This window comes from Deferrivibrio essentukiensis, from assembly GCF_020480685.1.
Lineage (GTDB): Bacteria > Chrysiogenota > Deferribacteres > Deferribacterales > Deferrivibrionaceae > Deferrivibrio > Deferrivibrio essentukiensis.
The window spans coordinates 57672-170242 of record NZ_JAJAFU010000003.1 but is presented as its reverse complement, the minus strand read 5'-3'; the positions used below and the strand labels follow the sequence as shown (position 1 = coordinate 170242).

Below are 112571 nucleotides of genomic sequence, written 5' to 3'. Positions count from 1 at the left end.
ATGTTTCATAACAAAATATCCTTTACTTGAAAATAATATCTGTAACACTTAATAATTTAAGGGTTATGGTCAATAAAGTCAAGTAAAAAATGCCTGTATTATTTTTGTTCGGACATTTTAAGCCTTTCTATGTTTATTTCCTTGAAAGTTGACAAAAGAAAAATCGTGAGAGAACAAATTTTTATAAACGGCATATTTATGGATTGTTCTTTTTGTTAGTGTACAATTAATTGTATCATTGAAATCCCCCTCAAGGGCTGTAGTATTTATCTACAACCAAGTAAGATAAAAAACCCTTCAAATGAGGAATTAATATATTTTAGAGGAAATGAGGCTTATGGCTAAAGTGTTTATAAACTTTATTGGAAAGACAAGAAATTATGAGATGGTGCCCGAGGCCGGAATCGAACCGGCACAGGCTAAACGCCCAAGGGATTTTAAGTCCCTCGTGTCTACCAATTCCACCACCCGGGCAATTTCCTAAAAGAAAAGAAGTAGAGAGACTTATATAAAAATCTCTCTACTTTGTCAACTTAAAAGAGAAAATGTTACATGAATTTTATAGAATGTTTTCCTTTTAGCTCAGTTATAAATTTATTGAAAATCTCTGCTCTTTTCATTGCCTCAAGTTTAGCCAAGGCTGCAGTCCTGTCTGTGATTTGCGATTCTTTCATAAATTTTTCAAGTTCATCTTTTTCGATTTCAATTTTATCTTGTACCTCTTTTTTTAGTACAGCGGTAATAAGCATAGTATCTTTATCCGTACTTCCACCGCTATGACTTTTTAGAAGTTTGTCATCAGCTTTAATAGTCTCTTTGGCATAATCTAATATAACTTTTCTGGTTATATAGTAATCTGCGATTTGTTTTATTCCGTCTTCTGTCTCAAGCATCTTTTTGTACTTTTCACCTAATAGTGTATCAACATAATTGGTTAGGTCACTTAATTTAATTTCATTACCATCAATGACTGCCACTACTTTACCTTTCTCACTTGAGCCAAACTGCGCAAATGCAACAATACTTGCAAATGTTACAATTAAAAATATTACCCCTAAAAGCTTTTTCATATTATCCTCCGATTATTTTCTTTAACTGAAACCTGCAAGTTGCAAATCTCAGTGAAAGAGGGGGCAATAGCCCCCCTAAATATTACTTTTTGTCATAAAATGGTGCTGGAGAAGGAAGCTTTAGTTTAAGGACTTTACTTAAAGCTGAGTCGCCACCTACTAGCTCTTTTTTCCTTCTTTCATCGTATTCTTTAAATAGTGGATGTGGTGGGAATTCTTTACCAAGGTATTTATCTTTATTGTTATACCTTTCCATCCACCTGTCAAACTTGGCTTTAGTTAAAAATCCTTCTTTATACGCATATTCGACATTAGCTTTAACTTTTTCCCAATAGTTAGGGATGATTTGATATAGTGCTGGTACGTTGTATTGTTCAGCTGTAACTATAGAATAAATGCTGCCAGGGATATCATAGATTGGATACGGGAAGAATTTTGTTGGGCTGTCACTTTCATAAATTTTTTTAGCTTCTTCTACACCATGTTCTGCACCCCAAGCAATCATTTCTTGAAGGTTATGCTGAAGTTCCCATATACCATGCCACTGAACATAGTCAGCTGCCTGCATAGCAGAACCCATTCTAAAACGTCTACCTTCATGGTGCCATGAGTTGTACATCAATTCACTTGCAGTTGTATACCAGCTTGCATTAAGTACGGTATTTGAGTATTGTTTTTCTTTGCCTTCAAGTGTTTTATCTTTAAGTGGTTTGATTAAACCTTTGCTTTCGTATAATTTTGTCCAATATACGAATTGTCTTCTGATTTCATTGTATTGCAAGTTTACCAGGTCATAAGTTAAAAAATGATCTTCAATGAAGCTTGGAGCATGGCAAGACTTACAAACAGTCTTCATCCTTTCCTCTTTTTTAGACCAGTCGCCAAGCTCTTCTTCAAACCAGATAGTTCTGTAGCTCCATGGTGCTTGTGCTTCCCAGGCAAGTCTTGCGCTCACATTATGTGTAGCTTCCACCCCTGGTGCAGCATCCATATGGCATGTTGTACAAACAGGTGCTTCAATAGGTATGGTATCTTGTTCAGATGAATTGTAATCCAAGTTCCAGTGTTTACCTTTAGAAAGGAAGATATTACCGTGTTTTGATTCAAAGTAGATTTCTTTCTGAGGGTGGTCTGGACCTAAGTGACACTCACCGCATGTGTTGGGGTTTCTTGCCTGTTCGATACTAAATGTGTGTTTTGAGTGACAAACATCACATTCGCCAATACTGCCGTCTGGCCACATAGCAGAAATGTTGTGGCACGCTTCGCAGCCTTGCTTTGTGCCAACTATTGGTTCGAAAACTGCTCTGTCAGCACTTGCATACAGCCAGAAAGGATAAACGTGCTTGCTTTTGGTGTTTTCCTCAACTTCTTTTTCATGGCACTGAGCACAGTCTTTAGGAGTTGGATGTTGAGCTACAAATTGACCGTAGTGGTCCATAGCGTCAAAATCATCCTTTTCAGCCGCGTGACATGAAAGACAGCCGATACCATTTTTGGCGTGAGCACTTTCAGCCCACTGATCTGAAACTTTTGGTGCGGCATGAGTCTCTTCGTGACAGGTAATACATTTTGCGCTGTCTGCATCAACCTGTACACCTTTGACAGTTAGGGCACTTGCAGAAAATGCTGTCAATGCAAGTGCAGCGAAAATAAAAACTAACTTCTTCATACAATACCTCCTTTTAAAGTTGTTCAGAATATATCAGCTATCTTGTTAATGTTCTGTAAAAGAAATAAAAATAATGAAAATGTTGTTAATAATAATCTTTACTAAATTTACACTAACTTATCCAAGATTTACAATCCTTTTACAAGTTTATTGATATCCTATAACTACAAATAATGCGGAGGTATTGATATGAAAAAAGGCTTAATTTTTTCATTGATAGTTGTAGCTCTGGTAGCGATTTCATTAGTAGGCTGCACTATGAAAGCAGAAAAGAAAGTGGGTCAAACGGCAGGGATTGAAAAAACTGAAAGTGGACATCCTGGAAGTATGGAGAATCTTGATTGCCTTCAGTGTCACAAAGACTTGACTACAGAGGTGACTGAGCAGTGGGAGCAAAGTGCACATGGCTTTACAGGGGTTAAATGTCAAGTATGTCATGGTGATGAGGCAAATTTTCAGGCAAAACCTAAAAACGAAACCTGCAGGGGTTGTCATTCAGATCAGTTTGATAAGAATATTGCTAAAGATTTAAGCTGCAGCACATGCCATATTGCTCATAATTTTACAATTCATAAAGTTCAGCAGTATAGATAGGAGGGATTATTATGAATATTTCAAGAAGACAGTTTATAAAAGCTTCAGCGGCTGCTGCAACTGCTGCTGCAATAGGTGTGTCAGTTCCTAAAAGAAGTTATGCGGAAGGTGATGTAGATAAATGGGTAAAAGGTGCCTGCAGATTCTGCGGTACAGGTTGCGGTGTATATGTGGGTGTTAAAGATGGTAAAGTTGTATCTATAAAAGGTAATCCGAAAGCAAAAACAAATTTTGGCTTTTTATGTGTAAAAGGCTTTTTGGCATATAAGGTAATGAACCATCCTGATAGATTAAAATACCCGATGATAAGGCAAGCAGATGGTAAGTTTAAAAGAGCAAGCTGGGATGAAGCTCTCGATTATGTGGCGAGTAAATTTAAATACTTTCATGAAAAGTATGGAAAAGATGCTGTAGCTTATTACGGCTCAGGTCAGTGTTTGACAGAAGAGAGCTATACATTTAATAAGCTCTGGAAAGGTGGCTTTGGCAGCAATATGGTTGAAGGTAATCCGAGACTTTGTATGGCAAGTGCCGTAGGCGGATATATTACTACATTTGGCTCAGATGAGCCTGTGGGAAGCTATGCGGATATTGAGCAAGCAAATTGTATTTTTCTTGTTGGTTCAAACACAAGTGAGTGTCACCCAATTATATTTAGAAGGATTATGAGAAGAAAGCTTGATAATCCCGGTGTAAAAATAATCGTTTGTGAACCGAGAAAAACAAATACTGCAAAAATTGCCGACCTTTGGTTGCCTGTGGACCCGGGTACCGATTTGGCGGTATTTCACAGTATGGCCAGAGAAATTATTAAAAATAACTGGGTGGACAAGGCATTTATTGACAAAAATACAAGGGTTACTGATGGCAAAAATACTTATAGCTTTGAAAAATATGCTGAATTTGTTGAGCAATTTGACCCCGAGTCTGTTGAAAAGCTGACAAGGTGTCCTGCTGAAAATATTAGAAAAGCTGCAGAATGGTTTGCTACAAGCGGTGCTTCTATGACCCTTTGGACAATGGGGCTTAACCAGAGGACAAGAGGTGTTTGGGCTAACAATCTTATTCACAACCTTCATCTTATTACAGGAAACATTTGTAAGCCTGGTGCAGATTCATTTTCCCTTACAGGACAGCCAAATGCATGTGGCGGTGTAAGGGAAACTGGAACTCTCTGTCACCTTCTTCCTGGTACCAAGCCGGTAACTAATGACAAGTGGCGTGCTCATGTAGAAAAAGAGTGGGGTATTGCTCCGGGGACAATCGATCCTAAACCGGGATTTCACACAATGAAGATGTTTGATTCTTTGGGTGGCGAAGATGACCCGAACAAACCTATAAAGGCAATGCTTACTTCCACTACAAATCCGGCTCAGTCCTTACCTAACTTAAATAAATATGTAAAAGGGATGAAAGATGCTTTTCTTGTAGTTATTGATATTTTCCCTACAAGGACTACACAGCTTGCTGATGTAGTGCTACCTGCTGCATTCATTTATGAAAAAGGTGGTGTGTTTGGCTGTAGCGAAAGGAGAAGTCAACTTACGGAAAAATGTGTTGAACCACCTTTTGAAGCAAAGCCTGACATATGGATTGCAGCTCAAATAGCGAAAAGGATGGGGCTTGAGAAGTTAATCCCATGGAATATGGATGACTCAATGAAGGCTAATGAAATGGCTTGGACAGAGTATACAAGGGTTACCAAAGATACTGACCATACTCTTTACGGTGCGACATACGATAGATTAAAAAGAGAACCTGCAGGGATTCAGTGGCCTTGTCCGTCTGTTGACCACCCCGGCACATATAAGAGATATGTCAGAGGGATGGACCCAATGTTTGATCATAAAGGGTTTTTGGCAAAATTTGGCAAGCAAATTCCAAGTGATGCAAAAGTATATTTTTACATGGATAGCAAAAATGAAGGTAAGGCAAATATATGGCTTAGACCTTACAAGGAAGCTGCTGAAGTGCCTGATGCCCAATACCCATTTTACCTTACAACCGGTAGGGTGATAGAGCAGTGGCATACAGGGACTATGACTATGAGGATTCCAGAAATTGCAAGGGCTCATCCTAACGGTTATGTTGAGATTCACCCTGCGGATGCCTCAAAATACAATATTGTTACAGGTGATATGGTGCTTGTTGAAAGCAAACGAGGTAAGTCCGTATTGCCTGCTGTAGTTACTAAAACTTCAATGCCTGGAATACTTTTTGTGCCATGGCATGATCAGGCTTTTGATCGAATGATTAACTTTGTGTGCAATGATGCAGTTGACCCGGGTTCAAAAGAGCCTGAATTTAAAATTGCAGCAGTAAGGATTCAGAGGGTATCAGGGCCTGTTAAAATAGAAGATAAGGTTGTTATTACAGATATTAATTCTGCATACAGTTAAAGAAGAGCCCCTTTTTAGGGGCTTTTCAAATGTAAGGAGTAGCTTATGCTAATAGTTGGTAGTGTTGTAAATATAATTGATGATATGGCAGAAAAAGCATTATCAATATTAAGAGGATATAAAGAGATTGAGGTATATTCTATAACTGAAGATAGAAGAAGGATAATCGTTGTGTTTGAAGTTGAGGGGGAAAAGGAGCTTGAAAAAATATGTGAAGAGCTTAAAAGTCATGATGAGATAATAGATATAGGGCATCACTACTGCAACTTTGAAGAAGCAGTAGAAAAGATTGAAAAGGGTGAGGTTACGCCTGAAGTGTTTAGATTTAAGGATAAAAAAAAGATTAAAATATGAGTTTAAAAGAGACTCTTCAAAAGTTTTTGTCTAATAATCCGTTTAAAGGTTTTTTTAAGCAGAATAGGCTTAGACCACCCGGTGCTGTGGCTGAGAAGATGTTTATGGAGCTTTGCATTAGATGTGCAAGGTGCATAGAAGTTTGTCCATATGACAGCATAAAAAGGGCTGACCTTTTTGAAAAATTACAGATTGGAACGCCATATATTTTTGTAGAGGAAAGAGCTTGTTATCTTTGCATGAAATGTCCCGAAGTTTGTCCTACAGGAGCTTTAAATAATAATCTTATTAATCCTGAAAAAGTAAGTATCGGCAAGGCTGTAATAAATCAGAAAGAGTGCCTAAATTTCCAGTATTACAAAGAAGAGGAGACAGGAAAAGTAACAGGTAAGGCACAGATTTGCAGCACTTGTTACAACGTATGTCCATTTACAGACGAAGCAATAGTAATGGAAAAATATATACTCCCTGTAGTTACGGAAAAATGTGTTGGGTGTGGGATATGTGTGGAGAAATGCCCTGTTAAAACAAAAGACGGGAAGGCTATAAATGTTATACCTACAGGTATGGGGGACGTAAAGGATGCAGGATATTATTACAGAAGGTCAAAAGTACTAAAATCTAATCCTAAAGAGTATAGAGATATTTTAAAGGGGGAAAAGTTAATAGAGCGCAAGCAGGGTATTTCTACGTTTGGTAAGAAGAAAGAGTTTAAGTACGATTTTGATATAAATGCGTCTATTGAAGGTTGGGAAACTAATGAAGATTAAGAGCATCAGGCGAAGTATACAGATTTTTGTTTTTTTACTAATGTTTATTGTGCCTGTTTTGAATATATTTGAGATTTATTTTATCAAAGGGACATTTTATTCTATCGATGTAGGCAGCATTGCAATGGCTGACCCGTTGGCAGTTTTCCAGGCTATTGTTGCATCAAAATCTTTTACTCTGACAATGCTTGCCTCGATTATAATTCCTATTATGCTTCTTTTGATATTCGGAAGAATTTGGTGCAGTTACATGTGCCCCTACTACTTTATTACAGAGATGATAGAAGGTTTAAGAAAAAAGTTGCGTTTAAAATCTAATAAGCCTAAATATGCAAAAGAACATCTTTACAAAACAAATGTATTAAGGCTTTCCTTTTTATTGTTTGGATTATTTGTTATGGGAATTGCCGGAATACCACTTTTGAATCTTATTTCAGCTCCGGGGATTATTTCATCCCAGGCACTTGTTATGGTAAAGTTCGGTTATGTCACTTTTGAAATAGTTTTTATTCTGTTTTTAATAGTAATGGAGTTTTTTTATTACAAATTTTGGTGTCGTTACTTTTGCCCTACGGGGAGCTTTTTGTCTGTCTTGGGGCTTAAAAGAATGTTGAACGTGAAGAAAATTAATGAAGACTGCTCAATGTGCCTAAGTTGTATCAAAGTTTGCCCTATGGCTATTAATCCTATGGAGGATGGGCAGAGTATTGCATGCAATAATTGTGGGGATTGCATTGATAATTGCCCAGATAACCATAAAAGGCCAACATTAAAATATTTTATAAAGTAGTTCTTATTTCAAGTTTTTAATTTAAAATTTTGTGGGTGATGTCTTAGTAACAAAATAAATAAAGAATAATAGTAAAAGTGTTGATTTGATAATTTTTTAGTGTAATAATTATTGATATGAATGAGTGTAAGATACTTATAATTGATGATGATATTGAGATAGTTCAACTGTTAAAACTTCTGCTGTCAAGCGAAGGATTTAGTGTAGTAAGTAGCACGACTGCATTTGGAGGGCTTGAACTTTTCAAAAAAAATAAATTTACACTTGTTATTCTTGATTTGGGGCTGCCTGACCTTGATGGAGAGCATTTGTGCAAGATTTTAAGGAAAGAATCGGATGTGCCTATAATTATTTTATCGGCAAAAGAGAATGTAACTGCAAAGGTTTTGTGTTTTGAATATGGTGCAGATGATTATATTACAAAGCCGTTTGAGAATATGGAGTTTCTTGCAAGAGTAAAGGCGATTATGAGAAGGTGTTGTACAAACGGTAGTGAAGATTCTCAAGATACCATTACTTACAAAGGTCTTCTTATCGATTTAAAGAGCAGAGAAGCCACATTTAAGGATAAAAAGATAGACTTTACTCCAAAAGAGTTTGATGTGCTTGTTTATTTATTGAAAAGTGTAGGGCAAATTGTTAGTCGAGAGCAGATTATCAAAGAGCTTTGGGGGACAAACACACTTTATAAATGGTCGAGAAGTCTTGATGTTCATATTCAGCATATCAGAAATAAACTTTCAAAGTTCATCCCGGACATTATTAAAACAATTTCCGGTGTAGGCTATAAAATAGATAAATGAAACTTTCAGCAAAACTAATCTTATTTTTAACAATTATAATGATATTTACCCTTTCTCCAATTTTATTAATTATATGGAACCATCAAAGAAATATAATTTTTGAACAAGCAAAGATTCAGGCTAAGACACTTTTTGACATGATTATAATTACAAGACAGTGGGTTGCAGAAAACAGAGATAGGATTGAGCCTGTCCCCGCGGTTGCTACTAAAGAGCTTTCAAAATATGCCAATAAAATGACAAATTTTCGGTTTCACATAACCAGTGATATTTTGGTTAATCCTGAAAATGCACCTGATGATTTTGAGAAAGGAGCAATTAAGCTCTTTAGAAATGGTGTCAAAGAGTATGAGGATGTTACGTATGATAAAAAGGTTGGAAAAGTTTACAGATATATGGCTCCCCTTTTTATAAATGAGTCATGTTTGACTTGTCACGATTATCAAGGGTATAAGGTAGGGGACTTTAGAGGGGGGATATCTATTTTTATCCCTCTCAAAGAGATTGAACAATCTATAAAGGCAAATAACAGGCTTTTTTATACTACAGCATTTATAATGTTTACATCTTTGCTTATCGGTATAATTGTTTTGCTTCATACGTTGATTTTAAAATACTTAAAAAGACTAAGTCTCAGCGCAAAGGGGATTATTAATAATAAAAGTATAGCAATTCCCGTGTTTAATACCGGTGATGAGATTCAGGAATTGTCTGAAGCATTCAATAAAATGTATAACCAAATTATAAAAAATGAAGAAAATCTCAAGATAAAATTGAAAGAGGCAATTTCAGAATACATAAAAATACATGATGAGCTTGTTATAAAAAACCAGGAGCTTCTCAAGTCTAATAAATTCAAATCCGATGTAATTGATTCCCTTGCTCATGAGATAAGGACACCTTTGACCAAAATTATTTCATACAGCGATATTTTATTAAGGACTAAAAACGATGAAGAGGTTGAAGAAACAGCCAAAAAGGTAATTGTAAGAAATGCCGGATATTTAAATAGACTGTTTAATCATTTTCTGATTTTAACAAAACTTGAATATGCAACTTTTGAGTTTAAAAAGGAAAATATTTTATTACGTAATATGGTTATTAAATGGATTAATTTTTATAATGATGAAATATCTAAAAAAAATATAAGGGTAAAAATAGATATCCCTGAAGATTTATTTATTGTGGTAGATGAAGATTTTTTTGACCATGTTTTAAATAATCTTATATCTAACGCGATAAAATATAATATTGATTTTGGGAAGATAGAAATATCTGCAAAGTGCGAGGGTGATAAAACTATCATAAGTGTGTATGACACAGGGGTAGGTATTAAAGATGACGAGAAAGATAAAATTTTTCAAAGATTTTATCGCTCTGAAAATGTCAAGAAGAGGATATCAGGAACCGGGTTAGGATTGTCAATTGCTTACAGGGTTGTCGAAAAGATGGGTGGAAAATTGAAGGTTGAATCTATTTTTGGTAAATATACGGTATTCACAATTACTCTTTACAATAAATAAGGGAGGATAGTGTGAAAATAATTTATTCAATAATTGTACTAATTTTTTCTTTTAATTTATCGGCAATTAGCGGACAGTTTGACAAGATTGTAATAATATCTATAGATGCTTTGCACCCTGATGCTGTTACGGAAGTTAATTGTCCAAATATTTTTAAATATATAAAAAATGGTTTGTACATACCTGACGGCAAAAGTACAATTCCGCCAAAAACATTGATTGCACATACATCTATGATTACAGGGCTTACTCCTCAGCAAAACGGGAAAACTGATAATGTGTGGAAGAAGGGGGATAAAAAGATTGAAAAGCCAACACTTTTTTTGACAGCAAAGAAATCAGGTTACGGGACGGCTTTTATTTACAGCAAGCCAAAGCTTGGTTTTCTTGCAGACAGTTATGTGGATTATGAAAAATATTCAAGAGATAACGCTATTGAGGAAACAGTAAAATTTTTAAATCCAAATGAAAAACAATTTATTTTTTTACACGTAAGCGGTCTTGATTTTGTAGGGCCTGAGAGCGGGTGGATGTCAAAAGAGTATATGGAAGAGTTTAACTTTATTGATGAAATGCTTGGATATCTATTTAAAAAACTTGAAAATAGTAAGCCTTATCTTCTTGTTATTACATCTGACCATGCGGGGCATGATAAAATTCATGGTTCAAATCACAAGGAAGATTTTAAAAGACCTGTTATTATCTATTCAAGTGAAGAAAAGATTACAAAAGTTAGTGTAGATGCAAGGCCGATAGAGAATTTAAAAAAGATTGTAGAAGGTTTATATTTGAAATAAAAAAGGGAGCTAAAAACGCTCCCTTAAATTATTTATTTGCATTTTTCCAATCGGAAAGGAATTTCTCAATCCCAATATCAGTAAGCGGGTGTTTCAGCATTTGCATTACAACTTTGTGTGGAAGTGTCGCTATATCAATGCCGTTTTCCATAATTTTTAATACGTGTTCCGGATGTCTGACGCTTGCTGCAATTACTTCTGTTTCATATCCGTATGTATCAACAATATCCTGGCACTGGATAGCAAGCTCCATCCCGTCATGCCCTATGTCATCAAGTCTTCCAACAAATGGACTGATATATCTTGCTCCAGCCTTACAGGCAAGGACGGCTTGATTCGGAGAAAAAATAAGGGTCATATTCACGGGGATATCTTTGTCAGATAAATATCTTGTAGCCTTAAGCCCGTCCAAAGTGAAAGGGATTTTTACAACAACATATTCACTTATCTTTACAAGCTCTTCAGCTTCAGTTATCATCCCTTCATAATCTGTTGCAATAACTTCAGCACTGACAGGACCTTTGACTATATCACAAATGGCCTTTATTGTAGATTTGAAATCTTTTTTCTCTTTGGCTATCAGACTTGGGTTGGTTGTAACACCATCTAATATTCCAAGAGAGCTAATCTCTTTTATCTCTTCTATATTTGCAGTATCTAAAAAAATTTGCATACTAACCTTCCTTTTTATTTTTGGCTATAAATTTGTCTCTGCACTCTTCTGAGCAAAAATAATATATATTGTCATACAATTTTACCTTATAGGGAGTTTCCATTTCAACAAAGGTTTCACAAATAGGATCTTTGACAAGCTCAACGGGGGTAGCTGCTATTTCATCCTTTTTATCACCGGACAGCTTTTTACTGTTTCTAAAAAGGGTAAAGGTAATATAAATGAGGAATGCAGTTAATAGAAATTTAATAATCATATTATCTTCTCTCTCTCTTCTTTTTACCTTTTTCTGGGACAATGTAAAGAGTTTTTATGTCTCCGTTACCGTAACTTTCTGTTTTAACACCTTTAATTTCTTTTACCGACATATGAATCTCTTTTCTAATCATTGTCACCATAGGAGGCATTTTAGCCGGCTTTCCGGTCCTTAATACATTTGCAGCAAGAGAAGTGGCTTTTTCTTTAAGATAAGTCAGAATTCTGTCTCTATAATTTTCTACGTCCAAGATAAATTGTTTGTCGCTTTCATCTTCCAGGTTAAAAATCTTATCTATTATATGTTGAAGTGCATTTAAGGTTTGAGCAGTCTTGCCAATTAATATGTTAGAGTCTTCTGAGATTATGTTAAATTTACAGGTCGGGTAGTCTTCAATAATTTCAACCCTAAAATTATGAATATCCATTTTTTCAAGTATTTCGGTCAAAGTTAATTTGATTTTTCTTTTCAAATATTCATAATCATTGACTTTAATCTTATATAGTCCGTTTTTTCTGCCTATACCCAAAAAACCTTTTGAGCCTTCCTCTATTACCTCTGCTTCAATAAACTCTCTTGGATATTTCTGCTCACTTACAACTTTATCTATAGCTTCATCGATTGACTGAGCTTCTATTTCAAAGTACTTCATACATACCTCACGCAGTTTTTTTGTTAATAATAATTTGTTGCCCGATTGATAAAATATTGTTTGTTAACCAGTAGATTACTAGCCCTGAAGGGAAGTTCAAAAACATAAAAGTAAAAATAACGGGCATAAAAAGAAATAGTTTCTGCTGAATCGGATCGCCAGCGGCAGGTGTTAGTTTCTGTTGGAAAAACATAGAAGCACCCATTAAAATTGGCGTTATGTAATATGGGTCTTTTTCTGATAAGTCTGCAAGCCAAAAAATAAAAGGAGCACCCTTTAATTCGATAGAGACTAATAATGCTTTGTAAAGAGCAAAGAAAATTGGAATCTGAATAAGCATTGGCAAGCATCCGCCCATAGGATTTACACCGTGTTTTTTATATAACTCCATCATAGCAGCATTCATCTTTTGTGCATCGCCCTTAAATTTTTCCTTAATTTCAGTCATCTTAGGTTGTAAATCTTTCATTTTTTTCATAGACGCCATACTCTTGTATGTTAAAGGGTAGGTAATGATTTTAATTATTATTGTCAAAAGTATTATTGCCCATCCATAATTTTTGGTTGCTCCGTAAAAGATGTTCATAACTTTTAACATTGGGATGGCAAGGAAAGAGAATACACCAAAGTCGATACTTTTTTCCAAATCATAACCGTAAGATGAGAGCAAATCATATTTCTTAGGTCCCACAAAGAGTATGAAACTTTTTTCATCTTTAGATTTCGGGTTTAGTATTACTTCAGCACTGCTTTTAACTATGGCAGAATCATTATATTTTTGAAAGATTGCATTTTTTACATCCTTGTTGACTTTTATTAATGCAAAGTATTTGGAAGTGTACCCAAGCCACTCAGCATCCTTTACTTCGATATCTTTATCTATTTTATTAGGTTTTTGCTGTTTAACCTTTTTACCATCGTAAGCTAATGGGCCTGAAAATAAATATTTGCTATCTACAAAACCTTGACCTAATCCTGGTCCTATCGCCACATCATAAGGTAATTTTATAGAGCTGTCTGATATATTTGCTAAAGACTCTTTTACAGTTATCAAATAAGATTCGTCTATAATATATTGTCTTGAGACAACAACGTTATCTTTTTCGTAGTTAAATTCTATAATCTTTTTACCACCATTGTCATATACTTTTCTGTTTGATGGTTTTACATTGAGTGTGTTAATTTTTAAATAGTCCCCTTTTTCAGCTTGAAATTGCGGGGATATACCGGCGTGTGCAAAATTTTTAATTTTTACGCTATTTATATTACCTGTATTTTCATTAAAATAAACTATCAGATTATCTGTCTCCACCTCAAAGTTTTTAACAATAGTTTCCTGTGAGGTTTCAACAGGTTTAGTTTGAGTCTCTACGACGTCAGGTTCTAAGTTTTTTGAGTTAGTTTTATTAGCGGTGGCTACATTGTCAGCAGTAGTGTTGTCAACAACCACAGGTGCAGGTTTGTAAATAAATTGAAAAATCATTAATACAGCCATACTGAGTACTACGGCAAGTAAAGTCCTCTTATCCATAAATATAATTCCTCCAACAGAATTTTGATAAAGTAGTTTGTGTTATTTGTGTGTGAATTCTCATTTGACCGGGTCAAATCCTCCCTTACTAAAGGGATTACAACGTAAAATACGATATGCGGACATTATCAGCCCTTTTACAACCCCTTTTTTTGCGATGGCTTCTTTTGCATATTGAGAGCAAGAGGGATGGTATCTGCAATTTCTTCCTAAAAAAGGTGAAATTGCATAACTATAAAAATCAATTGTCAGAATCAGAAATTTTTTTAAGTAATTCGAGATAGTCTTCGCGAATTTCATTATAATCAGCCTTAAGTATATCAGGTTTAGCTATCGTAATAATAGAGACGTTTTCAGGCAGGATATGCTTATTAATCCGGTATATCTCTCTTAATTGTCTTTTTAATCTATTTCGTATTACCGCTTTTTTGCTGACTTTCTTGCTGACAACAAAACCAGCTTTGCGGAGATACTCACTTTTAAAAACTACATATATTAAAAGATACCGTCCGTAGTGCTTTTTCCCCTGCCTGTAAACTTTTAAAAATTCACTATTTTTTCTAAGCTTTTCTGCCTTTTTAAAAGACAGGTCCATAATATAAAATTAGATAGCTAATCTTTTTCTGCCCTTAGCTCTTCTTCTTTTTAATACAAGTCTGCCACCGCGAGTTTTCATCCTAGCTCTAAAACCATGAGTGCGCTTTCTTTTAATATTGCTAGGTTTTTTCATCGTGCGCATTTGAGCCATAGTAATACCTCCACTTAATTATAAACAAGGAACGAGATTATATATACAAGGTAAAGTTTTGTCAACAAAATGTGACAAATTTGTTATTTTTGTTCTTCAAGCTCTGCTACAAACTTAAGCGGATTAACCGGTACTCCGTTAACCAAAACTTCGTAATGACAGTGAGGGCCGGTACTTTTACCGGAGCTTCCCACTTTGGCAATTACGTCACCTTTGCTAACTCTGTCTCCAACCTTCACCAAAAGTTTGCTGTTATGACCATACCTTGTTACAAAGCCAAATCCATGATCTATTGATACCATATTTCCGTAGCCCGGTTTATAGCCTGCAAAAATGACAAGTCCGTTTGCAGTAGCTTTTATGTCACTTCCATACATAGATGCTATATCTACCCCTTCGTGAAATACCCTCCTGTTAGTAAAAGGGGATATCCTGTAGCCGAATTTACTTGATATCCACCCGTTTACAGGTAAGATTGAGGGGGTAGACAAGTAAAAAAGTCTTTGTTCTTCAAGCATATCAACCAATTCTGAAAGGCTGTTTTCCCTTTCTTGTAATTTGGTTGATAAAGAAGCGAGCGTTTCATTCAGGTCTTCAAAATATTGTTTTTCTTTTCTCTTAGAAACTGCTGACAAATCTTTTGACAGGTCAACTTCTTTTCCGCCTATTGCAAGCTGAGTATCCGATTCAGCGACTACTTTTGAAAGGTTTCTTACTTTATTTTCCAATTGGTCAAGATAAACTATTTTTTCATTAATTTTGTCTATTTGGTTTCTATATTCAGCTATTTTTAATTTTAATAGTTCATTCTCTTTTCCATAGGTAAGCATTTGCTCCCTTTCAGAATAAAGATTAAACAGAAAGTAGAATGATACTGAAGATACGATAAAGAATATTGCCAAGGAGTATAAAGTATATTTTATTACTGAGGTATTGACCTTCTTCTTGTAGACTTTTGAATAGTCATTCTCTTTAAAAATAAGAATCGAAAGTTTTTCATTCTTTTTTGGTTTTTTAGCTTTCATCACTTAATTTTAAGCTCCTCTAATATTTCAGATGCTTTATCGCATGCTTCTTCAGCTTTGACCTTTATAAGCTCACCGGTCTTTCTGATATATATTTCTACGCAACCTTCCGCAAGAGTTTTTTTGCCTACATTAATTCTTAAAGGGTATCCAATAAGGTCAGCATCGTTAAACTTAACGCCAGCCCTTTCATTTCTGTCATCTATACAAGCGTCGACACCTTTATTTAATAGAGAGCTATAAATATTATCGGCAGTTTTTATTACTTCATCATCATTTGTATTTACGGGTACAACTACAATTTCAAATGGGGCAAGTTGTACAGGCCATATTATCCCTTTTTCATCATGGTTTTGCTCTATTGAAGCAGCAGCAGTCCTGCCTATCCCTATCCCGTAACACCCCATGACCATAGGTTTTGGCTTTCCATCTTTATCCAAAAACACACAATTCATGCTGTCAGAATATTTGGTACCAAGCTTAAATATATGACCTACCTCTATCCCTTTGGTTATCTGAAATTTACCCTTATGGCATTCAGGACAAATATCACCAGGGGTTGCATTCCTGAAGTCTCCGAACTCATCTACCTTAAAATCTCTATCATGGTTTACATTTAGTAAATGCAAATCTTTTTCATTTCCGCCAACAACGTAATTTTTTAAGTATTTAATAGCATTGTCAGCATAAATTTTACATTTAAGCCCTATGGGACCTGAATATCCGATAGGTCCGTTTGATACATGTTCTATATCATCTTTCCCGGCAAATTCTATTGTTGAGCCACTTAAAAAGTTTTTAACCTTTGGAAGATTAAGCTCATGGTCACCACGAACCATAACTGCTACAATTTCTTCATCCACTTTTAATATCATTGTCTTGACAATTTTGCTTGAAGGTAAATTTAAAAAGTTTGCAACATCTTCCACCGTTTTTTGCTTGGGGGTATATTTTTTTTCGATTTCTGCAAATTGTTCATTATTTTCAATTGGGATATCAACAACGACTGCTTTTTCAATATTTGCAGAGTATGAGCAGTTATCACATGAAATTACAAAATCTTCTCCAGTGTCAGCCAGTACCATAAATTCGTGGGAAAATGAGCCTCCGATTGCTCCGCTGTCCGCATCAACCATGCGGTATTCTAAACCACAGGCCTCAAAAATCTTGCAATATGCTTCTTTCATTTTATTGTAGCTGATTTCTGCCCCATCATTGTCCACGTCAAATGAATATGCATCCTTCATTATAAATTCTCTACCTCTCATAAGTCCAAAACGAGGTCTGATTTCATCTCTAAATTTTGTCTGAATTTGGTAAAGGTTTATCGGAAGTTGTTTGTATGATTTAATATCATTGCGAACAATGTCGGTAATTACCTCTTCGTGCGTGGGACCAAAACAAAATTCCCTGTCATGCCTGTCTTTAATCCTCAGCAGCTCTTTTCCATAAACAAACCATCTGCCTGATTCTTTCCACAACTCTGCAGGAACAACTGCCGGCATGAGGGTTTCAATGGCACCCGCCTCATTCATATATTTTCTTACGATATTTTCTACTTTTTTGATAACTCTTAAACCTAAGGGGAGATAAGAATAAATCCCTGCTGCAGCTTTTTTTATCATCCCCGCTCGCAGCATCAGCTTATGGCTTATAACTTCAGCATCAGAAGGTGTTTCTCTCAGTGTTGGTATATAATATTGTGACAATCTCATTTATTACCCCAAAATGTTTTTACAATTTTAACATATTATTTAACTCTTTAAATTAACAGCTTTTTTTAATTTTATCAATTAAATTTTAATATCTTTAGGAAAATTATAAATTTTTACTGATTTTTTCTTAAAAGTGTATTATATAGCTGAATTTAAAAGGGCTAATATTACTTTTTGGGAAGGTAAATTATGAGATTTGATATTGCTAAAAGCGGTAGCGGTTTAACTTATGAGATTAGGAATATAGTAAGGGTCGCAGAAGAGCTGATGAAAAGTGGCAGGCAGGTTTATTTTGAAAATATTGGAGACCCTGTAATTAAAGGGGAGAAAATACCTGTCTGGATGAAAGATATTATAAAAGAAGTGGTTGATGAGGATTTATCATTTGCATATTCACCTACAAAAGGGGTTTTAGCTACAAGAGAGTTTCTTGCTCAGCAGGTTAATAAAAAAGGTGGAGTACAGATAACTCCTGAAGATATTATATTCTTCAATGGTTTGGGGGACGCTATAGCGAGAAGTTATAGTTCAATGAGAGTTGATGCGAGGGTTATCATGCCTGAACCAACATATTCTACGCATTTGCTTGCAGAGGTGCTTCATGCATCTTTCCCTCCAAATACATACAAGATGAATCCTTATAATAATTGGCATCCTGACATGAACGAGCTTGAAAGAAAGGTTAAAAGTCATAACTCCATAGTGGGTATTTTGGTTATTAATCCTGATAATCCTACCGGTTTTGTGTATCCGGAAGAGACTTTGAGAAAAATCGTTGAGATAGCAAAAAAGTATGATTTGTTTCTTATATTTGATGAGATTTATAACAATATGACATACAACGGGCAGAAAACAGTTTCATTGTGTGAGATTATTGGGGATGTGCCGGGAATGAGTATGAAGGGTATTTCAAAAGAGTGTCCTTGGCCCGGAGCAAGATGCGGATGGATTGAGGTATACAATGCAGATAAAGACCCTGCTTTTAAAAGGCTGGTTAATGCGATTTTAAACCAAAAAATGGCGGAGGTATGCTCTACTACTCTTCCTCAGATGGCGATTCCAAAGCTTATGTCCCATCCCGATTATGATAATTACCTCAAAGAGAGGGTAGTTCATTACGAAAAGCTTTCAAATATTGCTTACAATATTTTAAAAGACGTGCCTTATACTATTGTCAATAGAACGAATGGCGCGTTTTATATGACTGTTGCCTTTAATGAGGCGGTATTGAATAATAAGCAATACTTGAAAATAGAAGATAATAACGTGAGGGAATTTGTAGAAAAGATTACTGGTGATAACATCGAGCTTGATAAGCGATTTGTCTATTACCTGCTTGGCTCAACAGGGATATGTGTTGTGCCTCTTACATCTTTTTTTACAAGCTTGCCCGGTTTTAGGATGACGCTTCTTGAGAAAGATGTTGATAAGTTTGAAGCAAATATGAAGGTGTTGGCAAAAGCGATAGTAGAATACGTAGAATCTACAAAATAATTTAAGGGGCATATTTGTGCCCCTTTTTCTTTACAAAACTTTGAAAAAGCCTTTAAATTTAATAAGTTTTGACATATAATGAGTTTTCATTAATAAAGAGGTTATTTATGAAGGTAACTTTTCTCGGTCATTCCGCTTTTTTGTTTTCGCAAGATAATCTCAGTGTGTTAATAGATCCTTTTCTAAAAGAGAACCCTTTGAGGACAGGGTTAAATTACGATGTAAAAGCCGACTATATCTTAGTAAGTCACGGTCACAGAGATCATTTAGGTGACACGGTTGAACTGGCATTAAAATACAATTCAAAGGTAATATCTGTTTTTGAGATTTCAAATTATCTAACTTCAAAGGGGTTAAACAATCTTGTGCCTATGAATATAGGTGGCCAGCTAAGAACCGAATTCGGATATGTAAAAATGGTCATGGCAGTTCATTCCTCAAGTATACCGGATGGAGAGTCGGTTATAAACGGTGGGGTTCCTGCAGGGTTTATTATTAACTTTTTTGGAAAGACAATATATTTTGCAGGTGATACTGCACTGTTTGGGGATATGAAACTTATAGGAGATTTATACAATATAGATATTGCTTTGCTCCCTATTGGCGGGCACTTTACAATGGATACAAAAGATGCGTTATGTGCAATTGATATGTTAAGACCGAAGTTAGTAATACCTATGCATTTTAATACTTGGCCTGTTATAAATGCAGACGTAGATAGTTTTTTAAAAGAGTCAGAAAATAAAGGGGTAAAAGGGGTTTGCCTTGATGTCGATGAATCGATTGAAATATAAAATTTCCAAAGAAGAGGCTATTGAGCTTTATAATTCTACAGACCTTTTAAGTATTGGCAATGAGGCTAATGAGATTAGAAAAGGGCTTCATCCTGAGAATACGGTAACATTTGTGATAGATAGGAATATAAATTATACAAACATATGCTCTTGCAGATGCAAATTTTGTGGATTTTACAGAGATGAAACAGATAGTGATGCTTATATTATTTCTGATGAAGAGTTGTTTAAAAAAATAGATGAGACTATAGAGCTCAAAGGGACTCAAATCTTAATTCAAGGGGGTTTAAATAAGAATCTTAAGATAGATTATTATGAAAATCTCTTAAAAAAGATTAAGGATAGGTACGATATCTGGATACACGGTTTTTCACCGCCTGAAATTTACCATATTGCTGAGATAAGTAATCTAAGCGTAGAAGATGTTTTGAAAAGATTGATTGATAAAGGGCTTGACTCTATTCCCGGAGGCGGTGCCGAGCTTTTAGTCGATAGTGAAAGAGCAAGAATCAGCCCTAACAAAATTAACTCTGAGAAATGGCTTAATGTTATGAGGGTAGCTCATAATCTTGGACTCAAAACGACAGCCACGATGATGTTTAAAAAGGGTGACAGTATTGAATATATTTTAGAGCATATGGAGAAGATTAGAAGCTTGCAAGAGGAAACAGGTGGCTTTACGGCATTTATCCCGTGGCCTTTTCAGCCACACAACACTGAGCTTGGTGGCGAGGTCGTTACTGCAACGGAATATTTGAAAATATTGGCGTTATCAAGGATTTTTCTGTATAACATAGGTAATATTCAGGTATCTTGGGTAACTCAAGGGCCAAAGATAGGGCAAATTGGTCTGTTTTTTGGTGGTAATGATTTTGGAAGTTTGATGATTGAGGAAAATGTGGTAGCTGCTTGTGGAGCGACATACAGCATAACGGTCGAAGAGATTGTTAACAACATTGAAAAAGCAGGTTTTAAAGCAGCACAAAGGGATATGCAATACAACATACTGAGGGAATTTTAATTGAAGAAAGATATTTTTGATATACTTGTAGAAATTTCCGAAATAATGAATACCATTTTTGAAACAGATGAGCTTATTCCTCAAATCCTAAATATTACGGAAAAATTTCTAAACGTGAAAAGAGTGTCTTTGATGCTTATTGATGACAATAAGCTAAAAATAATTGCCGCAACAAATCTTCCCGTGAACTTTAAAGAGATAGAGATTCCTATTGGCGAAGGGATAAGCGGACGAGTCGCCATGAGTGGTAAGCCTGTTATAGTAAACAATGAGTCTTCCTGCGAGGATGAGTTAGGGTACAAGGCTAAATCTTACCTTTCATTTCCACTTAAAGTTAGGGATAAGGTTATAGGTGTCTTGAACTTGACAGATAAAGAGAATGATTTCTTTAATAATACTGATGTGAAAATAGCAGGGTATATTGCTTCACAATGTGCACTTGCCATTAACAGATTCTCCTTGTATGAGGAGAAGAAGAAAACAGAGCACTTGAAGGTGATTGGAAAATTCACAAGCTCTATTGCGCACGATATTAAAAATCTGCTCCAAATTGTTCAAAGTTATATCGAGCTTATGGAAATAGAGATGGAAGGGGAGTCCGAAATAAAGCTTTATATTGACTCTATTTGCACCGAAGTAAAGCTTATTCATGGTCTGACTCTTGATATTCTTGACTTTGCTAACAAACAGATAAATCTTAGAAAGAGTAGAGTTAGGTTGAGCGATTTCCTGAATGAGATAAAAAAACATGCCGATATTCTTACCAATTTGACACCTATAAAATTTGAAGTGACTTTTGAAGAAGATATCGAATTTGAGTGTGACAAAGAAAAACTTTTTAGGGTATTTTTTAATCTTATTAATAATTCTATTGAAGCAGTAGGAGAAAATGGTAATATTGGATTAGATGTTAAGAAAAAAGATGGAGACCTGATATTTGAGCTGATTGATGACGGGAAAGGGATAAAAAAAGAAAATATTGACAAGATATTTGACCCATTTTTTACTTCCGGCAAGATGAAAGGTACAGGTTTAGGGCTTGCGGTAGTAAAAGAGATTGTTCAGGCTCATAAAGGAGTTATAACTGTTGAGTCAGAAGAGAATAAATATACTAAGTTTACAGTGAGGATACCTATTGTCTGATATTATAGGAATTGTATCAAAAACCACAAAGGATGACTTTCTTAGAATTTTGCGAGATGTTTATCATCTGAAAAATGATGAATTTGTCATCTCGGAATCGGATGAGCAATATAAGGCGGAAATAAACGTCAGTAGAGATATCCCCGGTGTTTTTAGAATAAAAATAAGTGACGATGTTATGCGTGCTTATTTATCTTTGTATCCCCCTGTCAATCAAGGGAAGAAGGTAAATATTGAAGAGATTTACAGTGAATTGGAAGCTCTTGGTATAAAGACAGGTCTAAAAAGGGAATCTATAAAGGAAAGTATCACTATTGCAGAGTTTGGAAATATAGTTGAAAATGTAAAGATAGCTGTTGGCGTCGAACCTATAGATGGTAAAGATGCAAAACTTGTAAAACATTATGAGGAAAAGATTGAAAAAAAAGAGATAAAGTATAATGAAAAAGTTGATTATAGAGATATAACTAATATTATCAATGTGAAAGAGGGCGAACTTTTAATTACAAAAAGACCCCCCACAAAGGGTGTGCCAGGAGTTACCGTTAAAGGGGTTGAGATTTCTCCAAAAGAGGGAAAAGATATTGAAATAACAATATTAGAGGGTGTAAGGGAAGAAAACTTTAAATATTTTGCTGAAATTGACGGTTATGTGGATTTTAAAAATAATAAGTTGGCTGTTTACCCTCTTTATAAAGTTAAAGATGTGGATTATCGAGTGGGGAATATCAATTTTAATGGGACTGTTTATGTGACTGGTGATGTGCTATACGGTTTTAGAATTGAAGCTAAAAAGGATGTTATTGTTGACGGTATATGTGATGATTGCACCATTGTAGCGGGTGAGAGAATTGAAATTAAAGGTGGCATAAAAGGGAAAGGGAAAAACCTTTTTAAAGCAAAAAAAGAATTTGTGGGCGGATACATTGAGGAAGCAAATATATATTGTGAAGGGGATATCTATATAAAAAAATATAGCTATAACAGCAATATATATAGCAAGGGTAAAGTTTGGGCAGTGGAAAATAGGGGTGTTATAGCAGGTGGATATGTTCAGGCTTACAGTGAGATAGAGTGTATGACCCTTGGGGCAAGAGGGGTCTCCAATTTTACCGTCAGGGTGGGAGAAGACTATACATTTGAAGCTACGTTAGGCGAAAAAGAGGAGTATCTTGAAAAAATTAATCAAGCTTTGGAAAAGGCAGGTGAGGCACTTTCAAAGGTAGATTTGAAATCCCAAGCTATCGTTTCCAATCCAAAAATAATAAAACTATTGGAATACAAAAGGGACTTGCTGATAAAGAGGGATGAAATAGTAAAAGATATTGAGCAGTTGAGAAATAAGATGAGATACAAAAAACCGAAGATAAGAGTAAAAGATGTTGTTTATGAAGGGACTGTAATTCAGATGTATGATAGAAAATTGAAGATAAAAGAAAGGTTGGAATCGGTATTATTCTTTTTAGAGCCAAAATATGAAGATATAGGTTGGATTAGTTTAAAAGAGGTTGATGATTTTGAGCAATAATTTTATTCTGGTAAGAGGGGCAAGGCAACACAATCTAAAAAATATAAATGTAGATATCCCAAAGAACAAGTTGGTTGTTATCACAGGTGTCAGTGGTTCTGGGAAATCGACTCTTGCTTTTGACACCCTTTATGCGGAGGGTCAGAGGAGATATGTAGAGTCCCTTTCCGCTTATGCAAGACAGTTTCTTGAGTTGATGGAAAAACCTGACGTAGATTCTATTGAGTATCTTTCCCCCGCAATCAGTATAGAGCAGAAATCAATAAGCAAAAATCCGAGATCTACGGTTGGGACTATTACTGAAATCCATGATTACTTGAGGTTGTTATATGCACGGGTTGGAGATGTTTATTGCCCTTCATGTGATAAACTTATAACAAAATTTACCGTTCAACAGATAGTTGATGCAGTAATGCAGCTCCCTGACGGCGAGAAGATAGAAATACTATCGCCAATAATTATAGGGAAAAAAGGGGAGTATCGTCAATTATTTAAAAACCTTTTAAAAGAAGGTTATGTCAGATGCTATGTCGATGGTGAGCTTAAGAGGCTTGATGAAGATATTGTTTTGGATAAGAATGTTAAGCACGATATTAGTGTGGTGGTTGACAGAATTAAAGTTAAAAGTGAAATAGTTAGAAGATTGACAGATTCCGTTGAGACGGCATTAAGGTTATCTGATGGATTGGTAAATATAAAAACTGATACTTATGAGCAGCTTTTCAGTGAGAAATTTGCCTGTATAGATTGTAACATAAGTTTTTCTGAAATAGAGCCAAGGACATTCTCTTTTAATAATCCATATGGAGCTTGTCCAAGGTGTGACGGACTTGGAGAGAAGTTGGTTTTTGACCCGGAAGCCATTATTCCCGACAAAGAGTTAAGTATTAGGGATGGAGCTATAAAACCTTGGGCACATTTTGATAACTTTCATTTTTATTCCACCCTTTTGGCATTATCAGAAAAATACAACATAGATCTGAATACCCCGGTAAAAAACCTTGAAAATTCGAAAATTGATATTTTGTTAAATGGGGTAGATGAAGAGCTTGAGATGTTTACTTTTAAAGGGGAGAAGAAAGTAAAGTTTAGGAGTAAATTTAACGGTGTAATTGGCTACTTAAAGGAAAAATTGCACTCAAACAAATATAGTGATGTAGAGTATGCAAAGAGTTTTATGTCTGAGATGCCTTGCGATTTATGTGATGGGTTGAGGCTAAAAAGAAGTAGTCTTGCAGTGAAAGTTGGCGGGTTGAATATAGCTGAATTTTCAAAAATGAATATTAAAAATGCTCTAGAGTTTGTTGAGACGATTAACTTTACAGGGTTTAAGGCAGAGGTTGCAGAAAAAATACTGAGAGAAATAAAAAGACGATTAAGGTTTTTAATTGATGTGGGGCTTGATTATATTACCCTCGATAGAAAAGCTTCTACATTGAGCGGAGGGGAATCTCAGAGAATTAGACTTGCCACCCAGGTAGGGTCGGGACTAACAGGTGTACTGTATGTGCTTGATGAACCAAGCATTGGCCTTCATCAGAGGGATAACGATAGATTAATCAGTACATTAAAGGGGCTGAGGGATATCGGTAATACACTGATTGTTGTGGAGCACGATGAGGATACTATTTTACAGTCTGACTTTATTATCGATATGGGACCTTTTGCCGGCAGAAAAGGTGGTGAGGTCGTATATGCGGGTGATGTTGAGGGTTTAAAGAGTGCCACGAATTCACTTACCGCAGATTACCTTTTTGGCAGGAAAAGGATAACGTATTCACCTGAAAGAAAAAAACCATCAAAATATATAGAGGTTGTGGGTGCTTGCGCCAATAATTTAAAAAATATAGATGTAAAAATACCACTTGAAGTTATGACTTGTGTTACAGGTGTCAGTGGCTCAGGGAAATCCACATTAATAATGGATGTTTTTTATCAGGGGGTTAAAAGAAGGTTAGGCTTCGGTACACAGAAGCCTGGTGAACACAAAGATATAATAGGTGTGGAGCATATTGATAAGGTGATAGATATTGATCAATCCCCAATAGGAAGGACTCCGAGGTCAAATCCTGCTACTTATACATCTATTTTTAATGACATAAGGGAGATTTTTTCAATTCTTCCCGAAGCTAAGTTAAGGGGGTATAAACCAGGAAGGTTTAGCTTTAATGTAAAAGGTGGCAGATGTGAAAACTGTCAGGGTGAAGGTTATATAAAAATTGAGATGCACTTTTTGCCTGATATGTATGTAAAATGTGATGTTTGCGAAGGGAAGAGGTATAATAGGGACACACTTGATATAAAATATAAAGGGAAAAATATTGCTGACGTTTTGGATATGACAGTAAATCAGGCTTGTGAGTTTTTTGAGAATATTCCGAAACTTGTCAACAAACTTGAGGTTTTAAAGGATGTTGGGCTTGGCTATATTAAGCTTGGACAGGCTGCTACCACACTTTCAGGTGGTGAAGCTCAAAGAATAAAGCTTGCTAAAGAGCTTATGAAACGTTCAACCGGAAAAACTCTCTATATATTTGATGAGCCTACAACGGGACTTCATTTTGACGATGTAAACAAACTAATAAATATTTTTAAGAGATTAACAGATAGCGGTAATTCGGTAGTTATTATCGAACATAACCTTGACGTAATAAAATGTGCAGACTATATAATAGACTTGGGACCTGAAGGTGGAGAAAAGGGTGGCGAAGTAATTTTTACAGGGACACCTGAAGATTGTGTAAGATGTAAAGAATCTTACACAGGTAAATATTTGAAGGATAAAATTTAAATTTATGTATAGAAAAATAGCTTTTATTTTTATAATTTTGCTGCTTACCTTTGCAAGTGCATTTTCTGCCATTTCTTCCAAAGATTACAATAGTGTAAAAAGAGATTTGGCCTATATAGAAAAATCAAGGAGCGCTACAAGAACATCATATACGTTGGTAGCGGAAAAGTTTTACAAACTTTACCGGCAGTCCCCATCTTCCAGTCTTGCGGATGATTCACTTTACCTGTGTGGGATGACATATATAAAAAGCTATAATAGGTTTAAGAATAAGGAAGATTTGAAAAATGCCCTTAAATATTTCAGGCTTGCAGCAGTAAACTACAAATCTAAATGGGCAGCAGAGTCATATTTACAGGCAGCAGAAATTTATGTGCTTTTGGATGATTACGCATCTGCCAGATATATGCTTAATAAATTGATAGGTAAGTTTAAAACCAGACCTGAGGCAAAAGAGGCAAAAAAGAAATTACAAGAGATTGAAAAAAAGTTTCAAAGGGATGTTGAAATAAAAAGCTACACTGTGTCTAAAAGTAATGGCAATAACAGTAGCATTACAAAAGCTAACAGTTCAAATGGTAACGATTCTAAACAGGTAGTGAAGAATATCAGATACTTTAGCAGTGACGATTATACGAGGGTAGTAATAGACGTAAACGATATCCCTAAATTTGAAAAACATTGGCTTAAGGCAAATCCTGAATACAATAAGCCGCCCAGGTTGTTTATAGATCTGTTTAATACTGATATTGACAGATCGATAGACAAAGTTATTGAAATCAAAGACGGGCTATTAAAGTCTGTAAGGTGGGGACTTTTTGATAAGGGGACTACAAGGATTGTCCTTGATAGTGAAAATGTTAAGGATTTTACCGTTTTTACTATGAGCAATCCTGATAGAATAGTTATCGACGTAAGTGGGTCACCTGATGGGGTTGCTTCAAAAACAGATGTTAGTACATCAGCAAATAATGAACAAACAGGTGTGAGCACGCTTGCTGGTATTTTCGGACTGAAGGTCAAAACGATAGTCATTGACCCGGGGCATGGTGGGCACGACCCTGGTGCTTCATATTATGGTATAAATGAAAAAGATGTGGTTCTTGATGTGGGGCTTTACTTGAAAGAGCTTCTTAGAAATAATTTTAAGGATTTAAATATATACATGACAAGGGAAGAGGATGTTTTTATACCTCTTGAGGAAAGGACTGCTTTTGCCAATAAAAAGAGGGCAGATCTTTTTATATCTATTCATGTAAATGCCAGTAGGAACAAGAGTGCTTATGGAGTGGAAACGTATGTTTTAAACGTTACGAATGATAAAGGTGCTCTTGAAGTTGCGGCTTTTGAAAATCAGGCTACCGAGAAATCATTGTCAGATTTGCAGGGGATTTTAAAAGATATAATGCTAAACTCAAAGCTTGAAGAATCACTAATGCTTGCAAAGTTTGTACAGGATGAACTTTCTTCCGGGTTAAGGGATAAAAACTTAGGCGTTAAACAAGCCCCTTTTTATGTGTTGGTGGGGGCAAAAATGCCATCAGTGTTGGTTGAATGCGGATTTTTATCAAATAAAAAATATTTAAGTAAATTTAATTCTAAAAGTTACAGAAAGGCCATTGCGGAAAATATTTACAAAGGGATAAAGGAATACATAGAAAAATATAATGGCAAAAATTAATGCTAAAGTTTCTAAAAAGGCTTTTTAGGGGCCTTCTTTGGTTTGTAATACTGTCTTTGTCAATTCTTATAGTTGTAAATATCTTAGTTGCCAAATATCACGAAAAAGTTCTTTTATTTTTTAATATTGATAAAAGCACAGTTAGCATTGGTAAGGTTAATAGTGTATTTTTACCTTTTTTTATTGATATATCAGATATATATATTAAATCAGATGTAATCGATGGGGAAGTCAGCTCCCTCACTGTTGAGACAAATCTCAAGAAAATTTTTGATTCAGGCTTCTTAAGAATCAGGGTAGAAGGTGGCGATATTTATGTTAACTTGCCAAAAGGCAGTGGAAAGGGTGGGCTACCTTTAAATGTTCTTGATATATTTACGGTAACAGACTTGAAGATAAGTAGTGAATATCAGGAATATAAGGTAAATGGAATAATAAAACACTTCAGTCTAAGCAGGTCAAAATTTGATATAGATTTAAAAAATGTAAAGATTTTCAAGGCCGATTTGATTGATGAACTTAATATTCAGGCCGGCGGAAAAATAGTAAATGATGAATTTGTTATCGATAGTTTAAATACAAAAGGTGACAATTTACTTCTAACTTTAGACAGCGTAAAAAAACAAAATGAAAAGCTTATAGGTAATTTCAGAGGGGAAATACGGAATAAACTGTTAAAATCTATTAATGCCGGATTAAATGGTGAATTATTAATTTCCGGTGATTTTATAGATGATTCTATAAATGCGGTGCTTTATACAGACAACCTTATATTTGGAGAAGACTATTTCAAAGGTAAAATAGGTATATCTAAAACCGGTGAAAATTTGCATTTTAATAGTACAGGCATCAGCTATAAAAGATACTCTTTTTTGGTTGATGGCTTACTAAATTATAAAACAAATAAGATTAAGACAACATTTAAGAAAGTAAAAGGAGTAGCATTTGCCGTTAAAGATGGGAGTGTTGATGTAAAAGAGGTTGAGGTAGACGGCAATTATAGAGATAGGGTATTTTTTATTAAATCAGATATTAAATTTCTTGAAGATGTCCTTTTTAAATGCACTTTGATGTTTAAAAAACAGATTAGTGTGCAAGATGTTTCTATAGTCTCTAAATCTCTTTACGTTAATGGGGAAGGGGAGCTTACGGGTGGAAATAAATTCAAAGGTCTATTTAAAGGTGATATAAAAGATAACCCTTATTTGTTAAATTTTTTGAAAATTTCCCATAATTTGAATTTCAATATTAATGTGGGATATGATGAAAAGATTTCTTTAAAAGGGGTTATAAGAAATAACACTTCTATGGCGTATAATAATGTTAAAATAGAGCAAGCTATAACTGACTTTAGGTTTGATGGGGATGTTTTAGATTTAAATTACATAGTCAAAAGCGATAAAGGTGAGGTTAAAGGGGAAGGGGTTGTAAAAAGGGACGGCAATACCTTTTTAGCGACTTCAAAAGGGGATTATACATTAAATTTGAAGAACTTAAATATTAATAACATTAGTGATGTTTCAGGACGTTTTGATATCGGGTATGATGGAAAAGTATCGGGTATTTTGGATGCAGCTGCGGAGTATCAAGGGAGACAGTTTGAAGTTAGAAGTGTAATTCATAATAATATATTAACACTGAAAAGGGTTGAGATTGGAGATAATAAATATCTAAATGTTGGTTTTATAGATTTTGGAAATAAAAATATTAAAATACAACTTAATGGGAAAGAATTTGATGACGAGTTTATTCATTTGGCAGACTTGTCACTAAATATAAACGGCAAAATTTATGAACCAAAAATCAAGTTTTCATCAGAGACTTATCTAAAGGGGATTGATAAGCTTATTCGTGTAAAAGCTGAGGGTGATTTGAATAGACTGATTGTTACCGGTATAAATGAAGAGTTAGACATATATTCAAGCGTAAGATTAAAAGAAAAGAAAATCTATGCTACGATAAAAGCAAGCCAATTAAAATATAAAAATTTAGACAACATTACGGGTACACTTTTGGCAAAGTCAGAGGACTTCAAGGAATTTGAAATATCCGGCAATTTTAGCGGCTATGCAGACAATAAATATTTTGAGATGAGAGAGATTAATGTCAAAATGAAAGGGGATGATATAGTTGAAAGCAGCCTTTTGCTTGATACATCCCAAATAAATAACGTCAAAGTGCACAACATAAACCTTAAAGAAAATAGGTTATCCGGGGGAGTGGATTTGACCAATGCTGCAATATTGGTTGATTATTTGCATCATCAAAGTATTAAAGGAGATTTGAAATTTGAATACGATTTTATATCAAAAGATATTATAGTTAACGGTAATGCCTTACTAAACAGTGATATTGTAATGCCTGAATATGGGCTTAATTTACGTGGCGTTTCAGTAAGTCTTGATTTTAGTGGTCAACAGGTTTATGCAGGGTTAAATTGTAATTATCTTGATATGGTTTTGATTGGAAGCTACTTTGCTCCGAGCTTTAAAGATATTTCAAAAGGGACAGGGTATATGCGTTTTAATAACGTATTTGTAAGTGCAGCAAATTTCTCAGGCACAGTTAAGGGTAATTTGAACTATGCGAATAAGTTACTTTATGGAGATATCATAATTATAAAAGGGGAATATGCATTTAAAGAGTTTAGAAAAAGGAGCAACGACAAGAAGTTTCCATTAAAAATAGATATTAACATTCAAACAGAAAACCCTATAACAACTTTAAACAAGTTTTCAAAATCAAATCTGGATGCAAAGTTAAACTTAAAGTATGACAATGAGCTATCAGTTACAGGATTTTTAGAGGCTAAGGACTCTTCGCTAACGATTGGAGGAGAAAAATTTAATATTACTCAAGGAAAGTTGACTCTTAGTGAGCAAAAGCCACCATATCTCTATCTTTTTGCAAGGGGGACTAATCGATTTAGAGATATCTTGCTTGAGATCAAGGGATTTTTACCTGAATATAGCATAAGTATTAGGGATATTTCACCCTCCGGGACAGGGTTTGGTAATTTAAAAACAAGTGGTAATCCTGGGGCAAATTTAATACAAGGACTTTTTAATGGAGAAGCCTTTGGCAATATACTGTCCTTTACAAATAAATTTTTCGGAATTAACAACTTGGGGATTGAGAGTGGCTATCAGAATCTCGGTTATTTTTCAATCGGAAGGACATTTACTGATAGATTGACTATAAAATACAGAATTAGAGGCGGAGAAAAAGGGGATGATATAGTAGGGGAATATACGATATTTGACTGGTTAAATTTTAATATCTTATCAAGAAATAACGGGAGTAGCGGTGCGGGTTTTAGTATTTATTATTCTTTTTAGTATAATTTGTCAGATAGGTTTTGCTTTTGAAATAATCGGTGAATTACACCCGAATATAAAAGTGAAAGTGGAAGAATATGCTCAAGAGCAAAAATATGATAACATAAAAACACTACTGGAAGCATTTGGAATAAATACCTATGAGCTTGATAATAAAAGTTTAAAAATTTACAACACAGTGACAATAAGCAAACTTAAAATTCATGGCAACCTAAACTTTCTGGAAAGTACGATAAAGTCGGAAGCAGGTTTCTACAAGAATAGCCCGGTCTATCTTAATTCATTTGAAAACTATAAAAAGAATATTATTGAATTTTACAAAAGCAAAGGTTTTTTGGATGTAAAGGTAAGTTACAGGTTTGTTAATGGTATCTTAAATATGTATGTAGATGAGGGGCAGCTTTATGTGTTAAGTGGGGTCAGAGTATTTTATGGAGATGAAAAGATTTTTACTGAAAAATACTTAAATCCTAAAGTGCTATCCTACAGACTATTAAAAGAGATAGAAGAAAAAGCTCTTAATAAATTAAAAAGTGATGGGATTTTATTTCCTGAATATCAGACATATTTTGAGAAATCATTCAATCGAATCTTTTTTGATTTAAACTCCCCTTTGCACTCAATCGTTTCATTTTTGCCATCTTTTCACAAAACAGTAAGCCTTGTTATAAAAGTAAAATCATCCGAGAAATATAAATTTAATATAAGTGGACTAACAATAGAAGAAAGTTTAAAAGCAAAACAGATTGTAGTGGAAAACTTGAAGCAGCTTGATAGCTACTATATTGGCAAGACCTTTATGAAATTAACACAAGAGTTTGGGGACAACGTATATTTTAATATTGATAAAACTGAAATCGATATAAATGTTAAAAACGTTAAAAGAAAAGTTGAATATGATTATGAAGTAATTTCGACAGATATATCATTTGTTAAGCCTTTAAAACTTAATCTTAAGGGTGAGCAGCTTTCGGACGAAGGGCAGCTAAGGGATTATTTGAAAGATTATCTTAAAAATCTTGGGTATTATAAGAATAAAATAGAAATAAATCGAGAGGGGACAATTTTTAAAATAAGAATCAAATTGTCGGAAAAAGTAATTATTAAAAATGTATACTTGAATGATAAGTTGATTTTGGATGGTATTGATTTTCCGTATGATGAAAAATATAAGACAATTCTTGTCAATGAAATTAAAATGTCAATCAATGATAAATATTATTACAATTATATTGTTGAAGACAGAGTTGATTACAATGAAGCTGAAAACGCCTTAAACATATATTTTAAAAGTGATATAAAAAATATTACCCTAAGGGATACGATAATCTTAGATAAAAGGATTAAAAAAATTGTAAATAAAAGGATTAAGCCGAATGATAAGGTTACTGTAAAAAAGATTGAAAATCTGCAATATTCCTTAAAAAATTCCATGAATATAACTGATTATGTATTGACTGTCATTGAAGATAATAAATCTGCGGACATCGCTTTGAGGTATGCAAAGCCTAATAAAAACTACCTTTTTTTGGACTTGCAATACAATAATTTGGATGGCCCTGTTGTTTCTGTGGGGTATAAGAGATTTGGCATATTATCTTCGGAATACATATTAAATTCTTCAGTTACCTTTTCTAAAAAAGAGGAAGATTATATATTGGGCGTATCAAAATTAAGCAAACTGAATAATTATATTGTGAAGTTTGACTATAGTGTTAATTATTTTAGAAAAGATTTGGATGATTTTATATATAAAGGTCATAAACTTGGAGTTTTGTCCTCTGTATATGGAGATTACTATAAGATTGATTTGGGTTTGTTTGTCGAAAGATTAAAAATATACGATTCCGTGTTTACAAATGATGATTATAATAAGTCATATGATATGCTCAAGATACCTTTTTCACTAAATTTAAATATGTCACAGACAAGATTCAAGTTTTTTCCTTTTAATATAAGTATTGATAACAACTTACTTATTTTTGATAACTCTAAAATTTTGGGTTCGGAGTTTGTAATTGAACATAAAGGGAATATCGTAGGGAGATTAAATAAGAGATTTGTGCTTAATTTAGGCAAATATATTGGGAAATCAGATTCTTTACCTCTTTTATACAGATATACTTTGGGTGGACCTGATAAGATGAAAGCCTTTTCTTTCAGAGAACTTGGGCCTGAAGACGGCAATAATAACGTTTATGGAGGAAATGGTTATTACCACGTGCATACTGGCCTTCCTATTGAAGTTGTAAATAGTGTATTTATTGAGCCTTTTTTTGAAATTGGACAGATTTTTTATGAAAAAGGTGAAACGGATATCTTTAAAGATTTGGGGTTAAGTTTTAATGTTGATATGCCTATTGGTGAGATAAATATTTCATATGCAAAAAGTTTTACTACCTGGGGCAAAAGCAGCGAAGCGTTTTATGTATCGATGAAAGCGAAATTCTAAAAAGAGATTAAAAAAGTCTTATTTTCTTCTTGACAATTTCATTTGGTTAAATTAGAATAATTCTATAATAAAGATTGTTAAGGAGGAACATATGAGTTTAGTTACACATCAAGCACCTACATTCGAAGCAGAAGCTGTAGTGGGGACAGGTTTTCAAAAAGTAAAGTTGGAAGACTATAAGGGTAAGTGGGTTGTCTTATTTTTCTATCCACTCGATTTTACGTTTGTTTGCCCTACTGAGATAACTGCACTTTCAGATGCTTATCCCGAGTTTAAGAAAAGAAATACTGAAATAATAGGCGTATCAACAGATAGTAAGTTTTCTCACCTTGCTTGGGTAAATACTCCAAGGGAGGAAGGTGGACTTGGTGAGCTTAACTATCCTTTGGTTGCAGATTTTACAAAAGAGATTTCCCAAAACTACGGCGTTTTGTTGCCTGGTGGTATGGCTCTCAGGGCAACTTTTATTATTGACCCTGACGGTAAAGTTCAATTTGAACTTATTCACGATTTGGGAATCGGTAGAAATGTAAAGGAAATTTTAAGAAATATAGATGCTTTACAATTTGTAAGGGAACACGGGGAAGTTTGCCCGGCCGGATGGGAGCCAGGAAAAGATACTATGACTCCTGACCCTGTTAAGATGAAAGAGTACTTTAAGAAAAATCCTGCAGGACATCAGTAGGATAAATATTAAGCTTGGCTAAAAGCGTAAAGTAACATAAAACCTCCCAAAGTTTTGCCGCCGTCTATGGCGGCTTTTTTAATTACGAAGGTAATAAACTTTATCCCCTATGAAATTTGATTTAAAACTATTTTTGTGTTAAAATCTGCTTACTTCTAAAAGGCTAAAGGGGGTTAGCTATGTCATCATTCTATCAAAAATATCTCTATATAGATTTAAGTTCAAAGAGCTATCAGGTTAGAAAAATACAGACTGAAGTGCTAAAGCGTTACGGCGGAGGTAAAGGGATAGGTACTTATCTACTTTATGAACTAAACCCTCCTCAGATTGACCCGTTTGATGAAGATAACCATATAATAATAAATACAGGTCTTGCAGATGATTTAAAGGTGTGGGGTTCATCAAGATTTGGCCTTTATACAAAGAGCCCTCTTACAAATTGCTATCTTGACTCAACTGCAGGGGGACATATTTCAAAGTATATTTCAAGGACAGGGTATGACGCTATAGTAATTAGAGGTAAATCTTCTTCACCTATATGGCTTGAAATAAGTGACAGAGAAGTTTTTTTTCATGATGCGTCTGAGCTTTGGGGGAAAGATACTTATTTTTCTGAAGACAAATTAAAGGAGCTTGCAAATACCGAAAAATGTGGTGCAATAGTGATTGGTCCTGCAGGAGAGAATCTATGTAAATTTAGTTTGATAGAAAACAATTATTGGCGAAGTCTTGGCAGGGGTGGTGCAGGAGCAGTATTTGGCAGCAAAAAACTTAAAGGAATAGTTTTTTACGGGGATGCAAAAAGAAATATTAAAAACATTGATGAAATTGAAAAGTTATACAAATTTTATATGGATAAATTTAAAGATGACCCGGGGGTTGCCAAATACAGAAAATATGGTACCCCTGCAGGTGTGAAAGTATTAAACGATAAAGGTGCATTTCCTACAAGATATTGGAGAAAAGGATACTTTGATAAGAATGAGCTGATTACAGCAGAAAAAATGCAAGAGGTGTTGGATGTCAAACCTAAGGCTTGCGAAAAGTGCTTTATCGCATGTGGCAAACTAAGCAAGACAAAAGAAAACAGTAAATATCCCAATTTAACAGTTGAAGGCCCTGAGTATGAAACTATATACGCTTTTGGCGGGTTGTGTTGCATTGGAAATATTGAGGATATTCTTTATTTAAATGATTTGTGTGACAGATATGGAATAGACACAATAACAGCAGGTAACATAGTCGCTTTTGCTATGGAAGCATCATATTTGGGTAAAACGGATGAAAAATATGAATATGGCAATACTAAGCATGCTGAAGAGTTGATAAGAAAAATAGTTTTTAAAGAAGGGATAGGGAAGATTTTAAGTGAAGGGATTGTGTCTGCAGCTAAGCATTTCGGATTGGAAGATATTGCAATCCATAATAAAGGGCTTGAGCCAGCTGGATATGACCCAAGAGTTTTACCTGGTACTGCATTAGGTTATGCCGTTTCTATGAGGGGTGGATGTCACTTAAGAAGCGGATTTTATCGTGCAGAGCTTACAGGCTACTCTGACCCTGAGAATCTTGAAAATAAGGCATATGATGTTGTGGACTGGGAAGATAGATTTTGCGTACAAGATACACTTATTCTGTGTAGATTTTTTAGGGATATTTACTGGTGGGATGAGACTGTGGAGCTATTTCAGCTTCTTTATGACGATGTAAGTATTACTAAAAATTGGTTAAAAGATATGTCAAATCGCATACACGCCCTTGCCAAAAGATTTAATATAAGGGAAAATCCTGACAAAATTGATGAGCTTGATACTTTACCTAAAAGGCTTTTTGAAGAAAAACTTGAAAATGGTAAGGTGTTGGATATGAATGTGTTTTTAAAGCTTAGAAATGAATATTACAATCTCAGGGGATGGGATGAAAACGGAGTGCCGAAAATATAGACAAAAAATTTGGAATATTTAAACTAATTAAAAGGGTAACTTTGCATTAAAAGACTTGACTACCATGTTTTATAGTCATATTAAGTGACCCCTGTGGATATGTTTCTGCTGGGTTAATGATAATAAACAAAAGTGAACGTATTTGGCATAATTTCGATAATTGAGGCTGAATTATGAATCTAAAAATAGTTACCGGTTTTATTGAAGAGCATGAAGAAATTAAAATATCATTTGTGGCAGTCTTAATTGGACTTGCTGCCGGATATGGTAACATTCTTTTTCGTTATTTGATTGGTTTGGTACAAAATCTATCATATGGTAGTAAAGATGAATTTATACTTTACCTTTTAAAAACCGAACCTTTTTACAAGGTACTCTTTATCCCTGCTTTAGGTGGTTTGACGGTTGGCTTGATAGGATTGATATTTAAATCTGCCAAGGGGCATGGTGTCCCTGATGTTATAAAGGCAATTGCACTCAATAAGAAGATTAGCTCCTCTGTTGCCCTAATCAAAACTGTTTCTTCTGCAATTACCCTGGGGACAGGTGGCTCGGCTGGTAGGGAAGGGCCTATTGTTCAAATAGGAGCTTCAATCGGCTCAGGTATAGGCAGGCTTTTTAAATACTCTACAGAAAGGATGAAAGGTGCAATAGCCTGCGGTGCTGCAGGAGGCCTTGCTGCCACATTTAATGCTCCAATAGGTGGGGCAATGTTTGCAGCAGAGGTGCTTTTAGGTGAGTTTGGACTTAAGACCTTTAGTCCAATAATTATTTCATCAGTTATCGCTACGACAGTTTCAAGGGCATATTTGGGCAACCATGTCACGTTTGAAGCACCTACATATATGCTTAAAAGTTTTATGGAGCTGCCTCTTTATGCCATTCTTGGCGTAGTGTGTGCATTTGTAGGGGTAGCTTTCATAAGGATATTTTATAAATTTGAAGATTATTTTGAAGAGCTTAATATCCCAAGATTTGTTAAACCTGCCCTGGGTGGGCTTTTGATGGGAGTTATAGCTATATTCTCAAGAGAAATAATTGGTGTGGGTTATGACACTATACATGAGATACTTATTTCTGAAAGGGTAGGAGTCATACTGCTTATAATTCTTGTTTTAAAAATATTGGCTACATCATTCACGCTTGGCTCAGGCGGCTCAGGGGGATTGTTTGTTCCTTCACTTTTTCTTGGGGCTGCAACAGGTGGATTCATGGGTTGGCTGTTTAATCTTCTTTTTCCTAACATCACTGCATTTAGCGGTGCGTATGGTCTTGTGGCAATGAGTGCAATGCTTGCAGCTACCATAAGAGCCCCATTGACATCAATTTTGATAATTTTTGAAATTACTCAAAATTATCAAATAATTTTACCACTAATGCTTTCTGCTATAATAGCAAATGTAGTTGCAAACTTTTTGGAAAAAGAATCTATATTTACATGGATTCTAAAAAAACAAGGGATAAATATCAAAAGAGGTGCAGAGGAGAGTGTATTAAAGAGCATCCTTGTAAAAGACATTATGGAAAAGGATATTTTGACGTTTCATGAAGATACGCCTTTTAGGGAGATCAAGGAAGGTTTTAAAAAAGCACGTAACAATTACTTTCCTGTGCTTGATGCCGAGGATAATCTTGTTGGGATTATTTCTATAGAAGATATACGAAGTGTTCTTTTTGAGGAAGGTATTGAAGATATCGTTGTTGCAGGTGAGATATCTACTAAAAGTGACTTGGTATATCTTATGCCGGATGAAAACTTGGCTCAGGCCTTGAAAAAATTTAATAAAAAAGACCTTGGGGCATTGCCTGTAGTAGAAAAACAGAAAAATGGGAAATTAAAATTTTTGGGTCTTTTAAGAAGAAATGATATCGCTTATGCCTATAACAGAGCAGTCGCGGAAGTAAATTTATGAATTTGACTGAAGTTTTGAATAAGGAACAGTATGACGCAGTGACTTATATTAACGGCCCTCTACTTGTCTTGGCGGGAGCCGGAACAGGAAAGACAAGGGTAATTACATATAGGATTTATAATTTGATCGAAAATGAGCAGATTGAGCCTGAGAGAATTATGGCTGTGACATTTACAAATAAAGCTGCTTCAGAAATGAAGCAGAGGCTTTATTATTTGGTAGGGGAAAAAGTAAATAACCTCTGGATTGGGACATTTCATTCTATTGCTTTGAGGTTATTAAGACTTGAGTATGACAAGGCCGGGCTTAATCAGAATTTTGGCGTAATCGACCAAGAGGACAGAATTTCTTTGATTAGAGATATATTGAAAAAGTTAAATATCGATTCAAAGAAGTACCCTCCGAAGGTTTATCTTAATATCATAAGCAGTTATAAAAATACCTTATCATTTGTGGAAAAACTGCCTCTAAATGAGGATTTTTATATGGTTTCTGAAGTATTTGATGAATATCAAAAAAATCTTTCATTTTTAAATATGGTTGATTTTGATGATATGATTTCCCTTGTTGTGAGAATATTTTTGGGGAATAAAAATATTGCCGAATACTATCAAAATCTTTTTCAGCATATTTTGGTAGATGAGTATCAGGATACAAATACATTACAGTTTGTGTTTTTGCAGCAATTGTCGGGTGTAAATGGAAATATTTGTGCCGTAGGGGATGATGACCAGTCAATATATGGTTGGAGAGGGGCTGACATTAACAATATACTCGACTTTGATAAATATTTTGAGAATACAAAGATAGTTAAGCTTATTAACAATTACAGAAGTCAGCAAAATGTTCTTATCGCAGCAAATAAATTAATTTCTAACAACAGGTTTAGAAAGGGGAAGGAGCTTTTGCCGGCATTGAATTTGAGCGGTGAAATTCTTATAAAGAGTTGTTATGATGAGCAGGATGAGGCTGCTTGGGTGGCAAAAAAGATAAAGTATTTAGTAGACAATGGCACAAGCTACAATGAGATTGCTGTATTATATCGGACAAATGCACAATCGAGAAATTTTGAGGTGGAATTTAATAAACTGAAAATACCTTATAAAGTTATAGGGAGTATTGGATTTTATCAGCGTAGAGAGATAAAGGATATTTTATCTTATTTGAGAGTTTATGAAAATCCGTATGATTTTCAGTCATTTATAAGGACTATGAAGAATCCGTCAAGAGGGTTTGGAAATGTTACTATTGATAAGCTGATAAGATATTCATTTGAGCACAATGTTGATATATTTAAGTCAATTGAAGACAACTTAAAAAGTTTTACCACTAAGCAGACAGAAAATATAAAAGAATATTTGAGAATATTTGAAGGCTTAAAAGGGGTAAGGCTTGTTTCCGAAATGATAGATTATATTATTAAAGCTATTAATTATGAAGAATATATGAAACAATTTGAAGAGGTTGCAACATTTGAAAAGAGAATTTTAAATCTGGAAGAATTAATAAACTCAGCTGCAGCGATGGAAGAGAAAGGGGAGCTTACACTAAATGAATTTCTTTCAAATATCACCCTCATATCTTCTACTGATGAAGATGCGGGTGAGAATGTTAATGTGATGACTGTCCATGCTGCAAAAGGGCTTGAATTTGATACGGTTTTTTTGACCGGGTTAGAGGAAGGGTTATTCCCTTTGTATGGTTCTATGGATGATGAAAGAGCCTTGGAAGAGGAGCGCAGGCTTTGTTATGTGGGTGTGACCCGGGCAAAAAGAAATTTATATGTGAGCTATGCCTCTTCAAGATTGCACTACGGTAAACGGGTAAGCTCTTATGCATCAAGTTTTATTAATGAAATAAAGATACCGAAAACATTTGAAGAAAAGTCTGATGGTAGTGAGATTAAAGAAGGTGCTAAGGTAAGGCATGAAAAGTTTGGGGAAGGGATAGTTATCTCAATAACAGGAAGTGGTGAAGATGCAAAAGTAGATGTGTTTTTTAAACTCTGCGGGCTTAAAAAGATTGTAAAGAGATTTTTATCAGCTTAGATTAAAAAAAGTATTTGAGTTGTATAGTTATATTTTTCGTTTACAAAAAAAATTAATCTTAATATGATAAAGAAAAAATGGAGGAGCATGTGCCTGAAAAATTGAGTCGTGATGAGGTCTTGAAAATTGCCAAGTTGGCAAGGCTTAGACTTGAAGAGGAAGAGATAGATGGTCTAAGGACTGATTTGAATAATATTTTAAACTATATAGATAAATTAAGTGAGCTTGATACTTCTGATATTGAGCCGACTTCCCACGCCCTTGATTTGGTGAATGTGTTTAGGGAAGATATGGCTAAAAGAGGTTTGAGCGAAGATGAAGTATTTAGGAATGCACCTGAGTCTGAATTTAGTCATTTTAAAGTGCCAAGAGTTATAGAGTAGGGGTGGTGGAGATGGATTTACTGACACTTAATATAAATGAAACTTTGGAGCTTTTAGAATCAAAGAAAATATCTGCATATGAATTGAATAAATTTTACTTAGACAGAATTCAAAAATTTGATATACAGCTTGACTCATTTCTTGCTTTAAATGAAAATGCCTTGAATGAGGCAAAACTTATTGATGAAAAAAGGATGAAAGGGGAAAATTTACCGAAATATGCCGGTATCCCCATTGCTCTTAAGGATAACATAATTACCAAAGACCTATATACTACTTGTTCATCAAAGATTTTGGAAAATTTTAATCCCCCTTATGACTCAACGGTAAGCAACCTTTTGAAAGAGAACGGTTTTATCATTTTAGGTAAAGTAAACATGGATGAATTTGCAATGGGCTCTTCTACAGAAACCTCTTATTATAAAAAGACCAAAAATCCTTGGGATTTGGAAAGAGTGCCCGGAGGTTCAAGTGGTGGTGCGGCAGTGTGTGTCGCTGCAGGGCTTGCCCCAATAAGCCTTGGGAGCGATACGGGGGGCTCTATCAGGCAGCCGGCTGCTCTCTGCGGTGTTTGTGGTTTTAAACCTACCTATGGATTAGTTTCAAGATACGGTTTGGTAGCTTTTGCTTCAAGTTTGGACCAGATAGGCCCATTTTCAAGAGATATTGAAGATAGTGCACATCTTCTTAATGTGGTAGGAAAATATGACTGTAAAGATTCAACTTCTATAAAGATAGAGGAGAAAGATTATACAAAAGATATAAATAATGATATCCGCGGCAAAAAGATTGGTATCCCAAAGGAATATTTTGAGGGCGGTATTGACTCGGATGTGTTAAAGTGTGTCAGTGACGCTATAGATTTTTACAAATCTCAAGGTGCGGAGATTGTCGAAGTTAGCATGCCTCATACAGAATATGCAATTGCAGTGTATTATATAATTGCTACTGCTGAAGCTTCAAGTAATTTGGCAAGGTATGACGGGGTTAGATATACTTTTAGAAGTGAAGCGGATAATTTGATAGATATGTATGAGTTAACTCGCTCTAAGGGTTTTGGCAAGGAAGTGAAAAGACGTATCATGCTTGGGACTTATGTTTTAAGTGCGGGATATTATGATGCTTACTACCTTAAAGCTCAAAAAGTAAGGTCACTTATTAAGAAAGATTTCATAAGTGCTTTTGAAAAAGTTGATGTATTGCTTGCCCCTACTGTCCCAAATACTGCTTTTAAGTTTGGTGAAAAAATAAACGACCCTGTCAGTATGTATTTGAGTGATATTTTTACTATTTCACTTAATCTTTTTGGTGGTTGTGGAGTTTCTATCCCTTGCGGTTTTGACGGGAAAGGTCTGCCTATAGGATTTCAGCTTTTAGGTAATTATTTTGAGGAAGAAAAAGTTATAAATTTTGCAAAAATATATCAAAATAATACTGATTGGCACAAGAGGTTACCTGAAAATTTTAAAAAATAAAAAAAATTTCTAAAGTTTTTTTAAAAGGGTGCCGATGTAAGAAATGTAGAAAAATATATTTGGGCGGTCCTATGACAATTCAGGGTGGAAAGATTTATGACATTTTGAGGACTTACAACAAACAGGTTAAGTACAGTAAGGCTTCATCCTCTGAAAAAAGTTCCCCTGATAAAAACATTGATAAGGTAATTATATCTTCCGATGCCAGAAAATTATCTTTCATATCAAGTTTGATGGCTGAAATCGGTAAATCTGATAAAGAGACACTTCAAAAAATTGACAGCTTTACTCAGGATGTTGACTTTGGTTCAGTTTCCGAAGAAGACTTGGCAGAGCTAAAACAAAATATCCTTAAGACTCTTTAATTTTCGTTAATTTTTATTAAATATATTTTTTTGCCGTATAACGCTATAATACATTTTTAAGACTCAAGCTTTGAAAGTTTATTTGTAATCCATTCCTTCAATGATTCAGCAGTAATTTCCGGAGAAAGAGGATACCTTTTAGTTTCAGGGAAAGTTTCTATTATATTTATTGCTCTTTTATAGGCATTAATTGCTGAAGCCTTTTCTTTAATTTGCTCATAGACTTGCCCTAAGTAAAACCAACCTATTTCACTTTCAGGGTTTATAAAAAGTACTTTTCTTAAATTTTCAAGCGAGACTTCATATTGTTTTTTGTCAAATAGTAGAATTGCATAAATAAGATAAGGTTCATAAATCATACATTCCTTGTTTATAATACTATCGAGCACCTCTTCAGCTTCTTTGAGATTCCCGAGTCTATAGTGGCAATAAGCCAAAAATGTTGCAGCCCTTAAGTTTTTTGGGTTTATCTTTTTTAAAAGATATTCAAATTCTTTTGCGGCTTCAGCATAGACACCGTCTTTAATAAACTGTACCCCTTTTTTAAAAACTTCCGATTCATCTTTTTTAGGTCTGCCTTGGCTTGAGTTTAAGTCATAAGACATTCTTATAGGGATATCGGTAATATTTTGAATATTTTTACTGTCATTTAAAGTAGTTACATAAAAACGGCATCCATTTTTGGCAAATATACTACCGGGCACCATAAGCGTATCCGAATGCCCAAATATGATATATCCGTCTTTATCAAGGAGCTTAGATATTTTCAGGCAAATTTGCTCAATAGTTTCCGGGGCAAAATAAATTAAAAAGTTTCTGCAGAATACTACCTGGTAAGTGGTATTGATATTAAAATCCAAGAAATTTTCTGTTAAGAAATCAACTTTGTTTTTTATTTCATTAATTACAGCGTAATCGTTGTCAATTTTTTTAAAATAATTTTCTAAATACTCTTTTCTTGTGTGTCTTAAATACCAACTTTGATATATGCCGGCTTTTGCCACTTCAATAATTTTACTGCTAATATCTATTCCTGTTATTCTAATCTTTTTAAATAATTCAGGTAGGTTTTTGTGAATATACATAGCTAAAGAATATGGTTCACAGCCGTTAGAGCAGCCAATAGATAAAATGTTAATTTCAGGCTTTTTATTTATAGGGGTCTGAGGTAAGTTTTTAAGACATTCAAACTGCTCAGCATTTCTGAAAAAGAAAGACTCATTTATAGTTATGTCAGAGATAAATTCTCTTAGCTCTGCTGGGTTATTTTTTAGAAGATCCAGTAATTTGAAAGGGTTATTCCCTGTTTTTGATACCCAAAGTTTGTATATTTCTTCAAATTTTGCTTCAAGGCTCCCTTTTATAAGGAGGCCTGAGTAAGCTTTTACAAGGCGCTTTATCTCTTCTAATTTCTCGGCATACATTTTTAAACCTTTAAAAACCCCTTAATTAATTTTTCTCTATCTTTTAAAGTTAAGAAAAAAGCATCAGGACATAACTTAATCTTTACATTAGCACCAAAAGGAAGCTCTATTATCTCTTCGGTTATTGTATCATAAGTTCCAAAATATTGCATGTTTGTTTCTAAGATTTTTTTTGTATCTTCATCCTCATAAAAAGCCAATATCCCTTCAGTGGCACTAAAAAAGACACTATTTTCGGTAATTTTTAACAAACCTAAAGGCAAAGGGTAAAGATATAATATGTTGCTATGTATAAAACTATTAACTGCTGAAATGAGTTCAGCAAAGCTTGGATTTGAAACCGATATAAAGTTATTTATATAAACATTGAGTAGTGTATTGATTTCGTTAGTAGCGGTTGACACAAAGTAATATAAGCTGTCTCTATGTTTTATGGTAAAGTAAGATGTTTTTTCTGCAGAAACAATTATGTTATTATTCTTTGGCATTACATTTTCTATCTTTTTAAAAATATTTTGAAACATTTTTGCAGAGTTAAGCCCTGAAGTGGCTTTATTTTTAATGAATGAGTAGGAGTTGTACCATGAGAAAAACTTAAGAGGGTTAAGCAAAAATCTTAATATTGATTCAACCGAGTCATTGTTAAATATTGCCTTATTAAAGACAAATATTATTTCACCTATCTTTTGCCCAAAAGACTCTATATTGTATTTAATAAACTCTTCACTATTATCAACATCATAACAGGTTTCAGGCATTAGAATAATATAGTTGTCTATATTTTTAGTAATTTCGTAATGTAAAATATTATGAAGGCGAAAGTCTTTTATACTCGTGAATATCAATTGCTGAGTATCAAGAAAAAGTTTTATTACAGTTTTTTCAATGCCCGTAATTAATTTGACTAAATCATAGTATTCATTAAACCATGTGCTCGGCTCGGTTATATTTTCCAAAATTAGATGTGAGTAATCAAGAATAAAAGTTTTAATTTTTTCAGTAATAAAAATTTTTTCAAAAGTATCGTAAAAAGCTTCTTTTTCCACCGGAGATAATTGACACACGTTTTCAGATAAATTTTCTAACAACGATAGGTCTGAATATGGCACAGTATAAATATTATGAAACGTTTTATTGACGAGGAAAGATTTTGAAGTATCGTTGGTAAGCAAATATATATGAAATCTCCTGTCAGGTATCAACTTATCGATTATTGCCGAGAATAGAAAACCGCTGATTTCAAAACCTGTATTCTCAACAATAAGTGCAAGTTTATTAAATTTATGCATTTCCTGCACAAGCTCAAGAGGGGAGTCATAGAATTTTATTTCTTTAAAATAATTTTTAAGCTGCTCTTTGAGAAGAGTTTTTTTCACCAATGCAAGAATCATTGTCCACTCAGAATATTTAAAATTTTTTCTTTTATTTCATGCAGTTCCAAAATGTAATCAGCAAAATCAGCTACCGCTTTAGGCATTGAGCTTGCAATTGCTGATTCTGGTTTCTGACAAATAATGGTAGCTCCAAGCTTGTGAGCAATCAATGCACCCTCTTGGCCGTCATTTCCAAGCCCCGTAAGTTGAAGATGTATCAGCCTATCCTTAAGTCTATAGGCAACATTTGTAACTATTTTGTCAATACAAGGGAAATAAAGCTGATTTGGCTCAGCCTGTAAGAGCTCAATATAGAGCCTGTTTGAATTATTTGTTAGATCCAAATTAAATTTACCTGAGCATAAATATAATTTATCTTCCAAAACAGTTTTTTTTGATAATAATATAACCTCTTTTTGTGAAAACTCTTGAATCCACTCAGAATACCCTTTTTCAAATTCTAAGTCTATGTGTTGAATCAAAAAAATCGGAAGATTTTCTATAGAGGTTAAAAATGGTATTAAATTTCTCAATGTTTTTGGACCACCTGTTGAAACACCTATTGTTAAAGCATAATTTTTTTTAAGGGTGATGTTATTGGGCATTGTAACATACTGAGAGAGGGACTCGCTCACCTTATTTATTTTAAGATTTTTACATATTTTTATCTTTTTTGTCAGGTTATTAACGAAGTTACTATCAAGCTCCATAGGCTTTTTAACTATTTCGACCACTGTACTTTCTAAAAGATTAAAGGATTTTTTTATTTCTGAGTCAGAAAGGGATGTTAGCATTATTATTGGTAGCGGTTTATTGGACATAATCGCTTTTGCTACCATATCTCCACTCATTTTGGGCATCATAAGGTCAAGAATAACAAGGTCAGGGTTTAGGGTATAAACCTTCTTTAACGCTTCAATGCCGTCTTTTGCCTCACCTACAATGTCAAATTCATCTTTAAGATTTGATTTTAAAAAGTTTCTGATATATGCGGAATCATCTACAATAAATATCTTAATTTTATTACTCATAATAATGATTTTACCTTTTTAATGAAATTTTCCCTTGTGAAAAATTTCTTTACAAAATATCCGTTTGCTCCATTTTTTAGTGCAAGTTTTATATCGTTTTCATCCCCTTTTGAGCTGAGTATTATCACCGGGACAACCTTATTGCCACTTCTAACCTCTTTTAAAAGGGATATACCATCCATTTCAGGCATTTCTATATCCGTTATTATTATATCATAATTATTATTTTTAAACAGCTTAAGCGCTTCTACACCATTTTGAGCTGTATCTGCGTCTATATTTTCCCCTTTTAAAAAGTCTGAAATCATTTCTTTTATAAGGTTATTATCATCGGCTACCAAAGCAGTGTGTTTTTTTGATTTTATAGATTTTTGATTTTCAACTGTGCTATTAATTGGGTATAGGTTTGAGCTTGATATGGTGAGGGGGTTAATTATGGCAATAGGCCTAAAAGTATCATCAACTGCAAAGCCTATTATATTTGGCACTGATGTTATTACCCCTGTTAACTGTTTGACGTAGAATAATTTTTCCCCTTCATACTTTTCGAAAGACAACACCGTTTCTTTTCCCATCACTATTACACCAATGGCATCATATTCTGATTCTGTAGCAAAGAAGTTAGAAATACTTATGTGCTCATATTCTTTTTCGTTATAGATTATCCTGTTTGACCTATTGTCTCTAATTAACATATGCTCTTTAATAGAGATAAATCTGTCTATTAGATAAAGAGGAATTGCGACTTTTTCACCTTTTGTAGATAGAATGCCGCAATACATAATATTGAATGAGACGGGCATTTCCAGAATGAATTTTGTCCCTTTGTTTGAAGTGGATACTTTTATAAGGCCGCCTACTGCTTCTACCCTTTCTTTTACAATATCAAGCCCGATACCTCTGCCACTAATATTGTCAATTGTCTCTGCTGTGGAAAAATTAGGTCTGAAAATTAGGTTTATCAACATATTAGCAGAAGCGGTCTTTGCTTCATTTTCAGTTAGTATGTTTTGCTCTATGGCTTTTTTTGTAATAGCTTCAATATTAATACCTTGCCCGTCATCTTCTACCGTAATTTTTATTTTGCTTCCATGACTGCTTGCAGTGACAATTATGCTCCCCTTATCATTTTTCCCTTTTTCCTTTCTTACTTCTGGTGACTCGATTCCATGAGATATAGAGTTTCTGACAAGGTGTATCAGGGCTTCTTCGACAATACTAAAAAATCTTTTATCTACACCTACTTTGTTAAAATTTATATCGATATTTATATCTTTATTGAGCTTTGTTGCGGTGTAATGGGCAATATTTTTTATTTTAGGTGTGAGCTCTTCAAGACTTACAAGTGTAATATTTTCGATATGTTGAAAAAGTTCAGAAACCTTGTCTTTATATTTTTTCTTCTCTTTATTACTAACAGGGCTAAAACTGTATTCAACTATTTGGGTTACTTCTTGGGCAAGCTGTCTTAATTGTGCAACTATATCTGTGTTTATTTTTATTCCTGATGTCTTAATTTCATCTTTTTTGATATTTTCTGCCGGCTTTTCAATGGGTGCTTCATCCTCGTTTTTTGATGAGATTATGTCTTCAAGATTTTTAAGATGTTGGTCAAACTTGTCAGGGAAATTTGAAATAAGGGTTTCTATCTCGTCGATAATCTTAATAGCTTTTATTTTTGTTTCAGGTGTGTAACCTGCCTTATTTATTGCTTGAAAAAAAGTTTCACAAGTGTGTAGTATATCTGTAAATTTTTCAAGCCCCATTATCCCTGCTGAGCCCTTAATCGTGTGAAATACTTTGACAATTTTAAAAACTTCAGCGCTGTCTTTTGATGACTCAAAAGATTTATTTAAAAAGTCACGGGCTTGACGTATATGGTACAAAACTTCATCAACAAATAATTCTCTGAGTTTGTTATTTTCAATCATTACTTCAATTTATCCAAATGGGCTAATGTTTCATTTAAATTTTTAATGACTGCATCTACATCTTTGCTAGCCTGCTGAGATTCATTGGCAGAATTAAGTGCATCTTTCATGGCAATCGCTAAGTCGTTTGATGTAGTCAGTACATCATTGGTGGCATTGTTCAAGTCTTTGATTACATTGTTAATTTCTATAAGATGTTTATTTATGTGGTCAGCTTCATTTTTGATGACTTCAAAATTGCCTTTATTTTCCTGCATATGTTCAAAAGTATCTTTTAATAGCTTTTCAGCTTCTTCCACAATCATTACGGAATTTGAGCCTACATCTGTAATGTCTTCAAGCTCTTTCTCTATCTCTTTGCTAAAACCGTATGTTTTATCAGATAATTCCCTTATCTCTTCAGCTATAATTTTAAATGACATACTGTTGGAATCACCTCTTACAGATTCTATAGAAGCGTTAAGTGCCAAAAGATTTGTCTGCTCAGAGATTTCATAAATTGTTTTTAATATTTTACTAATATTATGAGTTTTTTTGTTTAACTGGAATATTGTATCTGTCAAAGTGTCAGTAATCTTTATAACGCTATTGATTTTGTTAAATGACTTTTCCACTTCGTTAAAACCTATCTGAGACGCCTTATCTACTTTATTTGAGACATCAAGGATATGTGACGTTTTGTTTAAAATACTGTCGGCTGAAGTGCTAAGCTCCTGAATTGCAACGTTTGTTTCGGCAAGGCTTGTGTTTTGCTGCGCAAGCATAGTGCTAAGAGATTCGGCAGACATCCTAAGCTCTTTTGACGAAGATGTAAGGCGCATTACGGATTCTTCTATATTTAATAAAATATTTTCTATCTCTTCTTTCCTTCTCTTCTGATTTTCAAGCTCCCTTTTTTGGAATGTGATATCATTGAAAAGTATGATGGTATTTGTAATCTTGCTGCTCTCATTAGTGATTTTCCCAAATCTTACTATGAAGTACTCATTCTTTTTCGGGTCGTAAAGCTCAAATTTATCCTTCTGTTTCGGTGAATTTAAAAAAGCTGTAATATTGGTTTCTAAGCTTTTTAAAGTTTCAGGGATTATGTCCAAAAAATTTTGGTCGCTTAAATCATCAGGTAGACTTAAAAGAGTATTAAAAGAGGAATTTCTATATAAAAAGTTATAATTTATATCTATTACTGCCACCGGTATTGGTAGTCTATTTAAAAGAGTTTCCATTTGTTGTTGTTGGAGAGATATTTTGTCTATAACAGCTTGAATAGTTGTGGAAATCTTATCGTACTCTTCAATATGCTGTTCCTTAAAATCTGATTTACTGCTATTTTCAAGTATATTATTTAAAGAGTTAGTGATTTCTATAATAGGTTTTGTGGAAAACTTATAATAAAATATTTCAGTGATAAGCCAGCATATAAAAAGGATTAAAAGTCCGATAAAGATAATTACGTATACATTAGTATAGTCGCTTTTTTGTATGCTTTTGATTTCTATATACTGCTTTGTCATTGGAATAAAATGAGCATTTGGATTTTTATTGGTATCTTTAGCAGTGTAAATAATTTCTTCATTGTTAAAATCCACAAATTTGTAGTTTTGGTCATTGTGGATGTTTAGTTCGTTTAATGTATCAAATTTCATAGGGGTTATTTTACCAATCTGGACGATGTATTTATCCCCTTTGTAAGTGTATCCGAAATATCCGTTTAAGAATAAAGAGTCATTTGTGATAGTTTTGTAAATTTTACTGCCGCCGCTTGATGTGACAGCCACAATTTCTGAATTGAGCCCAATTGTGTTTGAAGGTTTTTCAGCGCTTGAATATCTTAATATGAATGAATTTTCTATTTGCTTGTAGAGATTTAGCCTTGTGTTTTCCCCCAAAGATATATTTTTAACGATATCTTCTATCGCTCCGTTATTTTGGTCGGCAATAAGGTGAAGTTTTATAAAGGAGCTTTCCAGGTAATATGATTCGGCATTTATTTTTGATTCTATCAAATCTACCAAATTTTCCTTAATCATATTTGAATATTTGACATCAAGCTTTTTGATGAGATTAGAACTTAAAAGCATAATTGACATTAAAAAAGCGACAAACAGAGCCGAAAGGAGTATAAGCCTTGAGTATACAATTGATTTGAGACTAAAAACTTTCTTTATCATAACTATCTCCGATATAAATATTTTTTTGATAATCTTTGAGTATGTTTTCTAACTTCCCCATATTTAGATTATAAATGATATTATTTTCAATTCTAAAATTGAAATCGCATATGGTTTTTAAGTCCGAATCTACTTTCGTTTTTTGAACGGTATCCAAAATTTCAATAATATTAGGTCTTATGGTGCTGTAAAGCAAGATGCTTAGAGGTTGAGTTAATTTTATTAAATACTCCTTTTCCTCATGGTTTGAGTTAGATATAAATCCATGTAAATCGATAACCGGGTAGATTTCACCCTTAATATTTTCAAAGCCTGATATAAAGTTCGGTGTCATTGCAAAATTGTAAAAATTTTTTGATAATACAAACATTTCTACATATTTTTCATCAACACAAAAAAAAGTATTGTTTTGCTTAAAAAGGATATGCATGCCAAAATTTTACCACAAAAAAAATGAATGACAATATTATTTTATGCAAAAATGATATTTTTTAAAAAATATTGTGATATTTTTATAAAGTGGTATAAATAACCATTATAACTAATTATGGAGGAGTTATGCCAAGATACAGATCTTATACTTCAACTCAAGGGAGAAATATGGCGGGAGCAAGGGCACTTTGGCGTGCGACCGGTACAAAAGAGGAAGATTTTAATAAACCTATAATTGCTATTGTCAATTCTTACACCGAGTTTGTTCCGGGACATGTGCATTTGAAACATAATGGTGATATTGTAGCTGAGGCTATAAAAGAAGCAGGTGGTGTCCCTAAGGAGATGAATACAATTGCAATAGATGACGGGATTGCAATGGGGCATGATGGTATGCTTTACAGTCTCCCTTCAAGGGAGCTTATTGCTGATTCGGTAGAGTATATGCTTAATGCTCACTGCGTAGATGCAATGGTGTGTATTTCAAATTGCGATAAAATTACCCCCGGGATGATGATGGCCGCCATGAGGCTAAATATTCCTGCTGTATTCGTTTCCGGTGGTCCTATGGAGGCAGGCAAAGCTGAACTTCGTGGAAATTTAAAAAAGATGGATTTAGTGGATGCTATGGTAGCTGCTGTAAGTGATGAAGTGACGGATGAAGAGACAGTCATTATGGAACGCTCAGCCTGCCCAACATGTGGCTCATGTTCTGGAATGTTTACTGCAAACTCCATGAATTGCTTGGCTGAGGCTTTGGGGCTTGCTTTTCCTGGAAACGGCACTTTGGTTGCCACACATAAATTAAGAAAAGAGCTTTTTGTAAGTGCTGGCAAGAGAATTGTAGAGCTTACAAAGGCTTATTATGAGAATAATGATGAGTCGGTGTTGCCAAGGTCTATCGCAAATTTTAAAGCCTTTGAAAATGCAATGACCCTTGATATTGCAATGGGTGGGTCAACAAATACTGTGCTTCATCTTCTTGCAATAGCTTATGAAGCAGGTGTTGATTTTACAATGGCTGATATTGACAGGCTTTCCAGAAAAGTTCCCCACTTATGTAAAGTTGCTCCTTCAACTGACAAATACCATATTGAAGATGTTCACAGAGCAGGTGGAATAATGGGGATTTTGGGTGAGCTTGACAGGGCAGGCCTGATACACACAGATGTAAAGACTGTTCATACAGATTCACTAAAAGATGCCATTAAAAAATGGGATATTGTAAATAAAGATGCTGATGCCCTTAAGTTTTATTCTGCAGCACCGGGAAATGTGCCGACCCTTGAGCCATTTTCACAGGATAAATATTGGGAGCTTGACACCGACCGAGAAAAGGGGTGTATAAGGGATAAGAAAAATGCGTACAGTCAGGATGGGGGGCTTGCCGTGCTTTATGGAAATCTGGCTTATGATGGGTGTATAGTTAAAACTGCCGGTGTGGATGAAAGTATTTTGAAATTTACAGGTAAAGCAAGGGTGTTTGAAAGTCAGGAAGATGCGGTAAATGCCATTTTATCTGATAAAATAGTGCCTGGCGATGTGGTGATAATAAGATATGAGGGTCCAAAAGGAGGTCCGGGTATGCAGGAGATGCTTTACCCCACAAGCTATCTTAAATCAAAAGGGCTTGGAAAAGTATGCGCACTTATTACAGATGGAAGGTTTTCAGGCGGCACGTCAGGGCTTTCCATAGGTCATGTTTCTCCTGAAGCGGCAGAAGGCGGGAATATTGCACTTATTAATGACGGGGATACTATAAAGATTGATATACCAAATAGAAAAATTTCAATAGAAATTTCTGACAAAGAGCTGAACAGAAGAAGGGAAGAGGTGGCAAAAAGAGGCTTTAAGCCTTTAAACAGGAAGAGAAATGTTTCCAAAGCCTTAAAGGCTTATTCGATATTTACTACAAGTGCCGCTAAAGGTGCGGTAAGAGATATATCAAAGTATGAATAAAAAAAGCGACCCTGTAAGGGTCGCTTTTTTTATAGTCCTAATACATCAAACATACTATAAAGAGCGGGGCTTTTCCCTTTCAACCATTTTGCAGCAGTTATAGCACCTTTTGCAAATGTATCCCTTGTGTGAGCCTTATGGGTAATTTCTATCCTTTCCCCTTGTCCACAAAACATTACAGTATGTTCTCCAACGATATCGCCGGCTCTAATAGTTTGAATCCCTATCTCTTTATCAGTCCTTTCCCCAATGAGTCCTCTTCTGCAGTAGACTGCATCTTTATCAAGGTCCCTTTTGAGTGTATTAGCAATTACCTCTGCCATTTTCATGGCTGTCCCGCTTGGAGCATCTTTTTTAAGTCTATGATGAGATTCGATTATCTCAATATCATATATGTCACCTATGGCCTTTGAAACCATTTCTAAGATTTTAAATGTAAGATTGACACCAAGACTCATGTTTGGAGCAAATACCACAGGCAGCTGTTTGCCGAGCTCTTTTATCCTTTCGATTTCATCCGGCTCAAAACCTGTACTGCCGATGACAAGCGGTATATTTGCTACCCTGTATTTTTCAAGATTGCTCATTGTTGGTTTTGCACCTGTAAAATCTATTAATACATCACATTTATTTTTTGCGTTTTCTATATCAGATTCAATTTTTATACCTGTTTCCCCTATCCCTGCCAAAGTCCCTGAATCTTGTCCTAAAAATTCGGATTTAGAATATTCATAGGCGGCTGTGATATTGGTATTAGCATCTTCACCGCTAAGGGCTATTATCCTTCTCCCCATTCTTCCGGCTGCACCGATTACGCCTATATTAACCATACATTATCCCTCAATTCTTTAGATTTATTCCAAGGTCTATTAATACTTTTCTAAGTTTGTCCTCATTTGCTTTGGTCATCTTGACAAGAGGTAATCTGATTTCATCCTCTATTAGCCCCATTAAATGCACTGCTTTCTTGATAGGTATAGGATTTGTTTCAAAGAAGATTGCTTTAAAAAGCGGGAATAGTTTTAAATGTGTTTCAAGGGCGGTTTTATAATCTCCTGCTTCAAAAGCGTCGCACATCTTTGCCATAAGTGCAGGCACAATGTTTGTGGCTACTGATATTACACCTTTTGCCCCGATACAGTATAGTGGATAAGATAAAGAGTCTTCCCCGCTTAATAGTGCAAATTCATCGTCGGTATTAAGAATAATTTCTGTGGCCTGATCAAGTGAGCCGCTTGCCTCTTTTACGCCCACGATATTTTTTATCTTTGAAAGCCTAATGACAGTTTCAGGCAACATATTGCAAGCCGTCCTTCCAGGTACATTGTATAAAATTATTGGTATATCAACAGCTTCAGCAACTGCTTTAAAATGCTGGTAAAGACCCTCTTGAGTAGGTTTGTTATAGTAAGGGGTTATTACCAAAGCGCCATCAGCTCCCGCCTTTTTAGCATGTTCTGTTAAAAATATTGTTTCATGAGTGCTGTTTGAGCCGGTCCCTGCAATTACAGGTACCCTTTTTTTGACCTGATCGATTACTATATCGATTACCTGGCAATGCTCTTCATAAGTAAGTGTTGCTGATTCACCTGTTGTCCCACAAGGAACAATTCCGTCAGTTCCATTTTCGATTTGAAACTCCACCAAGCGTCTTAGTGCTTCCTCGTCAACTTTGTTATTTTTCATCGGTGTTACAATTGCTACAATACTTCCCTTAAACATAACATCCTCCATCTATTAGTATTCAAAAGCTTCCCTGTCTAATTCACCTGTATAAATAACTCTTGCTTCACCCTCAAGGTATACTTTTTCATTTTCAAGATAAATTTTTAGCTTCAGTCCACTTCTTGTGATTACAGTTATAGGAGATTTTAACTTATTATTTTTAGAAGCAATTATTGAAACGGCTGCAGCACCTGTGCCACAGGCAAGTGTTTCAGCTTCAACACCCCTTTCATATGTTCTCATTTTTACAGTGTTGTCATTGACTACTTCATAAAAATCCACATTTGTCCCTGCAGGTGCAAAATGATTGTGATAACGCAAAAAAGCACCTGATTTTACAATATCAACACTTTCGATATTATCAGTTTCAATGACAGCGTGTGGGACACCTGTATTTATGTAAGATAACTTATAATCATCCACATTAAAATTTAATTTTTCATCAAAAGGTTGCGTAAGTTGTACCTTAACATTAACCCCTTCTTTTATTTCAGCTTCTATTATCCCAGCAAGGGTTTCAAATTTCATTCGTTTACCTGCTATATTATTAAGGTAGGCAAATCTAGCTGCACATCTTGAGCCGTTACCGCACATTTCTGCTACTGAGCCATCAGAGTTGAAAAATGCCCATTTAAAATCTGCCACTGTTGACTTTTCTATAAAGATTATCCCGTCTGCCCCCACCGAAAGTGATCTTTTGCATACCTTCTCAATAAAGTTCTTATTGTAATCAATCTTTTTATCCCTGTTATCTATAAGGATAAAATCGTTCCCCGAGCCACTCATTTTTGTGAATTTTATCATATTAACCTCTTGAAAAGTTTTTACTTATATTAAGTTCTTCAATGACTTTACTTTTAAGTTTTTGCATATTTTTCTTTACCTTTTCAGATAGTGTCATATTCATTTGAATACTTTCTACCTGAATTCCAAAAAGTACTATCTCTTCGGGTCTGTCACCGATGAGCTCAGCTGCTAAAAGTATATCTTTCAGCCCCATCTGGTGGGGGGAAAGCTTACTTTCAAATATTGGGTCGATATCTTGACCTTCTGCACGGATAACTGTTCCAGGCTCAAATCCCATATCTATTGCATCTACAATTATCAACTTATCTGCCCATGCAATATAGTTTAGGAGGTCAAGCCCTAAAGTTCCACCTTCGACAATTTTTAATTGCTCATCTTCCAGAATTTCATTTTTAAGCTCTTGAGCGATAACGACACCGGCGCTGTCGTCATCCATAAGCAGATTGCCAAGTCCAAGGATTAAAATATTTTTCATACCCGAAAATAACACTAAATAATTTAAAATTCAACATTATTTAAGGTAGTGTATCTGAGCTTTCTGTTAAAAGGGCTAAAATAGGATATTTTTTGTCTTGATTAAATAAGGTATTTATATTAGAATTTTTCTAAATTGGAGGATAGTATGAGAGAAAGATATCTTTTTTTGAAAAAAGAGATAACAAGATTTAGAGATATGTTTGAGCATCTGCCATTATCTTACAGAGAAAAGTTAAAAGAATATGAAGAGGAATATGATTTGTTGAAAGAGAGTATCCTTGAGGAAGATTTAAGATGGGCGGATGAAGAGTTTTCAAGATGGTATGAAAGATATATGGTGTATGAGGTTATGACAACAATAAGGCTATCAGAGGGTTAAAGTCAGTAAAAAACTTCTTTTAAGTACAAACCTTGCGGGGGAGCAGTAGGTCCTGCAAACTCCCTATCTTTTTTTTCCAAAATATATTTTACTTCGCTAAATGGTGCATCTTTTTTGTACAGAAATATTGTTGTACCGACAATATTTCTTACCATGTTATGCAAAAAACCGTTTGCGTTGATTTCAAGGTTTATAATTTCGTTTTCCATGTTTATGTTGATGAAGTTTATTGTGCGAATATTGTTGTCTTTGATACTTTTTTTAGTGCACATACTTGAGAAGTCGTGCTCCCCTACAAAATAATCCAAATAACCTTTTAATTTTTTAATATCAATTTTTCTCCTAAACCACCACACTCTGTTTCTCAATAAAGATGACCTATTTTCCCTTGTGAGTATTTTATAAACGTATGTTTTTGATTTGGCACTTTTTTGAGCATGAAAGTTATGTTCCACATCTTCACAGCTAAGTATTGTAATGTCATTACTTAAAAGACTGTTAAGCCCCAATCTAAGAGAGTCATTGTTGATGTATTTTTCAGCCCTGAAATTAAAAACCTGCCCTAATGCATGAACTCCGGTATCAGTCCTTCCTGAGCCGATTATACATACCCTTTTTTTGAATATTTTTGTGAGCTTTTCCTCTATTTCACCTTGGACGGTCCTTAAATCTTTTTGGATTTGCCATCCGTGAAAATTAGTGCCGTCATATTCTACTATACACTTTTTGTTATAGTATACTGATTCCATAACATCCTGCTATTATCGAAGTGATTAAGAGAATATCTAATTTTCTCATTTTATCAATGGTCAATATATGCTCCCAATTTGTTCTGTAATTTAATGTAATCGATATCTGCTCAGCATAATAAAAAACCCTATTGAAAAGAGGTATTAAAAATGTATGAAGGGAGAATAATAGTCTTAAACCCTTTTTAGGGATTATCCCTCTTAGTTTTTGAGCAGTTATTATTTTATCTGCCTCTTCAAAGATAAGTGGGATGAATCTTATTGCAATTATACATGATGTGGCCATTTCTGTTGGATTTACCCCAAAAACTTTAAACGGCTTAAGAATTATATATACTATCTTAACTATATCAATTGGTTTTGTGGTTATTGTAAAAAGGGAAGATATTATAATCATAAGGGAAAATTTACAAGTGTATAAAAATGCAGCTATATAGTTTAAACCGTTATTATTGTCATAAAAAAGCTGAATAGCGAAAGTAAATATCAAAAGGTATCTGAAAGGTTTTAGCAGTGTAAGTATTTCCATTGGCTTTATTCTTGAAAGTAAGGTTATTGCGACAGCTATTATCGTATAAAATATAAAGCTTAGAAGGTCAAATTTAAGCCCTATAAAAATTAGAAATACAATTGTAGATAAAAATTTTGTAATAGGGTTTAGTCTGTGGATAAAAGAGTTTCTATGAATATATTTTCCGATTACTACTTTGTTCATAACAAATTCTGTTGCATGAATATTCCAACAGGCCCGGTAATCATCATATCACCGAGAGGGGATGCAAATACGATGTTTCCACCTTCATTTACCAAACTCCTTCTTTGGGGGCCGGTAACTAAAATAGGAAGATTTTTGTATGAATAAGGTTTGAATATTTTTGCACCATGCCCTTTGTCATCATATACTTCTTTGTTAGTAATGCTTCCTTCAATGAGCTTATCAATAAAATATTTAAACTTTTCGGGGGTTAACATTTTTGTATGATGTTCAAAAAAACCTAAAACCTTATAATCTTTGTCTACTAAACAGGCAAATGTATGCCCGTTTCCAATATCAACTGTCACTGCAGGCCATTTTTCATTATTGTAAACGGCGCCGAGTGCTGCGATAATTGCCGTATCTGTGATGCTAAAATTTTCTATCCCTTTCTTAACCAGCTCATTGTAAATACTATTAAACCTTGAAAAAGTATTTGGTATTTCGTGATTTGAAGGGAAAAATGCGTTTTTAAGACCGTCTTTCAAGAAATCTTCCAAGAAGTTCATTCTTGTGACTCTGTCAGACTGCCCCTGAATATATCCATGGTCCTGTACGGCAACATGATACTCTAAATCATAATTGTCGTATATTTTCAAAAGAGTATCTATAAGGTTAAAATCTATTTCTGATAAAAATATATCCGGATTTTCAACAGCTTCAACCAAATTAAAGCCCAAGTCAGCTACTTCGCTTAGGTCATCCCTAATGGTTTTTGCCGCCTTTTTTTCTACAAACACGGAAAACCCTTTTTTAAGATGATTTTTGAGTGCAGAGACTATCGGGCCTCCTCCAATCAAACTGCCACCAATAAAAATATCTCTGCTATAATTTTCTATTTTATCAGCGAATATTTTGGTAGGGGATGGATAGACTAATTTGATAAAATTTTCTGGCCGCTGGCCATCACAGTATATTAGAATATCCTGTGTGCCAGCACCAATGTCTATTGCAACTGAAAACTTACGCTTCTTTGTTATTGTCGGCTTCCTTTTTCTCTGCAGTTTTTTTGTCAGATTCAGGAGTGATGTCTATAGCATCTTCGGTTTCTTTAGCCGCTTTTTTAAAGTTTTTAATGGCTTTCCCCATCCCTTCTCCAATCTGAGGGAGTTTCCCTGCACCAAAAATAACAAGTGCTATTACTAATATTATTAAAATTTCTTGTGTTCCAAGTCCAAACATATCAACCTCCAAATTTGGGTTTCACATTATTATATCTTTTTCTTTTTCAAATCAATAGGTTTCTTATATGTTTTTAATATCTTTCCCTTTTCACACTGAAAATAAGAGAAATTAAAGCAAAAATACCAAGCCAGAGGTATCCGTATTTTGAAAAAAGGCTTCTCTTATTGCTATCAATGTTGACATTAGCTTCTATTATGTCTTGTTTATTGTTGCCAATTTTATTTATTATTTCACCTTTTTCGTTGATATATGCTGATATGCCCGATTGGGTTACTCTTATCACCGGTCTCATAAACTCTTTAGCCCTCACGATATCAATGGCAAGATGTTGAACTCTGCCTAAAGTATCACCAAACCAACTGTCATTTGAAAGTATTACAAGCATGTCAGGTGATTTATCTTTAAAAGCATTAAATATTATATCGTAAAAAGCACTTTCATAGCATATTAGAGGGAGTATATTGATATTGTTTGAGTTAAATACCTTGTGCACTTTTCCCCTTGAAAAATCTTTTGCATCCCCAAAAAAGTATCTGCTGATAGGGGCTGTGATTATTTTAAGCGGGAAATACTCGCCGAATGGGACAAGGTGCATTTTGTCATAATATTGGTAGCTACCTTTTGAGAAAAAGAAAGCACTATTGTAGTAATTTAATTTTTGGTCATAGCGGATATTTCCGAGCAGCAAATCTTTTTTTAGTGAAGATTCTGTTATATAGCTAAAAGTTAAATTGTCAGCTTGAATAAAAAAAGGGAAAACAGATTCCGGTAAAAGGATTAAATCTGATTTTGATTTTGATGCAATCTCTATCATTGAAATTACCAAATTTTTTATTTCTTCCCTTTTTTCAGGTAGCCACTTCTCTTCCTGTTTATAGGCAGGCTGTATTATAGATATATTTAATGATTTGTTGTATTTTATTTCTGGCTTAATTACATTTGATGTAATCAGCAATAAGATAACGATACCGGTCGGGATAAGTTGCTTGGTATTTTTTTGTGAAAGCACTTTGTAAAGGGATAGATTGACAAGAATAATTATTAAAGATACGCCGTATTCGCCAAATATTGAGTAGAAATTTGTAAAGATTTGAGAATTATATGGTATTAGCCCGAGGTTAAGCCAGGGGAATCCGGTAAAAATTTTTGACCTTAAGATTTCGATTACTACAAACACTAAAGCTGAAATAACAATTTTATCTGTTTTTAAATTCAGATAAAAAAAGAGCAAAAGATATATAGACATGTATAGGGATAATCCAAATACCGCAAGAACCCCTATGATTAGCGGCGCCCCTCCAAAGTGGCTAACGGAGGAATTAATCCAAAACAGATTGAAAAAATAATATGTGGTTGAAAAAATCAGTGTCTTAGTAAAAAAATATTTTTTGTCTTTAAGAGAAAATAATACAGGAATAAAACTGATAAAGCTTAGCCACCACAAATCTAACCCCGGTGATGAGAGTGTGAGCAGTATAGCACTTAGAAGGGGTAAAAATATTAATTTCATTATTCTCCCTAAATATAATTGAATATTATTTTGCCCTGTTTCTATATTCCAAAATAATTAGCGGGGCAACAAAAATCATTAATTGAATTTTAAAATAAATCAAGGTAATATTATCTATGAAGCTTTAATATTAATATGTGTCTATAATTAATGAAGTGTAAAATTATATACAATGCACAAGGGGGCAAGTTGATGAGCTTTACTTCAAAATTATTGGAAGATAAAAAAATTTTTGTTGTTGAAACACCGGAGAGGATTGATGCTGCAAACTCTCCTGAGTTGAAAGATATGATTTCAGATACTGTTTCCAAGGGGATTTTTAAGATAGTAATTGACATGAGTAAGACAAACTTTATCGATTCAAGCGGTTTGGGTGCGCTTGTGTCTAAAATATCTATTTGTAAAAATAACAATGGGGATGTCAGGCTTGTGGTTTTGAGTGACAGAGTACTGGAAATACTTGAAATTACCCATTTAAATAAGATTTTAAAGTTATATAAAACGGTAGATGAGGCGATAGCAAGCTTTACGGAGGGTTGATATTATTAGACCTGTTTACTTGAATGAGCCTGATTATTCTAAAGAACTTTTCTTAATCCCGCCAAAATATAAGGGGAAAATATTAAACAGACTTTTTTTGCTGTATGGTAGTGATACAGGTAAAAAGATTTATGGTGAAATAGAGAGGCTTGTAAAGGTACATCATGCTTACATAAAAAAAGGATTTGATTTTATTCCCGAGAACAGAGAAAAGTTTACTTCCCGTGATACTGTTCTCATAACATATGGAGATATGATTGTAGGGGGGAATAAAAAGCCCCTAAAACATATAGCTGATTTTTGCAAAAAATATCTTAAAAATGTGTTTAATTCAGTTCATATCTTACCCTTTTACCCTTACAGCTCTGATAGAGGATTTTCTGTTAAGAATTTTACCGAAGTTGACCACAGAATCGGCACTTGGGAAGATATACATAATTTGAGCAAAGAGTTCTCACTCATGTTTGATGGTGTTTTTAACCATATTTCATCAAAAAGTGCATGGTTTCAGTCATTTTTAAACGGTGACCCCGAATTTAGAGACTTTTTTATCACGATTTCAACCTCAAAGATGATATCTGAAGAGCATCTGAAGCTTATTGTGAGGCCAAGGACAACTCCTTTATTTACTGAATTTCTTACCATTGACGGGCCAAAACTTGTTTGGACAACTTTTAGCAGTGACCAAATCGATTTAAACTTTAGGAATCCTAAGGTACTTACGAAAATGATTCAAATATTACTTTTTTATGTCAGGATGGGGGCAAGTCTTATAAGGCTTGACGCTGTTACTTATCTTTGGGAGGAGTTGGGGACAGAGTGTGCTCACCTGAAGGAAACTCATGCAATAATTAAACTTTTTAGGGATATATTGGATATAACGGCGCCATATGTAAAACTTGTAACAGAGACCAATGTGCCTCATGAGAAAAACATACAATATTTTGGAAATGGGTATGATGAAGCTCAGATGGTATATAATTTTGCTCTTCCGCCGCTTGTTTTGCATGCGTTTTTGAGGGAAGACACTACTGTTTTATCAAAATGGGCTTCTACAATAGACAGTCTTAACGATTATGCAACTTTTTTTAATTTTCTTGATTCTCATGATGGAATAGGGGTTTTGCCTGTAAGCGGTATCTTGGATGAAAGAGAAATAAACTACATGGTGTTGAAAACTATTGAAAATGGTGGATATATCTCCTACAGGACAGACCAAAATGGTGAAGAGGTCCCATATGAGCTAAATATCACCTGGTACAGTGCATTAAATGGTGATTCCACAGTGGAAGATAAGGGGATAAAAAAATTTATTGCCTCTCGTGCTATTGCACTCAGCTTAGTGGGGGTGCCTGGTGTCTATATTCATGGGCTTCTCGGCACAAAAAATGACGGGGAAGCAGTGTTAAAAGAGAAACAAACAAGGAGTATTAATAGAAAAGTTTTTAAATATAAAGAGATAAAAGAGATTTTAGATGATAAAGATGCCATTCAATCAAAAATCCTGAATTTGTTGACAAAGCTAATTGCTATTAGAAGTAGTGAGAAAGCTTTTAGTCCAAATTTTAAACAAAAAATTTTTGAGATAGACAACAGACTGTTTTGTGTTTTCAGATATCTGAATGATGAAGATGAATGTATTTTGAGTATAACAAATGTGTCTGACGATATAATTAAAATTGATTTATCAAAATTTAAAAAATATTTTTGTTCTGATAAAAATATTGATATCGTATCGGGCAGGGAAATTTTGTTGAATCAAAATTTTTTGATTGAAGGTTATCAGGTTATTTGGATTAAAGGTTCTTTGAAAGGAAATATTCAGGATTTTGAAAAAATTTAATTAAACTGTTTGATTTTATTGCATGTTTATAAAATTGTGTTAAAATTAAAATGTGCATAGTTTATTTTAATGGAGGAAGTAATGAATCCAAATGTTGTGCCCCGAAAGTTAATTGGTCTTAATGAGCTCAAGGTAAATGATATAAAACTTAGAAGGCTTTTTATATTGATTGATGGGAAAAAGGACTTGAATGAGCTGGCAGATTCGTGTCATATGGATTTGCAGGAATGTGTTGAAAAGATAAATGAACTAAAAAAGCTCTCTGCCGTTGATGTTGATGAAGATGAACTATCAGGTTCAAGTGGTGGGGATGTACTGGATGAATATGGTCTTGAATGTTCAGATTTTAATGATTGCCTTATTAAGTCCTTATCTTTATTTATAGGGCCTGTTGCATCACTGATAGTTGAGAAGAATGTTCAAAAGAAAGAGAAGATGAATGTTTATCAGATGCACACTATTATAGAAAACCTTTCCAAAGAGATAGATAAGATTGAGGACAGAAAAAAGTTTATTGATTTGATGAAAGGGAAGATAACTGAAAAATTGAAGGATTAGATTTTATTATAACCGGAGGTTGTTATGTTTAAAAGTATTCAATCCAAGATTAACTTTGCAATTTTTATTGTATTACTGATTATTTTTGGTGCTTTTTATTTTATTATGGATCAGCAGAAAAAAACAGAAATTATGGATCAAAAGCTGAAACAAGCACAGGTTATTTATCAACAGCTAGATTATTTGAAAACATGGATTGGTAAGAATGGCGGTATATGGATTAAAGATATAAAAGATGACAGGTATATTGTAAAAGAAGGAAGATATGCGAGGAAAAATACATCTATTGTGCTGGCAGAGCTTTCCGATGCAAGTTTGGGTAATAAAGATTACAAATTTAGGGTTGTGAGTCCAAAGCCACTTAATCCTAAAAATTTATCTGATGCTTTTGAAAACCAGGCATTGATGAAATTTAGAGCAATGAGTCCTGATGCTGAGATATATAAGTTTGATTTTGATAAAAAAATACTACGTTATGTTAAACCGATGGTTACTTCACAATTTTGCCTTAAATGTCATCCTAATTATGAGCTTGGCAGCATTGAGGGTGGAATAAGTATTACAATACCGATAGAGGATATCATTCAGGAAATTAAGCAAAACCGTATTTATTATGCTTCATTTTTTGGGATTACCATGGCAGTCTTGCTTGTAATTATGGTTTATTTGATGAATGTAATTGTCGTTAAGCCTATAAAAAAACTGACTGATCAGGCAGATAAGATTAGTACGGGCGAGATAAATGTATCTGCCGAAATCCATCGGGAAGATGAAATTGGAGAGCTTTCAAAAGCAATCGAAAGATTAAGAATCAGTTTCAAAAAGATGATGAACTTAAAATAAATTGAAAGGGAAGCTTGGGCTTCCCTTTTTTTCAATACACTTAATCGATACCTGTCAAATCAATACCTTTTTCTCTATATTCGTTGAGCTTGTTGCGCAAAGTCCTGACAGTGATCCCTAACAGCTCTGCAGCTTTGGTACGGTTGCCGTCAACTTCTCTTAAGGTTTTTAATATAAGCTCTTGCTCCATTTGAGAGATTGTGACACCGGCTTCTAATTTTATGTTATCATGCTCTTCATGAATATTATTTTCATATGTTATAGATTGGATTTTTTGCTCACTTGAGAGTGTGTCATTGAATGTTATGCCGTGTAAAAATAAATCTCTCGGGGTGATGTATTTTTCTTTGGAAAGTATTACAGCTCTCTCAATCGTATGTTCTAATTCTCTGACATTTCCAGGCCAATCGTAATTTAGTAAATGGTTTACTGTTTCCTGAGAAAGCTCCTTTAAAGGTTTTGAATTTATTTCGCTGTATTTTTTTATAAAAAAACTTGTCATAGCCATTATATCTTCTTTTCTCTTTCTCAAAGGGGGCAATTCTATATTTATTACATTTAGTCTGTAATATAAATCTTCTCTGAAATTTCCTTTTTCTACTTCATCTTTTAAGTTTCTGTTAGTAGTGGCTATTATTCTGACATTTATTTTTTGTTTAGTTGTGGAGCCAAGCCTTTCTATCTCTTTTTCCTGTAAGACTCTCAAAAGCTTGGCTTGAAGATTTAGCGGGACTTCTCCTATTTCATCCAAGAGGAGAGTGCCTCCATCTGCAAGCTCAAACTTACCCGGTTTTTTATTTATTGCCCCTGTAAAAGCACCTTTCTCATAGCCAAAGAGTTCGCTTTCGATTAGACTTTCGGGGATAGCCGCACAATTTATGGCAATAAATTGCCCCTTTCTCTTACTGTTTTCATGAATAAATTTAGCGACTACTTCTTTACCTGTACCTGACTCCCCTGTGATAAGGACTGTAGCTTCAGTGGGAGCTATATCCTTTGCTATATTAAAAACCTCTTCCATAAATTTGCTTTTGAATATTAAATTTACTTCCCCCTCTTTTTTGGAATGTTTTACTTCCTGAATTTCAAATACCCTTGAAATCATCTCTTCAATAACGTTAAGAGGGAAAGGTTTGATTATAAAGTCGAAAGCACCTTCTTTTAACGCTTTAATGGCATTATCAACTGTGCCGTATGCGGTGATAAAGCATATAGGGGTGTGAATCCCTGCAGATTTAAGCATTTCGTACATTTTAAGTCCGTCAACCTTTGGCATCCTTATATCGGATATAATCAAATCATAAGTCTTTTTCATTGCCATATCAAAGCCTTCACTGCCATCTGAAGCGGTATCCACATCAAACCCCAGCCTTTTTACAGTTTCAAGAAGCGCACTTTGCATATTATCGTCATCATCTACTATTAAGATATTTCTTTTGTCGGCCATAACCACCTCATGAATAAATTTATTTTGGCATTATTATCTTAAAACTTGTGTACTCATTAGGTTTGCTTTCCGGAATAATATTTCCTCCATGAGCTTTTATGATTTTATAGACTATTGATAAACCAAGCCCTGTCCCTTTTGCTTTTGTAGTTTGAAAAGGGATGAAGAGTCTGTTTAAGAAATCTTCTGAGATTCCATGTCCATTATCAGTTATTTCTATTTTTGAGTATTTGTCATCAGAAAATGAACTAATCATAATTTTTCCACCATTATCAACAGCATCAATAGCATTGTGTATAAGATTCATTATACACTGTTTAGTTAGTTCGATATCACAGTAAATAGTATCATTTTCATTTATTTTGTTTATAAATTGAATATTTTTATCTTTCATAAGATGCATCAAGTAAAGCACCACGTCGTCTACAATATCTGCAATAAAGTATAACTGTTTTTTTACTTTGACGTCCTTAGTAAACAGTAAAATATTTGAAATTGTGCTGTTTATTGTTTTAATCCCCTTTAATATTGAGTTGGTAAGGTTAATTTTTGGTTCATCCCCTTTTAAATCCCTTTGAAGAAGAGAGGTGAAAAGCTCTATGCTGCCAAGTGGATTTCTAATTTGATGGGCAATATTTGCAGCCATCTCACCCATAAGGGCAAGTTTTTCATTTCTTTGTTTTTCTATCTCCATCAGTTTGAGATTGGTAATGTCATCAAATATATAAATCAAACCGCTAACATTATTCATATTAAACTTGCTTACGCTAACTTTAAAATAATTGTCTTTGATACTAAATTCAAACAACCCTGTTTCATCAAAAGTGTATAATAAATTTAAAAATTCATTTCCAAAAGTTTTTATTATATTTTCGGCTATGTTATTTTTGAGAAGTATCTCTTTGTCGCTGTTTATGGTAAGAATTCCACTGCTGCTGTTCATTAATATAGTATCTACAAGCTCACCATATTCTTTTAGTTGCTGGTTTTTTACCCTGATTTCATCTTTTAACCTTTCCACTTCGCCTTTAAGTGCTTCATAACTTGCAGTGAGATTGTTAGATGCTTCACTGAATATTTTGAAGGCTTCATGTAGTTCATTTATATCTATTGATTTCTTAGTTTCTTTTTCCAATTTAAGTCCTCTAACTCCATCACGGCTTCTTTGTAAAAAGATGAATTTTTATACTTAATTGATACTTCATTAAAATGTTTTAAAGCATTTTCTTCATCTCTGTTTTGAAGGTGTATTTTTCCTAAATAGTAATGGGAATCCCCCAAAATATTGTCATCTACTTTTTTCAAAGCTATAATTTTCTCAAAAAATTGCTTAGACTTGTCGTAATTGTTTGTGTTATAAAAATAAATTCCGCCATTTAACAGGAATCTTATAATCTCTTGACTGGTATAGTTGTTGTAGTCAAATATTTCATTGTAAAAGTTTTCCACTATCAGACTATCATTTATTTTATTTATCATTTTGGCCCTTAATATATATGCTAATTCCCTGTTTACCGTATATTTTCTTAATTCATTTATCCCCTTTATCGGATTAGTTTTATAAAATTCATTAGCAAGAAACTTTATTTGATTAATATCAAGTTTATTTATGTCGTAATCAGCCGTGTTTTCATTTAGCAACATTTTGATGATAAAAATATCGTTATTTTTTACCCCTTTTATATTTTGTATGATTTTCTTTGCTTTTTGGATTTCTCCAAGAGAATAGTAAGCATACGCCACGTAACTGAAAATAGAATCTTTTGTGCTTTCAGTCAAATATTTGAGCCAAGATATGTTATCGTGGTAAGTTTTGAGAATATCTATATGATTGCTTTCTTCTGCTAACTTGCTGAATTTATGTAATAAATTAGAATTTAATATTTCTTTTAGCTTATTACTGTGTTTTCCATTTTCAATATTTATAAAGTATTCTTTTAGAAAGAGCAGAGTAGTATCAATATTGCCTGTGCTGTCAAGCATCGTGATATACTCATAATAAGTAATGTCAAGCAATTCTTTCCATCTGTCAGCATTTGTAAGCTCTTTGTTTGTAGCCATATATGTTTGTGCTTGATCTATTACATCGTGATATTTTCTATCATTTAAAAGAGCAAGTATTTCATTATATCTGATATCCTCAAGGATTGAGTTTATCTCCTTTTTAAATTTTGTGTCGGGGAATTCGTTCAAAAGCTTGCTAAGTTCGTTTTTAGCCATATCCAGATTGCTGTTTTTAAAATAGTTTTTTGCATTTTCCATATAGATTTTCTGTTTGACATCATATGCCTGGCTAAGATATGGGGAGTCAAAAAAGGATGACTCAAAAATTTTAATATATTCAAGTGCATTATCAAACATTTTTTCTCTGAAATAAGATTGAATTATCAGCAAATACCCTTCAGATTTGATATTGACATCAATATCTGAATTTAAAACATCTCTTAAGAATTCTAACCAATAGTCAGTTATATTCCTTTCCAAATATTTTTTTGCATATCTGACTGCAGAGAGCTGCCCCCCTTTTTTGTTAAAATATTTATTTTTTGCATCAAGGTAAAGTTGGTCTGCAAGTTTATCTTTCCCTGTTTTTTCTAAAATTTCGGCTGCTTTAAACATTGCCAAATCAGCATATTTCCCTTCCGGATAAAGATTGTAAATCTTCTCATATATTGAAATTGCTTTGTCGTAAAATTCTTTTTTTTCAAGAATTGATGCAAAGTTGTATAATATATCTTCTCCAAGTTCATTATACTCAATATCGCTATCAAGTATTTTGGAAAAGTATTCATATGCAGCATTTGTATCTTTTAACTGATTATAAAGCATACCTATTTTTGCATAAAGCTTAATATTATCTACTTGAAACTTACTGAGCATTTCCCTGTAGCTTTCGATTGCCTTGTCATATTGCCCTATATTTTCATATATCTGTCCGATCTTTTCGTATGCTTTTTTGGCAAGCTCTGTATCAGGCATAGCATTAATTATATTTCTGTATTCAAAAACTGCTTCAAAATATAGACCTGCACTCTCTTTCGCGATTGCAGAATTCCAAAGAGCATCAATATAGAGATAGCTGTTTGAATATCTTTTTGCAAAATCCTCAAATATTGCAGATGCTTGTACATAATTTCTATCTGAAAATTTGCCTAACCCCATATATGCCTTTCCAAGTAAGAAATATGCTTCTTGACCGTATATGTCATTACCATGCTTGTTTATAAAGTCATTTATCTGATTGATTGCATTTTGATAGTCTTCATTCTCAATTTTATTTTTTATTGCCAAAAGCTCCGATTCGGCAGCAGGGTCTTTTATAATCTCTTTGCCAACGACAGCTTTAGGGTTTTCTATGGTATTTTGTATATTGAAATTGTTGTTTATCTTCCTTTTCGTAATAAATACTTTTACCTCTTTTTTACCTGCAATCGCATCAATACTTGCAGGTGTTTTTAGATTTATTATGAGCTGATTGTTTATTGAGCGAATGTTTTCGATAAAGTTATCCTTAATATTATCGACTTTAATATCGAGATTTTTATTAAAAGTTATTGTGGCAGTACCATTGTCAACTTTTGAATCTATAATATTTATATTCTCAATTTTAAGCAATAGCTCTGTTGCAAAGCTAAGCTGTTTAATGAGAATTTCCCCTGCAAATAGATGAATGTTACTAATTGTAAGTATTGCGAAAGTTAAAAATATTTTTCTCATACAACAAAATATAGCAGAAAATAATGAATATTTAAATATTTTAATCGATTATAGCATTTTTATAGTAGTGTTTTTATTTTTGCGGGGGTTGACAAATAAGTATAATATGTTAGCCTTAGCATGTTATGTACTTTTTAACACCAAAAGCTAATCAAAAAATAAATATCTTAAATAGCACTGTAATTCTTTTTTAACAGTTTTACGATATGGAGGATGAATGAGCGAAAAACAAAAAATAGTTGTTAATAATTTATTTAAAATTTTCGGACCTACCCCTGAAAAGGCTTTAAAACTTATAAAGCAAGGGTTAACGAAAGATGAGATATTCAAAAAAACAGGTAATAATGTAGGGGTTCAAAATGCATCATTTTCCATAAATGAAGGTGAAATATTTGTCATAATGGGTTTATCCGGCTCCGGCAAATCTACACTTGTAAGGATGCTTAATAGGTTGATAGAGCCTACCAGCGGTGAAGTTATAATTGATGGTAAAGATATTACTAAAATGAAATATAATGAGCTTATCAGCTTGAGAAGAACTCAGATGAGCATGGTTTTTCAGTCTTTTGCGCTTTTACCTCATTTGAATGTTATTGATAATGTTTGTTTTGGTTTGGAGCTTGCAAAAGTCGAAAAGAAAAACAGATATGAAAGAGGGATGGCTGCACTTGAGCAGGTAGGGCTCTCTCAATACGCTAAAAGTATGCCTGATGAGCTATCAGGTGGAATGCGTCAGAGGGTAGGGCTTGCAAGAGCTTTGGCAGTTGATCCTGAAATATTGCTTATGGATGAGGCATTTTCTGCACTTGATCCACTAATTAGAAGTGAAATGCAGGATGAGCTTTTGGAGCTGCAATCAAAACAAAAAAGGACAATTGTGTTTATTTCTCATGACCTTGATGAGGCAATTAAATTAGGTGATAGAATAGCCATAATGGAAGGTGGTAGAATTGTCCAGATAGGGACTGCAGAGGAAATATTAAAAAATCCTGCTGATGACTATGTTAAAGCATTTTTTAAAGGTGTAGACCCGGCTAATATTTTAACAGCCGGCGACCTTCTGAGAAAAGATACTCAAGTTACGGTAATCAGACATCCCGGAGATGGCCCAAGGGTTGCTTTGCAGAGATTAATTAATTATGACAGAGATTTTGGATATGTTCTTGATAAGGATAGAAGGTTTGTTGGTATTGTTTCCGCAGATAAATTAAAAGAAATACTAAATGATGACAGAGAGCTGACAATTGTAGATGCACTAATAGAAAAGGTTGAGCCGGTTAATATAAATGAGCCTATGCAAAACTTATTGGAATTGCTGGCTAAATCCAATGTGCCTATCCCTGTGGTTGATGATGATATGAGATTTAAGGGGGTTATCTCAAGGAACTCTTTTATAAAATCTTTGTATCAAAATAAGTCTGAGATGGAGAATGTAAATGTTTGATAAGAAAGTTATTCCTTTGGATAAATGGGTTCAGGACGGTATCGATTATATTGTCGATAATTATCGTGATTTTTTTCAGGCAGTAAAGTTACCAATAGAAAAGACGCTTGATTGGCTTGATTGGTTATTTAATGCGGTTAATCCAATTATTATTATAATTTTGTTCGCCTTTTTAGCTTACAAATTATCAGGGAAAAAACTTGCAATCTTTTCGGTGATTACTTTTGTGTTTATCGGATTATTAGGGTTATGGCATGAATCTATGACTACTCTTGCCATGATAGCAGCGTCGGTATTCTTTTGTGTCTTGGTAGGTGTCCCTCTTGGAATTATGTCAGGTAAGAGCGATAGATTTGAAAACGCCCTAAAACCTTTGCTTGATGCAATGCAGACAACTCCTGCATTTGTATACCTTATCCCTGTAGTTATGCTTTTTAGCATAGGAAATGTTTCCGGGGTAATTGCTACTATCGTATTTGCACTTCCTCCGATAGTTAGATTGACAAGTCTTGGGATTAGGCAGGTTGATAAAGAGCTTGTAGAGGCAGGGATAGCTTTTGGAGCTACAAAGTGGCAACTTCTTTTAAAGGTTCAGATACCTTTGGCTTGGCCTACGATAATGGCAGGGCTTAATCAGACAATTATGATGGCTCTCTCAATGGTAGTTATTGCTGCTTTGATAGGCTCTGGCGGTTTAGGTGAGCCTGTTTTCCAGGGGCTTAACAATCTTGATATCGGGTTAGCATTTATCGGCGGCATCAGTATAGTTTTAATGGCAATAGTTTTAGATAGACTTAGCCAAAACATAGGAAGAAAAAATAAATAGGAGGATGTTATGAAGAGATTTTTTTTAACAAGTTTGCTAATAATTATTTTGGCATTCCCGGCTTTTAGTTATCAAGAGTTGCCGGGAAAAGGTATTACAGTGAGGCCTGCAAGGGCAACATGGGATACCGGATATTTTCAGGAAGCTCTTATCAGAAGAGCCCTTGAAACCTTGGGGTACAACGTCAAAAAGCCTAAAGAGCTTCAGAACGCACTTTTTTATAAGTCGGTTGCACTTGGGGATGTAGACTATTGGGCAAATGGTTGGTTTCCAAATCACTGGGGGCAAACACCTAAGAACTTTAAAAAGAAGGCCGGAATATATGGGACCGTTGTAAAGGCAGGCGGACTTCAAGGTTATTTGGTATCAAAAAGTGCTGTTGATAAGTTTAATATCAAATCTCTTGATGACTTTAAGAGGCCTGAAGTTAAAAAAGCGTTTGATGCAAATGGGGATGGTAAAGCTGACTTGGTAGCATGCCCTCCTGGTTGGGGTTGTGCTTTGGTTATAGACCATCATATGAAAGTTTACGATTTGGCAAATGATATTAATCTTATAAAAGCATCATACGCAGCAAGTATGGCAGAAGCTATGGCAAGACATCAGAAAGGTGAACCGATTTTCTTTTATACTTGGGCCCCAAATTGGACTATTTTTAAGCTAAAGCCGGGCGAAGATGTGATGTGGATAAATGTACCTAAAATTATACCGAGATCTTCTCAGAAAGGTGCTGAAGATAGGATGACAGTAAGTGGAGTTAAGGGTGCTGTAACTGATCCATTGAAAGCTGGCTTTGTGGTAAGCGATATAAATATAGTAGCCAACCATAAGTTTATGGAAAAAAATCCACCGATCAAAGCATTTTTTAGTGTATTTTCCCTACCTTTAGAAGATATTAACGAACAAAATACCAAAATGTATGAAGGTGAAAAATCAGAACAAGATATTCAGAGACATGTTGACCAGTGGATAGAAAAAAATAAAGAGAAATGGAATTCATGGCTTGAAGAAGCAAGAAAAGCTGCAAAATAGTATTTACAGCCCACTCTTCTAAAGTGGGCTAAATTTTTGTTTTTTGTTCCTTCCGATTATTGTAATACTTAAAAAAATTTAATCAAATTAAACTTTACTCTTTAAATTTTAGGATTTTTATACTATGTTTTTATATTAATACTAAAACAAGGAGTTTTTTATGGGCAAAAATCTTTTTCAAAAGGTGTGGGATATTCATAAAGTTGCCGACCTGCCAGGTGGAAGGACGCAACTATTTATAGGCTTACACCTTATACATGAGGTTACAAGTCCTCAAGCCTTTGCTATGATTAAGGAGTTAGGGTTAAAAGTTGCATATCCTAACAGGACTTTTGCAACGTGTGACCATATCATTCCTACGGATAATATAACAAGACCTTTTGCTGATTCTATGGCTGAAGAGATGATGCAGGCACTTGAAAAAAATACCAAAGAGAATGGGATTACTTTTTTTGGTCCTGAATCAGGGTATCAAGGGGTTGTGCATATTGTCGGCCCTGAATTGGGGCTTACGCAACCAGGTATTACTGTTGCCTGTGGGGATTCCCATACTGCCACTCATGGTGCTTTCGGGGCAATAGCTTTTGGTATAGGCACAAGTCAGGTAAGGGACGTTTTGGCTACGCAGACAATGGCTCTTAATGATTTAAAAGTGAGAAGAGTTGAGGTGAACGGTAAGCTTAAGCCGGGTGTGTATGCAAAAGATATAATTTTGTATTTAATTAGGCATTTAGGGGTAAATGGCGGAATCGGGTATGCTTATGAATTTGCCGGGAGTACAATAGAAAACCTTTCAATGGAAGGAAGAATGACTGTTTGTAATATGGCGATCGAAGGTGGAGCAAGGGTAGGTTACGTCAATCCTGATGAAAAAACATTTGAATATTTAAAAGGTAAAAAATATGCACCAAAAGGTGAAAATTGGGATAAAATGCTTTCTTACTGGGAGAGTATAAAATCTGATAAAGATGCAGAGTACGATGATGTGGTGGTATTTAATGCGGAAGATATAGAACCAATGGTCACTTGGGGAATAAACCCTGAGCAGGGGGTTGGAATATCTGAAAAGCTTCCAATAGATGACAATCCGTCATTTAAAGAAGCTTACGAGTATATGAAGCTTAAGCCGGGTGCCCCTATTAAAGGGACTAAGATAGATGTGGTTTTTATAGGGAGTTGTACGAATGGGCGTATTGAAGATTTAAGAGAAGCCGCAAAGTATTTAAAGGGTAAGAAAGTAGCAAGTCATGTGAAAGCTCTTGCCGTTCCGGGGTCAACTACTGTTAAGGCAAAAGCTGAGGCGGAAGGGCTTGATAAAATATTTATTGAAGCTGGTTTTGAATGGAGAAATCCGGGCTGCTCCATGTGTCTTGCAATGAACCCTGACAAGCTTATTGGGGACCAAATCTGTGCTTCTACTTCCAATAGGAATTTTAAAGGAAGACAAGGCTCATCTTCGGGAAGAACAATTTTGATGAGTCCTGCAATGGCTGCTGCAGCAGCGGTTACGGGTGAAATCAGTGATGCAAGAGAAGTCTTTGAGTTAAATTAAGGGGGAAAATATGTCTATTAAACCTATAAATAGAGTGATAGGAAAAGCTGTTCCAATTTTAGGTGATGATATTGATACTGATAGAATAATACCTGCAAGGTATCTGAAATGTGTGACTTTTGACGGTATTGGAGAATTTGCATTTTATGATGAAAGATTTGACAGTGAGGGTAAACCCAAAAAACATCCGCTAAATGACAACAGGTTTAAAGATGCATCCATAATAATAGCCGGTAATAATTTTGGTTGTGGCTCTTCAAGGGAGCACGCTCCGCAGTCCATTAAAAGGGCAGGATTTAATGCAATTATAGCTGAAAGTTTCGCTGAAATTTTTTATGGTAATTCCACAACTTTAGGGCTTGTCTGCGTTACTTTACCAAAAACTGAAATTGAAGAATTGGCAAAAACCGTAGATGCAAACCCGAATATTCAAATTGAGATTGATATTGAAAGGGAAGTGATTAGAGCCGGAGAAAAGGTATACAATTGTGGAATAAAACCTTCCACAAAAAAATCTTTTTTGGATGGGGAATATGACAGCCTCGGAGTGCTTTTGAAAAATATGGATAAAGTCAAGGAAGTTGAGAAAAATCTGCCATATAGTTTTGCATAAAAGTATACTTCGGCAATTGTGACAATGGTTGCCGAAGCACTTTTTAAAATGACTAAAAAAAGATTAATAGACAGATGCCAAAGTAAACTTTCCCTTGAAAATATGCTCTCTTGAGGTTATAAGTTTTCAGCAAATTGTGGGTTAAAAAGCATACAGTTTGTTTTTTTAATCCTTTTAACAGAATATGGAGGCATTATGTCGTTTTATCTGCTTGAAATTGGGACTGAAGAGATTCCTGCCGGGTTACTTAAACCTGCATACACTTTTTTAAAGGAAGAGTTTGAAAGACTTTTCAAACAAAACAATATAAATTTCACTCAAATAATTTCTAATGGTACACCAAGAAGACTTTTTGTTTATATTGATGGGCTCCCTGAAAAGCAAAGTGACAGGGACGAGATTATTATTGGACCTCCAGCTTCAATTGCATTTGATGAAAGTGGAAAACTTACCAAAGTTGCTTTGGGGTTTGCAAAATCTAAAGGGATTGATGAGGCTGACTTATCAAAAGTTTCAACCGATAAAGGGGAATATCTGCAAGGGGTAAAGCGTATAAAAGGGATATCGACTTCTGAATTTATTTTAAACCATATAGAAGAAATTGTTTTAAAAGTCCCTTTCAAAAAGTCTATGCGTTGGGGCAATAAAAATATAAGATTTGCAAGGCCTATACATTGGTTTTTGTCTATTTTTGACGGAAGAGTACTCCCTTTTGAAATAGATGGAATCAAAGCATCAAACATTTCTTACGGTCACAGATTTATGGCAAAAGATTCTTTTGCTGTGACTGATTTTGATTCCTATATCGATAGTCTTAAGAAAATGTATGTTTTTGCAACATTTGAAGATAGAAAAAGTGAAATATTGAACCAGATTAAAAATATTGAAAAAGAAAAAGGTTTCGTTGTCCCTGTGGATGAAGAGTTATTGGATACTGTAGCAAATCTTGTTGAGTATCCTTATGCAGTGATTGGTAGTTTTTCCGAAGAGTTTTTAAAACTTCCTCAGGAAGTATTGGTTACCTCCATGAAGGTGCACCAAAAGTATTTTTATATTCTTGATGATGCCGGCAATATACTAAATTATTTTATTGGCATTTCCAATACTAAACCTGTGAACGACAATGTCAGAAATGGTTATGAAAGAGTTTTAAGAGCAAGACTTACCGATGCTATTTTCTTTTATGAAAACGACAAAAATGTTCCTCTTGAAGAAAGAGCAAATGAACTTAAAAAAGTTGTATATCAGGAAAAGCTTGGTACTTCTTGGGAAAAGGTGGAAAGATTTACTAAGATTGCCGAAAAGATTACCTTGGATGTTGATAAATCCAAATTAAATACTGTTAAGAGAGCTTGCCAACTTTGTAAAGCTGATTTGATGACAGAAATGGTTTATGAATTTCCTGAGCTTCAAGGGTATATGGGGATGATTTATGCAAGATTGCAGGGGGAAGATGAAAATGTTGCTTTGGCTATAAATGAACATTATATGCCAAGGTTTGCTGGGGATAATCTTCCTACGACCTTTGAAGGCTCTGTGGTTTCGATTGCAGATAAAATAGACACCATCTGTGGTTGTTTTGCCATAGGCCTTATTCCTACAGGTAATAATGACCCATATGCTTTGAGAAGGGGTGCCATAGGTATATTGAATATTCTCAGAGAAAAGAAAATTGCTATTAATATTGTAGAATTGATAAGGTTTGCCCTCGAGCAGTTGACTCAAAAGGCAAATTTTAATGTGGAAGAATTGACGCTAAAGGTGTACGAATTTATTATTCAGAGGTTTAAGCAGATTCTTGTCGGTGAAGGGGTCGACCCTGAAGTCTTCGAGTCGGTTTCAGATAATTATTCAAGCATACTGAAAATAGAAAAGGCCGCCAAGGAGATTAGTCCTAAGCGGAATTCCGAGGACTTTATGACTGTTGCGGCAAGTTACAAACGAATCGCAAATATCCTTAAAAAAGCGGATTACAGTAATATAGATTATAAAGAGAGCTTATTTACGACAAGTTATGAAAAAAGATTGGCAGAGCTTTTGACTTCAACCAAAAAGCAGATTGAAATAATGATAGAGAATGAAGATTTTGGAACAGCTATGAATGAGCTTTTAAATATGAGAAGTGCTATAGATGAGTTTTTTGATAATGTTATGGTTATGGATAAAGATGAAAACATAAAGAATAACAGGCTTGGACTTTTGGCATCATTAAAGGTGACTTTTGACAAATTATTAAAGTTTGAAAAAATAAACTGAAATAAATTAAACAGGGGGTAGCTGATGTCAGCTAAAAAGTTTGTCTACTTTTTTGGTAACGGTAAAGCAGAAGGTGATGGTAAGGACAAAAATCTATTGGGGGGGAAAGGTGCAGGTCTTGCTGAAATGACCAATCTTGGTATTCCTGTTCCGCCGGGATTTACAATTACCACCGAAGCTTGTATCGAATATCAAAAAAAACACGGATATCCTGAAGGGATGTGGGAACAAACTCTTGAGGCAATGAAAAAGCTTGAGGAAGCTGTAGGTAAAAACTTCGGAAGCACAGAAAATCCTTTGCTTGTTTCAGTAAGAAGTGGTGCGAGAGTTTCTATGCCGGGTATGATGGACACAGTTCTTAATCTTGGTCTTAATGATGAGACGGTAAAAGGTCTTGCCAAGGCTTCTGGAAATGAAAGGTTTGCTTATGATTCATACAGAAGATTTATTCAAATGTTTGGCGATGTTGTTTTAGGGGTAGATCATCACAAATTTGAAAAAGTCTTAAGAAAAATGAAGCAAGATAGGAACGTTGAGAGTGATACAGAGCTTAATGCAGAAGATTTAAAGCAGCTTGTAGCAGAATATAAAAAGATAGTTGAAGACGAAACAGGGAAGCCATTTCCTCAGGATACAACAAAACAGTTGGAATTTGCAATAAATGCTGTTTTTAATTCTTGGGATAATCAAAGAGCAAAAACTTACAGAAAGTTAAACAAGATTCCTGACGATTGGGGGACAGCGGTAAATATTGTGGCAATGGTATTTGGCAATATGGGGGATGATTGCGGTACCGGTGTTGCGTTTACAAGAAATCCTTCTACAGGGGAAAAAGAATTTTTCGGTGAGTTTTTGATAAATGCTCAAGGGGAAGATGTTGTTGCAGGTATAAGAACTCCTGAGCCGATTGCAAGACTAAAAGATGAAATGCCTGAGGTTTTTGCCCAGCTTGAAGATGTTTATAAGAAGCTTGAAACTCACTATAAAGATATGCAGGATATTGAGTTTACAGTTGAGCGTAAGAAGCTTTATATGCTTCAAACTCGAAGTGGTAAAAGGACTGCAAAGGCAGCTGTTAAGATTGCTTATGATATGTTTAAAGAGGGGCTTATTGATAAAAAGACTGCAGTGCTTAGGGTATTGCCTGAGCAGGTAGATCAGCTTTTACACCCAATGATTGACCCGAAAGAAAAGTACGCTACTATAGCAAAAGGGCTTCCTGCTTCTCCGGGTGCCGCTGTTGGTAAAGTAGTATTTTCTGCTGAAGATGCTGAAAAAATGGCTGCTGCAGGGGAAAAGGTAATTTTGGTGAGGAATGAAACTTCTCCTGAAGATATCGGTGGTATGCATGCATCTGAGGGGATATTAACTGCTACCGGAGGTATGACAAGTCATGCTGCAGTTGTTGCAAGAGGTATGGGTAAATGTTGTGTTGCCGGTTGTGGTGCTTTGAAAATAGATGAAGCCAAAAAAGTGTTTACCGTTGGAGACAATGTAGTTAAAGAGGGTGATTTCATAACTATAAATGGTAGCACAGGTGAAGTTATTCTTGGAAAAGTTACACTTATAGAGCCTGAGTTATCCGGAGAATTTGCAGAAATTTTAAAGTGGGCTGACGAGTTTAGAACTCTTGGTGTAAGGACAAATGCTGATACTCCGCACGATTCAAAAATTGCCAGAGATTTTGGTGCAGAAGGGATTGGACTTTGTAGAACTGAGCATATGTTCTTTGATGGGGATAGGATTGATGCAGTGCGTGAGATGATTTTGGCTGAGAACGAAGAAGGAAGAAGAAGAGCACTTGAAAAGGTTAAGCCTTACCAAAAAGAAGACTTTATAGGTATATTCAAGGCAATGGACGGCTTGCCTGTAACAATCAGGTTGCTTGACCCGCCACTTCATGAATTTATCCCTCATACTGATGAAGATATTCAGAAGGTTGCAGATGCATCCGGTATCCCTTTTGATAGGTTACAGAAAAAGGCTGAGGAGCTTAAAGAGTTTAACCCTATGCTTGGTCATAGAGGGTGTAGACTTGGAATTACTTTCCCTGAAATTTACGAGATGCAAGTATACGCTATAATGGAAGCTGCTTGTAAAGTTAAAAAGGAAGGGGTAAAAGTATTACCTGAAATAATGATTCCACTTGTGGGACATTTTAAAGAGCTTTCAATATTAAAAGAGATGGTAAATAGAGTTGCCGAAGAGGTAATGAATTCATATAATGACAAAATTGAGTACCTTGTGGGAACTATGATAGAATTGCCAAGAGCAGCTTTAACTGCGGATGAGATAGCTGAATATGCTGAATTTTTCTCATTCGGTACAAACGACCTTACTCAAACAACCCTTGGACTTAGTAGGGATGACTCAGGCAAATTCTTACCTGAATATGTAGACAAAGGAATTTATAAGGAAGATCCGTTTGTTTCTATAGATGTTTCTGGTGTAGGTCAGCTTGTTGAGCTTGGAGTTACTAAAGGTAGGAAGACACGTCCTAATTTAAAGACAGGGATATGTGGTGAGCACGGCGGTGACCCTGAGTCAATATATTTCTGTCAGAAGGTTGGACTTAATTATGTGAGCTGTTCACCTTATAGGGTGCCCGTTGCAAGACTTGCAGCTGCTCATGCTGCTTTAAAAAATATATAATAAAGGGGGGTTACCCCCCCCTATTTTTTGAGGATTATATGGGACTTATTTCGGGAAGCCTGACATTTTTCAGACTTCATTTTCAAGAAGCTCTTAAACTATCCAATCGGGAGATTCAATCAGCCCTTGAGCAGTATAGCTTTAATAATTTGTTTGAGGAAGAAAAGTTTGTAAACTACGGTTTTGTACCGTTTGATTTTCCGGTGCAGACAGATTTTTTGACCGCTGAAACGGATTTTGACGGACTTTCCGTTTTTGGGGTTAGAATAGATGAAAAAAAAGTAAACAAAAAATATTTTGATATAGAATTTGAAAGAATGAAAAATGCATTTATGCAAGAGAATGGAAAAACATATCTCACAAAAACAGATAAAGAATTTATTAAAAATGCACTCAATACTAAATTGTTGAAGAATTCTTTGCCAAGCACCTCTATTGTTGAAGTTATTTTAAATCAGGATGAGAAATGCATTTATGTGTCTGCTTTGAATACTAAAGTTATGGATATATTGGAGCATCTTTTCAGACTGGGATTTGAAATAGCCGTATACAGAGAAAGTATGGTAGAAAACGTTAGAAAAAAGACAGGTAATGCTAAGTTGATTGATGACATGCTAAAGCTTACACCATATAATTTTTAGGAGAGAAGGTTGAATCTTTATACAGATAAAAAAGATATTACATTTCTTGAATCTGAGTTTTTAACGTATCTTTTAGGTAAGTATTACTTAGGTGACAATGTATTTGAGAGTCAAAACGGCTCTTTTTATTATGAGGCTAGCAAACATATCGTACTTTACGACCCTAACAGTGAAGAGAAGATATCTATTGAGTCGGACGATTTTAATTCATGCAAAGAGATTTATACATCTTTAAAAGATGGTAAAAAGGTATTTGAACTTTCTATAAAGGTCAAAATGGAGAGTGTTTCTTTTGATATCACTTTTAGAACAGACCCTTTGAGAATAGTGAGAGTCAACGCACCAAAAAGTATTGCTGAGGAGCTTCAGGATAAGGTGATTGAAAGGGCTCTGTATTTAAAAGAGATTTACGAAATATATGATATTTTGTTGAGTGATTTTGCTCAAAACAGAACAACTGATGATTGGTATATATTTATACGAAAGTTTAGAGAATTTATCGCAAATAGCTAAAAAAAATCCGACTCAAAATTAAAATATGCTATAATTGAATATGAATAGTGTTAAATTAGCTGAGAAGCTATTTGGATTGAATTTTTCGGAAATAGTTATTTCAGATGGGGATGGACTCATCATGGAATACCGCAACGGGAGTAGTACAATCTCGCAACTGACTGTTAATAAAAATAATCTTCAGATGAAGTTTGGTTTTGATAAAAATATTAATGGAAATGTAAATACTGAATTGTTATCAGAATATTTTGAACAGCAAATAAAAAAAGAAAGTCTAAACTGTTCTCAAAGTGTGTTAAAATGCTCCGATATTTTGCTAAGTGTCTTGGAAAATAGGAATCTTGATGAAAGCCTTAAGTTGATTTCCAATCTTCTCTTGTCCGAAGGAAATTTTAAAAGTATTGGGCTTATGTTGTTCAATGAAGCTGTAATGACTCTCAAGTGTGTATTTTTTGTTTCAAAGGATAATTCAAATAAAGCGCTTAACAATTTTAAAAATTTTGTAGCCAATATAGATAATAAGAGTGTGCTTACAGATATTCTGTTTTATAACAAAGTTGAATATGTTGACCTTAATGCAATTGGGTTTGAAAATATTAAAAGTTGCTTTGACGGAAAAATTTTGGCGGGTAATGTCTTTTCCAAGACTGGTCCTACAGGCATTGTGCTGGCTCAGCCTTTATTTTACGATAAAGGTACTGAAGAGCAATTTAAATTTTATGTTAGAATGATTTCAGTTGCCATAGAGCTCAATAAAATGTTTAAAATGTATGATTTTGCGGTTGAAGATATTAAATATTTTAAGGAAAATGTAGCCAAAACAAGCACTTTGGCTCAGGTAGGCAAATTTGCGGCTACTGTTGCACACGAGATTAAAAACCCTCTTGTTGCAATTGGAGGTTTTGCTGCAAAGCTTGAAAAGTATATTAATGACCCGAAAGGTAAAACTTATTTGAATATTGTAAATAGTGAAATTGAGAGATTGGACAGAATTGTTTCGGATATACTTGGGTATTCAAGACAGAATAAATTAAATTTTGAACAGGTTGAAATCGGCGACCTTGTCTATTCAACTATTGAGCTGATTTCTGAAAAATTACGTATGAACAATATTGAGCTTTCTATTGACATAGATAGTGAACGTGTAAAAGTCAATGCTGATGTTAAGAGGATTAAGCAGGTTTTATTGAATATCTTTGAGAATGCGATACATGCAATGGAAAAAGGCGGTATTCTAAAGATTTCTACAAAGTGTAACAGCAAAAAAATATATGTTAATATAGAGGATACTGGGTGTGGTATCCCAGAGGACATTTTAAGCAAGGTGTTTGACCCTTTTTTTAGCACTAAAGAGCACGGGACAGGCCTTGGACTTTCTATATGTAAAGAGATAATTGGCAAACATGGCGGAAATATTAAAATAAAAAATATAAGTAACGGGGCATGTGTGACGATAGAGTTGCCTTTAGGGAGAAGTTATGAAGAATAAAGTTTTAATCATTGATGATGATTTTAGTATAAGAGAGTTTTACAAAACTTTTTTTGTAGAGAATGGTTTTGACGTAATAACCGCTGAGGACGGAATCGTCGGACTTGAATATTTTAAGGAGCAAAAACCTGACATAATATTACTTGATATCAGTATGCCGGAAAAGAATGGGCTTGATGTATTACGAGAAATAAGGGAGATTGATGAAAATATACCTGTATTTCTACTGACCGCATACGAAGAGCATAAGAGGAATTTTGCTTCCCTTTATGCAGATGAATATTTTGTAAAAACAAAGAAACCGTCCCTTATCCTTGAAAGGGTAGAAAAGGCGATAGAAAAAAGGAGATCTAAGTTAAAAAGCTAATTTTTAGCAAGCCACTTTTTAACTAAATAACTTTTCAAGGCATGCATCCCACCACCTTTTTTAACGATATCAAAGCATTTAGAGTGATTATTTACCGATGAGCCTGCAATGTGTGCAATTTCTGAAAGAGCGGTTGAAAGCGGTGCCGTGGGGCCAACAAAAATTATTTCGCATGTATCTTTTGCAAAATTTATAAAATCATCTGCAGTAAAATTTACAAGAGTTGATCCGGTTATTATAAGATAATCTGTTTCTCTTAGAAATAGTTTTGCAAAGTTTGGTTTAATTGTGCCGGGGATGTTTTTAAGTTCATAAATATCAAGCCTCTTTGCTGTATCTTTGATTTTTTTTGTAAGGGGTTTGAAGTCACCTATCATCCCTACAGTTTTATTTTTAAAGTCAAATCTGTCATATAGTTGCAAATTATCTTCAACACCATTTTTTAGGATAGAATTTATCATAGCTACCAAGATGCTGTTAAGTAAGAAGTTATTATTGTAGATAAATCCTGCGACCTCTTTACCTTTTATTCCTTTAAGGGATGTAATATCTACACAACACTCTGATTGTTGATTGTCAAAAAATGAATAAGCAAGCCCTGTTCCGGCTTCTGTTCGTACAGCAACGTAATTAAGTCCTATTACATAATCCTCTATTGTCAAACTTTTTAATGTGTCATAGACTTCATCAACTATATTTTCGAGTATCAGGCTACTTGTGCCTTTTTTTAAGTTCATCTATCACACTTTCAAAAGATATGTTTTTATATTCAAGTGCCACAATTAAATGATAAAGATAATCAGCTGCCTCTGAAATTATCCTCTTATCAGACTGTATTAAAAAAGCCTGGATAAATTCAGCATTTTCTTCTCCAAGTTTTTTGATTATTTTGTTTTCTCCACCTTCAAAAAGCTTAGCAGTGTAAGAGCTCTCAGAAGGGTTTATCTTCCTGTCATGAATTATTTTGACCAAATTCTCAAGAAATGATAAGTCCATTTACAACCTCACATTTACGCCGTTATTTTTTAAAAATTCTTTAACTTCTTGCACGGTGTATTCTCCAAAATGAAAAATACTTGCTGCAAGTGCCGCATCAGCTTTACCCTTTGTTAAACCATCAAGTATATGCTGTGCGTTTCCGACTCCACCGGAGGCAATTACGGGAATTTTTACTGCCTCTGCGATATTTCGTGTCAAATTAATATCGTATCCATCTTTTGTACCATCTTTGTCCATTGAGGTTAAAAGTATTTCACCTGCGCCATATTCCTGCATGCGTATTGCCCATTTTATAGCATCAATCCCGGTAGGATTTCTGCCGCCATGGGTAAATACCTCCCATGTGTTTTCCCCAACCATCTTTGCATCAATTGCCACAACAATACACTGTGAACCGAATTTCTTTGATGCCTGTTTAACAAATTCGGGGTTTTTTACCGCGGCTGTGTTTATAGAAACCTTATCGGCTCCTGCATTAAGAAGATTTCTTATATCCTCAAGGGTTCTTACGCCACCGCCTACAGTTAGTGGCATAAATATTTTTTTAGCTGTTTTTGCCACAATATCAAGGATAATGCCCCGGTTTTCATGGCTTGCTGTAATATCAAGAAAGGTAAGCTCATCCGCTTTTTGCCTGTTGTACTCTTCAGCAACCAGAACCGGGTCACCTGCATCTTTCAAATCAAGAAATTTTGTCCCCTTTACTACTCTGCCATCTTTAACGTCAAGGCAGGGAATAATTCTTTTTGTGAGCATATAAACACCCTTATTAAGCCTTTTTTGCTTTTATCTCATGAATAAACACAAAAGTCAAAAAGGAAAGTCCAAAAATTCCAAAATATCCCGCATGGCTGAATACATCTTGAAAAGCATTACTTAAAGCCTGAACTGACATAGCTTTTCCAAGCAAAACACCCATTTTCAGATCTATAACATCGGGACTTAAAAGGCCAGAGAGTTGCTCTTTAAGTGTAGTGAAATAATAGTACACATGTGACTGATTTTGCATATTTCCAATTTCTTCAAAGTGTAAGTTATATTTAGATTGCAACGTGTTAGTCGCGATTGCCGTGCCAAATGACCCACCCATAAATCGTAAATAATGCAAAAGTCCAACGCCAAGACTTGTTTTATCTTTTAAGTGTCTCATGGCAAGTGTAGTAATTGGAGCAAAAAAACTGCCCAAAGAAAATCCGAGAGGGACTGTCAGCAAGATAGTTTGGACTGATGGCGTATAGTAATTTAACTGTGGCATAAGAAATACACTTGTTAAAATGTAAAGCACAGTATTAAAGAGTAAAACATAATGCTCGCCAATTTTGTCTGAAAGTATCCCTGCTATAGGAGAAGTAAGCCCTATAAATATGGCAAATCCCAACATATGAAGGCCTGTTTGTAGGGTAGTAAAATGCCTAAGGTTTTCATAATAAAGTGGTATTAGATAAAAAAGCTGATAGATTGAAAGCCCAAGTGTAAAGAAATATATTAGTGTGGCATACCTATATTGAGGAATTTTAAAGATAGAAAAGTCGATTAGTTTATATTTTGAAATAAGTTCGAAAATTATATAAATTATAAGAGATATAGCACTTAAGAAAAATAGTACAAAGATAAAATTAGACTGAAACCACCCTTTTTGCTGCCCTTTTGATAGCATAATTAGTAGTGATATTGTAAATGACGCAAGAAAAAAATAGCTTATAAAATTAAATTTAAATTTCTCAGTAGATTTTGAATATTTTGGTAGAAGAAGAAGCCCCAAAACCACTACCATAAGACCAATAGGGATATTAACAAAAAAAACACTCCTCCATCCGAGGTGTTCGGTAAGCCACCCGCCGAGTGTCGGGCCAAGTGCCGGAGCAAAACTTACTCCCATTCCGTAGATACCCATAGCAAGCCCTTTCATATGAGGGGGGTAAAGAGAAAACAGAATTGCCTGAGCTGAAGCTACTACAAAAGCTTCTCCTGTGCCTTGCATACATCTAAAAACTATCATCTGCGTCAAGTCAGAAGAAACACCGCATAAGTAACTTGATATTGTGAAAATTGTTATCCCTATAATAAAAAGCTTGCTGAGCCCTAAGACTTTATCAAGAGATTCTACCAACAATAATGCTGTGGCAGCTGAAGCCATATAAGATGTAATAACCCACTGCACACCGTATAAATCTGTTTTTAGCGGAGCCATCATTTTTGGTACTACAACATCTACTATTGTTGTATCTAATATTGCCATAAATGTACCAGCCATCACCACAAAGGTGATTAAAAGGCGTCCGATTAAACTAATCTGCTCGTATATCGGTTTTTCATTATCAATAACCATATGTTACCTTTTTATTTTTATTTCTCCACCAAGTCCAACTCTTAATAGTTGCAAATTCCCTGATGTAAATTTAATTCTTATAGGAATCCTCTGTGATACTTTAGTAAATTCACCCGCAGAAATATCTCTTGGCACCAGGGCATAAGTGGCAGCAGATGCAGGGAATACCTCCACTACTTCACCTTCAAACTTTTCATCAGGGTAAGCATCAATTTTTATTTCAGCTACATCGCCAGGGTTTACTCCATTAATTTTTTCCTCTTCCATCAATACATATCCGTAAAGATTAGTCGTATCAACTAATGAATAAATATAACTGCCGGCCTTTACTACGCTCCCTTCTTCAGCGTATTTTTGCCCTATGACTCCATCAAAAGGAGCTTTTAATTTGCAGTATTCTATCATTTTGACTATGTCTTCTCTGTCCTTTTTCAGGGCGCTTATCTGCTCGTCCAGAGATTGTAGCTTTTTCTCCAATTCAAAAATTATTTTGAGCTTAACATCTACAAGAGCAAGGTCTTTTTCAGCAATTTGTTTTGAGTAATAAAGTGATTTAAGTTTCTCTGATAGGGAAGCTTTTTTAGCCTTAAGTCTTTTGAGATTTGTTTGAATATCTTCAAAGCTTTTTTCAGATATTGCTTTCTCCTCTTTTAAGTTTTTATACCTGTTATAATCTTTTTCAAGCTGACTGAGTTGTATATCAACCTCATTAATATTCTGTTTAAAAGATTCAATCTCTTTCTCAACAGATTTCAGCGTATCATTCTTAATGTTTTTCTCTATTTTAAGTGATTTTTCTGTCTTATCCTTGTTAACAGTCAAGGCATCTTTTTCAGCTAAAAGTGAATTTATATTATGATTAATTTTTTCAAGTTGGGTTTGGTAATCGGTGCTATCAATTTCGGCCATGATGTCACCGGCTTTTACACTATCCCCTTCCTTAAAGTTCATTTTAACTATTTTTCCTGAAATCCTCTTAAATGATACATTTGCTATTTTGTCACTTTTGACAAAAAAAGCATCAGTGCTGGCATAGAGTTTTCTGTTTTCAAGCCACTTATAACCGATTACAATGGCTGCAATAAGCCCAATAAAAAGCAGTACAAGAGCAATTTTTACCTGTTTCTTCATATAATCACCTCAAGTTTTTTCCAATTGTTTTTTCTATCTGGAAGTATGCTATAAATAGATCGTAGTAAGCATTCTTTTCGTTACTTAGTGCTGTCGTGAGTAGTGCTTGTCCATCTAATACATCAGAGTTGGAAGCTAGGCCATTGTCATATTTGAGCTTGATTATTCTGTTATATTCTTTAGCTTCATCCACAGCACTTTTGGCTACTTCAAGGTTTAAAAGAGCAGTTTGATATGTTTCGTAAGCTTCTTTAACTTCAAGTTTTACTTTCAAAATTGTATTTAATCTCTGTTGATTTAGTGCAATTAGTTTTTCGCTGACAGATTTAAGCTTCTTCGTTGGGTAATCCCAGTCAATATTCATTTGAATACCGAGTTTTCCAAAAAATCCACCTTTTGGGGAAATTTCATCATTTTGGTTGTTATAAGTATATCCGCCTGCAGCATAAATTTTTGGTAAATAGCCTGATTTTATAGTTTTTTTAGATTCATTGAGGGCATTAATTTCTGCTTCAATCTGTTTTATTATAGGTCTGTTTTATTATAGGTCTGTTTTTTACTGCCTCCTCGTAAAGAGTATCTATCTTTATTGTTTTTTCGATAGTGTTTTGATTTAATTCTGTCAAAGGAAAATCAGAGCTTTCAATATTACTGTTTATTAAAAGACTTAGGGCGGATTTAGCAACTTTGATGTAATTATCAATTTTGGTAAGAGACTGTTTAGCTTCTTTTAATTTTACGTCAGTTTGCAGCAAGTCCAATTCGGCTACTATACCTTGTTTATAAAAATTTTTTACATCTGAATAATGGTTGTTTAAGGCATCAAGATGTCTTTGCGCTATTTCTTTTTGTGCCAAAAGCTTAAGTATCTCTGCATATTGCTTTTTTACTTGAAAAATAAGCTCATTTTTAAACTCTAAATAGTTTTGTTTGACACTTTCCTCTTTGTAACGATTAATGTTGATGTTTGAGCTAACAGCTCCCCCTGTATAAATATTGTACTTTATACCTACAGTTGCATCAAAGTATTTATCTTTTACTTGAGTCATACTGCTCGTTATTCCCGGAGCGATTTCCACATTAAGCTTTTTCTCTTTATCAAGTAATGTGTATGAAGAATCTAAGAAAAAAGAGGGCATTTGTAACGATTTGGAAGATTCTGTATCGTATTTGCTGCTTTTGACTGAAGATTCGTAAAACTTTAAAATATGGTTATTTTGCAGAGCATTTTGTACAGCTTCGTCAATATTTAATGCAAAGATATTGGACGAGACCAAAAGCATCAAAAGTATCTTTTTCATTGTCGCTCCTTTATGACAATTTTTAGTGTATTATCAATGATTTTATTAACCTTATCAATGTCAAAGTTATTCTCTATGATTAAAGTTTCAATCATGCTTTTTATAAAACTATTTAAAATGAAGGCCTTCTCATATCTGTATTCACATTTTAGTTCAGTTAAAATTGAATATAAAATTTCAAAGTTTTTCTGTTTAAAAGATATGTATATTTCTCTAAGCTCGTGACTGCATGTTAAAGCCTCATAAAGAAATATTTTTGCGATATCTTGGGATTGCCTAAATCTTTTGTTTAAAAGTTTTAAAAAACCCGGAAGTTTATCTTTGGTCGGAAGTGCTGAAAGTGTGCTTTCGACTTGGCTTACAGTTTCATTATGAAGCATTAATAAAATCTCTTTAAAACACTCTTCTTTCCCGCTGAAACAGTTGTAGAAACTGCCCTGTGCAAACCCTGCATCAGCTACGATATCAGATACTTTGGTTCTCCAGTACCCTTTTTGAGCGAATATTTTTATTGCAGATTTTATTATTTTCTCTTTCGTGTTTTCTGACTGACTCATCAGTCAGATGATATATTACACTGTATATTTTTGTCAAGTTAGGAATAAAACTTATAATATTATTTTGTTATCTGATGCCAAAAATGATTGCAATTATAATTATTAACAAAATTGTAGATGACAGTAAAATCTCTTTTATAGATTTTTGAATAATACTGACAGTTAAAATAGCTAATAGAACGGCAATAGGGGTTGATATTAATAATATTAACCCTGCATACATTGTTGCATAAGGGTTAAAATGAAGAGCCTGATTGAAAAGATAAAGTATATTTAATGTATTTGGTTTGTTTGCGCCTTGAAAAATCAAGAGCTCTATAAGCCCAATGAGTATTATAACAAAGCTTATATCCGCACCTCTTTTATATATTTTTGAAAATAGTATGTTTTTATTCATCATTACTTAATACCTTTTATAAACATTTGAATTGCTACAAAAATCATAAAAATCATAAAAAGTGTTTTAATCCGTTTATCTGCAATCTTGTTGAATTTTTTAGAAGCTATTTTAGAGCCGAAAGTAACACCAATAATCATTAGTGAAGTAACCGAAGGGTCGATAAACCCTGAATTGAAATATACAATTGAGCCTGCTGCTGCTGTTATTCCAATCATAAAATTACTTGTTGCCGTTGCAGCTTTTATTGGCAACTTTGCCAATATATTCATTGCAGGTACTTTGACAACCCCACCACCTATTCCAAGCATGCCTGATATAAGCCCTGCAAAAGCAGAGATTAAGGCAGTAGGAATAACATTTATAGGTTTATATGAAATGTTAAATTTATTTAAAGCATCATAGTATGATGCGGCAAAGAAACTTTTAGCTGTATTATCTGTAACTACATCGTCATTTATATTTCTACGGATAAAATAAAGAAACGATATGAAAGCAAGAATAATTGAAAATGCTATTATGATTGGCTTTTCATTTACTGATACACTCAACACCCCACCTAAAATCGCAAACAGGGCTGTTGTGATTTCAAGAAAAAGTCCAAATCTGATATTTGCAAGCCCTGAGGCAATATTATACCCAGTAATATTTATACTTGTTGCTACTATTGTGATTAAAGATGTTGCTATTGCAACATGAATGGGATATTTAAACCATAAGACGAGAATAGGCACCATAATCGAGCCACCGCCTATCCCTAATATCCCACCTAAAAATCCAACAAAAAGACCGGCAGTAAGCAAGGTTATGACTGATAACATTTTGCGATGATAAATATAGAGATAAAAATTGTCAATTAAATAGTAGCGAATTATTGGTGGCTTTAGTTTTTGTGAATAACTCCGTAATATTTGTATAAGTTATTTATACCGTTAATATGGATTGAACATTTATTAATATTTATTTTCATAAATATATATGTTATTATTTTAGTATGAACAATACAATATGGAATAAATTCCTTGATAATTTGAACAACAACATATGTCTGATTGTTGGAGTTTATCTGTTTGGAGTTAATCTGCTTTACGATTTTGATCAGATATCTAATACGTTTCTTTACATAAATGTGGTATACCTTATTTTGCTTTTTGTACTAAGGTATAGGGCATATAATACCGAAAAGGGTGATTTACTTCATATTTTGCTTTTTTACTTGTTGATTCTGGGTGCTACTATTTTGTTAAATGAGTTTGCATACCTTATCCTGTTGCTACAGCTATTGGGGATATTCTTATTTTTAAGAATATCTAATAATTTTTTTATAATTATACTAAGTCTTGCTATTTTAGTGGCAGATTTCTACTACTTTAAAGATATCGTTGGTTCAAAGTTTCTTAAGGCCTACATAATTAATTATATTTTAATTTTTTATATTGCATACTATTTACGAGATGTTTTTAACAAGTTGTGCCTGAAGGTTGAAGAGCTATCGATTACAGATGGTTTGACGGGACTTTTAAACCAAAAAGGTTTTTTGAAAAAGCTTGAAGATGAATATTACAGGTCTTTGCGATATAAAAAATCTTTTTGCTTGATAATGTTAGATTCTGATGATCTTAAAAAAATAAATGACAGTTATGGTCATAAGTATGGTAATATGGTTATAAAACTTATTGCCGACATCGTTAAAGAGAGTTGCAGAAGGACTGATTTTGCCGGTAGGTATGGTGGAGATGAATATATGATTTGTCTTGTTGAAACTGATGTTCATTCCGCTTATGAATTTTCCGAAAGGTTAAGAAAAATGATAGAAGTTAAGTCACTTTTTACGGATAAAGGTAAAGATTTTAAAATAACAGTAAGTATAGGTATTGCAGGCTTTCCTGAAAGTGGAGATAAACTATATGAGATAGTTGAGAATGCAGATAGAGCTCTTTATATGGCAAAAAATGATGGAAAAAACAGGGTAAAATATGTGGTTAAAAATTAGGCATATGGTTACCGTTTTTAGAGGGTTGGATTTTTTCTTTTTATATCTAATTTGTAAACAAATTTTCAACATATTTAAATGTAAAAAAATGCTTGACAAGCTATTCTTTATTTTTAGGGGCTTTCCCGTAACTTATTGTAGTATGAGCAAAAAATATTGCTATATTGAAAATAATGATAGCCTAAGTTGTTGTAAAATATTTTTATCAACAGGTTTTCAACAATGAATGTGGATTTTAGACTTACTAAAAAAGACAAAATATTTTTGCTTAAAGTGGCAAGGGAAAGTATACAGAGCAAACTTAATGATATCTGTTTTAATGTGCAAAATATACCTGATAGCTTGAAGTTTAATTCGGGGTGCTTTGTTACCTTACATTTAGATGGTATGCTCAGAGGGTGTATAGGTAATTTTAGAGAGGATGTGAATATTGTTGAAAATGTTGCCGAGATGGCAGTAAATGCGGCTTTCAATGATCCGAGGTTTCCTGCTGTTGCAGATATCGATGAGTTGAGACAGTGTGAAATAGAAATTTCTGTGTTATCTCCAATGATCCCCTGCAGTCCGGAGGATATAGTTGTAGGAAGGGATGGGATATATATTCGAAAAGGATATTATTCAGGTGTTTTGTTGCCGCAAGTGGCGACTGAGCATAATTTTGACAGGGAAACTTTTTTGACTCACACATGTTATAAGGCCGGGTTGAGTGGTGATTGTTGGAAACAACCTGATGTCAAAATATACAGATTTGAGGCTGTTGTTTTTTCTGAAGATATTTTACATTAGTAGAAACTTGCTTTAAACGCTTCGAGTTCTTTATGTTTATTTTTGTCGAGAAGGAAGCCTATGACAAAAGAAGGGTTTATATCTTCAATTTGTTTCAACAGTTTACCTAAAAGCGAATAGAAGTCAGTATCCTGTATTATTGTGGCTTCAATTTTTGTGTCTAAAAGTGCATTTTCAAAATCAGCTATTATATTTTGGTAACTGTTTTTATTGCTCCCTTTAAGTTCTATGCATATTGTTGCATAATCAAAAGGGTTTTTTGTCGGTTTGGAAGATATTTTGACACAATAGTCAGATTCTTCGGCTGTGATAAGTGTTAGTTTTAAAATATCTAAGAATACAGAATCTCTTAAGTTGCCAATCATGTTGACTGTATAGTTCACTTTATGGCTCCTTTTGGGCAATAAGCTACACAAGCTCTACAGCCGGTACAAAACTGAGGGTCTATCTTGATTGCATTATCGGTAGCTTTGATAGCAGGGCAGAACGTTTTTGCCATGCAGTCAGCCACTTTTCCATCTCTTAAACAGCTACATTTTTCAGTCTTTATTTTTGGGATTTTGTAAGAGATAATGTTTTCGCAGGAATATGGGAATATAAAGTTTGGTTTAGTAAGTTTAAATGGATATTTGGTTAGTTTAAAAAATTCTCTGTCAATTTCCGTATCTTTTAAGAGTATAACTTTCCCTTTGATATCGACATTTTTAAGGTATTTTTGATTAAAGTCGGAATAGTTAGTGATAAAAAGAAAGTTTTGTTTAACCTCGGCGAGCAGTAGTCCGTAAAATTCATCCATAGTCATATAGTTGATATCAAAAGATTCATAAATACTTTTGCATTTTATATTGGAGAATATGTAAAAATCGTTTAGTTTCAAAGCTGTAAAGATACTTACAAAAGGGCAGCCGGGGCAAAGTGCAGTTCTTGTGCTGATATTACATTCATAGTTACTAAGTTCTACTATATCAAATTTAATATTCAACAACTCTAACACAGGTTTTAAATACTCTACCTCTTTTTTATATACTTTAAAAGTGGTTCTTACAGGGTTTGGGTTGGTATGAGGTATTATATAATTTAAAAACTCACCTTCAAAATTAAGGGATAAGAAATCAGAATTTAATGTATTTGGCAATTTAGCGTTAAGAATTGCTTCGGCAAGAGAAAGTTTTTCCACAATTACGGTAGTGTCAATATCTCTAATGTTAGATTTTGAAATATTTTGTCTGCTTTGCTGACTGCTTATGTTGAATGTATAATCTTTGGCAAGACTATTAATGGCTTTGCTGCCAAGCACTACATTGACGGGGAGCCTTGTTTCAAGGGAAAGTTCATAAGCGGCTTCAAGGGTAAATCCAAGTTGATCTGCGTTTTTGCAAAATAGTGTTGGGATTGTAATCTTTTTTGGAATTGAGGTGGTAACTATTATAAAAACACCGCTTAATAAATTTTTTATTTTAAACTCAGAAAGTTCGGATATGAACGCTATACATTTTTTGCCAAAAATTGCCGAAATGTTAAGTACATTAGGTATCTGTGCGCCTGTGAGATAAGATATGTTGCTATCGATTTGTATATCGAAGTTATGCTCTTTGGCAACAATATCAAATTTTGCGTTAACTACAAAGCTTTCAAAAATTTCTTCCGTTGTCTTGTATATCAAATCCATTGGAAGTTAATAAATTTTTTCATGTTCAAATTCAAGTAAAATTTTAAGCGTAAATGCGTTACCTCATCATTTAGAATGTTTATCAGATAGATACAGCCTTTTGTTAAATTAATTTCTTGCTTTAATATAAAAGTTGTCTATAATAACTCTAAAATTTCCGTGGGGGTGCCGTGAATGGCTGAGATATACCCCTGAACCTGAACCGGGTAATGCCGGCGTAGGAAACGGATATGACTTAAGATATTAAGCCACCCGTTTACGCGTCGGTGGCTTTTTTTATAAAAATTGGAGGAATAAAGATGACACAGCTTGAAGCGGCTAAGCAACTTAACCCGACTGAAGAGATGAGGAAAGTTGCTAAAGATGAAAATATTGAAATTCAAGATTTAATGAGACAAATTGCGGAAGGTAAAGTTGTAATCCCAAAAAATAAAAACCGAAATTTTGAAAATGTAATGGCAATTGGAAAGATGATGAGAACAAAAATTAATGCAAATATAGGGACTAGCGGTGATTGCCCCACTTATGAAAGAGAAATGGAGAAACTTCAGGTCGCAATTGATGCCGGAGCAGACAGTGTAATGGATTTGTCTACCGGGGGGGACCTTGAAAAGATAAGGGGTATGATACTGGAAAATTCTTCCGTTATGGTTGGAGCTGTGCCTATTTATGCAGTTGCTGCCAGGTTAGCTGAAAAAGATATCCCTACAAACAAAATGGATGGAGAAGAACTTTTAAAGTCTATTGAAAAGCAGTGTGAGCAGGGGGTCGATTACATTACAGTGCACTGTGGTGTTACAAAGGAATCTGTTGCCAGAATGGACAGGTCAAACAGAATTTGCGGGATAGTCAGCCGTGGGGGCTCAATACTTGCTGACTGGATAAGAAAAAACGGAAAAGAAAATCCCCTTTTTGAATATTATGACGATTTGCTTGAAATAGCTTACAAATATGATGTAACATTAAGTCTTGGCGACGGGTTCAGACCGGGAGCCATCGCTGATGCCACAGATAGAGGGCAAATTGATGAGTTAATTATATTGGGTGAGTTGGCAGAAAGGGCAAAAGAGAGAAACGTGCAGACAATGATAGAAGGCCCAGGGCATGTCCCTCTTAATCAGATTCAAGCTAATATGATTTTGCAAAAAAGATTGTGTAATGATGCACCATTTTATATTTTAGGCCCTCTACCTACAGATATTGCACCGGGCTACGATCATATTACCAGTGCAATAGGTGGAGCAATAGCAGGTGCTGCCGGAGCTGACTTTTTATGCTATGTTACTCCTGCCGAGCATTTATGCTTGCCTGATATGGATGATGTGAGGGAAGGTGTAATCGCCTCAAAGATTGCTGCTCACATCGCTGATATCGCTAAAGGGTATCCGGGTGCTATTGATAAGGATATCCAGATGAGTATCTATAGAAAAAATCTTGATTGGGAAGGGATGTTTTCTATGGCAATTGATCCTGTGAGGGCAAGGGAAAAATATCAAAAAAACAATGATGTTAATTCATGCACAATGTGCGGTAAGTTATGTGCGGTAAAGATAGACAAGAAATAAGGAAGTATTTGCGACTGTACCTTATTTTGGAAACATCAATGTTGAAGCTTCCTTTAAAAAATTTTTTAGAGGAAGTTATTGATGGCGGTATTACCGCAATTCAAATAAGGGATAAAAATAAAAGTATAAATGAAAGATACTATAATGCTAAAACTTTATTAAGTGCAGTCAAAGGGCATGATATTCTGACAGTTATAAATGATAGGTTAGATCTTGCTCTGGCTTTAGGGGTAAAAAATGTACATTTGGGTGGCAAGGATATCCCTTTAGATGTTGCGAGAGAAAGATTTCCTGAAATATGCTATGGCTATTCGTGCAACAATTTAGAAGATTTAAAAATTGCTGAAGAGTCACGTGCAGATTATATAGGCGTAGGACCGGCATTTTATACAAATACTAAAGATGACTTGCGGACGGTTATAGGCCCCGAAGGTATTTTAAATCTTGTAGAAATGACAGATATGCCTGCGGTTGCAATTGGCGGGATTAATCTTAATAATGTTGAAGTTTTTAGTAAAACTAAGGTTGCTGGTGTAGCTGTTTCAAGTGCCATATGTGCTTCTGGTGAGCCGAAAAGAGTTGTTAGAGAGTTTTTAGATATTTTAAATGGGTGAATTTGACTTTATAGAAAGATTAAAGAGAGCTCCAAAAGAGGATGTCCTGTCAATAGGTGATGATGCGGCATTTTTTGACGGCTATCTTGTGGCAAAAGATATACTGATTGAAAATATTCATTTTTTGCCCACTACTCCTATTGAAATGGTAATTAAAAAATTATTTGTTTCCAATATAAGCGATATATGCGCCATGGGTGGGTATCCAAAATACTGCCTGCTTGGTATATCGATTCCTGACAAATATACATTTTTAGATAATATCGTGATTGCCATTAACAAAATGACTGAAAATTATAATATCGAGCTTATTGGTGGTGATACCACTAAAAGTAGAAGTGATATCTTTTTATCTCTAACAGTAATTGGCAAGCCGTACAAAAATCTTTTAAAGAGAAGTGGAGCAAGGCCGGGTGATTTGGTTTATTTGTCAAGGTCTGTAGGTCTTTCTAAAGTTTCTTTGGAAAAGGAATTAGAGGTAGTTGATTTTAATGTCGACCCATACTTGCATTATAAAAATGAGCCTGAACTTAAGCTTTCAAAGTATTTGAGTGAATCGTCATTTGTGTCATCCTGTATAGATATCAGTGATGGACTTGGTAGGGATGCTTCCCATATTTCAAAACAAAGTGGTGTTAGAATAATTGTTGAACAAAATAAACTTGATAGCAGTATTTTTAATGGTTTGTCTTTAGAAAATCCTATCGATTACATAATTTCTTCAGGTGAGGAATTTGCACTTTTGTTTACAGTAAAAAGTGAAAATAATGAAGAGTTTGAAAGTGCTTGTAGAGAAAAATTCCCTGATGTGAGATCGATTGGATATGTTACCGAAGGTGAAGGTGTCTATTTAAAAGATTCCTCTTTAATGACGAATATATCTGATAGTGGTTTTGAACATAAAATATAAATAATAAGTTATACTTAAGATGCCCACAGAGCAGAAGTGATATAAAGTTGAATTATAAAATTGTGCAAAGTGGGATGTGAAAAGTGAGCAGTAAATTGTGGGCAAAGAATAGTTCTTATAAAGATTGTATAGGTTATAAAGGTTTTAGAAACTTAATATTTAGCAATAAAGTATAAAGTTACAAAAAAAGGTTTAACGACAGATAAAAAGTTCTTGATTTTAAGTGTATTTAATTTTATACACTAAGAATTATAATTTTAGTATCGGAGGATATGGATGAAAAGATTGATTGTTCTTTGCTTGGCAGTGTTTATAATTTCTTGTTCTCAAAATACAATAAAGGATGAGGGTAGTGAAAGTGCACAGCCTCAAAAGCAACAGCAGGTGGAGCAGCCTGCAGCTCAGATGCAGCCTACTGCTGAAAAAGCTCCTGTTGAAAAACGCATTATTGTCCCTGAAGATGTAGCAAAAAAATATAAAAGTGTAATTTTGTCTGTGGTAGATAAAAAGTCTAATAAAGATTTTGAGACAGAAGTGTTGATTGGGCAGAAATCTCAGGCCTCTGGCACTGCACTTTCAATTGAGGTAGAGTACTATTTACCGGATTTTGTTATGGATGCTGACAATAAGATGACTACTAAATCAGCAGATGAAAACAACCCTGCCGCAAAGGTTAAAGTTTACAAAGGTGGAGAGCTGATTTTTGATGGTTGGTTATTTAAAAATTTTCCTGACATGCACCCTTTTACTGATGAAGAGTACGCTATTAGCTTAAAAGGTTCAGTTACAAAATAGATTAATTTTAATAGAATAACAAAAAAGCGGCCATTGGGCCGCTTTTTTGTTATTTAAATCTTGAGAAGAAATCGTTACCTTTATCATCGACAAGTATAAATGCAGGAAAGTTTTCCACTTCAATTTTCCATACTGCTTCCATTCCGAGCTCAGGAAAATCTATACATTCGACCTTTTTAATATTTTTCTCAGCAAGCAGTGCTGCAGGCCCTCCTATACTGCCAAGATAAAAACCGCCGTATTTTTTACAAGCATCGGTTACCTGCTGACTTCTGTTACCTTTGGCAATCATAATCATTGATGCACCGTGTGACTGAAGCAGATCAACATAAGAATCCATCCTACCTGCTGTAGTAGGGCCAAAAGAACCGGAAGGTTTACCTTGAGGAGTTTTTGCAGGTCCTGCATAATAAATGGGGTGTTTTTTAAGATATTCAGGAACTTCTTTACCACTATCTATAATCTCCTTGAACTTGGCGTGAGCAATATCTCTTCCTACTATCAATGTGCCATTTAGTCTGAGAGCAGTACCGACAGGGTATTTACTTAACTCAGCTAAGACTTCTTTCATAGGTTTGTTAAGGTCAATAGGGATTCCTGCTTCCTCTTTTGTCCTGTATTCGTCAGGGATAAGTCTACCTGGGTTTCTGTCTAACTCTTCAAGCCATATCCCATCTTTATTGATTTTTGCTTTTACATTTCTGTCTGCAGAGCAGGACACGCCCATACCTACTGGGCAAGATGCACCGTGTCTTGGCAATCTGATTATTCTGACGTCGTGACAGAAGTATTTACCGCCAAATTGAGCGCCAAGCCCGAGTTCTTGAGCAGCTTTTAGTATTTTTTGTTCGAGTTCAATATCTCTGAAAGCTCTACCGTGTTCATTTCCTGTAGTTGGGAGCTCATCCAAATATTTTGCTGAAGCAAGCTTTACTGTTTTAAGGTTAGCTTCTGCACTTGTTCCGCCTATAACAAAAGCGAGATGGTAAGGTGGACAAGCTGCAGTACCAAGCGTTTTCATTTTTTCTATAAGAAATTTTTCAAGTTTTTCTGGATTTAAAAGTGCCTTTGTTTCTTGAAATAAGTATGTTTTATTGGCACTTCCTCCACCTTTAGCTACAAATAAAAATTTATATTCATCACCTTCAGTAGCATAAATATCTATCTGTGCGGGTAGATTTGTCCCGGTGTTTTTTTCTTTGTACATATCCAAAGCCACAGTTTGCGAATATCTTAAGTTTTCTTCCGTGTATGTTTTATATACACCTTTACTTAAATATTCTGCATCGTTAGCACCGGTGAAAACATTTTGCCCTTTTTTGGCTACTATTGTTGCCGTACCTGTATCTTGGCAGAATGGGAGCTCAAAGTTAGCTGCTATTTCTGCATTTTTTAAAAAAGCAAGTGCAACTGTCTTGTCATTTTCAGAAGCTTCAGGGTCAGATAAAATTTTTGCAACCATTTCATTATGCTCTGCTCTTAATAGAAATGATACATCCCTCATTGCTTGGTTAGCAAGAAATGTCAGCATTTCAGGTTCAACTACAAGCATTTTTTGTCCATTGAAATCTTTGATTGAGATTCCATCCTTTGAAAGTAATCTGTATTTAGTTTTTTCTTTTCCCAGAGGGAATGGATCTTGATAAAAAAATTCTGGTGTTGCCATGTCATACCTCCTTTTTATTAGTCGTTTGACGCAAATTTAACGCCATTCTATTTCAAAAAAATGGTTTTGTCGAGAAAATATTTTATTACTTATTGATAGTTAAAATATTATTACTAAATACTATATCAATTATTGGTTAAATTAATTTATTTGCTTTGAGATATAATAGTCGTTAATTACTGTTCAAAAAGATGTTTTAAAAATATTTTGACAAAATGTAAATAAAATTGTATACAGAATACAAAATACTTTTGAGAGGTAGAGTTATGTTAGATAATTATTTAAAACATGTTGAAGACAGAAAAAAGATGAATATACCACCACTTCCTTTAAGTCCTGAGATGACAGAGTTTGTTTGTAACAAGCTTCAATCTCCTGAAGAAGGTAAGGGTGAGTTTTATCTTGAACTATTGAGAGATAGGGTTTCTCCGGGTGTTGATCCGGCTGCAAAGGTAAAAGCTGATTGGTTAAACAAGGTTGCTAAGGGTGAAGTTAAGTCCCCGGTGGTTTCGAAAAAAGACGCTGTTTTTATGCTCGGGACAATGCTTGGCGGTTATAATGTTCAGTATTTGGTAGAGTTTTTGAGCGATAGTGAGCTGGCTGAAGAAGCAGCAAAAGGGTTAAAAAATACTATTTTGGTTTACGATGCATTTGATAAAGTAGCTGAGCTTTCTAAGACAAACAAATATGCAAAAGAGGTTCTTGAATCTTGGGCAAATGCTGAGTGGTTTACATCAAAAGAACCTTTGGCAGATGAAATAAAGGTTGTAGTTTATAAAGTAGACGGTGAGATTAATACGGATGACTTTTCTCCGGCAAAGCATGCTTGGAGCAGACCTGATATCCCTCTTCATGCTCTTGCTATGGGAGAAACAAGATTTCCTGGTGGAAACGAAAAAATTGCAGAGTTTAGAAAGCAAGGGCTCAAAGTTGCTTTTGTGGGTGATGTTGTTGGGACAGGTTCATCAAGAAAATCTGCTTGCAACTCTGTAATGTGGCACATTGGCGATGATATTCCATTTGTGCCAAACAAGAGAAGAGGCGGGGTAATATTGGGTGGACTTATTGCTCCTATATTCTTTAATACGACTCAGGATTCAGGTGGTTTGCCAATTATGTGCGATGTATCTAAGCTCAATACAGGTGATATAATTACTATTGATACCAAGAAAGGTGAAATTAGAAATGAAAAAGGTGAGGTAGTTTCAACATTTGAAATTAAACCACCAACTTTGCGCGATGAGTTTAGAGCAGGTGGAAGGTTAAATCTTATAATAGGCAGGGCTTTGACCGGTAAGGCAAGGAAGTTTCTTGGTCTTCCTGAAACAGATATATTCATAAAGGCGGATAATCCAAAACCAAAACCAAATCAGGGTTATACTTTAGCTCAGAAAATGGTTGGTAAGGCATGTGGAGTTGAAGGTGTATTACCTGGTACTTCATGTGAGCCGGTAATGACAACAGTTGGTTCTCAGGATACCACAGGTCCTATGACTGCAGATGAATTAAAAGAGCTTGCATGTTTGAAATTCCAGGCTGATCTGTTTATGCAATCATTTTGCCATACAGCAGCATATCCAAAACCTGCAGATGTGAAAATGCATAAGACACTACCTCAATTTGTTGTTGAAAGGGAGGGTGTAGCACTTAAACCTGGTGACGGTGTAATCCACTCATGGCTTAACAGGTTATTGCTTCCTGATACAGTTGGAACAGGGGGCGATTCTCATACAAGGTTCCCAATTGGTATATCTTTCCCAGCCGGTTCTGGACTTGTTGCCTTTGCAGGTGCATTAGGTTTTATGCCTCTTGATATGCCTGAATCTGTGTTGGTTAAATTTAAAGGTGAGCTTAATCCAGGAATTACTTTAAGGGATGTGGTAAATGCGATACCTTATTATGCTATTCAGCAGGGTCTTTTGACTGTAGAGAAGAAAGGTAAGAAAAACGTATTTAATGGTCGCATACTTGAGATGGAAGGTTTGCCAAATCTTACAGTTGAGCAGGCATTTGAGCTTACTGATGCTGCTGCTGAAAGATCTGCTGCTGCAGCAACTATCAAGCTTTCGGAAGAAACTGTTGCAAACTATTTAAGAAGCAACATTGCCTTAATGAAGGCTATGATAGAGGATGGATATCAGTATGCTGATACACTAAAAAGAAGGATAGAAAATTGTGAAAAGTGGCTTGAAAAACCTGAGCTTCTTTCACGTGACGAAAATGCAGAATACGCTGCCGTTATAGAGATAGATTTGGCGGATATTAAAGAGCCTATACTTGCTTGTCCAAATGACCCTGATGATGTAAAATTGTTATCTGATGTTGCTGGTACTAAAATAGATGAAATGTTTATCGGCTCTTGCATGACTAATATTGGCCATTTTAGAGCTGCAGGTAAAATTTGGGAAGGAAGTAAAGAAGCTCCTACTAAAATCTGGCTAACACCTCCGACTAAAATGGATCAGGCTCAGCTTATGAGTGAAGGCTACTACTCTATTTACTCTGTTATAGGTGCAAGGACAGAGATTCCTGGATGTTCACTCTGTATGGGTAATCAGGCAAGGGTTCGCTCCAAAGCAAATGTCATATCTACCTCTACAAGGAATTTCGATAACAGGATTGGTGACGGAGCTCAAGTATTTTTGGGTTCAGCTGAGCTTGCTGCCATTGCAGCTTTACTTGGGAAGTTGCCGACAGTTGATGAGTACTTTAAGATATTTAATGAAAAGGTTACTCCTAATAAGGATGAGATCTATAGGTATCTGGAATTTGACAAAATGGAAAAAGTAGTGCTCAAGTATGCTTAATCAGAGGGCGCCTATTTGGCGCCTTTTTGCTTAGTAAAACGTTGGTTTAGTTGTAGTATAGTTTTTTTCGATAGTATTTATGGTTAAATCTTTGAACCAATCACTTTGTGAGGTGTTATTATTAAAATATTCAATATTTCTTGACAAAACATAGAGTCTGGAGTATATCTGTATACAGTATACATTGTTATTTTTTATGTTTTGTAAATTGAAAAGGTGTTATATATTTTAAACAAAAAATAAGGAGATGTATTATGAGTGTGAATCCAAAGATAATATGGACTGAAATTGATGAAGCGCCCGCACTTGCTACCTATGCGCTTTATCCGGTAGTTAAAAAATTTGCAAAAGAAGCGGGTATCGATGTTGAGTTAAAGGATATTTCATTGTCCGGAAGGATTCTTGCAGCCTTTCCTGACTATTTAACAGAAGAACAGAGAATCCCTGATTATTTAGCTGAATTAGGGGATCTTGTTAAGAAGCCTGAGGCAAATATTATAAAATTACCAAATATTAGTGCTTCCGTGCCTCAATTGCAAGCTGCAATTAAAGAGTTGCAGGAAAAAGGTTACAATGTGCCATCATATCCTGAAGAGCCTAAGACCGACGAGGAAAAAAAGATTCAAGAAAGATATTCAAAAATTTTAGGTTCTGCTGTTAATCCTGTGCTGCGTGAAGGTAATTCAGATAGAAGGGCTGCTAAGTCAGTTAAAAAGTTTGCTCAGAAAAATCCTCATAAAATGATGAAACCTTGGCCTACTGATTCAAAGTGTAGGGTAGCCCACATGGATAGTGGAGATTTTTATGAGACTGAAAAGTCAGTTACAATGACTAAAACAGATACAGTTAAAATACAATTTGTAGATGAAAATGGAAAAGTAGAAGTTAAAAAAGAAGTAAAGCTTCTTGATGGCGAAGTTTTCGATAGCTCAGTAATGCATGTGGCTAAGCTTCGTGAATTTTATGAGAAAACTGCAAAAGAGGCTAAGGAAAAAGATGTTCTTCTATCCTTGCATTTAAAAGCTACAATGATGAAGGTATCTGACCCCGTTATGTTTGGCCACGCAGTATCAGTATATTTTAAAGATGCACTTGAAAAACATGCTGATACTTTAAAGGAGATAGGAGCAAACCCTAACTTTGGTTTGGGTGATATTTTAGCAAAACTGGAAAAATTACCTGTTGAGAAAAAGGAAGAGATTTTAAAAGATATAGAGGCCTGCTATGAAAAACAGCCGGCCCTTGCAATGGTAGACTCAAGAAACAATATTACAAATCTTCATGTTCCAAATGATGTTATAATTGATGCTTCAATGCCTGTTGTTGTAAGAGATGGCGGGAAAATGTGGAATAAAAATGATGAGCTACAAGATACAATAGCTATGATTCCTGATAGATGTTACGCTACTATGTACAGCGAAATCATAGAAGATTGTAAAAAGAATGGGCAGTTTGACCCTGCGACTATGGGCAGTGTGTCAAATGTCGGTTTAATGGCTCAGAAGGCTGAAGAGTATGGTTCTCATGACAAGACATTTATAGCCGAAGCTAAAGGTAAGTTTCAGGTTGTTGCTTCAGACGGTACTGTTTTGATGGAGCAAGAAGTAGAAAAAGGTGATATATATCGCTCATGCCAGACAAAAGATATACCAATTAAAGATTGGATTGGCCTTGCATTTAGAAGAGCGAAAGAATCAGGGGAGCCTGTAGTTTTTTGGCTTGATGAAAAAAGAGGGCATGATGCTGAAATTATTAAAAAAATTAAAAAGTATGCGCCTGAGTTTGATACTGAAGGGGTTGAGTGGCATATAATGGCCCCTGTTGAGGCGATGAGATTCTCTCTTGAAAGGATAAGAAAAGGGCTTAACACAATTTCTGCTACGGGTAATGTTTTAAGGGATTATTTAACTGATCTTTTCCCAATATTGGAGCTTGGTACTTCAGCAAGGATGCTTTCTATTGTTCCACTTCTTGCAGGTGGCGGACTTTTTGAAACAGGAGCAGGTGGTTCAGCACCTAAGCATGTTCAGCAATTCTTGAAAGAAGGGCATTTAAGGTGGGATTCATTGGGCGAATATTGCGCACTTGTTCCTTCTTTGGAACTTGTAGCGAGAAATTATAAAAATAAAAAAGCTGAAGTATTGGCAAAAACATTGGATGAAGCAATTGGTACATATCTTGAAAATCAAAAGCTTCCTTCAAGAAAAGCAGGAGAGATAGATAATAGAGGCAGCAGTTTTTATCTCACTCTTTACTGGGCACAAGCTCTCGCAGCTCAAAATGAGGACGCTGAATTGAAAGCTAAGTTTACAAAAGTTGCCAAAGAGCTGGCTGAAAATGCTGAAAAGATAGATGCTGACCTCATTAAATGTCAGGGTAAGCCTGTAGATATTGGCGGATACTATAGGCCTGACCCAGCTAAGGCTGAAGCTGCGATGAGGCCAAGTGCGACTTATAATGCAATAATTGATGCTATATAAATTTTCGGGGCTAGTGCCCCGAGCTGTTTGAGTGTGTAATGCTTGCATTAGCAAGAAAAAATATAAAGGGGGCAAAATATGGCTTTTAAAAGACCAAAAATTGCTTTAATAGGTGGTGGACAAATTGGTGGTGTTTTGGCTCAGCTTTCTGCTTTGAGAGAGCTAGGCGATGTGGTTATGTATGACATAGTTGAGGATATGCCTCAAGGTAAAACTCTTGATATTGCTGAAGCTTCAAGAGTAGATGGCTTTGATGTTAAAGTTAACGGTACAAACGATTATAAGGACATTGAAGGATCTGATATTGTAATTGTAACTGCAGGTTTACCAAGAAAGCCTGGCATGAGTAGAGATGATCTTTTAACAACAAATGCAAAGATTATTAAAACAGTTGCTGAAAATATCAAGCAGTATGCACCAGATTCTTACGTAATAGTTATTTCAAACCCTCTTGATGCGATGGTTACATTGATGAAAGAGGTAACTGGATTCCCGGCAAATAGAGTTATGGGTCAAGCAGGTGTTCTTGACTCTTCAAGATTTGCTACCTTTATAGCATGGGAGCTTGGAGTTTCTGTTAAGGATGTAAATGCAATGGTTCTTGGTGGTCATGGAGATACTATGGTTCCATTGGTAAGATATGCCAATGTTAATGGCTGCCCGGTAGTTGAGCTTTTGGAAAAGAAATATGGTGATAAGGCTAAAGCTAAGGAAGTAATGGACGCAATGGTTGAAAGGACTAAAAAGGCCGGCGGTGAAGTAGTTGCACTTCTTAAGACAGGTTCAGCATTTTATTCTCCTGCTTCTTCAGCAATTCAGATGGCTGAGGCTATATTGAGAGATCAGAAGAGGGTATTACCAGTGTGTGCATATCTTGATGGAGAGTATGGAGTTAAGGATTTTTATGTTGGAGTACCTGTAATTTTGGGTGGTAACGGTGTAGAAAAGGTTGTTGAACTTGACCTTAATGATGAGGAGCAGGCAATGTTTGACAACTCAGTTAATGCTGTTAAAAAGCTTATTGATGATATGAAGAGATTAGGATTTCTTTAAAAATTAACATATGATTTACGGGGTATTTTAATACCCCGTTTTAAAAGTAGCTCACCTTAAAATAATGCTTGAAATGGGGCTAGAATGGTATTAGTAGTGAATTTTGCTAAAATATGGACAGAATAAACATAATAATTAGGAAGGTGAGTTATGAACATTCATGAGCATCAGGCAAAAGAGATTTTCCGTAAGTATGGAGTCCCAACTCCAAAGGGTTTTGTCGCATTCAAACCTGAAAATGCTGTTAAGGCTGCTCAACAATTAGGTGGAGATTTAGATGTTTGGGTAGTAAAAGCTCAGATTCATGCCGGAGGCAGGGGGAAAGCCGGCGGTGTCAAACTTGCAAGATCCACAGAAGAGGTTGGGATGTTTGCAAAGGAGCTTTTAGGTAAAACACTGGTTACACATCAAACAGGTCCTGAAGGTAAAACAGTGCACAGAATCTATATTGAAGAGGGTGCTGAGATTGAAAAAGAGTTTTATCTTGGGATGGTGTTAGATAGAGCTTCTGAAAAGCCGGTTATGATGGCTTCCACTGAAGGTGGAATGGAGATAGAAGAGGTTGCAGCTAAAACCCCGGAAAAGATCATCAAGGTTGAAATAGATCCTGCAATCGGTTTTCAGGGATTTCACGGTAGAAAACTTGCATTTGGTCTTGGTCTTTCTAAAGATCAGGTAAATAAATTTATAAGTTTTGCTCAGGCACTTTATCACGTATATATGGATTACGATGCAAATCTTATCGAAATAAACCCATTAATCCGCACAAAAGATAAGAAGTTTGTAGCTCTTGACGCTAAAATGGGATTTGATGACAACGCACTGTACAGACAACCTGAAATTCTTGCTATGAGAGATTTAACTGAAGAAGAGCCTACAGAGATAGAGGCCGGAAAGTACGGCTTAAGTTATATTAAGCTTGATGGCAATGTAGGCTGTATGGTTAATGGTGCAGGGCTTGCAATGGCAACTATGGATATTATAAAGCATGAAGGTGGTCAGCCTGCAAACTTTTTGGATGTTGGCGGCGGAGCAAGTGCTGAAACTGTTGCTAAGGGTTTTGAGATAATTTTAAGAGATCCAAACGTGAAGGCAATTTTTGTGAATATTTTTGGTGGTATAGTAAGATGCGATAGAGTAGCAAACGGTATTCTTGAAGCAACCAAACTTACAAAAGTTGATGTGCCTGTGGTAGTAAGACTTGATGGTACAAATGCAGAAGAAGCCTCTGAAATACTTAACAATTCAGGAATTGAAAATATTATATCAGCCAATGATCTTAAAGATGGCGCTAAAAAAGTTGTTAGCGCAGCTAAAGGGGGTAAATAATGAGCATTCTTGTTAATAAAGACACAAAAGTAATAGTTCAAGGCTTTACCGGAAGGGAAGGTACTTTTCATGCCGAGCAATGTATGGAGTATGGCACTAAGATAGTTGGCGGTGTTACTCCTGGTAAGGGTGGGCAGACTCATCTTGGTAAACCTGTCTTCAATACCGTTGAAGAAGCTGTTGAGGCTACCGGTGCAACAGTTAGTTTGATATTTGTTCCACCTGCATTTGTTGCTGATGCTGTTATGGAAGCTGCTGATGCCGGTATCGAGCTTGCTGTTACAATTACTGAGGGCACACCTGTAAAAGATATGATGTATGCTAAGGCCTATGCAGTCAAAAAAGGTATGAAGATGATTGGACCTAACTGTCCGGGAATTATTACGTCTGAAGAGTGCAAAATCGGAATTATGCCCGGATTTATCTTTAAGAAAGGACCTGTTGGACTAATTTCCAAATCAGGTACTTTGACTTATGAAGCAAGTAACCAGGTAGTTAAAGCAGGTTTTGGTGTGACTACAGCCGTTGGAATTGGTGGGGACCCAATTATCGGATTAAGTTATAAAGATTTGCTTCCTATGTTTGAAGAAGACCCTGAAACCAAAGCAATAGTTATGATTGGTGAAATAGGTGGTACTTTGGAGATAGAAGCAGCTGAATTTATTAAGAAAAATATAAAAAAACCGGTAGTAGCATTTATAGCCGGACAGACTGCTCCTAAAGGTAAAAGAATGGGGCATGCAGGTGCTATCATTTCCGGTGGTAAAGGGACTGCCAAAGAAAAAATGGATGCTTTGACAGCGGCAGGTGTTCATGTCGTTGTGAGTCCGGCAGATATTGGTGAAACAGTTGCTAAAATTCTTAAATAATTAAGGAGTAGTAGATGGCTAAAGCAGAAAGAATAGAGATTAATAAAAAATGGTGCAAAGGTTGTGAGATATGTGTTGAGCTTTGCCCTACAAATGCAATTGAAATGGTTGACTTTAAAGTTGCCGTAAAGGACTTGGAAAAGTGTATTGCTTGTATGCAGTGTGAACTGAGATGTCCTGATTTTGCAATTGTAGTTTATAAGAAAGAGAAAGAGTAAATTAAGGGGGATACACGTGGCTAAAAAAGTAGAATTTATGATGGGTAACTATGCAATCGCAGAAGGGGCACTGTATGCTGGTTGCAAGTTTTTTGGCGGATACCCGATTACACCTTCAACAGAAGTAGCAGAAAGAATGGCTGAAAGGTTACCTCAAGTTGGTGGAAGGTTTATACAGATGGAAGATGAGATTGCTGCAATGGCTTCAGTAATAGGTGCATCAATTGCAGGTGCAAAAGCTTTGACTGCTACAAGTGGTCCGGGATTTTCACTAAAGCAGGAAAATATTGGTTATGCGATGCTTTGTGAGATTCCATGTGTAATTGTTGATGTAATGAGAGGTGGACCTTCTACAGGTATGCCAACCGGCCCAAGTCAGTCAGACATTATGCAGGCAAAATGGGGTACTCATGGAGACCACCCAGTTATAGCAGTAACTCCTGCATCTGTTCAAGAGCAATTTGATGAAACGGTTAGGGCATTTAATCTCGCAGAAAAATATAGATGTCCTGTTTTTGTGCTTACAGATTCAATCATAGGGCAAATGATGGAGCAATTAGTTATCCCTGAACCGGGTGAATTGGAAGTTGTTGATAGACTTATGCCTGACTGTAAACCGGAAGAGTATCTGCCATATGACATGGATAAAGATGTTAATCCAATGCCACCTTTTGGTTCCGGATATAGGTATCACATAACAGGTTTACACCACGCAGCAGATGGTTTCCCCACAAATGATCCTGAACTTCATACTAAAAATACTGTAAGACTTATTGAAAAACTAAATAAAAACTATGATGATATAGTTAAAGTAGAAGAATTTATGACTGATGATGCAGAGGTACTTGTATTTGCTATTGGGGTTACTGCAAGATCAGCTAAGCATGCAGTAGTTGAGGCAAGAAATCAGGGTATTAAAGCAGGCCTTGTCAGACCATTGACAATTTGGCCTTTCCCGGAAAAACATCTTGATAAGTTATTATCCAAGAATAATGTAAAAGGTATCGTAGTTCCTGAAATGAACTTAGGTCAGATGACTTTTGAGGTCCAAAGAGTTGCAAAAGGTCGCTGTGGGGTAGAGGGGCTTTATAGCTTAATGCTTGATCCTATCCTTCCCGGGGAAATCCTGGAAAAAATCAGGAGGTTTGTATAAATGGCTTACGATTACGCTAAATATTTGAGAAAAGGGAAACTGCCGCATATTTGGTGTGCAGGCTGTACATACGGTATCGTATTGAAATCTCTCATCAGAGCAATAGGTTCCTTACAGTGGGATAAAAATGATGTTGCAATAGTTTCAGGTATTGGATGTGCAAGCCGTTTGCCCGGATATGTTGATTTTAACACTTTACATACTACCCATGGTAGATCAATTGCGTTTGCTACCGGTATAAAGTTGGCAAATCCAAACTTGAAAGTTCTTGCAATGGGTGGAGACGGTGATATGACTGCTATAGGCGGTAATCATTTTATCCATGCTTGCAGAAGGAATATTGATATGACGGTGTTTGTATTTAATAATAATATTTATGGTATGACCGGTGCCCAATATTCTCCTACAACTCCAAAGGGTGCATGGGCAACAACTGCACCATATGGTATGACTGAAAATAACTTTACAATTACTGACCTTGCAATTGGTGCTGGAGCGACCTTTGTTGCAAGAACTACAGCATACCATGTTGCACATTGTGAAAAAACAATGAAGGAAGCGTTCCAACATAAAGGTTTAAGTGTAGTTGAAATTATCAACGCATGCCCAACCGGTTTTGGTAGAAAGAATAAATTTAAGACTCCTACATCAATGCTTTTATGGATGAAAGACAGTGCAGTTAATATTGAAAAAGCTAAGAAGATGTCTGAAGAAGAACTGGCTGGAAAGTTTACTATTGGTGTTCTTCATAAGGAAGAGAAACCAGAGTATATTGAAACATATGATGCAACTGTTGGATTAAAAAAATAGGAGTATAAGATGGCAAGAGTTGATATAAGATTAGGTGGTTCAGGTGGACAAGGAACTATTACTGCAGCAGCAATCTTAGGCTATGCTGCTGTATTTGCAGGTAAAAAGGCTGTGCAGACAAAATCATATGGACCTGAGGCAAGAGGTGGCGCAGCCAGAGGTGAGGTCGTAATAAGTGATGAAGATATTAACTATGTAAAAGTTTTAAAATCAGATGTCCTCGTTGCTCTTACTCAAGAAGCATGTGATAAGTTTATTGGTGATGCTAAAGAAGGTAGCGTTGTGATAGTTGATAGTATGCTTGTAAAAGATCTTCCAAAGGGGAATTTTAAAGTATATGCATTACCAATCATAAAGACAGCAGCAGAAGATATTGGAAAGTCGATGGTAGCAAACATTGTAACATTGGGTGTTGTAAATCAAATTACCAATCTGCTGGATGTTGATAAACTGGAAAAAGGTGTGCTAAGTAAAGTACCAAAAGGGACTGAAGAGCTCAATAAAAAGGCTCTTTACGCTGGTATGGAGCTTGCCAAAAAAAATATGTAATAATTTAAAAAGTCCGCTTTTATGCGGACTTTTTATTATAGAGGGAAATAATGGATAATATAAAAGAAACAAAGGAATTTAAAAAATGTGCATTTCAATGCGCCAGACGGGCAATGCTTGAAAATGAGTATTTTCTTAAAGATTTCTTAAATAGTTTTGTAATTAATAACTACTCGATAGATGATTTGGATAGATTTAATATATTTTTGAAAGATATATACGATAATGACTTGTTTGATATAATAATGGGAAATAAAACCGCTGAAGATTATAAAGAGCAGTATGAGTACAAGTTTCTGAAAGATATAGAAATATTTGCCAAAACTGTAAGAGATAAGGTTAAATCAAAATAAAAATAAAAAATAAAAGATGAAATATAAATAAAAAAACCCGCCTTTCGGCGGGCTTTTTATTAATATTTCCTTTCAAGAAGCATTTGGCGAATGCCAACAATAGCTTTAGTCGGATTAAGTTCTTTAGGACAAGCTTCCACACAATTGTAGATTGTGTGACAACGCCATACGCCGTTTTTGTCGTTTAAAATAGGCAATCTTTCTTCAGCACCTTCATCCCTTGAGTCAATTAAATATCTATAAGCTCTTAAGAAGGCGTTAGGTCCCAAATATTTTTTGTCAGCCCAGTAAGATGGGCAAGAGGATGAACAGCATCCGCATAGAATACATTCGTAAAGACCATCCAATTTTTTCCTGTCTTCAGGAGACTGATAATACTCTTTGTCTGGAGCAGGAGATTTTCTGATAAGGTAAGGCTTAACTGTAATAAACTTTTCAAAAAAATCATCAACATCAGTCACCAAGTCTCTCATTACCGGCATACCAGGCAAAGGCTGAATTACGAGATGATCAGAACCTAAGTCTTCAATCTTTGTCATGCAAGATAGCATGTTTACACCGTTGACATTTATACCGTCAGATCCACAAACACCTTCGCGGCAGGAACGTCTGAATGCAAGTGTAGTATCCTGCTCCCATTTAATCTGGTTAAGGCCTTCAAGCATTAGCATACCTGGCCTTCTGATTTCTACTTTATAAGACTGGTAGTATGGCTCTTTATCCTTCTCTGGGTCGTATCTAAAAATTTCAAAAGTTACAAATTTACTCATTTTGCCCTCCTCTTAATATACCCTTGGCTTTGGTGGGAAAGTTTCAACAGTAAGTGGTTTCATCCTAACCGGTCTGTATCCAACGATCACGTTTCCTTCTTTATCAAGTGTTACTTCACTATGTTTATGGAAGTTGGCATCATCTCTCTCTTGATAATCTTCTCTTGCGTGACCACCTCTTGATTCTTTCCTAAGTAGAGCTGACTCAGTTAATGCTCTTGCATTAATTATCATATTATTTAGTTCAAGGGCTTCAATGAGCTCTAAATTATAGATGTTAGATTTATCATTAACTCTAAAGTTTTCCATCTTTTTAGCCAATTCTGCCAAATCAGCTTTTGCTTGAGTCATAGTTTCTTCAGTCCTGAAAACTCCAACATTCTTTTCCATAGTCTCAGTAAGTTCAGTATAAACAGGTCCAAAAGTATATTCACCATTAGCGTTTAAGAATTTTTGCAATAATTCAATCCCTTCTTTCCCAGCATCTTCTGCAAGTGGTACAAATCCGTTATCTTTTGCATATTTTGCAGCCTCCTCACCGGCAGTCCTACCAAATACTACAAGGTCAAGAAGAGAGTTAGTTCCAAGTCTGTTAGCACCATGGACAGAAGCTGAAGCTACTTCACCGGCGGCAAAGAACCCAGGCACTGTCTCTTCTGGGTTTTCACCAAAAGCCTTGATTACATGAGTTTTATAGTTAGTTGGTATACCACCATTTTGATAGTGAGCAGTAGGCATTACAGGGATTGGCTCTTTAGTACAATCAACACCAGCAAAAACAAGTGTAAGCTCATGAATGCCCGGA

101 protein-coding genes, 1 tRNA gene and 1 riboswitch (1 of these 103 only partly in view) are annotated in these 112571 nt (G+C 34.9%); of the genes, 57 read left to right on the top strand and 45 right to left on the bottom strand.

Annotated features, from left to right (window positions below):
• Positions 1-386: 386 nt before the first annotated feature.
• The 3 genes from LF845_RS02985 to LF845_RS02975 all read right to left on the bottom strand — a co-directional run bounded on the left by LF845_RS02985 (position 387) and on the right by LF845_RS02975 (position 2742).
• Positions 387-474, bottom strand: a tRNA-Leu gene (locus tag LF845_RS02985).
• 74 nt (positions 475-548) lie between these two features.
• Positions 549-1070 carry a SurA N-terminal domain-containing protein gene (locus LF845_RS02980; protein ID WP_242819510.1) on the bottom strand — a complete coding sequence of 174 codons (522 nt, stop codon included), beginning with the start codon at positions 1068-1070 and terminating at the stop codon, positions 549-551.
• 82 nt (positions 1071-1152) lie between these two features.
• Positions 1153-2742, bottom strand: coding sequence for a multiheme c-type cytochrome (locus LF845_RS02975; RefSeq protein ID WP_242819509.1), 1590 nt, complete (start codon positions 2740-2742; stop codon positions 1153-1155).
• Between the two features lie 189 nt (positions 2743-2931).
• Here LF845_RS02975 and LF845_RS02970 point away from each other — a divergent pair, with 189 nt between their 5' ends.
• The 8 genes from LF845_RS02970 (at position 2932) to LF845_RS02935 (ending at position 10772) form a co-directional block, all read left to right on the top strand.
• The gene (locus LF845_RS02970) at positions 2932-3336 is read left to right on the top strand and encodes a cytochrome c3 family protein (protein WP_242819508.1); all 405 of its coding nucleotides are present in this window, start codon (positions 2932-2934) and stop codon (positions 3334-3336) included.
• Between the two features lie 11 nt (positions 3337-3347).
• Complete coding sequence (locus LF845_RS02965; RefSeq protein WP_242819507.1) at positions 3348-5735, top strand: molybdopterin oxidoreductase family protein; 2388 nt, start codon at positions 3348-3350, stop codon at positions 5733-5735.
• 45 nt (positions 5736-5780) lie between these two features.
• A complete protein-coding gene (locus LF845_RS02960; RefSeq protein ID WP_242819506.1) occupies positions 5781-6089 on the top strand; it encodes a chaperone NapD in 309 nt (102 codons plus the stop codon).
• Positions 6086-6859 (top strand): 4Fe-4S dicluster domain-containing protein, encoded by a 774-nt coding sequence (locus LF845_RS02955; RefSeq protein WP_242819505.1) that lies wholly within the window; start codon positions 6086-6088, stop codon positions 6857-6859. The genes LF845_RS02960 and LF845_RS02955 overlap by 4 nt, the downstream gene beginning before the upstream one ends.
• A complete protein-coding gene (locus tag LF845_RS02950; RefSeq protein WP_242819504.1) occupies positions 6849-7649 on the top strand; it encodes a 4Fe-4S binding protein in 801 nt (266 codons plus the stop codon). The genes LF845_RS02955 and LF845_RS02950 overlap by 11 nt, the downstream gene beginning before the upstream one ends.
• Before the next feature lie 116 nt (positions 7650-7765).
• Positions 7766-8452, top strand: a complete 687-nt coding sequence (locus LF845_RS02945) for a response regulator transcription factor (RefSeq protein WP_242819503.1) — start codon at positions 7766-7768, stop codon at positions 8450-8452.
• Positions 8449-9975, top strand: coding sequence for an ATP-binding protein (locus LF845_RS02940; RefSeq protein WP_242819502.1), 1527 nt, complete (start codon positions 8449-8451; stop codon positions 9973-9975). The genes LF845_RS02945 and LF845_RS02940 overlap by 4 nt, the downstream gene beginning before the upstream one ends.
• A gap of 11 nt (positions 9976-9986) precedes the next feature.
• Positions 9987-10772 carry an alkaline phosphatase family protein gene (locus tag LF845_RS02935; RefSeq protein WP_242819501.1) on the top strand — a complete coding sequence of 262 codons (786 nt, stop codon included), beginning with the start codon at positions 9987-9989 and terminating at the stop codon, positions 10770-10772.
• Between the two features lie 28 nt (positions 10773-10800).
• Here the strand turns inward: LF845_RS02935 and fsa are convergent, their stop codons facing one another.
• The 9 genes from fsa to LF845_RS02890 all read right to left on the bottom strand — a co-directional run bounded on the left by fsa (position 10801) and on the right by LF845_RS02890 (position 17372).
• Positions 10801-11445, bottom strand: a complete 645-nt coding sequence (fsa, locus tag LF845_RS02930) for a fructose-6-phosphate aldolase (protein ID WP_242819500.1) — start codon at positions 11443-11445, stop codon at positions 10801-10803.
• Between the two features lies 1 nt (position 11446).
• A complete protein-coding gene (locus tag LF845_RS02925) occupies positions 11447-11701 on the bottom strand; it encodes a hypothetical protein (RefSeq protein WP_242819499.1) in 255 nt (84 codons plus the stop codon).
• Position 11702: 1 nt separating this feature from the next.
• Positions 11703-12353 carry a Jag N-terminal domain-containing protein gene (locus LF845_RS02920; protein WP_242819498.1) on the bottom strand — a complete coding sequence of 217 codons (651 nt, stop codon included), beginning with the start codon at positions 12351-12353 and terminating at the stop codon, positions 11703-11705.
• Between the two features lie 7 nt (positions 12354-12360).
• Positions 12361-13884, bottom strand: a complete 1524-nt coding sequence (yidC, locus tag LF845_RS02915; protein WP_242819497.1) for a membrane protein insertase YidC — start codon at positions 13882-13884, stop codon at positions 12361-12363.
• A 60-nt stretch (positions 13885-13944) separates the two neighbouring features.
• Positions 13945-14184 carry a membrane protein insertion efficiency factor YidD gene (gene yidD, locus LF845_RS02910; protein WP_242819496.1) on the bottom strand — a complete coding sequence of 80 codons (240 nt, stop codon included), beginning with the start codon at positions 14182-14184 and terminating at the stop codon, positions 13945-13947.
• Entirely contained in the window at positions 14126-14479 is a 354-nt protein-coding gene (gene rnpA / locus LF845_RS02905; protein ID WP_242819495.1) for a ribonuclease P protein component, read from the bottom strand. The genes yidD and rnpA overlap by 59 nt, the downstream gene beginning before the upstream one ends.
• Before the next feature lie 9 nt (positions 14480-14488).
• Positions 14489-14623, bottom strand: a complete 135-nt coding sequence (rpmH, locus tag LF845_RS02900; protein WP_242819514.1) for a 50S ribosomal protein L34 — start codon at positions 14621-14623, stop codon at positions 14489-14491.
• A 92-nt stretch (positions 14624-14715) separates the two neighbouring features.
• The gene (locus tag LF845_RS02895) at positions 14716-15657 is read right to left on the bottom strand and encodes a M23 family metallopeptidase (protein WP_242819494.1); all 942 of its coding nucleotides are present in this window, start codon (positions 15655-15657) and stop codon (positions 14716-14718) included.
• Positions 15657-17372 carry a proline--tRNA ligase gene (locus LF845_RS02890; protein WP_242819493.1) on the bottom strand — a complete coding sequence of 572 codons (1716 nt, stop codon included), beginning with the start codon at positions 17370-17372 and terminating at the stop codon, positions 15657-15659. Before LF845_RS02890 ends, LF845_RS02895 begins: the two co-directional genes overlap by 1 nt.
• 189 nt (positions 17373-17561) lie before the next feature.
• On the opposite strand from LF845_RS02890, the gene LF845_RS02885 reads away from it, so the two are divergent.
• The 16 genes from LF845_RS02885 (at position 17562) to LF845_RS02810 (ending at position 42426) form a co-directional block, all read left to right on the top strand.
• A complete protein-coding gene (locus LF845_RS02885; protein WP_242819492.1) occupies positions 17562-18866 on the top strand; it encodes a pyridoxal phosphate-dependent aminotransferase in 1305 nt (434 codons plus the stop codon).
• Positions 18867-18973: 107 nt separating this feature from the next.
• Complete coding sequence (locus LF845_RS02880; RefSeq protein WP_242819491.1) at positions 18974-19660, top strand: metal-dependent hydrolase; 687 nt, start codon at positions 18974-18976, stop codon at positions 19658-19660.
• Positions 19641-20681, top strand: a complete 1041-nt coding sequence (gene mqnC, locus LF845_RS02875; protein WP_242819490.1) for a cyclic dehypoxanthinyl futalosine synthase — start codon at positions 19641-19643, stop codon at positions 20679-20681. The genes LF845_RS02880 and mqnC overlap by 20 nt, the downstream gene beginning before the upstream one ends.
• Entirely contained in the window at positions 20682-21824 is a 1143-nt protein-coding gene (locus LF845_RS02870; protein ID WP_242819489.1) for a GAF domain-containing sensor histidine kinase, read from the top strand.
• Positions 21817-23352 carry a DUF342 domain-containing protein gene (locus tag LF845_RS02865; protein ID WP_242819488.1) on the top strand — a complete coding sequence of 512 codons (1536 nt, stop codon included), beginning with the start codon at positions 21817-21819 and terminating at the stop codon, positions 23350-23352. The genes LF845_RS02870 and LF845_RS02865 overlap by 8 nt, the downstream gene beginning before the upstream one ends.
• Positions 23336-26143 carry an excinuclease ABC subunit UvrA gene (gene uvrA / locus LF845_RS02860; protein ID WP_242819487.1) on the top strand — a complete coding sequence of 936 codons (2808 nt, stop codon included), beginning with the start codon at positions 23336-23338 and terminating at the stop codon, positions 26141-26143. Before LF845_RS02865 ends, uvrA begins: the two co-directional genes overlap by 17 nt.
• Before the next feature lie 4 nt (positions 26144-26147).
• Positions 26148-27824 carry an N-acetylmuramoyl-L-alanine amidase gene (locus LF845_RS02855; RefSeq protein WP_242819486.1) on the top strand — a complete coding sequence of 559 codons (1677 nt, stop codon included), beginning with the start codon at positions 26148-26150 and terminating at the stop codon, positions 27822-27824.
• Positions 27824-31162, top strand: coding sequence for a translocation/assembly module TamB (locus tag LF845_RS02850; RefSeq protein ID WP_242819485.1), 3339 nt, complete (start codon positions 27824-27826; stop codon positions 31160-31162). The genes LF845_RS02855 and LF845_RS02850 overlap by 1 nt, the downstream gene beginning before the upstream one ends.
• Positions 31131-33614 (top strand): BamA/TamA family outer membrane protein, encoded by a 2484-nt coding sequence (locus tag LF845_RS02845; protein ID WP_242819484.1) that lies wholly within the window; start codon positions 31131-31133, stop codon positions 33612-33614. The genes LF845_RS02850 and LF845_RS02845 overlap by 32 nt, the downstream gene beginning before the upstream one ends.
• 91 nt (positions 33615-33705) lie before the next feature.
• Entirely contained in the window at positions 33706-34299 is a 594-nt protein-coding gene (locus LF845_RS02840) for a peroxiredoxin (protein WP_242819483.1), read from the top strand.
• 179 nt (positions 34300-34478) lie between these two features.
• Positions 34479-36242 (top strand): aldehyde ferredoxin oxidoreductase family protein, encoded by a 1764-nt coding sequence (locus tag LF845_RS02835; RefSeq protein ID WP_242819482.1) that lies wholly within the window; start codon positions 34479-34481, stop codon positions 36240-36242.
• 173 nt (positions 36243-36415) lie between these two features.
• Positions 36416-38155 (top strand): chloride channel protein, encoded by a 1740-nt coding sequence (locus tag LF845_RS02830; RefSeq protein ID WP_242819481.1) that lies wholly within the window; start codon positions 36416-36418, stop codon positions 38153-38155.
• Positions 38152-40203: an ATP-dependent helicase gene (locus LF845_RS02825; protein ID WP_242819480.1), complete on the top strand. Its 2052-nt coding sequence runs from the start codon at positions 38152-38154 to the stop codon at positions 40201-40203. Before LF845_RS02830 ends, LF845_RS02825 begins: the two co-directional genes overlap by 4 nt.
• 89 nt (positions 40204-40292) lie before the next feature.
• Positions 40293-40586, top strand: coding sequence for an Asp-tRNA(Asn)/Glu-tRNA(Gln) amidotransferase subunit GatC (gene gatC / locus LF845_RS02820; RefSeq protein ID WP_242819479.1), 294 nt, complete (start codon positions 40293-40295; stop codon positions 40584-40586).
• A gap of 11 nt (positions 40587-40597) precedes the next feature.
• Positions 40598-42061 (top strand): Asp-tRNA(Asn)/Glu-tRNA(Gln) amidotransferase subunit GatA, encoded by a 1464-nt coding sequence (gatA, locus tag LF845_RS02815; protein WP_242819478.1) that lies wholly within the window; start codon positions 40598-40600, stop codon positions 42059-42061.
• Between the two features lie 71 nt (positions 42062-42132).
• Complete coding sequence (locus LF845_RS02810; RefSeq protein ID WP_242819477.1) at positions 42133-42426, top strand: hypothetical protein; 294 nt, start codon at positions 42133-42135, stop codon at positions 42424-42426.
• Between the two features lie 56 nt (positions 42427-42482).
• Here LF845_RS02810 and LF845_RS02805 read toward each other — a convergent pair whose 3' ends face one another.
• Genes LF845_RS02805 through LF845_RS02780 form a run of 6 tightly spaced genes read right to left on the bottom strand, consistent with a single transcriptional unit; the run spans position 42483 to position 50783 of the window.
• A complete protein-coding gene (locus LF845_RS02805; RefSeq protein WP_242819476.1) occupies positions 42483-43850 on the bottom strand; it encodes a CheR family methyltransferase in 1368 nt (455 codons plus the stop codon).
• 2 nt (positions 43851-43852) lie between these two features.
• Positions 43853-45241, bottom strand: coding sequence for a hypothetical protein (locus tag LF845_RS02800; protein ID WP_242819475.1), 1389 nt, complete (start codon positions 45239-45241; stop codon positions 43853-43855).
• The gene (locus LF845_RS02795) at positions 45238-46254 is read right to left on the bottom strand and encodes a chemotaxis protein CheB (RefSeq protein WP_242819474.1); all 1017 of its coding nucleotides are present in this window, start codon (positions 46252-46254) and stop codon (positions 45238-45240) included. The genes LF845_RS02800 and LF845_RS02795 overlap by 4 nt, the downstream gene beginning before the upstream one ends.
• Entirely contained in the window at positions 46251-48185 is a 1935-nt protein-coding gene (locus LF845_RS02790) for a response regulator (protein WP_242819473.1), read from the bottom strand. Before LF845_RS02790 ends, LF845_RS02795 begins: the two co-directional genes overlap by 4 nt.
• A complete protein-coding gene (locus LF845_RS02785) occupies positions 48185-50353 on the bottom strand; it encodes a methyl-accepting chemotaxis protein (protein WP_242819472.1) in 2169 nt (722 codons plus the stop codon). The genes LF845_RS02790 and LF845_RS02785 overlap by 1 nt, the downstream gene beginning before the upstream one ends.
• Positions 50334-50783 carry a CheW domain-containing protein gene (locus tag LF845_RS02780; protein WP_242819471.1) on the bottom strand — a complete coding sequence of 150 codons (450 nt, stop codon included), beginning with the start codon at positions 50781-50783 and terminating at the stop codon, positions 50334-50336. The genes LF845_RS02785 and LF845_RS02780 overlap by 20 nt, the downstream gene beginning before the upstream one ends.
• Positions 50784-50911: 128 nt before the next feature.
• Between LF845_RS02780 and ilvD the strand changes: the two genes are divergently transcribed.
• Positions 50912-52744, top strand: a complete 1833-nt coding sequence (gene ilvD / locus LF845_RS02775) for a dihydroxy-acid dehydratase (protein WP_242819470.1) — start codon at positions 50912-50914, stop codon at positions 52742-52744.
• A gap of 29 nt (positions 52745-52773) precedes the next feature.
• Here ilvD and dapB read toward each other — a convergent pair whose 3' ends face one another.
• From dapB to LF845_RS02755, 4 genes are read right to left on the bottom strand one after another with little or no spacing between them, the layout of a single operon-like run.
• A complete protein-coding gene (gene dapB, locus LF845_RS02770; protein ID WP_242819469.1) occupies positions 52774-53574 on the bottom strand; it encodes a 4-hydroxy-tetrahydrodipicolinate reductase in 801 nt (266 codons plus the stop codon).
• A gap of 10 nt (positions 53575-53584) precedes the next feature.
• The gene (gene dapA, locus LF845_RS02765; RefSeq protein WP_242819468.1) at positions 53585-54466 is read right to left on the bottom strand and encodes a 4-hydroxy-tetrahydrodipicolinate synthase; all 882 of its coding nucleotides are present in this window, start codon (positions 54464-54466) and stop codon (positions 53585-53587) included.
• Between the two features lie 15 nt (positions 54467-54481).
• Entirely contained in the window at positions 54482-55273 is a 792-nt protein-coding gene (dapF, locus tag LF845_RS02760; protein WP_242819467.1) for a diaminopimelate epimerase, read from the bottom strand.
• Position 55274: 1 nt separating this feature from the next.
• Positions 55275-55751 (bottom strand): hydrogenase maturation protease, encoded by a 477-nt coding sequence (locus tag LF845_RS02755; RefSeq protein ID WP_242819466.1) that lies wholly within the window; start codon positions 55749-55751, stop codon positions 55275-55277.
• A gap of 147 nt (positions 55752-55898) precedes the next feature.
• Here LF845_RS02755 and LF845_RS02750 point away from each other — a divergent pair, with 147 nt between their 5' ends.
• A complete protein-coding gene (locus LF845_RS02750) occupies positions 55899-56132 on the top strand; it encodes a hypothetical protein (protein ID WP_242819465.1) in 234 nt (77 codons plus the stop codon).
• Between the two features lie 2 nt (positions 56133-56134).
• Here LF845_RS02750 and truA read toward each other — a convergent pair whose 3' ends face one another.
• The 5 genes from truA to lnt form a co-directional block, all read right to left on the bottom strand.
• The gene (gene truA / locus LF845_RS02745) at positions 56135-56881 is read right to left on the bottom strand and encodes a tRNA pseudouridine(38-40) synthase TruA (RefSeq protein ID WP_242819464.1); all 747 of its coding nucleotides are present in this window, start codon (positions 56879-56881) and stop codon (positions 56135-56137) included.
• The gene (locus LF845_RS02740; protein ID WP_242819463.1) at positions 56862-57596 is read right to left on the bottom strand and encodes an energy-coupling factor transporter transmembrane component T family protein; all 735 of its coding nucleotides are present in this window, start codon (positions 57594-57596) and stop codon (positions 56862-56864) included. The genes truA and LF845_RS02740 overlap by 20 nt, the downstream gene beginning before the upstream one ends.
• The gene (locus LF845_RS02735; protein ID WP_242819462.1) at positions 57593-58435 is read right to left on the bottom strand and encodes a DUF1786 family protein; all 843 of its coding nucleotides are present in this window, start codon (positions 58433-58435) and stop codon (positions 57593-57595) included. Before LF845_RS02735 ends, LF845_RS02740 begins: the two co-directional genes overlap by 4 nt.
• A 163-nt stretch (positions 58436-58598) precedes the next feature.
• Positions 58599-58817, bottom strand: coding sequence for a twin-arginine translocase TatA/TatE family subunit (locus tag LF845_RS02730; protein WP_242819461.1), 219 nt, complete (start codon positions 58815-58817; stop codon positions 58599-58601).
• Positions 58818-58890: 73 nt separating this feature from the next.
• Positions 58891-60330 (bottom strand): apolipoprotein N-acyltransferase, encoded by a 1440-nt coding sequence (lnt, locus tag LF845_RS02725; RefSeq protein ID WP_242819460.1) that lies wholly within the window; start codon positions 60328-60330, stop codon positions 58891-58893.
• A 192-nt stretch (positions 60331-60522) separates the two neighbouring features.
• Here lnt and LF845_RS02720 point away from each other — a divergent pair, with 192 nt between their 5' ends.
• The 4 genes from LF845_RS02720 (at position 60523) to LF845_RS02705 (ending at position 64114) form a co-directional block, all read left to right on the top strand.
• Positions 60523-60870, top strand: coding sequence for an STAS domain-containing protein (locus LF845_RS02720; protein WP_242819459.1), 348 nt, complete (start codon positions 60523-60525; stop codon positions 60868-60870).
• Between the two features lie 19 nt (positions 60871-60889).
• Positions 60890-62713: a sugar phosphorylase gene (locus tag LF845_RS02715; protein ID WP_242819458.1), complete on the top strand. Its 1824-nt coding sequence runs from the start codon at positions 60890-60892 to the stop codon at positions 62711-62713.
• 81 nt (positions 62714-62794) lie between these two features.
• Positions 62795-63271 carry a DUF8082 domain-containing protein gene (locus LF845_RS02710; RefSeq protein WP_242819457.1) on the top strand — a complete coding sequence of 159 codons (477 nt, stop codon included), beginning with the start codon at positions 62795-62797 and terminating at the stop codon, positions 63269-63271.
• 24 nt (positions 63272-63295) lie between these two features.
• On the top strand, positions 63296-64114 hold the full coding sequence (locus LF845_RS02705) for a c-type heme family protein (protein ID WP_242819456.1): 819 nt from the start codon (positions 63296-63298) through the stop codon (positions 64112-64114).
• 40 nt (positions 64115-64154) lie between these two features.
• On the opposite strand, the gene LF845_RS02700 is transcribed toward LF845_RS02705, so the two are convergent.
• The 3 genes from LF845_RS02700 to LF845_RS02690 are packed head-to-tail and all read right to left on the bottom strand — an operon-like array spanning position 64155 to position 69278.
• Positions 64155-65561, bottom strand: coding sequence for a sigma-54-dependent transcriptional regulator (locus LF845_RS02700; protein ID WP_242819455.1), 1407 nt, complete (start codon positions 65559-65561; stop codon positions 64155-64157).
• Positions 65562-65580: 19 nt separating this feature from the next.
• Positions 65581-66696, bottom strand: a complete 1116-nt coding sequence (locus LF845_RS02695) for a sensor histidine kinase (RefSeq protein ID WP_242819454.1) — start codon at positions 66694-66696, stop codon at positions 65581-65583.
• Positions 66669-69278, bottom strand: coding sequence for a tetratricopeptide repeat protein (locus tag LF845_RS02690; RefSeq protein WP_242819453.1), 2610 nt, complete (start codon positions 69276-69278; stop codon positions 66669-66671). The genes LF845_RS02695 and LF845_RS02690 overlap by 28 nt, the downstream gene beginning before the upstream one ends.
• 217 nt (positions 69279-69495) lie before the next feature.
• Between LF845_RS02690 and proV the strand changes: the two genes are divergently transcribed.
• The 11 genes from proV to LF845_RS02635 all read left to right on the top strand — a co-directional run bounded on the left by proV (position 69496) and on the right by LF845_RS02635 (position 82663).
• Positions 69496-70722: a glycine betaine/L-proline ABC transporter ATP-binding protein ProV gene (gene proV, locus LF845_RS02685; RefSeq protein WP_242819452.1), complete on the top strand. Its 1227-nt coding sequence runs from the start codon at positions 69496-69498 to the stop codon at positions 70720-70722.
• Positions 70715-71548 (top strand): ABC transporter permease, encoded by an 834-nt coding sequence (locus LF845_RS02680; protein WP_242819451.1) that lies wholly within the window; start codon positions 70715-70717, stop codon positions 71546-71548. Before proV ends, LF845_RS02680 begins: the two co-directional genes overlap by 8 nt.
• A gap of 9 nt (positions 71549-71557) precedes the next feature.
• Positions 71558-72580 carry a glycine betaine/L-proline ABC transporter substrate-binding protein ProX gene (proX, locus tag LF845_RS02675; RefSeq protein ID WP_242819450.1) on the top strand — a complete coding sequence of 341 codons (1023 nt, stop codon included), beginning with the start codon at positions 71558-71560 and terminating at the stop codon, positions 72578-72580.
• 160 nt (positions 72581-72740) lie between these two features.
• Complete coding sequence (gene leuC / locus LF845_RS02670) at positions 72741-74132, top strand: 3-isopropylmalate dehydratase large subunit (protein ID WP_242819449.1); 1392 nt, start codon at positions 72741-72743, stop codon at positions 74130-74132.
• A 10-nt stretch (positions 74133-74142) separates the two neighbouring features.
• Positions 74143-74745: a 3-isopropylmalate dehydratase small subunit gene (gene leuD, locus LF845_RS02665; RefSeq protein WP_242819448.1), complete on the top strand. Its 603-nt coding sequence runs from the start codon at positions 74143-74145 to the stop codon at positions 74743-74745.
• 195 nt (positions 74746-74940) lie between these two features.
• Positions 74941-77001 (top strand): glycine--tRNA ligase subunit beta, encoded by a 2061-nt coding sequence (gene glyS / locus LF845_RS02660; protein WP_242819447.1) that lies wholly within the window; start codon positions 74941-74943, stop codon positions 76999-77001.
• 24 nt (positions 77002-77025) lie between these two features.
• Positions 77026-79653, top strand: a complete 2628-nt coding sequence (gene ppdK / locus LF845_RS02655) for a pyruvate, phosphate dikinase (RefSeq protein ID WP_242819446.1) — start codon at positions 77026-77028, stop codon at positions 79651-79653.
• 38 nt (positions 79654-79691) lie between these two features.
• Complete coding sequence (locus tag LF845_RS02650) at positions 79692-80294, top strand: hypothetical protein (RefSeq protein ID WP_242819445.1); 603 nt, start codon at positions 79692-79694, stop codon at positions 80292-80294.
• Between the two features lie 9 nt (positions 80295-80303).
• Positions 80304-80807, top strand: coding sequence for a hypothetical protein (locus LF845_RS02645; protein ID WP_242819444.1), 504 nt, complete (start codon positions 80304-80306; stop codon positions 80805-80807).
• A 40-nt stretch (positions 80808-80847) separates the two neighbouring features.
• Positions 80848-82296, top strand: coding sequence for a sensor histidine kinase (locus tag LF845_RS02640; protein ID WP_242819443.1), 1449 nt, complete (start codon positions 80848-80850; stop codon positions 82294-82296).
• A complete protein-coding gene (locus tag LF845_RS02635; RefSeq protein ID WP_242819442.1) occupies positions 82286-82663 on the top strand; it encodes a response regulator in 378 nt (125 codons plus the stop codon). Before LF845_RS02640 ends, LF845_RS02635 begins: the two co-directional genes overlap by 11 nt.
• On the opposite strand, the gene LF845_RS02630 is transcribed toward LF845_RS02635, so the two are convergent.
• From LF845_RS02630 to LF845_RS02585, 10 genes are all read right to left on the bottom strand, one after another.
• A complete protein-coding gene (locus LF845_RS02630; protein ID WP_242819441.1) occupies positions 82660-83400 on the bottom strand; it encodes a Rossmann-like domain-containing protein in 741 nt (246 codons plus the stop codon). The genes LF845_RS02635 and LF845_RS02630 overlap by 4 nt on opposite strands.
• Positions 83375-83659, bottom strand: a complete 285-nt coding sequence (hisE, locus tag LF845_RS02625; protein ID WP_242819440.1) for a phosphoribosyl-ATP diphosphatase — start codon at positions 83657-83659, stop codon at positions 83375-83377. The genes LF845_RS02630 and hisE overlap by 26 nt, the downstream gene beginning before the upstream one ends.
• Positions 83660-84418, bottom strand: coding sequence for an imidazole glycerol phosphate synthase subunit HisF (gene hisF, locus LF845_RS02620; protein ID WP_242819439.1), 759 nt, complete (start codon positions 84416-84418; stop codon positions 83660-83662). It lies immediately after the preceding gene.
• A 13-nt stretch (positions 84419-84431) separates the two neighbouring features.
• On the bottom strand, positions 84432-85991 hold the full coding sequence (locus tag LF845_RS02615) for a DHA2 family efflux MFS transporter permease subunit (RefSeq protein WP_242819438.1): 1560 nt from the start codon (positions 85989-85991) through the stop codon (positions 84432-84434).
• A 3-nt stretch (positions 85992-85994) separates the two neighbouring features.
• Positions 85995-87122: an HlyD family secretion protein gene (locus LF845_RS02610; protein ID WP_242819437.1), complete on the bottom strand. Its 1128-nt coding sequence runs from the start codon at positions 87120-87122 to the stop codon at positions 85995-85997.
• A gap of 4 nt (positions 87123-87126) precedes the next feature.
• On the bottom strand, positions 87127-87627 hold the full coding sequence (locus LF845_RS02605) for a TolC family protein (RefSeq protein ID WP_341352889.1): 501 nt from the start codon (positions 87625-87627) through the stop codon (positions 87127-87129).
• 7 nt (positions 87628-87634) lie between these two features.
• Entirely contained in the window at positions 87635-88423 is a 789-nt protein-coding gene (locus LF845_RS02600) for a TolC family protein (RefSeq protein ID WP_242819436.1), read from the bottom strand.
• Positions 88420-88980 carry a TetR/AcrR family transcriptional regulator gene (locus tag LF845_RS02595; protein WP_242819435.1) on the bottom strand — a complete coding sequence of 187 codons (561 nt, stop codon included), beginning with the start codon at positions 88978-88980 and terminating at the stop codon, positions 88420-88422. Before LF845_RS02595 ends, LF845_RS02600 begins: the two co-directional genes overlap by 4 nt.
• Before the next feature lie 67 nt (positions 88981-89047).
• Positions 89048-89380 carry a DUF1634 domain-containing protein gene (locus tag LF845_RS02590; protein WP_242819434.1) on the bottom strand — a complete coding sequence of 111 codons (333 nt, stop codon included), beginning with the start codon at positions 89378-89380 and terminating at the stop codon, positions 89048-89050.
• Positions 89380-90198: a sulfite exporter TauE/SafE family protein gene (locus LF845_RS02585; protein ID WP_242819433.1), complete on the bottom strand. Its 819-nt coding sequence runs from the start codon at positions 90196-90198 to the stop codon at positions 89380-89382. The genes LF845_RS02590 and LF845_RS02585 overlap by 1 nt, the downstream gene beginning before the upstream one ends.
• A 173-nt stretch (positions 90199-90371) precedes the next feature.
• Here LF845_RS02585 and LF845_RS02580 point away from each other — a divergent pair, with 173 nt between their 5' ends.
• Both LF845_RS02580 and amrA read left to right on the top strand, forming a co-directional pair.
• The gene (locus LF845_RS02580) at positions 90372-91370 is read left to right on the top strand and encodes a GGDEF domain-containing protein (RefSeq protein WP_242819432.1); all 999 of its coding nucleotides are present in this window, start codon (positions 90372-90374) and stop codon (positions 91368-91370) included.
• A 222-nt stretch (positions 91371-91592) separates the two neighbouring features.
• Positions 91593-92156: an AmmeMemoRadiSam system protein A gene (gene amrA, locus LF845_RS02575; RefSeq protein WP_242819431.1), complete on the top strand. Its 564-nt coding sequence runs from the start codon at positions 91593-91595 to the stop codon at positions 92154-92156.
• Here amrA and LF845_RS02570 read toward each other — a convergent pair.
• Together LF845_RS02570 and LF845_RS02565 are read right to left on the bottom strand one after the other, a co-directional pair.
• Complete coding sequence (locus LF845_RS02570) at positions 92153-92539, bottom strand: hypothetical protein (RefSeq protein ID WP_242819430.1); 387 nt, start codon at positions 92537-92539, stop codon at positions 92153-92155. The genes amrA and LF845_RS02570 overlap by 4 nt on opposite strands.
• Entirely contained in the window at positions 92536-93825 is a 1290-nt protein-coding gene (locus tag LF845_RS02565; RefSeq protein WP_242819429.1) for a 4Fe-4S binding protein, read from the bottom strand. The genes LF845_RS02570 and LF845_RS02565 overlap by 4 nt, the downstream gene beginning before the upstream one ends.
• A gap of 151 nt (positions 93826-93976) precedes the next feature.
• Positions 93977-94066: riboswitch (TPP riboswitch) on the top strand.
• A 58-nt stretch (positions 94067-94124) separates the two neighbouring features.
• On the opposite strand from LF845_RS02565, the gene thiC reads away from it, so the two are divergent.
• The 4 genes from thiC to LF845_RS02545 all read left to right on the top strand — a co-directional run bounded on the left by thiC (position 94125) and on the right by LF845_RS02545 (position 97709).
• Complete coding sequence (thiC, locus tag LF845_RS02560) at positions 94125-95390, top strand: phosphomethylpyrimidine synthase ThiC (protein WP_242819428.1); 1266 nt, start codon at positions 94125-94127, stop codon at positions 95388-95390.
• On the top strand, positions 95363-96004 hold the full coding sequence (gene thiE / locus LF845_RS02555; RefSeq protein WP_242819427.1) for a thiamine phosphate synthase: 642 nt from the start codon (positions 95363-95365) through the stop codon (positions 96002-96004). The genes thiC and thiE overlap by 28 nt, the downstream gene beginning before the upstream one ends.
• Positions 95997-96914, top strand: coding sequence for a thiamine-phosphate kinase (thiL, locus tag LF845_RS02550; RefSeq protein ID WP_242819426.1), 918 nt, complete (start codon positions 95997-95999; stop codon positions 96912-96914). The genes thiE and thiL overlap by 8 nt, the downstream gene beginning before the upstream one ends.
• Positions 96915-97190: 276 nt before the next feature.
• Positions 97191-97709: a DUF2155 domain-containing protein gene (locus LF845_RS02545; protein WP_242819425.1), complete on the top strand. Its 519-nt coding sequence runs from the start codon at positions 97191-97193 to the stop codon at positions 97707-97709.
• 49 nt (positions 97710-97758) lie between these two features.
• On the opposite strand, the gene LF845_RS02540 is transcribed toward LF845_RS02545, so the two are convergent.
• Positions 97759-99375, bottom strand: coding sequence for a fumarate hydratase (locus LF845_RS02540; RefSeq protein ID WP_242819424.1), 1617 nt, complete (start codon positions 99373-99375; stop codon positions 97759-97761).
• Between the two features lie 266 nt (positions 99376-99641).
• On the opposite strand from LF845_RS02540, the gene acnB reads away from it, so the two are divergent.
• The 10 genes from acnB to LF845_RS02490 all read left to right on the top strand — a co-directional run bounded on the left by acnB (position 99642) and on the right by LF845_RS02490 (position 110996).
• On the top strand, positions 99642-102182 hold the full coding sequence (acnB, locus tag LF845_RS02535; RefSeq protein ID WP_242819423.1) for a bifunctional aconitate hydratase 2/2-methylisocitrate dehydratase: 2541 nt from the start codon (positions 99642-99644) through the stop codon (positions 102180-102182).
• 254 nt (positions 102183-102436) lie between these two features.
• Positions 102437-104662: an NADP-dependent isocitrate dehydrogenase gene (locus tag LF845_RS02530; protein WP_242819422.1), complete on the top strand. Its 2226-nt coding sequence runs from the start codon at positions 102437-102439 to the stop codon at positions 104660-104662.
• A gap of 78 nt (positions 104663-104740) precedes the next feature.
• Positions 104741-105715, top strand: coding sequence for a malate dehydrogenase (gene mdh / locus LF845_RS02525; protein ID WP_242819421.1), 975 nt, complete (start codon positions 104741-104743; stop codon positions 105713-105715).
• 150 nt (positions 105716-105865) lie between these two features.
• Positions 105866-107044, top strand: coding sequence for an ADP-forming succinate--CoA ligase subunit beta (sucC, locus tag LF845_RS02520; RefSeq protein ID WP_242819420.1), 1179 nt, complete (start codon positions 105866-105868; stop codon positions 107042-107044).
• Positions 107044-107913, top strand: coding sequence for a succinate--CoA ligase subunit alpha (gene sucD, locus LF845_RS02515; RefSeq protein ID WP_242819419.1), 870 nt, complete (start codon positions 107044-107046; stop codon positions 107911-107913). Before sucC ends, sucD begins: the two co-directional genes overlap by 1 nt.
• 14 nt (positions 107914-107927) lie before the next feature.
• Positions 107928-108131: a 4Fe-4S dicluster domain-containing protein gene (locus LF845_RS02510; RefSeq protein WP_242819418.1), complete on the top strand. Its 204-nt coding sequence runs from the start codon at positions 107928-107930 to the stop codon at positions 108129-108131.
• Between the two features lie 16 nt (positions 108132-108147).
• Entirely contained in the window at positions 108148-109284 is a 1137-nt protein-coding gene (locus tag LF845_RS02505) for a 2-oxoacid:acceptor oxidoreductase subunit alpha (protein WP_242819417.1), read from the top strand.
• Positions 109285-110094 (top strand): 2-oxoacid:ferredoxin oxidoreductase subunit beta, encoded by an 810-nt coding sequence (locus LF845_RS02500; protein ID WP_242819416.1) that lies wholly within the window; start codon positions 109285-109287, stop codon positions 110092-110094.
• Between the two features lie 9 nt (positions 110095-110103).
• Positions 110104-110643, top strand: a complete 540-nt coding sequence (locus LF845_RS02495; RefSeq protein ID WP_242819415.1) for a 2-oxoacid:acceptor oxidoreductase family protein — start codon at positions 110104-110106, stop codon at positions 110641-110643.
• A gap of 50 nt (positions 110644-110693) precedes the next feature.
• The gene (locus LF845_RS02490; protein WP_242819414.1) at positions 110694-110996 is read left to right on the top strand and encodes an FAD assembly factor SdhE; all 303 of its coding nucleotides are present in this window, start codon (positions 110694-110696) and stop codon (positions 110994-110996) included.
• A gap of 59 nt (positions 110997-111055) precedes the next feature.
• Here LF845_RS02490 and LF845_RS02485 read toward each other — a convergent pair whose 3' ends face one another.
• The gene (locus LF845_RS02485) at positions 111056-111766 is read right to left on the bottom strand and encodes a succinate dehydrogenase iron-sulfur subunit (protein WP_242819413.1); all 711 of its coding nucleotides are present in this window, start codon (positions 111764-111766) and stop codon (positions 111056-111058) included.
• A gap of 12 nt (positions 111767-111778) precedes the next feature.
• Positions 111779-112571, bottom strand: partial view of a succinate dehydrogenase flavoprotein subunit gene (sdhA, locus tag LF845_RS02480; RefSeq protein ID WP_242819412.1) — the 3' portion only. It continues 977 nt past the right edge of the window; the window shows 793 of its 1770 coding nt (coding positions 978-1770); its start codon lies beyond the right edge, outside the window; it ends in the stop codon at positions 111779-111781.

Coding starts and splice junctions, on each gene's coding strand:
- LF845_RS02600 (WP_242819436.1), bottom strand. CDS start 88,423: ATGAAAAAGATACTTTTGATGCTTTTGGTCTCGTCCAATATCTTTGCA.
- LF845_RS02510 (WP_242819418.1), top strand. CDS start 107,928: ATGGCTAAAGCAGAAAGAATAGAGATTAATAAAAAATGGTGCAAAGGT.
- LF845_RS02490 (WP_242819414.1), top strand. CDS start 110,694: ATGGATAATATAAAAGAAACAAAGGAATTTAAAAAATGTGCATTTCAA.
- LF845_RS02750 (WP_242819465.1), top strand. CDS start 55,899: ATGAGAGAAAGATATCTTTTTTTGAAAAAAGAGATAACAAGATTTAGA.
- LF845_RS02880 (WP_242819491.1), top strand. CDS start 18,974: ATGAAGGTAACTTTTCTCGGTCATTCCGCTTTTTTGTTTTCGCAAGAT.
- leuD (WP_242819448.1), top strand. CDS start 74,143: ATGTCTATTAAACCTATAAATAGAGTGATAGGAAAAGCTGTTCCAATT.
- rpmH (WP_242819514.1), bottom strand. CDS start 14,623: ATGCGCACGATGAAAAAACCTAGCAATATTAAAAGAAAGCGCACTCAT.
- truA (WP_242819464.1), bottom strand. CDS start 56,881: ATGGAATCAGTATACTATAACAAAAAGTGTATAGTAGAATATGACGGC.
- LF845_RS02950 (WP_242819504.1), top strand. CDS start 6,849: ATGAAGATTAAGAGCATCAGGCGAAGTATACAGATTTTTGTTTTTTTA.
- LF845_RS02595 (WP_242819435.1), bottom strand. CDS start 88,980: ATGAGTCAGTCAGAAAACACGAAAGAGAAAATAATAAAATCTGCAATA.
- LF845_RS02780 (WP_242819471.1), bottom strand. CDS start 50,783: ATGCATATCCTTTTTAAGCAAAACAATACTTTTTTTTGTGTTGATGAA.
- LF845_RS02965 (WP_242819507.1), top strand. CDS start 3,348: ATGAATATTTCAAGAAGACAGTTTATAAAAGCTTCAGCGGCTGCTGCA.
- hisE (WP_242819440.1), bottom strand. CDS start 83,659: ATGGACTTATCATTTCTTGAGAATTTGGTCAAAATAATTCATGACAGG.
- LF845_RS02485 (WP_242819413.1), bottom strand. CDS start 111,766: ATGAGTAAATTTGTAACTTTTGAAATTTTTAGATACGACCCAGAGAAG.
- LF845_RS02795 (WP_242819474.1), bottom strand. CDS start 46,254: ATGAGTAATAAAATTAAGATATTTATTGTAGATGATTCCGCATATATC.
- LF845_RS02755 (WP_242819466.1), bottom strand. CDS start 55,751: ATGAAAAATATTTTAATCCTTGGACTTGGCAATCTGCTTATGGATGAC.
- LF845_RS02830 (WP_242819481.1), top strand. CDS start 36,416: ATGAATCTAAAAATAGTTACCGGTTTTATTGAAGAGCATGAAGAAATT.
- LF845_RS02580 (WP_242819432.1), top strand. CDS start 90,372: ATGAACAATACAATATGGAATAAATTCCTTGATAATTTGAACAACAAC.
- proV (WP_242819452.1), top strand. CDS start 69,496: ATGAGCGAAAAACAAAAAATAGTTGTTAATAATTTATTTAAAATTTTC.
- LF845_RS02790 (WP_242819473.1), bottom strand. CDS start 48,185: ATGATTGAAAATAACAAACTCAGAGAATTATTTGTTGATGAAGTTTTG.
- hisF (WP_242819439.1), bottom strand. CDS start 84,418: ATGCTCACAAAAAGAATTATTCCCTGCCTTGACGTTAAAGATGGCAGA.
- ilvD (WP_242819470.1), top strand. CDS start 50,912: ATGCCAAGATACAGATCTTATACTTCAACTCAAGGGAGAAATATGGCG.
- sucD (WP_242819419.1), top strand. CDS start 107,044: ATGAGCATTCTTGTTAATAAAGACACAAAAGTAATAGTTCAAGGCTTT.
- gatA (WP_242819478.1), top strand. CDS start 40,598: ATGGATTTACTGACACTTAATATAAATGAAACTTTGGAGCTTTTAGAA.
- LF845_RS02850 (WP_242819485.1), top strand. CDS start 27,824: ATGCTAAAGTTTCTAAAAAGGCTTTTTAGGGGCCTTCTTTGGTTTGTA.
- thiL (WP_242819426.1), top strand. CDS start 95,997: ATGGGTGAATTTGACTTTATAGAAAGATTAAAGAGAGCTCCAAAAGAG.
- LF845_RS02890 (WP_242819493.1), bottom strand. CDS start 17,372: ATGAGATTGTCACAATATTATATACCAACACTGAGAGAAACACCTTCT.
- LF845_RS02955 (WP_242819505.1), top strand. CDS start 6,086: ATGAGTTTAAAAGAGACTCTTCAAAAGTTTTTGTCTAATAATCCGTTT.
- LF845_RS02680 (WP_242819451.1), top strand. CDS start 70,715: ATGTTTGATAAGAAAGTTATTCCTTTGGATAAATGGGTTCAGGACGGT.
- LF845_RS02825 (WP_242819480.1), top strand. CDS start 38,152: ATGAATTTGACTGAAGTTTTGAATAAGGAACAGTATGACGCAGTGACT.
- LF845_RS02940 (WP_242819502.1), top strand. CDS start 8,449: ATGAAACTTTCAGCAAAACTAATCTTATTTTTAACAATTATAATGATA.
- LF845_RS02585 (WP_242819433.1), bottom strand. CDS start 90,198: ATGTTATCAGTCATAACCTTGCTTACTGCCGGTCTTTTTGTTGGATTT.
- LF845_RS02615 (WP_242819438.1), bottom strand. CDS start 85,991: ATGGTTATTGATAATGAAAAACCGATATACGAGCAGATTAGTTTAATC.
- mqnC (WP_242819490.1), top strand. CDS start 19,641: ATGAATCGATTGAAATATAAAATTTCCAAAGAAGAGGCTATTGAGCTT.
- LF845_RS02925 (WP_242819499.1), bottom strand. CDS start 11,701: ATGATTATTAAATTTCTATTAACTGCATTCCTCATTTATATTACCTTT.
- LF845_RS02980 (WP_242819510.1), bottom strand. CDS start 1,070: ATGAAAAAGCTTTTAGGGGTAATATTTTTAATTGTAACATTTGCAAGT.
- LF845_RS02740 (WP_242819463.1), bottom strand. CDS start 57,596: ATGAACAAAGTAGTAATCGGAAAATATATTCATAGAAACTCTTTTATC.
- LF845_RS02970 (WP_242819508.1), top strand. CDS start 2,932: ATGAAAAAAGGCTTAATTTTTTCATTGATAGTTGTAGCTCTGGTAGCG.
- LF845_RS02700 (WP_242819455.1), bottom strand. CDS start 65,561: ATGGCCGACAAAAGAAATATCTTAATAGTAGATGATGACGATAATATG.
- LF845_RS02530 (WP_242819422.1), top strand. CDS start 102,437: ATGAGTGTGAATCCAAAGATAATATGGACTGAAATTGATGAAGCGCCC.
- amrA (WP_242819431.1), top strand. CDS start 91,593: ATGAATGTGGATTTTAGACTTACTAAAAAAGACAAAATATTTTTGCTT.
- LF845_RS02590 (WP_242819434.1), bottom strand. CDS start 89,380: ATGATGAATAAAAACATACTATTTTCAAAAATATATAAAAGAGGTGCG.
- LF845_RS02640 (WP_242819443.1), top strand. CDS start 80,848: ATGAATAGTGTTAAATTAGCTGAGAAGCTATTTGGATTGAATTTTTCG.
- rnpA (WP_242819495.1), bottom strand. CDS start 14,479: ATGGACCTGTCTTTTAAAAAGGCAGAAAAGCTTAGAAAAAATAGTGAA.
- sucC (WP_242819420.1), top strand. CDS start 105,866: ATGAACATTCATGAGCATCAGGCAAAAGAGATTTTCCGTAAGTATGGA.
- LF845_RS02855 (WP_242819486.1), top strand. CDS start 26,148: ATGTATAGAAAAATAGCTTTTATTTTTATAATTTTGCTGCTTACCTTT.
- leuC (WP_242819449.1), top strand. CDS start 72,741: ATGGGCAAAAATCTTTTTCAAAAGGTGTGGGATATTCATAAAGTTGCC.
- mdh (WP_242819421.1), top strand. CDS start 104,741: ATGGCTTTTAAAAGACCAAAAATTGCTTTAATAGGTGGTGGACAAATT.
- LF845_RS02805 (WP_242819476.1), bottom strand. CDS start 43,850: ATGTATGCCGAGAAATTAGAAGAGATAAAGCGCCTTGTAAAAGCTTAC.
- LF845_RS02495 (WP_242819415.1), top strand. CDS start 110,104: ATGGCAAGAGTTGATATAAGATTAGGTGGTTCAGGTGGACAAGGAACT.
- LF845_RS02800 (WP_242819475.1), bottom strand. CDS start 45,241: ATGATTCTTGCATTGGTGAAAAAAACTCTTCTCAAAGAGCAGCTTAAA.
- LF845_RS02895 (WP_242819494.1), bottom strand. CDS start 15,657: ATGAAAGCTAAAAAACCAAAAAAGAATGAAAAACTTTCGATTCTTATT.
- LF845_RS02885 (WP_242819492.1), top strand. CDS start 17,562: ATGAGATTTGATATTGCTAAAAGCGGTAGCGGTTTAACTTATGAGATT.
- fsa (WP_242819500.1), bottom strand. CDS start 11,445: ATGCAAATTTTTTTAGATACTGCAAATATAGAAGAGATAAAAGAGATT.
- LF845_RS02810 (WP_242819477.1), top strand. CDS start 42,133: ATGACAATTCAGGGTGGAAAGATTTATGACATTTTGAGGACTTACAAC.
- proX (WP_242819450.1), top strand. CDS start 71,558: ATGAAGAGATTTTTTTTAACAAGTTTGCTAATAATTATTTTGGCATTC.
- LF845_RS02975 (WP_242819509.1), bottom strand. CDS start 2,742: ATGAAGAAGTTAGTTTTTATTTTCGCTGCACTTGCATTGACAGCATTT.
- LF845_RS02945 (WP_242819503.1), top strand. CDS start 7,766: ATGAATGAGTGTAAGATACTTATAATTGATGATGATATTGAGATAGTT.
- dapF (WP_242819467.1), bottom strand. CDS start 55,273: ATGATAAAATTCACAAAAATGAGTGGCTCGGGGAACGATTTTATCCTT.
- uvrA (WP_242819487.1), top strand. CDS start 23,336: ATGATTTTGAGCAATAATTTTATTCTGGTAAGAGGGGCAAGGCAACAC.
- LF845_RS02920 (WP_242819498.1), bottom strand. CDS start 12,353: ATGAAGTACTTTGAAATAGAAGCTCAGTCAATCGATGAAGCTATAGAT.
- LF845_RS02710 (WP_242819457.1), top strand. CDS start 62,795: ATGAATCCAAATGTTGTGCCCCGAAAGTTAATTGGTCTTAATGAGCTC.
- LF845_RS02630 (WP_242819441.1), bottom strand. CDS start 83,400: ATGAACTTAAAAAAAGGCACAAGTAGCCTGATACTCGAAAATATAGTT.
- LF845_RS02730 (WP_242819461.1), bottom strand. CDS start 58,817: ATGTTTGGACTTGGAACACAAGAAATTTTAATAATATTAGTAATAGCA.
- LF845_RS02540 (WP_242819424.1), bottom strand. CDS start 99,375: ATGGCAACACCAGAATTTTTTTATCAAGATCCATTCCCTCTGGGAAAA.
- dapB (WP_242819469.1), bottom strand. CDS start 53,574: ATGGTTAATATAGGCGTAATCGGTGCAGCCGGAAGAATGGGGAGAAGG.
- LF845_RS02635 (WP_242819442.1), top strand. CDS start 82,286: ATGAAGAATAAAGTTTTAATCATTGATGATGATTTTAGTATAAGAGAG.
- dapA (WP_242819468.1), bottom strand. CDS start 54,466: ATGTTTAAGGGAAGTATTGTAGCAATTGTAACACCGATGAAAAATAAC.
- LF845_RS02960 (WP_242819506.1), top strand. CDS start 5,781: ATGCTAATAGTTGGTAGTGTTGTAAATATAATTGATGATATGGCAGAA.
- acnB (WP_242819423.1), top strand. CDS start 99,642: ATGTTAGATAATTATTTAAAACATGTTGAAGACAGAAAAAAGATGAAT.
- LF845_RS02545 (WP_242819425.1), top strand. CDS start 97,191: ATGAAAAGATTGATTGTTCTTTGCTTGGCAGTGTTTATAATTTCTTGT.
- glyS (WP_242819447.1), top strand. CDS start 74,941: ATGTCGTTTTATCTGCTTGAAATTGGGACTGAAGAGATTCCTGCCGGG.
- LF845_RS02720 (WP_242819459.1), top strand. CDS start 60,523: ATGAGCTTTACTTCAAAATTATTGGAAGATAAAAAAATTTTTGTTGTT.
- thiC (WP_242819428.1), top strand. CDS start 94,125: ATGACACAGCTTGAAGCGGCTAAGCAACTTAACCCGACTGAAGAGATG.
- lnt (WP_242819460.1), bottom strand. CDS start 60,330: ATGAAATTAATATTTTTACCCCTTCTAAGTGCTATACTGCTCACACTC.
- ppdK (WP_242819446.1), top strand. CDS start 77,026: ATGTCAGCTAAAAAGTTTGTCTACTTTTTTGGTAACGGTAAAGCAGAA.
- LF845_RS02610 (WP_242819437.1), bottom strand. CDS start 87,122: ATGAAGAAACAGGTAAAAATTGCTCTTGTACTGCTTTTTATTGGGCTT.
- yidC (WP_242819497.1), bottom strand. CDS start 13,884: ATGGATAAGAGGACTTTACTTGCCGTAGTACTCAGTATGGCTGTATTA.
- LF845_RS02785 (WP_242819472.1), bottom strand. CDS start 50,353: ATGATAAAGAAAGTTTTTAGTCTCAAATCAATTGTATACTCAAGGCTT.
- LF845_RS02835 (WP_242819482.1), top strand. CDS start 34,479: ATGTCATCATTCTATCAAAAATATCTCTATATAGATTTAAGTTCAAAG.
- LF845_RS02565 (WP_242819429.1), bottom strand. CDS start 93,825: ATGGATTTGATATACAAGACAACGGAAGAAATTTTTGAAAGCTTTGTA.
- LF845_RS02840 (WP_242819483.1), top strand. CDS start 33,706: ATGAGTTTAGTTACACATCAAGCACCTACATTCGAAGCAGAAGCTGTA.
- yidD (WP_242819496.1), bottom strand. CDS start 14,184: ATGAAATTCGCGAAGACTATCTCGAATTACTTAAAAAAATTTCTGATT.
- LF845_RS02500 (WP_242819416.1), top strand. CDS start 109,285: ATGGCTTACGATTACGCTAAATATTTGAGAAAAGGGAAACTGCCGCAT.
- LF845_RS02650 (WP_242819445.1), top strand. CDS start 79,692: ATGGGACTTATTTCGGGAAGCCTGACATTTTTCAGACTTCATTTTCAA.
- LF845_RS02705 (WP_242819456.1), top strand. CDS start 63,296: ATGTTTAAAAGTATTCAATCCAAGATTAACTTTGCAATTTTTATTGTA.
- LF845_RS02690 (WP_242819453.1), bottom strand. CDS start 69,278: ATGAGAAAAATATTTTTAACTTTCGCAATACTTACAATTAGTAACATT.
- thiE (WP_242819427.1), top strand. CDS start 95,363: ATGTGCGGTAAAGATAGACAAGAAATAAGGAAGTATTTGCGACTGTAC.